Origin of the sequence: Enterococcus sp. CWB-B31 (assembly GCF_020567645.1) — a bacterium.
Taxonomy (GTDB): Bacteria; Bacillota; Bacilli; order Lactobacillales; family Enterococcaceae; genus Enterococcus_L.
Genome location: NZ_JAJDJW010000017.1, coordinates 1 through 86,449 on the forward strand (window position 1 = coordinate 1; position 86,449 = coordinate 86,449).

Genomic DNA, 86,449 nt, shown 5'->3' on the forward strand with positions numbered 1-86,449 from the left:
CGTACCCGAATTTTCTTACTCAACGGCCTTATTCAATACAAATAAAAAACACCGGAGAAGGAGTTCGATTCCTTCTTCCGATGTTCATTGGTGATACTATCAGTCCGATTTGACAAAGAGCCTTTAACTTCTCAATTTCCGGCTGCAATGAAAAAACACCAAAAAGCAAACTTCAAATAATTTGCTTTTTGGTAATAGAAGTTAGTTTTATTCTATATTTTCCAGCACTTCTTTTTGAACCTCCAATGCTCTGTTTGCAAGTGCTTCGTAACGTTCTTTTTTGTCTCTTATACGAGCCGGAAGCTCCGGAAATAAACCAAAGTTGGCATTCATCGGCTGGAAATGCTTGCCTTCTGCATGCGTAATATAATAAGCCATACTACCCATTGCTGTTTCTCTCGGCAAGATAACAGGTTCTTCTCCCTTAGCCAATCGTGCCGCATTTCTTCCTGCCAAAAGTCCGCTTGCCGCACTTTCCACATAGCCTTCTACACCAGTCATCTGTCCGGCAAAGAAAAGATCTTCTCTTTGTTTTGACTGATAAGTAGGCAAAAGCAGCTCAGGCGAATTCATAAAGCTGTTTCGATGCATGACACCATAACGAACAAATTCAGCATTTTCCAGTCCCGGAATCATTTGAAAGACACGCTTTTGCTCCCCCCATTTTAAATGGGTCTGAAAACCGACAATATTGTAAAGTGAAGCAGCAGCATTATCTTGTCTCAATTGAATAACTGCATAAGGGCGCTTTCCCGTTTTCGGATCTTCCAGTCCAACAGGCTTCATCGGTCCGAATAACATGGTTTTAATGCCGCGTTTTGCCATTACCTCAATTGGCATACAGCCTTCAAAAAACTTTTCTTTTTCAAAGGTTTTTAGAGGAACCACTTCGGCTTCCACTAATGCTGCATGGAAATGATTAAATTCTTCTTCTGTCATTGGACAATTCAAATAAGCGGCTTCTCCCTTATCGTAGCGGGATTTCAAATACACTTTATCCATATCTATTGTTGCATAATCAATAATTGGAGCGGCAGCATCATAAAAATAAAAACCTTCCGAACCATTAAAAGCTTTTACTTCTTCTGAAAGCTTTTCGGAAGTCAGCGGACCAGTTGCAATAATCGTGATCCCTTCTGGAATTTCAGTAATTTCTTCATTCTTAACAGTGATCAGCGGATGATTCTTAATTCGTTCAGTCACTGTTTGAGAAAAACTGTCACGATCCACAGCAAGTGCCCCGCCTGCCGGCACCGCTGTTTTGTCAGCAGAGCCGATAATGATGGAATCCATTCGCCGCATTTCTTCTTTTAGTACGCCTACCGCATTTGTCAGACTGTTTCCTCTCAGAGAATTAGAACAAACTAATTCTGCAAATTCTTCTGTTTGATGAGCTGGTGTTTTTTTAACTGGTCTCATTTCATATAAAGTAACGGGTACTCCTGCCTGTGCAACCTGCCATGCAGCCTCGCTTCCTGCAAGACCCGCTCCTATAACTGTGACTGTTTTTGTCATTTACTTCCTCGTTTCTGTATTATTATTGCTTTTTTGGAAAAGAACAAGGGGCTGTGACATTCGTATGTCTCGAACCCCTAAAACTGAATAAACGGCATTTCAGCCTTTAGATGCATTGAGAATTGGAACGAAGCAAAAACCGCAGATACAAAGCGACACGCTTCCATAAGCTTCCTTGACAATTTTCGGTTTGTTGGATTAAATCACAAAGAACAAAGTGACTCAATGTTTTCTTGCATAAACGCTCGTCACAGTTTAGAGTCTGCAAGTAGTGAGCATCCCTACCCCCTAGTTCTCGAAAGTAAACACTTTTGCTCCTGCGGTTACTCGTCGCAGTTAAGTTCGTGCATGTGCTCCTGCAGTTATTCGTCGCATGAAGTACTTTGTCACGGTCTCTTTCGTTCTTTGTTTTTCAATCTATAATATAAAGGGGTTAAATTCTTTAATTAGATGCTTTACCTGACTTGGCGAAAAACCGATTATAAGAAAATTTCGAGTTATATCGATAAGCTTAACAACTAATAGGATTATTTTTGAACATTTTCTTCGTAATCACCATTAATACAAACGACCTGTTTGCCGCCTTTAACTTTCTTTTCAACAAGATACTGATCACACTTCGGACAGTTTCGTCCAACTGGTTTATCCCATGAAGTGAAATCACAGTCTGGATAACGGCTGCAGCCGTAGAACAAACGATTCTTTTTCGATTTTCTTTCGATAACCTGTCCCTCATGGCAAACCGGACAGGTAACACCTATTTCTTTGACTATTGGTTTTGTATTGCGACAATCCGGAAAATTACTGCAGGCATAAAACTTTCCGTATTTCCCTAGCTTAATGACCATTGGGTGACCACATAAGTCACAGTCAAATCCTGCAGGTTCATCTTTTATCTGGATTTTCTCGATTTTTTCTTCCGCAATTGTCAGTTCTTTTTCAAACGGCTTGTAGAACTGATCGATCACCTCAATCCATTTTTCAGTTCCTTCTTCGACATGATCAAGGTTGCCTTCCATTGAAGCGGTGAAGTGGACATCAACAATTTTAGGAAAGAATTCGACAATCAGACTGTTGACAATTTCTCCGAGTTCAGTAGGCTCAAACCGTTTATTGGTCAATTTAACATAATATCGACGCTGAATAGTTTCCAAAGTCGGAGCGTAAGTCGAAGGACGCCCCACACCGTTTTCTTCCAGTGTACGAATCAGAGTCGCTTCACTGAATCGTGCAGGAGGCTGAGTAAAGTGCTGTTTTGGTTCAATGTCCACAGCTAGTACGATATCTCCTTCTTCCATGTCAGGAAGAATATTTTCTTTATCCTCTTTTCCGTCATCACGTCCTTCAACATAGACCTGCATGAATCCTTTGAATTTTATCTTTGATCCATTTGCAATAAAGATAACGCCATTTTGATTCAATGTTACTTTCATTGTATCCAAAATAGCCGGTGTCATCTGGCTGGCAACCATTCGTGACCAAATCAATGTATACAGCTTTAATTGGTCTTTATCAAGGTATTGTTTAATTTCATCCGGTGTCCTGAGTACACTGGAAGGACGGATAGCTTCATGGGCATCCTGTGCTCCCTGAGCATTCTTGCTTTTTCGTCCGCCGTGTGCAGAATATTCTTTGCCGTACTTTTCTTCAATAAATGTTGCGGCTTCAGCTTTTGCAGAATCAGCCAATCTGGTAGAATCTGTACGCATGTACGTAATCAGCCCGACAGTCCCCTGTTTTCCAAGTGCGATCCCCTCATAGAGTTGTTGAGCAACCATCATGGTTTTGCGAGTACGGAAGTTCAGTTTTCTGGCAGCTTCCTGTTGAAGACTGCTGGTTGTAAACGGCAACGCAGGATTGCGTTTTCGTTCTTTCTTTTCAACTTTGTCGACATTGTACTCTTTTCCATTCATTCGGTCTGTTACTTCTTTAACAGCTTCAGGATTAGGGAGTTTCTTCTTCTTTCCGTCCAGTCCCCAGAAATTTGCCTTAAACTTCTTTCGACCCTTTTGGAAATTACCGTCTATGCTCCAGTATTCTTCTGGAACAAATTTCCGGATTTCATGTTCCCTGTCAATAATAATTTTTAAAGCTACTGACTGAACACGTCCTGCACTTAACCCTTTTTTTACTTTGCGCCATAAAATCGGACTGATGGAGTAGCCGACAATTCTGTCCAATACGCGACGTGCCTGCTGTGCATCCACTAAATCCAGATCAATTGCCCGAGGCTCCTTAAAGGCTGCTTTTACAGCTTCCTTTGTGATCTCGTTAAACACAACCCGGTTTTTATCATTGATGTTCAATCCCAGTAAGTGAGAAAGGTGCCAGGCAATGGCCTCCCCTTCTCTATCCGGATCGGCTGCGAGATAGACTTTTTCGGCTTTTTTTGCTGCAGCTTTCAATCCCTTGATTACATCGCCTTTTCCTCGGATTGAGATATAATGCGGTTCGTAATTATTTTCAAAATCGATGCCCATTTTACTCTTAGGCAAGTCGCGAATATGACCTACGCTGGCAACCACTTTGTAATTTCTTCCTAAATATTTTTCAATCGTTTTGGCTTTTGCAGGTGATTCTACAATTACTAGATATTTATACGCCATTAAACGTGCGGCTCCTTTCAGGGTTCCCTTTTTTACTATTTCCTACTATATATATAGAATAAAAACTCACAAATCGTAGTTCATCATATCTATTCATTTTGTGTTTGTCAAGGATTGATATAGTGAACTAGCGAAAAAAATTGAGCTCCTCTATAATATTTTGTGGCGAAAAAATGGCTTTAGCACCCTCATATATCAGGGTGTGACAGCCTTCTGAATGAGGCAGAAAAATATTTCCCGGTACAACGAAGACTTCCCTGCCATATTCCAATGCTGATTGAGCTGTTATTAAGGAGCCGCTGTTTCGTCTGGCTTCTATCAAGCAAGTTGCCTGACAGAGTCCTGCAATGATTCGGTTCCTCATGGGAAAATGATGTTTTCTGGGAGGCGTACCATTGGGATGTTCACTGATCAGCAGATGTTCCTTAGCTATTAATCGATGCAGGTAAGTATTTTCTTTGGGATAGCAAATATCCAGCCCTGTTCCAACAACTCCAATTGTTTGCCCCTGACTTTTGATCGCAGCTTCATGTGAGCGGCTGTCAATTCCTTTAGCCAATCCGCTGACAATGACCCAACCGGCCCCTGAAATGGCAGGAACAAATTCCCGAACGATTTTTACTCCATAGGAAGAGGCTTCTCTTGCTCCGACAAACGCAATGGATTTATGCTTTAACAGCTCTATATTCCCTTGATAGAACAAGACTGCCGGGCAATTATAGATTTCCTTCAGCAGAGGAGGAAATCGCTCATCCAGAATGGTCAAAAACTGATGTTCAGCCTGAAATTCCTGTAATTTTTCTGGATTTTCTGAGAGAGCATTCCAGGATTCTAAAAATAAAGATTCGTACCTTTTTACTTGACCAATACGAAGCATTTCTTCTTTTTTTATTTCGATCGATTCATTTTCCAGGATGAAGGATAAAATTTTTAGTCGTCCCAGATTTCCGATTCCCCGACAATTGACAAGCTTAAATAATAATGCCCTGATTTCTTTTTCCATAAAAAAAACCTTCCTTTCAAATACTATGTCTTAGATAGTATTTGCAGAAGAAGACTTATTTTATTTTATTCGCAATAATTTTTTACGGGAGCAAACGTTTTTCGATGAATCGGACAAATTCCCCGATGCTTAATCCCTTCAATGTGTTCCTTTGTTCCATATCCGGCATTTTTTTCAAATGCATATCCCGGAAACAGTTTCGCGTAGTCTTCCATCAAACGATCTCGGCAGACTTTAGCTACAATACTTGCGGCAGCAATGGAAATTGAACGGGCATCTCCTTTGATTAAGCTTTTTTGAGGAATTTTTGTATCCAATTCCATAGCATCAATCAAAAGATAGTCGGGAATAAAATCCAAATCCTCAATTGCCATCCCCATAGCCTTTTTACTGGCCTGATAGATATTTATATGATCAATCTCTATGTGGTCAACCATCCCAATACCAATAGAAATCGCCTGATTTTGAATTAGATCATACAGCTCTTCTCTCTTTTTTGCGGAAAGCTGTTTTGAATCATTTAGCCCTAACAGTTTACAATCCTCCGGCAGGATGACTGCTGCTGCGACGACCGGGCCTGCAAGCGGTCCTCTGCCAACCTCATCAATTCCGGCAATCAGGCGGTATCCTTCCTGTTTTGCTTCCTTTTCAAAGATGGAAAGCTCCTGAAACTTTGCTGCTTCCTTTTCCTTTTTTAACAGGTTTCTCTCCCATTGTCCCAGTGCCTGCTGAACACCAAGACGCTGATCCTGCTGCCAGATTAACAGTCTTTCGTCTTCTCTGGAATGAACAGACTTTAATGCTATTTTTATTTCCTTGATTGATTCATTCTTCATCCCTTGCTGCTCCTAACTCTTCCCAACGATCTAGTGTAAATGTACCTAACTTTCCGCTGCGGATTTCCTGAACAATCATTTCGCTTGATCGATCATAGTCCTCTTTAAAGCCGCGTTTTTTTGTAATCAGCATTAACAGCTCTGCTGGCGGTAAAAATAGTTCGTCATCTGTGATCCCATAGCGTTCTTTAATACGATCTGGATAAAAACGGCTGAAAAACTCTAACCCATAAATAGCCAGATCATCAAAATGAAGCAGCTGATCTTTGATGGCACCTGTCAAAGCCAGTTTTTTCCCGATTTCAGGATCTTCGAACTTTGGCCATAAAATCCCAGGAGTATCAAGAAGCTCCAGATCTTTCCCTGATTTCAACCATTGTTGTCCCTTGGTTACTCCTGGCTTATTCCCAGTCTGAGCGATCTTCTTTCCCACGAGCCGATTCATCAGCGTAGATTTTCCGACGTTTGGAATACCAATACAGATTGCACGAATCGCACGAGGTTTTAATCCCCTGCTTCGATCCCGTTCAATTTTATCCTTCAATGCCTTTTTTGCTTCTTGAATGATCTTGTTTATTCCGATATTTTGCTGTGCGTTGATGACTAAAGTATGAAACCCTTTTTCCTGAAAATAATTCTGCCATTTTTTACTTTGTTCACTATCTGCGAGATCGCCTTTATTCAATAAAACCAGTCGTGGTTTCTGCTGAACAATTTGATCCATCATTGGATTTCTTGAAGACAAAGGCAGCCGAGCATCAACCAGCTCAAAAACAATGTCAACAAATTTTATTTTTTCTGATACTTCTCGACGGGCTTTGGCCATATGCCCTGGAAACCATTGAATATTCATGCTTATCACCTACCTAACTAATGATTTTAATATGTCTTAACGGATAATAGACAAAGCGTGCTTTACCTAAGATGTATTTACTGTCCACTGCACCAAAAGAACGGCTGTCCTTTGACATCCGACGATTGTCCCCCAATACAAAATAACTTTCATTGCTCAGCTGATCTTGATTGAGAAGACTGGAAAGTTCAAAGTCCGTTGTATACGGCTTCACATCATCTTCGTTTTTCTTGCTTTTATTTTCTTCCAAAAAAGGCTCTGCTATTTTTTCATTATTAATATACAATTGATCGTTTTCATAACGCACAGTATCTCCAGGAAGACCAATGACTCTCTTTACATAAATTTCTCCATTCGGCAATTGGAAAACAATAACATCAAAACGATTGACATCTGTAAACTTTTCCATTAGAACCATGTCACCCTGACTCAAGTTCTTCTCCATGGAATTTCCATCAATGGGAACAGGAATTAATAGAAAACCTCTCAAAATAAATAATATGACCAAAGAAGGTATCAGTAATTTCATAAAAGAAATAAAACATGCGATATATTTATTTTTCCCTCTCATAAATTTCTACCTTCCTCCATTGTAATATAACAAAAGCAGCTGCTTTTATACAATTTTAAAGCAGACAGTTATTTCCCCAGCTTTTCAACAGCCTTATTATAAGCCGTATCGTTTATCTGAATTTTGATTTTTAACAATTCTTCAATCTTATCAGCTGTCTCCTGATTTACCTGACCAGTAACAGAAAGTCCTTTTTCAGACTGCAGAGTCTCAATTGCTGTCTTCGTACTGCTGTTGAATTCATCTGATTCATTTACATCATAATCCAGTGCTTTCAGCATTTTATTTACGTTCATCACGGAGTCAGACTGACTCCCTTCTTCCAGAACCTCACTCCTTGAAATGGGAGAAAGATAAGCATAATCCGGATAATCTGCTTCAACGGTCGGTTCCAACCCTTCTTCATGAATCCAGTTTCCTTCCGGGGTCAGCCATTTCAAAATAGACAGTTTCAAGCTGCTGTGATCAGTAATTCCTTTTACAGTCTGAACAGTTCCTTTTCCATAAGTCGTCGTTCCGATGACATCAACATTGCCGGATTCTTTTAAAGCTGCTGCAAAAATTTCAGCTGCACTGGCGCTTCCACCATCGACAAGTACCACAACTGGTTCTTTTACTTTAAAACCGCCGTCCAGTTCAGAAGAAGCTGTATGCTCTGTAATATTACCATCCTTATCTTCGAATTGGACAATTACTTTACCATCCTCTAAAAACATGCTGCTCATCATTTCCACCTGATTCAACAAACCGCCGGGATTTTGCCGGAAATCCAGTACAAATGATTCTGCCCCTTCTTTCCGCAGATCTTTAATAGCTGTTTTCAATTCCTTAAATGTATTTCCGCCAAAGGATGAGACACGAATATTACCAATTTTACTGTTTTTTGCATCAATTTCACTGCTGACTGTCTCAATCGGAATTGTATCTCGCTCAATAATGACATCAAAGGTTTCGCCTTCTCTTAAGATTGTCAGCTGAACTTCCGTCCCTTTTTCTCCTCGAATTTTACTCACTGATTCAGACAGTGTCAGACCTTCTGTAGGCTCACCGTCTATTTGCAGGATCGCATCATTTACCTTCAATCCATTTTTTTCAGCAGGTGAACCTTCAATAGGGGCCTGAGTGACTGTAGGTACTTTATCAACCAGTCCCATTGAAGCTCCAATTCCTTCGAAGCTCCCGGAAACCTCATCGCTCAGCTCAGATGATTCTTCATCACCCAGATAAGAAGAATAAGGATCATCCAACGATTCCATCATTCCCTTTAAAGCTCCTTCAACCAATTCTGATTCATCTACTGATCCAACATAATTTTCCAGAATATTATTATAAAGTCCGTGAACCTCTTTCAAGTCTCCTGCATCACTTGTCTGCTGAGAAATATAACTGCTGAACAGACTGCTAAAATAAATATAACAACCGCCCACTGCAATAATTGCTGTACAAATAATGGAAACAACATATTGATAATAGGGTACTTGACGATGATTTTTTCTCATTGCTTTTGTTCTCTCCTTATTGCTCGCTCCTGTATTGACCGATTAGTCTAGTTTACCATGAAAAAGATAATGAAAAAAGCTGTTTCAAAGTAAATTAAACGAAATTCATTTGTTGCTTGCAAGGAATCGTTCTTGATTTTTACATTTTTAACAAAACAGAAAAGGGGAGTGTAACAAACCTATGTCACAGCCCCCTAAAAACCGAATAAACGGTGTTCCAGTCTTTATATACTTCAATCCTCGATACATGCCATTTAAGCAGTGTATCTGCGGTACTCGCTTCTTTCCGTTCCTCGATACATGCCATTTAAGCGATGTATCTGCGGTACTGGCTTCTTTCCGTTCCTCGATACATGCCGTCTAGTTCCTACAAGGCATCCTACCAGTTATCCTGCAAGTTTTCTTATCATTTTCTTGAATTCCTTCTTGGTGTCATAAATCACTGCGATTCACTTGTCAGAGTAGATGATGCATGTTATCTGCTGCTTGAAGCTGGGCGCAGCTTCTTGTCGTATGGAGCAGCTTAGGTACATCCTCTTTCTAGTCAGGTTCCTTATTTGTTATTCTCCAAATACTTTTCCCATAATTCGTCAAAAATAGTCATTGTGGACAGATAGTTTACTTCCATTTCTAAATAGGAGGAAAGTTCGTTATAGTCTTCTGAATGCTTTGGGAAACGAATATCTTTCGCTGCTGCATTGGCAAATTTAGTTTCAGTATCTGCTGCCGGTCCTTTTAAAGTGATCAGGTAATGATAAAAACTTCTTCTCATTTTATTTCTTTCTCCCATTTTTTTTCTAAAAATTCGCTTCTTAGCTCATGGGCTTTTTCATATCTCTTCGGCTCTTTTTTATAAAAGTCCTGATGATAGTCTTCTGCAGGATAAAAGACAGCCGCCGGTTCAATTGTTGTTACAATTTTTTCTTTGAAGCGCCCGCTGTTCTGCAGCTCCTGTTTACTTTTTTCAGCAATTTCTTTTTGTTGTTCATTCAGATAAAAGATTACTGGTCGATAGTTATCTCCACGATCTTCAAACTGCCCTAATGCATCTGTCGGATCGGTCTGCTGCCAATAAATCTCCACTAATTTCTCGTAGGAAATAATCTGGTCATCAAAAATAATTTCCACAGCTTCCGTGTGACCAGTCCTATGACTTTTTACCTGTTCATAGGTTGGGTTTGCTGTGTGACCGCCTGTATAGCCTGATGTCACCGATATAATCCCAGGCTGCTGATCAAACGGTTGAATCATACACCAGAAGCAGCCCCCTGCAAAAATTGCTTTTTCTGTCATAATACTTCCCCTTTCCTGCTATTCTTCTGAAGTGTTTGAAGTTTCAGTGTTCTTCTCATTATCTGATGGCAGATAGAGATTCACCCGTATATCATCATCAATCAGATTAATTTTTTCTGCACGAATAAATAATCCGTTTTGCATTCTAAATTCATCTAGTTTTAATAATATATATTTTTCACTGGGATTAACTTCAACCCACCCCGGTAAATTGTAGTCCCTTTTCACAAAATTCAGAATATCCTTTATAGGAAGCCCTAGTGTTCCTACAGAGAGACTTTTGGCTTTTAGCTGAACATTACCTCCGTCAACAACATAGGGATCAAAATAGAGATTAAACTGAATCGGATAACCCAAAACTTTAAACGTTCCTGTCAGCATAGCTTCATTTTCAAGATAAAAGTCATACGTAATATCAGTGTCTTTTTGGAACTCATTTAAAAAAAATTCAATTAATGAATTGATTTGCTGTTTGTTGGACTGGATACTCAGAACCGGGGTTCCCTCTATACTGGTTGTTTGGGATGAATTAATGTTTGGTTCTCTCACCTGGGTAACTCTAATTCCTATAAACAAAATGATTCCAGCTAAAATCCCAATAATTGTCAGACAGGCAATTTTCCATGGGTTCAGCTTTTTTTTAGGCTGGCTATTCTGATGACTATTCGTCTTTTTCATCTTTTTTGTTTTCTTCTTTGTTTTTTTTGATTTTATTTCTTCTGATCCTGCCATAGGCTTCATTCACTCTCCTTGAACAGCCATTCGTCTTTAGTTTTTATCATTATTTCTCTCACTGCATTTGCCATTAACTGATAACCAATATTATTCGGATGGAAATGGTCCTCCTCATAAATAGCATTATTCGTGATCGCTTTAGAGCTTGTGTCTTCTTCCGCTCCGGTTATACCGACATCGCCAGCTACACCTTTATACAACAAGTCATTAATCGGAATAAAATACATGTTATTCTGCTCAGACACAGTTTCTTCTGTTCCATCATTCCAATTGTTCACAATCTGCTGCATCTCAATGATTTCCGGAAAATAAAGATAAAATGGATTGTAAATGCCTAATATGTATACAGGTGCAGCTTCATTATATTTTCGAATTTCATTCAAGAGTGAGCTGATTTGCCCCTGATAGTTTTTCAGAGGTTTTTTGAAAGACTCCACTGTTAAATTGAAGACATCCCCTTTTATTACTTTCATCAGGTCATTACCCCCAACTGTCAAAGTAATTAAATCAGCTTCACCCAACTGTTTCTGAATATCTTCACTCTTTTTTATCCGCTTCAAAATTTGATCACTTCGATCACCATTTTTACCAAAGTTTTCAACATCAACTGCATTTACATTATATCGATCTTTAATTTCATTAGCCAAAATTGGTACAAAGCCGCCGGAATTTGTCAGATCACCGACTCCTTCTGTTAAGGAGTCACCAATAGCAACATATTTAATAATATCCTTGTTGTTCTCATTGGGGACACTTGTTTTTTGTGTATTAAAATAAGGCTGAGCTTTAGGTACTATAAAAAAAAGCAACAGCAAGGTAAGCAGAGCCGCTCCAAAAGGAACTACAAGCATCAGCCAATTTTTTTGAAAAAAGTCTTTCATCTTCAGCCCCTCTTTCATTCTCAAAAAGAGAGCAGGAGCTCTATCAGCTCGGATATCCTCCTGCTCTTCAATCTCAATATGTGATAAAACAGATACATTTCACAGCTTGATACGAAAAGCCAAGCAACTCGATGACTCATCGTCTCTGCTTGGCTTCTGAAACATCCAATTTAAACGTTCTTATTTTGTATAGTACATTATTGCAAAGGCGCCTTTACCAGTATGTGTAGCAATCACCGGATTTGTATGCAAAACAGGAATATCCATATCAGGGAACAGTTTTTGCAGCCCATCTTTGAAATAGTTTGCCAGTTCTAAACCATCCGCATGAGAAATCCCAATCTGACGGATATTAGAAAGTTTTTCCAGTTCAGTCTTTAGTTCATCAAACCATTTATTAAATGTTTTAACGCCGCGTCCCTTTATAACTGGAATTAATTCTGAATGATCAAAGTCCATGACCACTTTCATATTAAATATATTTGACATTAATCCGGTTGCACGGCTGATTCTTCCGCCTTTAACCAGATTGTCCAGTGTAGAAATACCTATAAACAGTTTTGTATTTTCTTTAACATGCTCTACTTTAGCCAAAATTTCAGGAGTATCTGCACCATTTTGAGCCAGCTTCGCAGCTTCAATCACTTGAAAAGAGAGCCCTTGATCTACAAAATCGCTGTCGATGACCGTTACCTTGCTGGAAGTCAGATTGCTTGCTTGTCTGGCAGCCTCAACTGTTCCGCTCAACCCTTTTGTCATATGGATAGAGATAATCTCACTGCCGTCTTTTCCAAGTTCATCATACAGTTCGACAAATTCTCCAATTGGCGGCTGACTGGTTTTGGGTAAAGCCTTTGCTTCCTCCATCATATGCATAAACTGTTCGCCTTCTAAATGGTCATCATCAGGATAGACAACACCGTCTATCATAACGGATAAAGGAATCATGTGGATATTTAAATTGTCCCGTACTTCCTTTCTCATCGTACAGGAGGAATCAGTCACAATTTTTACATTTGTCATAAAATTAACCACTCTTTCTTTAAAAACAACCTTCATTCATGATAGAATGATTATATGGTTTCAGTTATGGATATAGTATAACAGACCGAAAATAATTTTTCATCAAATTAAAATGAAGGAAGTTGATTTCTTGGAAAAAGCTGGATTTTCCCGCAAATATCTAATTGTCAATGAAGTACTCAATGCTGTTACCCATGGAATCGGCTTTGGTCTGAGTATTGCAGGCCTGGTCATATTACTGGTAAAAGGAACAAATTTGGACTCGGCGCTTTATGTTGTCTCTTATGCTCTATATGGTTCAACACTGATTTTGCTGTTTCTCTCTTCCACGCTGTTCCACAGTCTGATTTTCACTAAGGCGAAGAAAGTTTTTCAGGTATTTGATCACAGCTCCATCTTTTTATTGATTGCAGGGAGCTATACACCATTTTGCCTGTTAAGCGTGCAGGGGTGGTTAGGCTGGACACTGTTTGGATTGATTTGGTCATTGGCTATTGCAGGAGTTGTTTATAAATCGGTCACTCTGCATAAACAGGATACTGTAAAATATGCTTCAACTGTTATTTATATAATTATGGGCTGGTTGTGTCTGATTGCAGCAAAGCCGTTGTATGAAAGCTTGAGTTTTACGGGTCTGGCACTTTTAGTTTCCGGAGGCGTTTCATACACGCTGGGAGCACTATTCTACAGCTTAAAAAATGTACGGTTTATGCATGTTGTCTGGCATCTATTCGTGATGGCCGGAGCAGGTTTTATGTTTTTTTCAGTTTTATTTTTCACTTAAATAAGATAGCGCGGATTATTTTTATTATTCCGCCGCTGTCTTTTTGTTTTTCTTAAGAATTAACTCTATACAGAATTACATTTTATTTTTTATCATTATTTTTCTATCTGTAAAACTAAAATATAAATCTCCATACTACCTTGTCTCTATTTTTCCACTTTCGATAAGTTCTTCCCGTTAGTTTTGAAGTAGTCCCTTTTCTACTTCTCCATCATCGCTGCCCATAGCTTTTGAAGCTGCTTCTCTATCCGTTTAGTAATTTTCATCTCATAATGTGTCTTTAAAATCAATATTTTCGAGGTCAAACTCAGTATTCTGAATATATTAAGAGTTTATTCCCCATAAGTTTAACAGATCTCGTTCAAAATTTATTTTAGAATAGGCTTTCATTATTTCTCCATCCGTAGGCTCCCATTGTTTCTGCTATTTCATTCTAATATTTTAGTTCCATTTTTTACCTGTATACGATACGTCCGTCCTTTCTATTCGTTTATACTGAAATTAAAATTCCAGTTCATAACCATAAATTATATCATTCGCATATTCTTTGCCAACACTAAACCAGAACTTTCCAAACAGCTCTTCCTCTATAGTGCTGCTTGTATCAGCAGATTTCTTTTCAATAACCTTTGCCTCTTTCTTTTTAGTGATCGTTTCACCAGCAGCAGAAAAAAAGAATAAAAAAATGAGTATTTGTACTTTACAAAACGAACAAACATTCGTATAATATAAATACGAACACAGGTTCGAATTTCTCGTGAGGTGATAATAATGAAAGCAGTACGTCGTGGCGGCTTTATATTTTTTGTTTTGTTGATTGGTATTTTTTTGGGTACATTGGGCTTACCAGCTGCATTGCTAATCGTCAGTCCTCTCTTTATCATCTGGTTCATGCTTTGGGATGAAAAACGTTATACTGAAGAACGCAGAAGACAGGAAAGTCAGCAATATTCTGTCTACCGAAAATATCATTAAGATCGAGCAGATCCTATTATAAAAAAACGGTGTGAAGGAAAATTCCTCACACCGTTTTACTGTTTAATAATCCATTAAGGTTACAATTTCATAATTAGAGATTTTATCTCTCCCATGCAACTCCTTCAGCTCAATCAGGAAGGCACAGCCGACAACGATACCGCCTAATTGTTCGATTAATTCAGTTGTTGCTTTAATTGTGCCGCCTGTAGCAAGTAAATCATCGCAAATCAGCACTCTTTGTCCAGGCAGAATTGCATCTTTATGGATAGTTAAAGTATCTGTACCATATTCTAAATCGTACGTCACTTCAATCGTTTCACGAGGCAGTTTACCTTTCTTGCGAACTGGAGCAAAGCCTACACCAAGCTCATAGGCAACCGGACAGCCAACAATAAATCCTCTGGCTTCAGGCCCCACAACCATATCAATCCTTTTTTCTTTTGCGTAATCAACGATTTGCTTCGTTGCTTCACGATAAGCATCTCCATTTGCCATCAAAGGAGAGATATCTCTAAAGATAATTCCTTCTTCGGGATAATCAGGGATACTTGCAATATAATCTTTCAAATTCATACTTATTCTTCCTCCTCGTTCAACAGCCAGCTCAGCAATACTTTACGATCGCTGTATAGTAAAAATTCTTCTACCTTAATTTTCTTCAATCGTTTTTGATAGACTTCACTTTCTGTCAACGGATGATTTTCAGGGGTATCAACATTTCTTAAAATGCCGTCTTCTATTGTAACAAATCCCAAATCAAAAAACACCTGAATCATGAAAATTAATAGTTTTTCCTGGATTTGCAGATAATTTGAAACAGTATCCAATTTATAACGAACATCCAATGTTCCCTGTTTACGAATCAATGAATAAAGCTTTGAAAACTGCTCCCTTGATCCAGTTCCATTCAAATAAGCTTCATCAGTGGAAAGACCTAAAAGATAAATACGATTGACATTGACGCCTTCAATCAACTGTTTAATATCATCCAATTCATCAGGACAATCGACAATAACTAATTGTTCAATTGTCATCCCGTTTGTTTCAGATAAAAGCTGCTCAGACGACTCATAGTAGAGCATATTTCCTATATCAGTTTTTAAAAGTTTGACACTTTCCTTTTGAAAATAAACAAATAACGTATTCTTCTCTGGAATGTCTTGCTGCTGGTTCGCTTTCCCTCTTAAATCAAACAATTGGATATCTTCTATGGAATAGTCTTCTGCCATTAACTGAGGCTTTTTATTACCATTCCATTCATTTATAGAGAGCTTCCCTGCAATATTACAACGGTTTTCAGCAAATTCTTTGGCGTCTTTACCCATTTGGAATGCAATGACATCCAGCGAAGCAGAGCCGTCAGTTATCTGCAGCTTCAAATGATCTTGCTGCGCCCCGATTTGTCGAACCTGAATAGCAGCCACCTTTTTATAAGAGAAATTCGGCATCGGATTATCTGTTCCAAAAGGAGCGAGCAGCTTTAACTGGTTGATAAAAGAGAGTGTTGTCTCTTCTATTGTAAGAACTTCATCGATCTGCAATTCCTGTCCCTGTGAAAGGTCAATTGCATTTTTCTCAATATAATGAATCAGCTGCTCTTTCAGTACATCAATATTTTCCACAGGCAGTGTCATTCCGGCAGCCATATGGTGCCCGCCAAAATGAGTAAAGAGCTCTCTCTTTTCATTTAATGCATCATACATATTCAACGTAGACACACTTCTTCCTGAGCCTTTAGCGGTTGATCCGTTCTCATCAATCGTCAAAACGATTGTCGGTTTCCCTGTTTCCTGCATGATGCGGCCTGCTACAATCCCCAAAACACCTTCATGCCAACCTTTTTGAGCTAAAACATGGATAGAAGATTTCAAATCAAGTAAAGTAAAAGCCTCTTCCGTGATTGTTTCGACAATCTTTTTACGTTCAGTATTTTTTTCTTCGATAAATTTTGCAATACTCAATGCTTCGTCTTCATCAAAGGTCGTCATTAATTCAACTCCTGGAGCTGCTTCTCCCAGTCTTCCAAGTGCATTTAAACGAGGACCAATCGCAAAGCCAATATTTTCTTCAGAAATTTCTTCTTTTTTTAAGCCGGCTGAGTGAATCAACGCATCTAATCCGATACGATCTCCCGATTGAATCATCTTGAGCCCCATCTGAACCAACATCCGATTTTCCCCGGTTAATGAAACCAAATCGGCAATCGTCCCAATAGCAACCAGATCAAAAAACTCAGTGGGAGTCTCTCCAAGTAAAGCTGAAGCAACTTTGAACGCCACGCCGACTCCAGCTAAATCACCAAAAGGATAGTCTCCCTTGGGATGTTTAGGATGAATCACAGCGAGGGCATCCGGTAAAATTTCGGGCAATTCATGGTGATCTGTAATAATTACATCAATTCCCTGTTCTTTTGCATAGTTTACAGCTTCATGTCCGGCTACACCGTTGTCCACAGTAATGATCAGCTGAATGCCGCTTTCAATCTTTTCTTTAAAAACAGACAAATTCGGGCCATACCCGTGAATAAATCGATTGGGTAAAAAATAATCTACTTCTCCACCAATCAGCTCAACAGCTTCCTTCATCACCGTAGTACTGGTAATACCATCTGCATCATAATCACCGTATACCAGAATCCTTTCTCCCTGTTCAACGGCCTGCTGGATTCGTTCAATTGCCTTATCCATTTCGTAAATTAAAAAAGGATCATGAAGTGCTTCAATTGAGGGAGTTAAAAAAAGGGCCAGCTGTTCAGATGTTTGTATGCCTCTTTGCCACAGCAGCTTGCCAACCAGCGGACTAATATTTTTTTCATTCAGTAATTCTGTAAATTCTTCTGAAAAGACTGGATTTTCAGGATATTTCCATATATACTTAGATTTTTTCACATCGTCACTCCTAACCAAGTAATTATAACAAAATCAGGATCAAAACTAAAGATAAGTCCATCATTTGAAATTAGGAGAATTGATTTCTACAATAATCCTTATGTTAATCAATCAAAATCTTTGGTCCGCCTTTTTATGCACAAAAAAAGGCTGAGTATTACTAAAAATACCAGACCTTTCTTGTTCCAATGAGCGAAGCAACAGTAAAACAAACATGACATGCTTCAAGCTTTTGCTCTAGCCTATTCTAATTTATTTACTCTGAAAAAGGCTCTTCCTTCTCTTTTAATTCTACTGGCAAACCTTTTTCCTCAAGTAAGTGATCATACTTTTGCTGAATTTCAGCCAGTTTATTTTCATTGCTTCTCTCTGTTCGTTCAACAGCTTCCTTGACAAGCTTGTCAGACTCATCTTTGTATGAATCTCTTTCTTCAATCAGGTTCTTAATCCGCTTTTTTTGATCCAAAATTGTTGTAACTGAAGTAATCAGCCCTACTATTGCTCCAATAATGGCAGAGCCCAGTATAATTAATATAAGCGGTCCGGAAATTTTAGCGAAACCAAAACTTACAGGAACACTTTGACTGTTCAGCACAGCAAAAATCACAATAACCAACATAAGAAGAAACCCTACTATAACACGCCACTGATTCTTCATCTCAATTCCCCCACCATCTATTTTTTGTTAAAGATACTTACCGCCAAAAGATCACCCAAATGCGGCAGAAGAGTGTAGAGTCGTGCTGCACCTTCCATGATTCTTGGTCGATTTATTTCACGTTTATAGGTGCCCATACTCTGCACTATTTCATTGGCAAGCTGCTGAGGATCTAAGACGAAGAGTCCTAATGATTCCAAATAATCTCCTGAAGGATCCGCCTGATCAAAAAAGTTTGTTGCGATCGGTCCGGGATTCACTGTTGTTACAGCAATTCCTAAAGGTCTCAGTTCAAGACGAAGCGCATTTGAAAAACCTAAAACGGCAAATTTTGTTGCAGAATAAATACTTGTTTTAGGCGTTGCCATTTTCCCAGCCATTGAAGCAACATTAATAATATGTCCACTCTGACGTTCTGCCATCCCCACTGCAATTTTCTGAGTAAAGACCATCATCCCCAGAACATTAACATTAAACATATTTCGTGCAACATCTAAATCTGTATCGAGAAAGTTATCGAAAATACCAAAACCGGCATTATTTACAAGAATATCCACAGCACCCACTTCTTCAGTTATTCGGCCAATCACATAATCCACATTTTCAGGATCAGATATATCCAGCTGGAAAGAAAACGCTTTTTTGCCGCTTAGCTCTTCACAGCGCTCTTTAACCTTACCGATTAGATTAATACGTCTGGCACATACTACTACAACAGCTCCTCTGCAAGCTGCTTCGTAGCATACTTGTTCACCCAAACCAGCTGAACCGCCAGTTACTACAACCACCTTATCATTTAAATCCTGCCAAAACCTCATTTTTTCTCCTCCTGCTTCTATTTTCGGAATGGAACATCCAGAATATCCATATCCTTAACCGCTGTTACAAATGGGAATAATTCTTTTGCTTCATCTTCAAGCTGAATAATATCTCTTGTTAAATACCGGGCACTGATGTGTGTTAAAACCAGCTGCTTAACCTGCGCTTCTTTGGCTATCTCGGCAGCCTGATGACTGGTGGAATGATAATAGTTCTTTGCCATTTTTGATTCATCCTTATTAAAGGTACTTTCGTGCACTAAGACATCTGCATTTTTACCAAGTATAACACTATTCGCTGTTTTTCTGGTATCTCCTAAAATAGTAACGATTCTTCCGGCTCTCTTTTCTCCGACAAAGTCTTTTCCATTGATCACCTGTCCATCCTCAAGCTCCACTGTTTCTCCACGTTTTATCTTACCATATAAAGGACCTGATGGGAGACCCAATGCCTGAAGCTTTTCTACTTGAAGTTCACCTTCATGATCGGATTCAACAATCCGGTAACCAAAACTCAAGATTCCATGCTCTAAAGGCAGACACTCAACCTTAAACTGTTTATCTTGAAAAACGATACCGCCATCCGTCAGCTCATGAAAAACAATAGGATAAGACAGACGTGTCTTTGACACATTTAAAGAGGTTTCAATAAATTTTCGAATCCCTTCCGGTCCATAGATATCCAACTGTTCATCCCCACCTTGAAATGAACGGCTGCTCAGCAGCCCCGGCAAACCAAAAATATGGTCTCCGTGTAAATGGGTAATAAAAATTTTTTCGATTTTTCTTGGACGAATGGTACTTTTTAAAATTTGAAGCTGTGTTCCTTCACCGCAGTCAAACAACCAGACAGCATTTCGCTCATCCAGCAATTTCAAAGCGATACTGCTTACATTACGGTGTTTCGCTGGTACTCCAGCACCTGTACCTAAAAATTGTAATTCCATTGGTTCCCTTACTTTCCATTAGATTTCTTCTTCATTTTAGAAGAAAGCAGCCTCATTGGCAAATAAAATTATTTTATCGGTAAAATAACCGTAAAAGTTGTTCCTTTCGGTGTTGTATCTGATACTGATATTTTACCATGATGACTTTCAGCAATCCATTTAGCAATGGCCAGTCCAATCCCGTAGCCGCCGGTTTTTCTGTTACGTGACTGATCGCCTCTGTAAAAGCGATCAAAGATCTCTTTTTTCTGTTCGTCTTCAATTCCGATCCCCTGATCAACCACATTAATAATCCATTCATTTCTCTCTACTTTAGAACTTAACAAGACCTGATCCCCTTCATTTGTATATTTTAATGCGTTGTCCAAAAGAATAATCAGCAGCTGCTTGATTTTTTGGCGGTCAATCGCTGCCTGTCCTTCTTTTTCGATATTAATCTTAAGTTCTTTATTTTCTGCTTCTGCAAGCTCCTGATACGGAGTCAGAGAAGTTAATAAAAAGTCTTTTATATTGACCGTTTCTTTATCGAGAATAACAGCGTTTGAATCAGAACGTGCCAGCAGCAGCAGGTCGCTTGTTAATTCGCTAAGTCGCTGAACTTCTGTCAATGAGGCAGCAATAGTTTCTGATTCCTCAAGAATCGTATGATTCGGCTTTGTAAACAGCTTTTCAAGCTTAGCCTGAATAATGGTTAACGGCGTTCGTAATTCATGAGAAGCATTTTCTACAAATTCCAGCTGTTTTGCCCAGGAAACCATAATCGGCTTCATCGACCATTTCGACAGGAAATAGCTTAAAATAATCGAAAGAACTCCAAATACAACCATACAAACAATAAGTATCTGTTTTACCCGCTCAATGGTTCCTTTAATAGGATCAGTATTAGTCAAAATCTGGACATAGGCAACATCGGAAGTTTCATCGTCAATAATCGGCACCGTAATGGAGCGAAACTGCAGCACTCTTTCGTTGCTGTCCTTCACTGTAATGCTATTGATGGTATTCAAACTCTCAGTAGATAATTTTACATTCTGAAGGTCATCATATCGTGAGCCTAGACTGTCCTCATTTATAATTTCACCCTCAGCTGTCCATAAGATTACCTGCTGCTGGAAACTGTTTTTAGGCGGTATTTTATCTTCACTATTATTTCCATTTCCTATAATCGGATCATTTTGCGGCAATTGACCAAAGCGATCGAAATGAGCCATTTTTATTTGCATATTTAGGAACTGATCATTTTCAGACATCCTCGTAAGCTCTGTGTCAACAGATTGATAAATAGAGGTTTGAAGAAGTTGAAAGACAATGATTCCGAGGATTAGAAAAATACTGGAAAATGAAATCATGTTCACTACAAAATAACGAATTCGTTGATTTTTAGTTCGTTGTTCCTTCATTGTCTCACTGACCTTCCTCTTCCGGCTGGAATAAATAGCCGACATTTCTCAATGTTTTAATCCATTTATCCAGTTCAAACGGTTTTAAATGTTTTCTCAGGTTACTCATGTACACTTCGACAACCGTCAGGGTCGTATCTGACTGAAAGCCCCAAATACGATCAAACAACTGATCTTTTGTAATAATTCTCCCTTTATTCTGCATGAGATATAAAAGTAAATCAAATTCTTTTCCCTGAAGCTGAATATCCTGTTGTTGATAGTGTACTTGCCGATTGTTGATTTCAATACACAGCTGGCCTATTCTCAATTCGTTTTTCGGATTTAGTCCGAGAGATCTGCGAAGCAGTGCCTGCACTCTCATTAACAGCTCTTCTCTATGGAACGGTTTTGTTAAATAATCATCTCCCCCATTCTTAAAGCCATTCACTTTATCCTCCAGACCGTCTTTTGCAGTTAAAATCAAAACCGGTGTATAGATCTTTTTTTCTCTTAGTTTAGTCAGTATCTGTTCTCCTGAAAGACTTGGAAGCATTAAATCAAGTACGATTAAATCGTAGACTTCTCTTTCTCCTTCATAAAGTCCCTCTTCCCCATCGTAAACCTGCTCAACTTCACCGATTTCAGATAATATCTCACTGATACTATCTGACAATATTTCGTCATCTTCCACTAAAAGTATCTTCAACCTACTCTCCCCTCTCTATTACTCAAATTAAAGACTCCTAAATCAACAATAGAAGGGTACGACTAATCTGGTCTACCGGATTGTCCCACCCTTTCAAACTAGTTTTTAATTCGTTGCTCATTGGTTCATTCAACAACAAAGATTCTGACACATTCACACTTATTGCTTATTGATCGTCTGAATTATTATCTTTTGCGTTTTCTGTCCACGCATTATTTGCCGCATCTTTGACTTTCTTTTCAACAGTTTTTGCTTTATCCAGTTCCTGCTCGACATCCTCATAAACAAGGCGAGTAATCTCTCCTCCCAGTTCGTTCATCACTAACTGATTTAAGGGACGGTTATCATCTTCATCTGCAATTAAGACTAAACCGGTATGTCCTTCCGTAATTTTATTCGACATATGTTCGAAAACTGATTGCGCATTTCGAAGCTCTTTGGCGTCTTGTGTTGCTCCGATCATACTTCCCGCAAACCAGCCCAGCAAAATACCCAGAGGACCGCCCAAAATTCCAATGACCATCCCGATAAAACTACTTTTAGCAGTACGGTCATTCCCTGTAAAATCAAGGAAGTCATTGATTTTGAATTGGTGTACTCCAGTATTAACATGTGTCACAACCGCCATCTGTTCCCCCTTAATCTGCCGTTCTGCATATAACCTCTTCAATTCAGAAAATGCTTGGTACGCCTGACTTTCAACTTTAAAATTCATGATGATTACACGTCTTGACATTTGATCACCTCATTTAGTTTATTCCTTTATTCTATCAGCAAAACCTGTGTAAGAACAATAAAATAACCTGTATTTTGTTATCTTCTTCCTTGGCCGCCCGTCTGTCTGTCGAAAGCTGCTAAGCCCATCCTGAGAAACAGAAGTCGTCTGTTCGTTCAGTGTACCCAATTCTGAGCCTCTGCTGTAACTGCCGTTTTGATAGAATCCAAAGCTTGATGTTCCTGTACTTTCACCGCCTGAATATAACGCAAGAGTTTTTCTCGAAACTATTTCAGACATGTTAACAACAACATAATCAAAGTTCTTGGAAGTCTTGAAAGCAGCTACTTCATTTCCATCAGCAGCCTGTAAATGAATAAGTGTATCAGCCTGTTGTGTAGAATTAAAATAGATGACTGCTGCTGTCTGATCAGAAGTATCACTAATACCAATCCAATAGCCATCCCTGAGTTTTCGCTGGCAATCAAAGTCATTAAATGCCCTTCATAATCAGGGACACTATTCTCGCCGTTGAACGGACTATCAATAATCAACGTGCCGTCTGTCGTCATTGTCACCCCTGTCTCCTTCGACTTCACCATAAATTGTGCTGCCGTTTATTTCCAGATACTTGCTGCTGTTATAATCGCCGATAGGGTCGCCAAATCTGTTCCCGACAAATGTACCAGCGTTGCCGTCGCTTCCTCCGGCTGCATTCTTTCATTTCAATGCAATCCCTCCCTTACAGTTCAAAGTATAGGTGAGCCAGCATAAAATAAGCTTAAAAAAAACGCCGCAGCAACAGAGAAGGTCTCTGTGACTATGACGCGTTTCATACATTTATTTTTTTGCTAAACTGAACTTGCAAAAGTTAAATTTCTTTCAAATTCAGAAATTATTCAACAAATTCAAATTCAAAGCCGCCGATTCGAACGATATCACCATCTTTTGCTCCACGGGCACGCAGCGCTTCATCAACGCCCATTCCCCGCAGCTGTCGAGCAAAACGCATAACCGTTTCATCATGATCAAAATTAGTCATTTGGAATAGTTTTTCCAGAGATTCTCCAGACAACACCCAAGCTGCATCTGAATCACGGTCAATTGTAAATTCCGGACCCTCTGACTGGAAGCCGTAACGGACTGTTTCTTCCTCAACCTCATCTGTGTAAAGAGGAAATTCAGGAGTCACATCCAGCAAATCAGCAGTAGCATTTAACAATGGTTCCAGTCCTTTTTTAGACACACCTGAAACCGGAAAAATAGGTAGTTCATCTGCATACTCATCTGTGCGCTCTTTGGCAATTTCTTCCTTGAATTTCTTCAGATTTTCTTCTGCTTCGGGCATATCCATTTTATTCGCTACAATAATTTGAGGACGTTCCATTAAACGAAGATTATGAGAAGCCAGTTCTTTATTAATAGCTTTATAATCCTCGTATGGATCTCTGCCTTCCACTCCGCTCATGTCAATTACATGGAGAATAACTCTTGTCCGCTCAATATGTCTCAGAAACTGTGTGCCGAGTCCGACTCCCTGAGAGGCCCCTTCGATCAGACCGGGCAAATCCGCCGCTGCAAAGCTTCGACCATCGCTAGTGGTCACCATACCGAGATTGGGAACCAAAGTTGTAAAGTGATAGGCACCAATCTTCGGTCTGGCTGCTGATATAACAGACAGCAAGGTAGATTTCCCGACAGAAGGAAAGCCGACTAAACCGACATCTGCCAAAACTTTTAATTCCAGTTCAATTCTTCTTTCCTGACCTGGTTCACCATTTTCAGCGATTTCCGGAGCCGGATTTCTGGCAGAAGCAAAACGGGTATTTCCACGGCCGCCGCGACCGCCTCTGGCAATAATCAGCTCCTGACCATTTTCAATTAAATCACCAATCAAGACGCCTGTATCAGCATCCCGTACTGTTGTTCCCTGAGGTACTTTGACATAAAGATCTTCTGCACCTCTTCCATGCATACTTTTACTCATTCCATTTTCACCTAAAGGAGCTTTAAAATGACGGTTAAAACGAAAATCCATTAAAGTACGCAACCCTTCATCCACCACAAGAACTACATTACCACCATTACCTCCGTCTCCGCCGGCGGGTCCCCCATCAGGTACATACTTTTCTCTTCTGAAAGCAACCATCCCATCTCCGCCTTTACCGGCTTTGACATCAATGACTACTTGATCTAAAAACATGGACATACGATTGTCCTCCTAATTCAATTAATTATCTGTTATCTTTTGATTGCTGAGACATTCCATGAACGCTTCTTCATATTAACAGGCACAATTATTTACACTATCATTATTCTGTCAAACATGCAAGAATCCCTCTACCTATCCTGCAAATAAAATAAGGCCCAGCCACTCAAAATTCTAGTGTAAGTATAGCATAAATCACTTTCAATAAAAAACTTCTTTACAGTAAAATTGCAGTTTTTCTCAGCATAATTTTATTGAAGATTGTTTTTTTCTGTATCTTATTGAAATCAAACTGATTTTTCTATTTATTGTTGCTCATCACAGGAGAAAGTAAAGAACCTCGACATAGTAAGTGGTATCTTTTGACAAAATGATGCTGTGCGCGCAAAATTATACGTGTAACATCAGGTAAAAAAAGAAATTTTTATTTCTTTTGTTTTATAAATTTGAAGGAGGAATAACCCTATGACAGTAAAAGTAGGAATTAATGGATTTGGACGAATTGGCCGTCTAGCTTTTCGCCGTATTAAAGAAGTCTCAGATGATATTGAAGTGGTTGCAATCAACGATTTAACGAGTCCGACAATGCTGGCTCAATTGCTTCAATTTGATTCTACTCACGGAACCTATCCAGGCTCAGTCACAGCAACAGATGATTCCATTGTTGTAGATGGTGAAAAAACACGAGTTTACGCAGAACCTGATGCAAGTAAAATCCCATGGGCAAAAGAAAACAGCGTAGACATCGTACTTGAATGTACTGGTTTCTATACCTCTGAAGAAAAAGCAAAAGCTCACTTAGAGGCCGGCGTAAAACGTGTTGTTATCTCTGCCCCTGCAGGAGCAATGAAAACCATCGTTTTCAATATCAATCATGATACATTGACACCAGATGATACAATTATTTCGGCCGGATCCTGTACAACAAATTGTCTAGCTCCAATGGCCTATTTCTTAAATAATGAATTTGGAATTGAAGTTGGTACAATGACCACAGTCCATGCATACACGTCTACTCAAATGTTATTGGACGGTCCGGTAAAAGGCGGTAACTTGCGTGCTGCTCGTTCAGCTGCTGATAATACCATTCCCCATTCAACAGGTGCTGCAAAAGCAATCGGTTTGGTTATTCCGGAATTAAACGGCAAATTACAGGGGCATGCACAACGTGTACCTGTTGTAGATGGTTCATTAACGGAATTAGTTTCTATTCTTAAGAAAAAAGTGACAGCTGATGAAGTCAATGAAGCAATTAAGAAACATACGGTTGATAATCCATCATTTAGTTATGATGACCGTGAAATTGTTTCAGGGGATGTTATTGGTACAACAGAAGGGTCCATCTTCGATCCTACTCAAACCGAAGTAACCACTGCCGGCGATTTTCAACTGGTTAAAACCGTTGCTTGGTATGACAACGAATATGGTTTCACCTGCCAAATGATTCGGTTGCTTGAAAAATTTGCAAACTTATAATCGTTTGTGCTGATTATTCAGTAATACTGAAAAAAGAGCAGATATTGACAATTCAAAGCCAATATCCGCTCTTTTACACGTTAATAAACAATTCCCAAAAGTGCTGTTACTCATCTTTAAGAATTATTTTTCCATAATAATTAGGGGGACCAAATAAATGATGGATCATCCCCATAATGTCCTGTCTCATTAATGCTGTGTTGGCAGATTGATAAAGCGGTACGACACCGGCTTCTTCCAGCAATGTATGTTCTGCATCAATCAGCACTTGCCAGCTCTCCTTTGGCTTCGCAGACAATTCTCCGGCTTTTTGCAGTAATTCATTATAAATTGAACTGTTATAGCCTGAATGATTATGAAATGAATCGCCTGCGTAATTATTCAAATAAGTGGTCGGATCTTGAAAGTCAGGACCAATTCTTGTTAACAGCAAATCAAAATCCTGATTACTTTCACGATCAAGCACGCTCTTTTCAGGAAGCAATGATATATTTACCGTCAAGCCTTCAAAATTTTCTTCCAGGCTATATTGGATATATTCTGTAATTTTTTTGTTTTCATCCTGATCTGAGGCCAGCAAATCAATAGTAAATTCTTTTGTTTCTGATTCAGAGAGTGCTTTTTTCCACAGTTTCTGGGCATTTACTTTATCGTAAGAAGTCAGAATGCCGCTTTCCTCCCTAAAATCTTCTTCTGATTCAGGATTTCTGACAAATTCAGCAGCCACAACTCCTCCGGCAACTCTGGAATCATTATCCAAAATTTCATTGACAATGTGATCTCGGTCAATCCCAATCATTATGGCTTTTCTGGCATTTTCGTCAGCAAAAATAGTTTTCTCGCCATCTTTTATTTGATTGACCTCGATCAAGTGTACCCAGGAATCCAGTTGTGTTGTATAATCTGGATCATTTTTATACTGTTTCGCAAACTCACCGGATAACACCGCTCTGTCCAGCTCGTTATTTTCGTACAGATCGACAGCCAAATTAGTTTCTTTCACTACCTGAATATTTACTTTATCAACATTTGACTGTTTAGAATTCCAGTACAAGTCGTTTTTGCTGTATGTCCATTTTTGATTTCCATGCTCCCAGTTTTCGAGAACATAGGGACCATTATATAAAAGATGATTGGCATCTATTCCATAATTATCCCCTTGCTCGTTCACATAGCTTTCATTTAAAGGAAACAATGTTGGAAATGTCATAACAGAAGTAAAATAGGCAACCGGCGCTTCAAGTTCGACTATAAGTGTATAGTCGTCTGGAGCAGAAACCCCTAATTCCTCCGGCTGTTTCACACCTCCCAGAATGGCTTCAGCGTTTTTAATATCCATCAGTAGAAATGAACTTGGCGAAGCATAATTGGCATCCACCACACGCTGCCAGGCATATACAAAATCATGGGCTGTTACCTTCATCCCATTGGACCATTTTGCATTTTTTCTCAGCTTCAAGGTATAGGTTAGACCATCTTCACTGATTTCAGGAAGCTCTTCTGCAACACCGGGAATAATTGAATCATCGGTATCCAGATTAAACAGCCCTTCCATTACCTGAGTGATGGCAATAAAACTGCCGCCGTCCAGTGCATTTCCAGAATCCATAGAAGAAATCTCGTTGATTTCCATCATATTAATAATTTTATCCGGACTTGCTTCATTTTCTTTTTGAGAATCTTTTTTTGTTCCTCCACATCCGGAAAATAATAAAAACATGCCCATGATCATAGTCGCTTTAATAAGTTTGCTAACTGCTTTTTTCATTTTTCTCAAACCCCTATTATTTGCGTTATTGTATTGAAAGATCTGTTTAATTAATTTGATTCATTCGACTCTCCACATCGTCTAAGTAGACAGATAGCTCTTCTTCAGTAAGATAAGGAACTCTGCCATAAAAAACATGATCAATTACCTCTACACCGTTGGACTGGAACATCCATTCTGACGTGAGAAGCTTAATTGCCTGATCGATTGGAGTCAGCTCGCCGTTTTCATTTTGAGGCTGACCAGTTGGAGTGAAAAATAGTGCCCGTTTCCCGTTAAATCGTTTTTTGGGTTCATCATCTTCAAAACTATAAGCAAATCCATGGGCAAATACACGATCAACATAACCTTTCATTATAGCCGGCATACCATTCCACCAAATCGGGAAAATATAAATTAGTAAATCACTCTCAAGTATCAGCTGTTGTTCTTTAAGAACATCGGTAGGATAGTTACTATTTTCACGAATGAATTTTCCTTTTTCTACATGAATAGTTTCCGCCCTGCTTAAAATCGGATTGAAGTTCATTTTGTAAAGATCACGAACCTCCACCTGATGACCATTCTTCTCTAAAGTCGATTTCGTTCGATCTAAAACTGCCTTGCTAAAACTCACCTCTCTTGGATGAGCGTAGACAATCAATGCTTTCATTTCGTTATCCTCCTCTTGTTTGATTTCTTTATCATTATAGCAAAACTTATTGGAAATCGCTTATATTGAATGTTTTTTCACAATGATTATGAGAAAACTGACATAAATAGAATCCTGCAATGGTTTATCAAAGGCTTTTAGTTTGCTCTGTCCAATTTTGTTATTTTATCTGATCATCCAAATAATCGTATTTGAACTCACAGTCTATTTTTTCAGCTCTCACATATCCATCTATAAACTGAAACATAGCTTCAAGTATTTCACCTTCAGTAAATGCCTATTTCTGTTCGCTTGCCCCAGGAAACGTCATCAGACCTAACTAATCATTTTAACTCTCCTTACCAAAAATACCTTAGTAATTGTATTTTACTATTACACAATTATTAAGGTATAAAAAGAAATTTTTTTTGAATGAAGACAGACGAAATTATAACTATTCCCCATTTGAAACAAAAATATTCACCTTGAGCCAATTTACTCAATCTAATTTATCTTCCACACCTAGTCACTGTACTTGATTCTCTGACTATTTCCCAATTGATTCATAATATAAATTTAATCTATTCTATTGATTTGACCAAATTATAAATTATATTAAAAAATGTTCAATGATAGAAACTGTTCACGTATATGCTTCACTGACAAGAATGAGCAGCTTCAAAAGCAACTTGGGAATTACTAGCTGTTTCCATAATTTTTACAGCTCGTTTGATTCCAGTTAGGGATGAAATCTGCGTTTTCTGCCGAGTTTCTCCCGTGCAGGCTGCACGTTTCTTGGATTAGAAGTATAACTTATTTTAAATTTGGTCGGCGTCAACATACTATTATTATTTTTAGATCTTCTGTATAGATGTAAAATCCCTTATATATGACCTTTTTAACTTTGTAACACAATCATAAATATCAACACATAGCATTAGAGAATCATTTGATAAATACTCAAACTATATAACCGAATTTCTCTCCGCCTTGAACCCTCCAAGCAACATATCTTCTTACACCTGATCCAGAAATATAACTTAACCATATATAGCCTTCATTAACTACATATGAGTCATAAACAAAACTTTCACCCTTATAATATTGGGCTACTTGAGGAGAGGTAGTTGTTGGAGCGTTTCTAACATTTACTGTCATTTGTGGATAAAACCTGCCAGTCTCAGCCACTCGATTCCATGTACTACCACCAGAAGATCCAGTGATTTTGATTCTTACATAATTCCCCCAACTTGAACTATATGTCGCTGTCACTACAGTTCCCTTTACAGGAGAGGTAACATTTGCTCCTCCACCAGCTTCAGGAATCAAGTCGACTCCTGTGTGGTTTGGATAGCACATCCAATCACAGGATATTTTTGCTTTTTTATTCAAAGCTGCGTATATATCTATATAATCTTTAGGATTTAAACGGTCACTTTTGTTATTGGAAACCCCTTTAGTATACTCTACATGAACATGCGGACCTGTTGAATCTCCGGTACTGCCCATAACACCCAATACTGTTCCTTTAGAAACATTTTGACCAACTTTTACACTGATAGAACTCATATGAGCTAAAAGAACATATCCGGATGAAGCATCAGCAGCCGAAGCAGCAACTGGTGCAAGAAAAGGGAACATTGCTGAAACTATAGACAGCAGCAAAAACAATTTTGTCATACGCTTTTTCATAGTGATCACTCCATTTCTTTTAATAAAAAATACAGATTAGCATACCATTTTCAGATCCCCCACTTGACCAATAGTTCAGATTGCGTTACAAAGTTAAAAAGGTTATAAGTACCCAAGTTTTCAGATTTGCTCATACTGTATCAAATCAAGTCCCCCCCCATCATTTTTATTTAAAGCAGCTTGTGTACAACTTAAATTATTATCTCCTCGATTACATAGAAAATTTGTACTAATATTAATGTCTTGCAAACTTTAATTTTTCAATAATTCAGCTTTCACTAGTTCAAAACAATGAGAAGGATCTCCTCGTTGCGTTTTGATTTTATTTATTGGTTTCTCTAATTCATATTCAGTTATTTTTGCATAAGTAGCCTCTATTACTTCTCCATTCTCCAATTCAAAGCTCTTGTAATTTCCATTTTTATCAATTGTCGAATCAACTACGCTATACAGAATAAGTAGTCCTGCATCCTTTGACTCTGCTCTATCTTTACTATTTTGAAAATAACCAACTCCCATTGCGCTAATCAAAATTAGACTTAAAAGAAAAAGCAGTATACCTGTGTATTTTGGAAACATCTGCAGCCAATCCTTTCTTTTATTTTTTCTTCTAAGTTGTTTTGTTGCATATGAAATTTTTTCTCGACCAACCAGTTTATCAAGTGATACTTTATATATATCACAGAGCCAAACTAAATTCTCAATATCAGGAAGACTACGACCAGTTTCCCATTTTGAAATAGTTTGTCTTGAAACATTTAAGATTTTGGCCAATTGTTCTTGAGTCAATCCTTTTTGCTTCCGGTAATTTTGTAATGTCTTTCCTATCTCCATGACTGTTCTTCCTTTCTATTTTCAGAATAATTATTAGTAAAAAGAATAGCAAGCATCTATTCGTAGCGGCACAAAATCTACAAAAAGTGCAAAACGCAACGAAGAGTAGCAGAACTATTTCATATATTTTTACGCTACTATTCGTTTACAATACTAATTTTCTAGTCATATTTCTTTAATTACATGTTATCATGAAATCATCAAATTCAAGGAGGAAAAACCATATAAAAAAATTATTTGGAATAATTATTTTGCTGTCTATCGGATTATCCATTTACTTTACAGAGAATGTTGCTTCAGCTGCTGAACCAGAAAAAATAACAGAAATACATGGGCTTAAATAGAATTGAAACAACTAAGTACACTGAAAATCAACTTGTTCATTATAAGACTGTGGATAATATGCTCATTCTCACTTTTTCTGACGACACACAATTGACAATTTATGACTACACTGCTGCCGATTTAAACCTACAAATGTTTGCTTTCGAAGTTTCTGAAGCATACAGTTTATTCTCGTTTAGAGCAGGGGATGCTATAAAATTCCCGAATTCTGTGTATGTATCTAGATCACATACAGGAACAACTAATTATCCTGCAATAACAATGTATGTATCTACTACTAAAAATAAATCGTATAAAAATCGTATTTATGTGACCACATATTCAGTAAACATTAACCACATTGGAACCCAAGGGCGTACAGGTGGTGGCAGGACATACACTTATGGCAGATCATTCACTACCAGAAATAAAATATACGAAGAATCCGAAATATAATTAAATTTCAAGTTCTTTGTATGTTCTACAAATGTATATTTTCTCCTTATTGACTTTGCTATCAATCCAATTAACTTTCCAGCTTATTTCTTTAGCACTAACTAAAAGAGATCGTTCTTCATTTAATTTCATAAACACATGTTGCATCCCAACTATTTTGTTAAGATTTTGCTTCTCCAATAGTTTTCTTTTCTGACATGTTTCACACTCACATATGTTAGTATATTATTTTGTCCCTCATTCATAGAGATACTCAGTTTTGAGGTATCACACTTTATTTAGGTTCATCAATGTCATCAAAAAATCGCCCAGCAGCTGAAGCAATCCGACATTGCCCCGCTTACTGAAATCTTCAACCATATATCGCAACATGTTACCAAGCAATTCACCAGAATTCGTGAAAAAAAATTGTTGAAACCTTTAAAGATTTCAAAATCGGGACAAACTATTGATCTTTTAGAACATTTATGTATTTTTAAGGATAATTTTACTATATTCTTAGAGAAGAAAGTTGATCTATTAGGTTTCAGTCCTTCAACAATCCTGCCAACTCTTTGTATTGTTTAAAGATACCGATCTCCTGCTTTAAATACTTATTTCCCTGCTTCAAACATTCTTCATAACATAATTCCTCTCTTCCTTTGTCATCACTGTATTGTTTACCTACACCTTGTGAGAATCGCCACCACGTCTTCACCTATGATTCATTTTGGATATTTAATTTCGTCATGATTTCTTTAGTCATTTTTTCCACAAGTTTCATTTGTACTGTCGCTTCCTTAACCTCTACTTTGATATGAAGGCAGTTCATTTATTACTTAAAAAATATCGACTTATCTCTAAAATTTACGCAAAACCCATAGTACCCAGAAAATGGTTATTTTTTTGATATTTCTTTCCATTTGACGAACGTAGGTTCTGATGTTATTCTTTTAAAGAAATAAAAATAACAGAGAATGAGAGGTAAAATAATGAAATTTGACATTTATTTGAATTTTGATGGACAATGTAAGAATACACTCGCTTTATACCCAACTGTTTTTAAAGCTGAGGTTCAGGATTTTAAAACAGTTGAACTGTTACTGGAAAACTAAAAATTTCCAGCAGCTGATAATAATAAACAAAAAGTGATGTACACGAATCCTAGAATAGGTTCAAACATTGTAATGTTTAATGATATTCCGTCAACTAGTATTTTGATTTGAGACAATGACATTGCACCACCTATAGGTTCTTACAATCAAAATGAACTTCGACGAATGTTTAATAAACTTAAGAGTGGTAGAATTGTAAAAATGGAGCTTCAGCAAATATTTTGAAATGGGTTGTATGGTATAGTGACAGATAAATTTGGGGAAACTTGGTAATTTTCTCGTTATAATTAGCGGTACCAATGGAACGAATAAAAGGATTCACCAAGAATACTTTAGTAAGAATAACAAAGAAGGAGTGACGACAATTGATATCCTGGAAAAAAGAAATAATAATTCCTGTAAATATCGAGATTATTTGGACTTTATTTGATATAGAGAACATGAAACGTATTATGCCTCAAGTGATTGAGACAAAAGTTTTAGAGAAAACAGATGGGATTGTTGGCAGTACCTATGAGCAAACTTATCAAGAGGGGAAAAGAGTAGAAAAATACATCGTAACTGATTTGGAACATGAAGATACCCCTGAAAGAAAGCATAATAAGTCAGGATTTACTCTTGCCAAAATGTTTGAAATTGAAACTTCTTTTACACTGATAAAAATAAGTGAAAATGAAACAAAATTCTTATATAGCGGTCAAAATAAAGGAACGAATTTTATCGCACGTTGTATGGTAAAAATGATGGGAAATAAGAAGAATGAGCAAGTGGTTACTGATTTTATGGAACGAGTAAAGACTGAAGCATTAAAAGATAAGACTGGTGGAAAATAATGAATATTTTAGCAATTATTAGTGCAGGTATATTAGCTTTTGGGGTAGGTGCACTTTGGTACACAGTCCTTTTTGGAAAAACTTGGAGGAAAGAGCTTGGAATTACTGAGGAACAAGTTGAAGAGGGCGACAGCGGATTTTTTCCTATGTTACTGTCGTTGTTAATTGAAATAGTGATAGCATTTTTAGTTATCTACACAATCAGCAAATTACAATTACCTGTTTTTACATCAGGGCTGTTAATTTCAAGTATTGCAGTGTTTTCAGCATTGAAAAACTATATATTTGAACAAAAGTCATTAACACTGATTTTAATCAATGAGGGCTATAAGACCGTTTGCATTATGATTATGGCTGCATTCTTTTACTTTTTTGGCTAAAAATTATTAATCAGCTATACGAAAGGCTGTTGAATCACTAACGGTCCAACAGCCCTTTTAATGTGTGGGACTATGACATAAGTATGTCTGAGTCCCCTAAAACCGAATAAATGGTGTTCCAGTCTTTGTATAATCCAAGCATTCATAAGAAGTGTAGGAGCGAAGCCCCCCACGCTTCGAGGATCGGAACGAAGTCCTTCAATTCTTAGTGGCTCTGCCATTTAGAAATTGATGAGATCGAAACGAAGTGTAGTGTAGTGAGAACCACAGACGCAGAAAAACGGATACAGCGTAATATTTTGTCTCAAGAATCGTTAGACTCGTAGAGGTAGCAGTTCTCTTGAAAATAAGTCAACTTCTACGTATGAAACTATGGTCTATTTCATACGTAGAAGTTGATATGATCGAAGCACAGCGTAGTGTACCCATTCTCAGCTATTCATTCTATGAATAGTGTTCCTTGACAATTTTCGGATATTCCGACTTATTGACATAAATCACTATGATTGACTTGTCAGAGTAGATGATCCATGATACCTACTTGGTTCTTAAGGAAGAATATTTTTGCTTCTGCGGTTACTCGTCGCATGAAGACCTTTGCTCCTGCGGTTACTCGTCGCATGAAGACCTTTGCTCCTGCGGTTACTCGTCGCATGAAGACCTTTGCTCCTGCGGTTACTCGTCGCATGAAGACCTTTGCTTCTGCGGTTACTCGTCGCATGAAGAGCTCTGTCACAACCTCACAATAATTTAATTCCTTTCTTTGATTATACATGTTGATCAAATAATATTTTGTGCCCATCTGGATCTTTAATGAAGAAATAACCTGCATTCTCCCCATCCAATGATGCTCCTAATTCCAAAGAGTACCCTTCTTTTTCTATCTTGCCAGCAATTTTTCGAATATCCTCCATCCCGTCCTCTGTTTCTTTATTGGCATTCCACTTTGGATTAAAAGTAAGAAAACTTTCATCGAACATCCCTTGGAACAATCCAATTCTTGCCTCTCCATTTTGCAATACGCACCAATTTTGTTGCACATCTCCACTTACTTGTTTAAATCCTAGCACCTCATAAAACTTCATAGAAGCATGTAAGTCTTTTACAGGGAAACTAACTGAGAAATTACCTAACTTCATAAACTATCTCTCCTTTTTCGATCACTTAATCTAAAAATAAATAACAGAGATATTTTTTGATAGTGTTATTACTCTGTTTTTTATCTCAGTGAACAATATTTTACATTTTCCGAATTAAGTTTACCAGTCTCTTTTTTCAATTACAAGAAATAAAATTGCTATTTACTGATATAAATTCAGTGCCCTTTAAATACAACAGTAACACCAATTTTTGACAAACAAAAAAGTTCAAATTCTGCTAACAAAGTAGAAATTCGAACTTTCTTCTATTTTAACTTTAGTATTACTGGCTTTTAACTTCTTCTTTTTTCTTTTGCTGACACTTCTGACAAATCCCATGAAACGTTAGCCGGTGATCTTTCACAATAAAATGATATCGTTGCTCAACAATTTCTTCGACTGCCCCAAGTAAATCCTCTTCCACCTCTTCAATATTCCCGCACTCAAGACATAAAAGATGGTGATGAAAGTGTTTGGCACCTTCTTTTCTCAGATCATACCGGGCAAGTCCATCATTAAAACTCACCTTATCTATCACTTTAATATCTGTTAGGATTTCGAGCGTTCGATATACGGTAGCCAGACCAATCTCTGGGCTTTTCCGCTTAACTAAAAAATAGATTTCTTCTGCAGACATGTGGTCTTTTTCGTTTTCAAGCAGAACGAGTAAAGTCGCTTCCCTCTGAGGAGTCAGTTTAAACCCAGATTCATGTAGTTGTTGTTTAATTTTTTTCAAAGCTGTCATAGAAGCCATAAAAAAACCCCTTATTTAAAATAATTATAATCTAGAATAAGTTTCTATTTAACTAAATAATAATTATTATAAATTAATTTAGATACATTTGCAAGTGATTCTCAATTAGGATGCTATTCTTTTGTTTCTTCCAACAAAATCGTAAAGCCTTTTTCTTGTTTTACTTTTTTAGCTTTTAACAAACTGCCCAGGGCTCTTTTGAATTGACCTTTGCTAATACCGAAATATTGCTTAATTTCTTCCGGATCTGATTTATCAGTAAATGGAATTTTTCCATCTGCAGATCGTTCCAAAAAAGTCAGAAGCATCGCAGCATCATCACTAATTGCTTCATGTGCTCTAGGTTTTAACGAAAGATTCAGTATGCCATCCGGTCGGATACCAATAACTCTTCCAGCTATTTGTTCACCCAGACGCGGTTCCCGGTATCTTTCAGAAGGATGGATAAAACCCAATTTTAAATCATCTGTTAAGACATAAGTACCTGCCATTTTCAGACGAAAAACGGTACCAGTAATATTTTTATTTTTCAATTCATCTGTTCCAGGCTGAGACAATGCTTTAAAATACGTTTCATCTGCCAGCTGTCCCCATATTCTTCCCTTTTCATCTACTCTAAGTGAAACCATTAAGCGATCTTCTTTTTTAGGCCAAAGTTCTTTCATCGTTGAAAGATCATCCATAGAGACAACAATATCCTTGTCCTTCAGCCCGATATCAACAAACACACCTAAATCTCTCCTGACCCCGGTCACTGTTCCAAAAGCATAATTATCCACTCTGCTCTCAGGAACAGCTGTAGTCATCACTGTTTCCTGTTTTTGATTCAGGTAGCCAAAACCTTCCACTGCTTCTCCCAGCTGATGTTCGCCTTCTTCTTTTGCAAGGCGGAAAGTAACACCATTTTTTTGTAAAAAGTAATGGGTATCATTTTGATCAATAACCAATGCAGTAAAAATATTTCCTATTAATTCATTCATTTTCTTTTTCATCCTATCTGTTTTAAAAAATCAGTCTCAGTAACGCAATTGTTACTATTCCTGTAATAACCGTGCGCATTAAATCCTTAGTTCTGACCGCTACCAGTAATGTTGGGATACAACTGACAGCCTCCAGTACTTTTAGTGTAGGAAAACTGCCCTCTTTATAAGTCAGCATACTTTGTAAAAGCAAAGCTGTTAATATACAAATGGGAAGATAGGACAGGAATTTTAAAAGCCACTCCGGGAAATCCATTTTCTTTGTCAAAATAAATGGAACAATACGCGGAATCCATGTAACCAGGGAACATCCCAAAATCGTCATAAGCACATAACTATTCATCATGAGTTACTGCCACCCCCACTCCGCAGCCAATCAAGGTTGCTGCGATAACTGAGACCTCTGGTGAAGAAAATTTCATCAATACATATAATGATACACAGACGGAAATTAATACAATAATCGTCTGCTTCGTCTTTTTTTTGATGACAGTATCCATCTGAAGGACAAACAGTCCGGCAAACATAGCCACTAAAGCAAAATCCAGACCCAACACATAAGGATCAGGTATCCAGTTCCCCAGAAGTGCACCGACAACTGTTGAGAGTATCCATGTAAGATAAGCCGTAATATTCAATCCATGCGTCCAGGCTGAAGTAATCTTATGATCATTGGAAATCGCTGTCATTAAGACACCATAAGATTCATCCGTCAGCAGACTGCCAATTCCCACATTGGTTACTAAGGGTTCCTCTTTAAAATGACTGGCTACAGACATACTCATTAAAAAATGTCTTAAATTTACCAAAAATGTGGTTAAAACAATTGCTGAAATGGGGGCCTGAATCGCCAGCATCCCGCAAATAATAAATTGAGCACTGCCTGCATATACCAGTATCGACATCAAAGCGACCTGAATTACAGATAAACCAACACTCTTCCCTACAACTCCCGCTGCAATGCCAATTCCTGCATACCCAAGTACAGTTGGCAGACAAGCATGGAATCCTTCCCGAAATGTTTCATACTTCTTCTTTGCCATCCAAAGAATTCCTCCCCTTTTGTTTAATCTATTTGTCTCCTTAATAGAACAAGAGTCCGGAAGAGAATATCTTCCAAACTCTTTAAGCCCTTATGAAACAGAATACTACGTGTTTTCTTACCAAGTACAGAGGTATCTTAATCATACTTGGTTCTCATAAAATTTTTTTAGCCTGATACTTTTTTATACAAACCATTGATGGAATCAGTTCCCTGCATTTCTGGAGGCATTTCCTTTGAACCAGCCCGTTTGTGCATTGATCGTCACTAAATAAGTACCATCTGTTCTATACAAATTATAGTAACCTTGTCCGTTTACGATGCGGGCAGGCTCCAAATAATAGCCGCCCTCTACCATATAGCCGCGTTCAATACATGTTGCAATTACTCGTTCCTTCACACCCGCTGCCCATATCCAAGCCGCATTTCCGGTATCAGCAACATCAGCCGGATTTACAGTATAGACGGGGGCTGTATAAACACCATTACTATCAGCTGCTGAAAATCCGCTGCTGTCAACAGCCGTATTAGCATTTCCGGCAGTATTGTTCGCAGCTGCAGAGTTTGCTTCGTTCGAAACTTCAGTTTGGCTGTAAACTTCAACATTTGCAGCTTCAGTCTCAACTGCAGCTGAGGCTGCGTTTTGCTGAGCTGCAGTATCTGCATCAAGGGCTGCTTTTGCCTTTGTCAGCTTCTCTGTTAATGGCTTTTTCAACGCTTCATTCTTAATTTTATCTACTTCTGCAACAGCAGCTGCATAAGTTTCGTCCGATAATATCGCACGTGCCTGATCATCTTTATAAATTGCGTCAACTGCACTTTTAGCATTTTGTAATTGATCATATTGCGATGTTGCACCATCGATTGCCTGATTGATCAATTTTGAAAATCCGTCTGTCCCAGTCTCTTTTTTCAATGTTACTTCTTTATCTGCCGCAAGGGGCTGTTCTTTGTAACTGTCTCCGGTAATTGCTGTCGCAGTAAAAAGAGTATTGACATCTTTAATTGTTGCTTGTTTAGATTTCACCTTTTCAAGCAATTGATTTAGATTTTCATACTCATCATCTTCTTTTAATTTTTCTATATTTGCTTCAATCGACTCTGTACTTACAGAAACCATATCAGGTTTCAAATAGAGCTGATTATCATCTAAGAAGTAGCTCTTTAGTGAAGCTTTTGTTTCATCAGCCAGCTTTTCTTTTGAAGAAGACTGTGTTGTCTCCGGAGAATCTTTCGTCTGATTTTGACTGTAATACCAGCCTCCTGCCCCCAGCACCAAAACGGCCGCTGTTGCTATAGCAATCGGAAGTTTCTTTTTGGGCTGCTTTGGAGGTTTCTGACGGTTAGCTGCTTCAGTAGCTCTTTTCTTCTTTGGACGTTCTGCTTTATCAAGATCAGCAAATTGAGATTGCGGACGTCTTTTAGGTCCCAGTTCAGTAGGTAATACATCCGTTTCCTTAAAAAAGATCGGTGCCTGATCCATTTCTATTTCTTCCGGCTTCTTGCTTTTTGAAGGGATGAACGGTTCTTTGACTTTGGATTTTTCGACAGATAGACTCTCTTCTGCAATAGAATCATCGATTTGTTCTTTCTCTTCAAAAACCCCATCTGTCTCCAATAGATTCACTGTATCGGCTTCAACGATCGGATCGTTGAACGATAGTTTATCGTCTTTCTCCTGATTTTCTTTTAAAGCTTCTTCATTTTCAACAGATTCATCAGAAATTTCCGAAACAAATTCGAGGTCTGTATTTCCTTCAAGCTTCCTTTTCTCTGCTGCTTCGACTTCCCTTTTGTGTGCTTCTATATAGTCTTTCAAAGTTGCAGTATCTGATAGTTCCGAAGAAGGCTCTACTTCATCTTCAACTCCCTGATTGTCTGGTTGCTCCTCTAATTCATTTGAAAGAGATTCATCCTCATCGACAACCTCAGAAAGAAGTTCCGGGGAATCTTTTTCCTGAACTGAAGGGGCTTCTTCAATACTTTCCTCATCAGACGGTTCTTTTTCAATTATTTCTTTATCAGCATCAACAGGAGTTGCATCCTTGCTGCCCAAGCTTTGCTGCTCATTGAATAAGTCCATTACATGACCAATACTAAGGTCTTTCAGATCAGCCCATTCAATATTTTCATTTTCCTCAGCAGTTGAGAAATTTGAAGAAGAATCTTTAAATAAATGTTTCTGATTTTTCTGCTCTGTATTTTCTTTCTTTTCCTGGTCAGCGGCTTCCTTTGAAAGTTTGAATCCACACTCAGGGCATGTTTGTTCTTTATCATCAACTTCATTTCCGCAATTCGGACAATGCATTGTCATTTTTTCGCCTCACATTCTACTCTACCAAGTAAATCTAATCTATCACAAAATGCGTGTTGTTCCAATATGTACAAGTTAACTTTTATGTTAAGTTTTATTAAAACATTTTGAAAAACAGCTCTTTTCGTATGCTTCGAAAAGAGCTGTTAAATAGAAATGACTCATTCACTTGAGCAGTTTCAAGTCAGAACTGTTTTCAAAATCTTTTTTATTCCAAGAAATCTTTCAGTTGTTTTGAACGTGACGGATGCCTTAATTTCCGCAATGCTTTTGCCTCAATCTGACGAATCCGTTCTCTTGTTACACCAAATACTTTCCCAACCTCTTCCAGTGTCCTTGTACGACCGTCGTCAAGACCAAAGCGAAGACGAAGAACATTTTCTTCCCGGTCAGTCAAGGTGTCCAAAACATCTTCCAATTGTTCCTTTAGAAGCTCATAAGCAGCATGCTCAGCTGGGCTGGTTGCATCCTGGTCTTCGATGAAATCACCCAGATGAGAATCATCTTCTTCACCAATAGGCGTTTCAAGTGATACTGGTTCCTGAGCAATTTTCAAAATCTCACGAACTTTCTCTGTTGGAAGATCCATCTCAGCACCGATTTCTTCCGGTGTTGGTTCTCTTCCCAAATCCTGAAGGAGCTGACGCTGAATTCGGATCAGTTTATTAATCGTTTCAACCATATGAACCGGAATTCGGATTGTTCTTGCCTGGTCAGCAATTGCACGAGTAATTGCCTGACGAATCCACCAGGTTGCATAAGTAGAAAATTTAAACCCCTTGCGATAGTCAAATTTTTCTACAGCTTTCATCAATCCCATATTTCCTTCTTGAATTAAATCAAGGAACTGCATACCGCGTCCGACATAACGTTTAGCAATGGAAACTACCAAACGCAAGTTAGCCTCTGCCAAGCGTTGTTTTGCTTCCTGATCGCCTTCTTCTATTTTCAATGCCAACTCTACTTCTTCTTCAGCAGTCAGTAATTGAACACGTCCGATCTCTTTCAGATACATACGTACCGGATCGTTGATTTTAACTCCTGTTGGGGCAGATAAATCTTCCATTTGAGCTTTGGTCGCTTCTTTTTCGTCTTTTTTCAAACTGTGTTCACTTGGGTCGCCATTTTCATCCACTACACTTATCCCTGCATCTTCAACTTTTTGAATCAGTTTTTCCATTTCATCTGCATTCAGTGTAAAAGGTGTTGCAAGCGTATTTGACAAGTCGTCATAAAAAGCTGTGCCTTTCGGCTTCTTTTCTTTAATGAATTTTGCAACGGCCGCTGCGTATTTTTTTTCTGTTTCTTTTTCCATGAAAGAAGGCCCCCTACATTTTTACATACTTAGTTATTATATAACATTTGCTGCTGGTTTGTTAATCATTTTCTATTTAAATTATCTGGTTTTTTGTCTTTTTTGCGCCAGTTTAATTAATTCCAGTGACAATTCATCCACTCGGGTTCTATTTCCCATATGCAATGCTTCCTGTTTTTCAAAATTCTTCTGTTGAATTTCCAGATCAATCACTGAGTTTTCAATCACTTTCAGCAGATCTTCCAGTTCCCTTTCAGATCCTTCTTCAGACAGTTCCTGATAGGAAATATCAATAACCAGATTGCGCAACTCTTCCTGCTGCAGGTATTCTAAAAACTGAGCAAGCACAAACTCAGGATAAGTTGACAAAAAACTGTCAATCAGCAAATACAATTCCTGATAGCTTGTATGCACAAATGAGAACGCTTCGTTTTGCTGAAGCGCAGCTCGAATATTTCCTTCATTCATGATCCGGTACAGCAGCATCCGCTCTGCTTTTTCCACTCGAGAAAGTTTTTTTTTCGTTGGAGCTGGTGCTGCCGTCTCATCCATAATTGGAAAAGACTCGTCAAAGTTTTGTGCTGACTGCTGTTGTCTCTTCTCACGGGATGAGTGCCGCTTCTCTGCTTCTATCAGCCGAAGCTGTTCTTCCAAACTGTGAATGGAAAGATGAAATTCCTCAGCCAGCTGGTTCAGATAACGATCCTTTTCCAGCGGAGAATCCACGGAGGATAATTCCATAAGCATTGTATTTACATAATCAAGCTGCTCTTTTTCATTGTTCATATTACGAGTCAGCTTGTGATAACGCATTTTAAATGAAACAACTGTTTCTCTTCCATGAAGAGCCAACTCTTTAAAAGCCTCCGGACCATATTTTCGCAGATAATCATCTGGGTCAAGTTTTTCCGGAATATTTACAATACTTAATTGGAATCTGCTGTGCTCACTTAAAAGAGACACTGCACGATTTGTTGCTTCTATTCCCGCCTTGTCACCATCATAACACAGCACAAGCTCTCCGGCAGCACGTTCAAGCTGTCTAATCTGCTCATTCGTTAAACTGGTCCCCATAGAGGCTACACCGCTTTTTATCCCTGACTGCCACGCAGCAATTACATCCATAAATCCTTCGAACAGGAAGACCGTATTTTCTTTTCGAATCTCTTTTCTTGCAAGATTAAAGTTAAACAAAGTTTCCCGTTTATTAAACAGCTTCGTTTCCGGACTGTTCAGATATTTAGGCATATCCTCACCGGAAAAATCCTCTGTCTGCAACAATCTTCCTGAAAATGCAATAATCTTTCCTTTTGCATCAGAGATCGGGAACATAATCCTTTGATAAAACCGATCTAAAAACTCGCCGCTTTCCCGCTGAATAAACAATCCTATTTCCTGAAAAAGCGAGTCGGAAATTTTTTCATTTGAAAAAACCTGACTGAGAAAGTCTCTTTTTTGAGGAGCAAAACCAATCTGAAATTCTTCAATGATTTCTTTAGTCAGTCCCCGTTCCAACAAGTAGTTCAATGCAGGTTCGCCAATTTGGGTATTCAACAAAACATGATGATACAACGCAGCTGCTTTTGTATGTAATTCTAAAAGCTGGCGACGTTGCGGATCTCTGTCCTGCACATTTCCTTCGATATGTTCAGATAAATCAATCTGCAGCGGAATTTGTTCCATGTCTGCAATTTTCTGTACAGCTTCCGGAAAACTAACACCCTCAATTTCCTGTATAAAGTTAAAAACAGATCCGCCTTTTCCACAGCCAAAGCAATGGTAAATTTGTTTATCCTCTGCAACTGAGAATGAAGGTGAGCGTTCCTCATGAAACGGACATAGGCCCATGTAGCTCTTACCGGATTTCTTCAGTTGGACATACTGTCCTACAATCTCAACAATATTTGTACGCTGTCTTACCTCATCAATTACTTCCTGAGGTATTCTTTGTGCCATGTTCCTCACCTCCAAGAACAGAAAAACATCTTCATGTGAATAGTCGGTAAAAAGACGCACTGATCTTTTTTCAGTACGTCTTAAAATGACACAGTTACACATCATTCATTGTATCACAAAATTCTTTTATTTCAAGTATTTAGCGCCTTCGTAATTCTGTAAAACAAGGGATTTTCTTTACCTTCTATACCTTCGAACTACAAATCTTTTACGGTTAAGCCGTTTTTCTTCATTGTGTACAGCCCAATCATCGTACGAACGATAATATTTAGAACCATCATAACAATAAAGATCGGCAAAGTAGTACTTGTTAAGAAGCCAACCTCCAAAATATGGTGAAACAGCATCGCAGCTACATAAATTCCGCAAATGGTTGTAACAATTAAGAAAATTCGTAAGCGATTTAATGGTAAACATGCTCGAACCACCGCCATACAGCTAATTCCAATTAACAAATAATACATCAATGTAGTCGTATCCAATTGATTAATTCCCTGATTTTGAGCAATCAGATAAACAGCAACAACATTGATAACAACAAGAACTGCATTCACCGAGGCATTCCTAAGCGAAGTAGGTAGAAATTTACCATTAATTTTTCTTTTATCCCCTTCAAAAGACAGGAAAAATGCCGGATACCCTTCGATTGCCAAATCAATCAAAGTGATTTGTATAGGGATAAAGGGAAAAGCAATTGTCGTTAATGCACAAATAACTGATAAAATCAGTGAATAAATGGTTTTGATAAAGAAGACGCTGGCAACTCTGGTTACATTGTTCACTACACGGCGTCCTTCAAATAGCACGTCCGGCAGTGTAGTGAAGTCAGAATCCAACAGTACCAAATTAGAAATTTGTCGAGTTGCCCCGTCCCCTTCTGCCATGGCAATACTGCAATCAGCCTCACGCAAAGCCAAAACATCATTTACTCCGTCCCCAGTCATGGCGACGACATGATCATTCGCTTTTAATTCCCTTACAATCGTCCGCTTTTGCTGAGGAGAAACTCTACCGAAAATGGTATATTCATGAACAGCTCGTCGGACCTCTTCTTCTGTCTTTTTAGTTGATAAATCCACATATGACTCATAACCGTGCAGTCCGGCACGCCGTGCAATATTGGAAACTGTAATCGGGTTGTCTCCTGAAATTACTTTTAAATCTACCCCCTCTTCACGAAGATAGGCCAAGGTTTCATTTGCGTTCTGACGAATCGGATCGTCAATCTCAAATAGCGCCAAAGGTTCCAACGGCGGCAATTCACCATTGTCATTTAAAACACCATCAGGAGAAATTCCCATCATTAATGTGCGGTAGCCTTGTTCCTGAGCTTCAAAAACTTCTTTTGGCAGACGATCTTTCGGAAATAGTTTCTCCGGTGCCCCAAGTGCAACAATTCCTATCTCATTAAACTGAACAGCTCCCCATTTTTTTTCCGATGAGAAGGGCAGTGTTTTTACTGCACCATATCGATTGGATATCTCAAAATGATTGCGAATTGCCTGCATAGTAATATTGTTGTCTGTACTTTCAGCCAGATAACTGCCAATAATCAATGGAAAACTGTCACTAAATGTTGAATGCAAAATTGCAACTTTTTGGACACTCATTTTCCCTTCAGTGATTGTTCCTGTTTTATCCAGACACAGGGTATCTACGTGTGCCAGTGTTTCCACAGCATACATATCCTGAACCAAAATCCGTTTTTTTGCCAGTTTAATAACACCGGTAGTTAAAGCAATACTGATCAGCAGAACCAGCCCTTTTGGCAGCATCCCCAACAATGCTGCAGCAGAAGCAACAACAGACCCTTTCATTCCAGACTCTCGAATAAAATAGCCTTCGATAAATAAAATAATTCCCAATGGAATAATAACAAAACTGGTGAATTTTGATACTTTGCGAATTGACTGAATCAGCTCTGAACGAATAGGTTTATGTACTTTCGCTTCTGAAGTGATTTTAACGGCATAATTATCAGCACCTACGTGAATAACCTGCGCATAGACTTGTCCGCTTGATAAAAAACTTCCGGATAACAGCACATCTCCATCCGTTTTCTCGATTAAATCAGATTCACCTGTCAGTAAGGCTTCATTAGCTTCTGCTTTTCCATCAATTACTTTCATATCAGACGGCACTTGTTCTCCCGCAGAAATAAGAACAACATCGTCCATAACTAGTTCTTTTGTACTGATTGACTGTCGTTTGCCATCCCGAATAACTGTGACATTTTCTTTCGCCACAATAGAAAGTTTTTGAACTAAATTACGTGCATGTATTTCCTGATAAATACCCATGGTCATGTTGACTAAAATAATGGCTAAAAAAGCCAGATTGGAATATGCGCCCACTGCAAGTAAACAAAGTGCAATCCCGAAATTTAAAAAATTAAATAGTGTCATGACATTGTCATAGATAATATCTTTGGTAGTTTTTGCTACATTTTCTTCATAATCATTTTGAAGCCCTTGCTGTTTCCTGCTCTCAACTCCCTGAGAACTCAACCCTTTTTTCATTTCAAATTGATCTAGTGACACAAAATCCCTACTTTCCTACTCATTGCTGAAAAACACATCCTCTTTAGTTTACTTGTTCAAAGAAAGAACTGCAAGAAAATCCCCAAAAATAATCCTTGAGGATTTATTCTTTAGAATTTAAATGAGCTGATTCTTTTTGTGAACAACATTCGTTCTATAATACCTGCTCCACTGGTCAGCTGAACCAGTGGATAAAGTTTTGATTCATTTTAACAATATCTGCATAAAACATGTTGCCGCCATTCCTATAAAGAAATCCACCGTTGTGAATAATTGACTGCAAACGATAGTAGCGATAGGTTTCTTCATTTTCATTTCCTAGTAAAGGCGATAGAAATTCCCTTGAATACTCTTCAGATAAAGCCATTGTATTCTTACCTCCGCGTTCCTTTACAAATCGAATGTATTCCAAACCATAATTATAAGCCTGGACAGCGGTCCATAAATCATTTCCCGCCTCTCTATTTTGTTGAATGGCTTCAGCAAGAAATTTCACGCCGTATTCAATGCTTTCCTCTGGATTATCAATTACTGACTGCTGGCCGTAGACACTTTCACTGCTTTGCATCAAATCAACAGAGCGGCCTTTTGACTCTGTATAGATTATGGCCAAAATCAACTGCTTATATTCTGGAATCCCCATTTGTTCAGCTGCAAGTTCAACCTGTTCCTCATACTGTGCAACCTGCTGCACGTTTTCTCGAATCTTATAGCCTAAAAGAATGACTGTGATCGTTATCAGCAGTAAGAAAAAAACACCCAATTTTTTTATGATTTTCATATTCTATAAATTAAGTCCTCCAAACATAAGAGAAATATTATCTATCATACTTTACTCTTTTATAAATAGCTCCTTGAAAGATGATTCTTTAAAAAAAACTAATTAGTTTCTGGCTTATTATTTTTAAATTCCTCAGGAACAGACTATACTGGCAATGATAGGTGATGATAACATGACAATTGAAAAGAAATCCATTTTAACTCCTGACGGCAGTAAAATTTTCTATGAGGTCAGCGGTTCCGGTTTCCCTTTGTTTCTTCTCCACGGAAATGGAGGGAGCAGCGATTACTTTAAGCAGCAGGTTCCCGTTTTCAGCCAATATTTTAAAGTGTATACCATCGATTTTCGTGGTCACGGAAAATCCACGAACACTCAAAAGTTTTTTTCATTCGACTTACTTTCTGATGATATTTATCTTATCACAGTAAAAGAAAAGATTCACTTTCTGAATATTCTAGGTTTTAGCGATGGGGCAAATGCTGCAATGGTTTTTGCCTCAAAGTATCCAAATAAAGTAAATAAATTAATTCTGAATGCCGGAAACACCAGTAGTGAAGGTCTTTCTTTTCTTACACAACTGGGAATACATGCCGAGTGTTCATTTTATTCCTTTCTGGGACTTTTCAGTCAAAAATGGAAGCAGTACAAGGAGCGAACAAAATTGATGCTAAAAGATACAGGTATTACTACAGAGGACCTGCAGCACATTTCTGCAAAGACGCTGGTCATCGTCGGAAAACAAGATATTATCAAGCTCAGCCACTCACTCTACATCGCAGAAGAAATACCAGATTCCTCTTTTGTGCTTGTCTCCGGTCAGGGACATCTATTTGCAAAAAAAAATCCTCTGCTTTTTAATCAAAATATTCTAACATTCTTATTGGAGAACAGGTGATGATATGAAAAAAATTGTAATGCGGGTAAAAAAGCAAGCTGCTCTTCTTAAGACACTCTTTATTTTCTCTGTTTTAATCATCGTTGCAGGAGAGTTGCTGAGCATCAGCAAAACCATCTCATTCAACCAGCTGGAAGAAATCTTTCAGTCTATTCCAGTCTGGAAAATTGTTATCATGCTGATTGTCGGATTAGCAGCAGTTATTCCAATGTTTGGTTATGATATTACGCTCAACCGCATGCTGCAGAATAAAATGAAACCTTCCTATTTGCTGGAAACCAGCTGGATGATTAATTCCATCAACAATATTGCTGGATTCGGCGGTATTATCAATATTGGGTTGCGAACGGCTTTTTTCAGGAAAAAAAACTCCGGCAAGAAAGTTGCTCAATCATTATCTAAAATTGTTATTTTTTTGTTATCCGGCTTGTCCATTTGGAGCTTTCTTTCTTTTTTACTTGTTTTTTTTGGAAAACAAAATCTGTACCTACAGCAATATTTGATTTGGCTCATTATAGGAAGTTTATATTTTCCGCTGGTTCTCTTAATAACAAGTATAAAAAAGGACCACTACATTGGAAATATTTCCATTTCTGCAAGACTGCAGTTAATTTTAATTTCTTTTTTGGAATGGACAGGTGTGCTCAGCTTCTTTCTTCTGATTGGTATTTTAATGAATGCTTCCTTCCATCCTTTACAAGTCATTCCTCTTTACGTTGCAGCTTCAATCATGGGAATGAGTTCCATGATCCCTGGTGGGCTGGGAAGCTTTGATGTGATGATCATTTTAGGCCTGCCTTCACTGGGAATTCCAAGAGAAACGGTCATCGTCTGGCTGCTGCTGTTTCGACTGTTCTACTATATTGTTCCCTTTTCCATTGGCATTTTTCTCCTGATAAAAAACTTGGGAAAAAATTTAAACGAACGTTTTTCGGGAATCCCTACAGAGCTTTCTAGAGAAATCAGCCATAAGTTATTAGTTTTTTTAATGTACTTCTCAGGTATCATGGTTGTCCTCTCTGCTACTGTTCCAGAAGCATTCAACCAAATACACTGGTTAAGCAGGCTGAATCCTTGGTCTTCACACTTATTCACTCAGTTTCCGACTCTTCTTTTAGGATTTGCCTTGGTTATTATGGGACGAGGGATTGCTGCCCAAGTAGGACGGGCATATGCTCCTGCGATTGGGCTGATTTCAATCACACTGGCTTATTCAAGTGTAAAAAATTTTAATCTAGGAGTACTTATCCTTCTTATACTACTGTTGATTTTTGTCATTTTTTCAAAAAATGAGCTATATCGCAAACAGCTGGTATACTCATGGGAAATGATAACAGTGGATGGAATTATTTTTACTGTTTTAACGTTGCTTTATATTATTATTGGGGTTTATAATCTTCCAAGTTTTCCTCATCACAAAAAACATTTTATCTCATTCTTTTTGTTCCCTTCAGAAAAAATCTGGTTTTCCGGATTACTTGCTATTATTCTCATTGCCTTATTTACCTTTCTCTTTATTCGTTATCTGAAAGGTGAACAGCGAATTATGGGCGAGCCTTTAAACATTGAGAATGCGAAAAATATATTGAATCACTTCGGCGGAAATGCGAACAGCCAACTGGTTTTTCTTAACGACAAAAATATGTATGTTTATACAGACAACACCGGAATTTCAACTGTTTTTTTACAGTTTAAAACATTAAATGACAAATGTATCGTAATGGGAGATCCTTCGGGAAAAAAGGAAGATTTTGCATCTGCAATCGCAGAATTCATCCAAGAATGCGACTGCTGGGGCTACCTGCCAGTGTTTTACGAAGTATCGGCACCCATTGTTCTGACTCTTCATTCGTTCGGTTATGATTTTATCAAGATGGGTGAAGAAGCATATGTTTCGCTGGGGGATTTCACTTTATCCGGTAAAAAGAGACGCGGGGACCGAGCAATTATGAATAGGTTTGAAAAAGAAAAGTATACATTTGAAATACTCTCCCCTCCTTACTTGCCAGAAGTAATGCATGAATTAAGACTCATTTCAAATGAATGGTTGGGAAATCGAAAAGAAAAAGGTTTCTCACTAGGTTTTTTCTCGGAAGAATATTTACAGATGTCAGAAATTGCAATAGTTAAAAACCAACGAAATGAAATTCTTGCATTCGCTAATATTATGCCTACATACACAAAAGAGGAAGGCACAATCGATCTTATGCGTTATAAAAAGGAGGCTCCGCCGGGTGTAATGGATTTTCTTTTCATCTCCATCTTTAATTACATGAAAGAAAACGGAGTCTCCGTTTTCAATATGGGAATGGCTCCGCTGGCCAATGTTGGTACATCCAAAAAAAGCTTTTTTCAAGAACGAATCGCATTTCTGGTTTACGAATTTGGTTCAACTTTTTACTCCTTTCAGGGACTAAAAGCCTATAAAGACAAGTTTGCATCTGAATGGAGCCCTCGGTATACGCTTTACTCTCGAAAGAGTTCACTTCTCTATGCAATGATTGCTTTGCTAATAATTGATAACGCACCTGTTAGAGAAAAGAAAAGCCACTAATCTTTTGAATAAAAGAAGGAAGCATGACATTAGTAGTCGCAGCCTCCTAAAACCGAATAAACGGTGTTCCAGTTTTTATATACCTCTACAGTTAGTTATCTCCTATTTAAGATTGAAGGTCTACGTAGTCACGAGATTGTCTTTTCACATACCATTCTGCTACTATTACAAGGAGAACCAGTAGTTCAAGGTATATGAACACTTCTTCGAAGGATTGCAGCAACCTGAGAACTGCAGAAGCGGCAAAGTAGAACTGATACTTGTATAAACTAAACTGTACCAAGTTGCCAACGCTTTTCCAAGTAAACACATTTGTATCGAGAATCGAACAAGATCCTTCAATTCTTAATGGCTTTGCCATTTAGAATTGTTGAGATCGAAACGAAGTCCTTCAATTCTTAGCGGCTCTGCCGTTTAGAAATTGATGAGATCAAAACGAAGTGTAGTGTAGTGTAGTTGTAGTGAGACTTGTAGATACAAGGATTTCCCACTGGTACAGGAACAACAAGAGACGAGAGTATGCAAAGCTCTGACGGGGATAAATTTATTCCATATACAAAGAGATAGCTGTATAATTCAATGAATTGGCAATACGCATTAAAAGGAGAAAATTAATTGCAGGCAGCATCTCAGAAACAAGCTGAACACTCTCAAAAATAGGAAAAGTTCCAAGCCCTTCAACTCCAGCATATTTCATGCATAGAAGTTGATGTGATCACAGCGTAAGTGTATCAATCCACAGCTACTCATTTCATGAATCGCGTTCCTTTGCCAGCATTCCTCTTCTAAAGGACAGCTTAGTTAATTCTCACAGAAAAAGTTTTATTTTTACAAGCCGTACCTGTGATTGATACGTTATGATGGCCATCCTCTGATTTTTTGGCTAAAACAGTCAGCTCACCTTCTCGTCCAACATGCTTTCCCTGACGAATGAAAATTTGCTTCTCTGCTTCTTCAGAGTATCGGTGATTTAAAAGATAAGCCGCCATTACTCCTGAAGCTGTTCCAGTTACAGAATCTTCTGTAGTCCCAGAAAAAGGAGAGGAAAAATGTCGTGCCGAATACACATCTTCTTCTCCTTCTACAAATGCAAACGGATGAATGGAAGATCGGGGCATTTCAGATAAAATTTTTGGAAATTCTTTTTCCAGAGGCGTCATTTTGTCTAAAACAGCTTCATTTTTTACAGGAACAATAAATGTCCATGATCCTGTATTTCCATATGTCAAAGGCAGCCCTTCAGCTAAATCAGTCATTTGAATTCCTAAAATTTGAGCGATCCTCTCAGGATCACCTTCAAATGGAATGAAGGTTGCTGCAGATTGCTCCATCGTTATACTTTGAGTCTCCTTCTGATACAATACATTCAAAATTCCAGCACCTGTTTCAATTTTCCATTCTTGATCTTTTGCCATTGGCTGAGAAAGTAAATATATCGCCCCAACAGTTGCATGACCACATAAAGGTGTCTCGTGACCTGGAGTGAAATAGCGAAGTTTTATATCCGCTTCGTTACTCGCACAGACAAATACACACTCATTAAACCCCACTTCCGCAGCAATGTTTTGCATTTGCTCCTCTGAGTAATCATCACCATTCAAAATAACACCAGCCGGATTCCCCTGCCCCGGTTCGCTGGTAAAAGCATCTATTTGGTTCACCATACATTCCATAACTGTATCTCTCCCTTTTTGAAAGATTATAGCATAGAAAAATACAGAAAGGATCGATTCTCTTTGTTTCAAAGCATTGCTGTTCTCCTCTCATATAGAAAGGTTGTCCAATATTTATTGTTTACATAATATTTTTATCGTCAACAAAATTTAAATGGAGCTGGAGATTCTTATTTCTCCTAAAATATTTTTGAGTAATTTAATAAAAAGACACACTTTCAACGCACAGCCTCTTCTTCTTTTTTCTAAAAATTGATTTTTCTCTATTCCTTAATTTCTATCACATTGTCAGGTCCTACTGTCCAGCTACCTTCATAATAATAGAGAATGTTGTATCTTGTTCGACAGCAGCAGAGTAAATCAGCTCAACATCAAGCGGTTTTTCATACAAATAAAATTAAAATCTATCTAAAACAAAAATTTCTTGATCTTGTTTTATTTACTATCTGTTATTTGAACATTATCAATTCTATGCTTACGGGAAACTTCTATTTTTTAACAACAGTTTTGCTCGTTACTGTTCAAAATGATTAAAGGGAAATCAAAAACCAGCCTTAAAATGAACTTAAATGTTCATTTTAAGGCTGGTCTTGTATTCTTCAATTAAACAGTGACATTTCCTACAACTTCATTTGCAGAAACCATCTGTCCGGATTTTGCAAGCTCATAGGCAGTTATAATATCCTGATTCGTAAATACAACAATCAGATCAGATTTCTTACCGGCTTGTTCCAGAGCGGAAAGATCAATCGTTGCAATCTTATCTCCCTGTTTCACAGTCTGACCGGCTGAAATATGAAGTGTAAATGGTTCACCTTTCAATTCAACTGTATCAACACCCATATGCAGAAGGACCTCTATTCCTGTATCAGTTAAAATACCGACTGCATGCTTCGTAGGGAAAATGGTGGTAATCTTTCCAGATACTGGTGCAGTGACTTCTCCATTCTCTGGCAGAACTGCATAGCCGTCCCCCATCATTTTAGCTGAGAATACATCATCATGAACTTCTGAAATTGGGATTACTTTCCCATCAGCAACAGCATAAATATCAGTTTTTTCACCAGAAACTGCTGTCTTTTCAGGTGCTGATTCAGGCTTTTTTACAGTTTCCTCAACTGGATTCTCTGAGATTCCGCCTGAATGGTGCAGCTTCGTCATCTCATCTGCCACAAACTGAACTTCAGTTCCAACAATAACTTGAATATTGCTGCTGTCAATTACTTTCAGCCCAGGAACACCTGTTGATTTGATTTTCGCCTGATCAACAAGCCCGGTATCTTTTACAGTCAAACGCAGGCGAGTCGTACAATTGTCTATAGAAGTTACATTTCCCTGAGCGCCTAACCCTTCATAAATTCTGCGTGCCATCGAAGTAAATTTGCTGTCGCCTGATAGATCTAAATCAGGTGTTTCTTCGCCATCACCTTCTTCACGCCCTGGAGTCATCAAATTGAATTTCTTAATAACAAACATGAATGTAAAATAATAAATGACAGACATAACTAAGCCCAACAGTAATAGCATGTATGGTTGATTAGCAATAGGAACTCTTAAGCTCAGAACAAAGTCGATCAGACCAGCACTGAAGTTAAAACCGGCAGTCCATTGGAATGCAGCCGCAACAAACATTGAAATACCCGTTAAAATAGCGTGTACCACATATAATGGCCATGCAACAAACATGAATGCAAATTCCAAAGGTTCAGTTACTCCGGTAAAAAATGAAGCAAATGCTGCTGCCATCATTAAGGAAGCTGTCGCTTTTTTCTTTTCAGGACGGGCACACTGATAAATTGCCAAAGCTCCTGCCGGCAGTCCAAACATCATTACAGGGAAGAAACCGGCCTGATACATACCAGTTACACCCTTAACCCCTTCACTTGCCCAGAATTTACCAATATCGTCGATTCCTGCAATGTTAAACCAGAACACATTATTCAATGCATGGTGTAACCCAGTCGGAATCAGCAAACGATTGAAGAAACCGTATAGACCGGCACCAATTGGGCCCATTCCTGAAATAGCTTCTCCAAATGAAACCAATCCAGTGTAGACCGGCGGCCAAACAAAAATCAGCCCTGCTGAAAGAACCAGCATCACTGCCGCTGTGACGATTGGGACTAGTCGTTTTCCGCTGAAAAACGAAAGTGCCATTGGCAGCTTCACATTGCTGAAACGATTATACATTGCAGCAGCAACTAATCCGGAAAGAATACCGATAAAGACATTTTTATTATTGATGGCAGAAAAAGCAATATTAACATTTTCTACATCTATCCCTTGAAACATAGCCACAGATGCTGAATTAATCAGTGTCATAGGAACAAGGAAGGCAACCAGTCCGCTTAATGCAGCAGATCCATCTTTATCTTTTGACATTCCCAGTGCTAATCCAACTGCAAATAAAATACCCAAATTATCCAAAATTGTGCTTCCTGCTTTTATCAGGAACGCAGCAAGCAGATTATTGCCTCCCCATCCGCTTGGATCAATCCAGTAACCAATTCCCATGAATAATGCTGCAACAGGTAATGTCGCAACCGGCAGCATTAATGAGCGGCCCATTTTTTGCATATATGCTTTCATAGTCAAAACTCCTCTACTTTTCTTTTATCATTCGTAATCGTTCAATGTGAATCGCCAGGTATCCTAATTCTTCGTTAGGGACCTGATAGTGGAAATCTTTCATTAACAATACTTGAATCTTTTTGGAAATCTCATAGCTCTCTGCATATTTTTTTCGAACAACCTCTAAAATATCATCATCCAACACGGCATAATGATTCTGCTCAAAACGGTGTATAAACAGCCGAAGATGATTGGCTAAACGAGAATAACTTAAGCTCATTTTCTCATCGTAAATATCAATATCCAGTTCCTGCTCAATTAATCGAATAATTTCTGAAACAATAGTGACTTCACGGATACTTTTACTGTTGTCCGTTCGTCCGCTGCGAGCACTGTGAATGTGAATAGTGATATAACCAGCTTCGTCATAGCTAAACGGCAACCCCAGAGTTTGCGTGAGATAGTCCACAGCCCATTGAGCAATGGCAAATTCCTCACTGTACAATATCTCTATTTCGTTCAGTAATTTATTTCGAACAATGATATTATTCTGAATATTTTCTGCAGCAAAAGCGATATGATCGCTTAAACTAATGTTAATATGTGCATTCAGTTTTTCTCCAAGAATATTTTCAGCGTAGTTAATGATTTCTTCCGTAGCAAAAAAATATTTTTCATCGATTTGGGAGAGTAAAACCTGCAGTTTTTTCTGCCCTTCAGGCTCCATAATGAACATTCGTTCCACCTGATGAGCATGCAGCAGATCATTCTTCTTTTTATTGAAGCCTACTCCCTTACCGACTGCGACTTTCTCCTGTCCTTCGTCAAGGACAAGAACAGCATTTTGATTCAGTACTTTTTTGATCTTCATACTCATTTCCTCTTCTGCAGAAGTTGGTTGAATGTTTCAACGCTGCAACAAAAAAGCATAGAAAAATCCCACGGTAATATGAAAAAGCATATTACATAGAAATTCTTCCATGCCTAGTATTATCCAGTCACATGAAAACGCTATTCAACTTGTTAACATTGATATTTTACAAAGATATAGACCATTTGTCAACCAAAAACTTTAAAAAAATAACTACTTTTTTTCACAAACTAATTTTCCAATACCTATCTGATTTACTCAATCAACTGATCGCATGTAATCTTTTTTGCTGTACTGCTTTCCTTTTATACAAAAGTATCGATGACATGAAAAGAGAGCGGGACAGAAATAAAATCCCGACCTCTTTTCAATACATCATTTATTATTTTTGGGGGTAATAAATGATTAGCGCGCATAATTGAGTGTCTATTACAACGAATGAAAACTTATTCGATATAAGCATATTTATAGATACAAGTAGGACCAAAATTATGATATTGGATACCCTGTACGCCTGGACGAACCAACTGAGCTCGTGCCTGCTGATAAAGCGGAATTAATGCTGCATCTTCCTCTACCAGTACTTTTTCAGCCTTGATTAATGTTTCCCAGCGTTTTTCTAGATCATTCCCATATTTATTCACTACATCATCGATCAGCTGATCATAGGTTTCGCTTGAATAGTTGCTGGTGTTTCCTGTCGTTGAATTTTCAAGAAAAGTCATAGGGTCCTGATAATCTGGTCCCCACATGCTGACAGAAAGTTCATAATCCCCTTTTTTCATCAATTCAATCGCATTGTTTAATGGGACTGTTTTCACTTCAACTTTTAATCCCGGCAAGCTTTCTTCCAGCTGAGCCTGGATAAATTCAGCAACCTTTTTATCTCCATCGCCATCCCTTGAAAGAAGTTCAATCTTCACTTCACCATTTAGCTCTTCTTCTGCTTTCTTCAGATATTCATTTGCTTTTTTCGTATCTGTTACAACTAATTCGCCGGCCTCTTCTCTAAAGTCTTCACCGGTTTCAGGATTAAAGACAAAATCTTTTGGGATGTAGCCATAGATTTCTTTTGAACCATCTGCCAGAATATTTTCAACCAATCCTTTTTTATCAATAGCATAAGCAATAGCTTTGCGTACATTTTCATTAGCGAAAATAGATGGCTCGCCATTTCTTAACTGGTTCATTCTTAAAGAGTATACTTTCGAGCGTTCTATTGCTTGATAATCAGGATTATCATTATTTTGCTTTGCAAAATCTCCAGAAAGTACAGCGACATCTAAATCACCTGATTCATACAAATTAAAAATAGTGTTGGTTTCTTTCAATACTTCAAAATGAATTGTTTCAGACTTCACACTGTCTGCATCATAATAATGTTCATTTTTAACAAGATCCCAAGACATAGAAGATTGATCCCAATTTTCCATAAGGAAAGGTCCATTGGAAAGAATGTTTTCACTCGAAGTTCCATAATCTTTCCCTTTTTCTTCTACAAATTCCTGATTTTGCGGATAAAATGGTGAAAATGCCAGTAAGGAGGTGAAGTAAGGAACAGGCTTTTCCAATTTCACTTCAAGCTCATAATCTCCAACAGCAGTCACGCCCAGCTCATCTGCCTCTTTTTCTTCATTTACAATAGCCGTTCCATTTTCAATAGTTCCATCCATCAGGAAAAAGTAATTTGCCTGATTTTTCGGATCCGCCATTTTCTTCCATGCAAAAACAAAATCATGTGCAGTAACAGGGTCTCCATTAGACCATTTTACATCTTCACGTAATTTAATCTTGTATGTCTTTCCGTCTTCAGAAATTTCTGGCATTTCCTTCGCTACTGCCGGAATCACGCTATCATTTTCATCTAATTGATACAGCCCTTCAAATACATTGGACTGTGCAACGATACTAGGCTCATCCTGAGAAAAAATAGTATCCATTGAACTGATTTCTGAGCTTTCCATTAAATTAAGAACTTTACTGGAAGTTTTCTCTGTCTGTTCTGTCCCTGAATCCTCTGTTGTTTTCCTTCCTCCGGTACTGCAAGCTGTCAGCATCAGTATTGCTGACAAAGCGACTGCTGCCGTTTTTTTTATCCCGATTTTCATACGTTCCACCCTTTCTTTTTACAGAACTTTTTCTGCTGAATCATCCAATTGACTTTTTCTGAATAATTCCTTTTGTTCCCCTTCTCCCCAGATTTCCTTCATTGAAATAAGTTCCTGTTTAACCTCTAAATAAGCATATGGGATTCCCTGATCCCCATATTCCCATTCTCCTCGCTGATTATCGATTGGATCTGCTCTGACATGCAATTTAGCAGGTATAAACTCTTCTTGAATACGATCATTTGCCGGCATCCTGAAAATGTCGAGGTTACCAAAGTAATAATTCCACCGTTCAATATCCCCTGCAGCGTAAGCGCCCCCTCCAAATGAAAGATCTGCAAAAATCCAACCATAAGGCTCCACATAAAACTGTGCCCAGTCATGGCAGCCAGTATAATACTGTGAAACATAGAGACCTGATTGCCATTTAGCAGGAATCCCCGCCATTCGACAAAGAGTAATAAACAGAATCGCCTGAACCCCGCAGTCTCCTTTTAAATTGACTGCTGCATATTCTGAAATATTATCAATCGTAAAATATTCTCTCATAAAGGAATATTTTACATTGGTCGTAATAAAATCATAAATCTTTCTTGCTTGAATAACAGCATTTGTTTCTCCATCAAGCACTTCGTCAAGAATAGACTGAAGATAAGGAGTAAAGCGAATGTGAGGAAGCTGCTCTTCTAAATCAGACATTTCTTCTTTTGCTTTCTCTGCTTTCAATGCATCCAATTCAATATAGTGCACTTCATTAACATACTCATATTCAACAAAGAATTCTTCATTCTCTTTCAGTCTAGTTTCAAAACAAACAGTACGCTGATAGCTGTCTTCCGGTGATGTTGTCACCTTATCTGCTTCAGAATGTTTTAAAATTTTTATTTCTGAAATTTGTTGAGCATTTCTGGGAACAGGTAGATGAACTTTTACCTGCTCGCCAATTCGTTCATGTTCTTTTTTTATTTTGATAGATGAACGAATATGAATCTTTACTTTTCGATGCCCATTTTCTTTCATTAATCGAATATTTTCAGTTAATTCGATTTTTCGGAGTTGATCTGTTTCGCTGTCTTCTTTTTTTATTAACCGCTCAGCATATGCCGGCTGTGTCTTTACCAGATTCAATAGGAAACGTCTTTGAAAATGAGGCTCCCCGCCTATATAAATCCAGTCCACCAGAGATTCTTCCATAAGCTGGTCTAATTCTTTCGATTCAAACTGCTCAAAGGCTTCCCTCATTTGGTGAATTGCTTCGTTAACTGAGAACGGATATTCATTAATTCCGATCATTTTTATGATTTCTTTTTCAATTTCAAGACGTTTTTTTAGCGCAAACGGGATTTTACGTTCCAGCAAATGGTCAATTACTTTTGCTGCTCCCTGAAAATCACCATACTGCTTTATCCGAACGACTTCTTCCGGCAACGGTATACTCAAATAGCTTAAATCCAATGGCATCGTTCAAACACCTTCCTTTATTTTCTTCTTAGTCCTAAACCAGGAACATTATCCAGAACAATTGATGGTGTAGGCTCCAGCGGAACCCCACCCGTAAGCTCTGTCTCGCGTAATGCAAAAGAGGCATCCAGATCTGCTCTAGTAATGTTCTTCTTGCCGGCAGCCAAATGAGCAGCAGCAGTTACACCAATATTACTTTCCTCGATCATACAGCCGATCATACATTCAATTCCAGCTGCTTCACAAATATTTACAATTTTTAACGCTTCATAAATTCCGCCGCATTTCATTAATTTAATATTAACGATATCGACTGCCCTTTTTTCGATAAGCCTTAATGCTTCTACCGCATTAAAGCAGCTTTCATCAGACATTATCGGGACAGGAGAGTGTGTTCTCACATAAGCAAGTCCTTCAATATCATGATATTTCACAGGCTGCTCAATCAATTCTATATTATATTCCGACAGCTTTTCTATCATTTGAAGAGCCTCTTTCGCTCCCCATGCCTGATTTGCATCCAATCTCAGCTTAATCTGATTGCCAACTGCTTCTCGGATCGCTTTTATTCTTTGGATATCTGACGTCATTCCTGTTCCTACTTTTACCTTTAAAACACTAAATCCTTGTGAAACTGCTCTTTTCGCGTTCTTACTCATTATTTCAGGTGAATTTATACCAACTGTCATATCTGTTTCCACAGCAGAGTCATATCCCCCAACCAGTTTATAGACCGGCATGCTTGTTTTTTTTCCAAGCAAATCATAGCAGGCCAGATCAATTGCGGCTTTTGCTGAAGGTGCATGTGCAGCGATTTTATTCATAATCGAATGAACTTTTTCTATATCAGTCGGATCAGTTCCTATCAACTGCTGAGAGAACATTTTTATGCATTCTGTCGTTCCATCCAGTGTTTCCCCTGTGATCAAAATACCGGGAGAACCTTCACCATAACCAATTATCCCTTCATCAGTCTCTATTTCAATCACAGCACTGATAGATTCTGTGACGGTCCCCAAAGAAATCGTTACAGGCTCTTTTAGCTCAACTGCTTTTTTTGTCACCTTTATTTCTGTTATTTTCATCCAAGGCACTCCTTTTATTATCTAATAGTTAAAATTGAACCGTTTTTTGAATTTACAGTTACAATTCTAATCTTTTTTTAACAAAAGTCAATACGAATATTAGAATATTCTGTAAATTCACTCATCATTTTTTTATTTCTTGTCTTTTTGAATGATATTAGAGATAATATTCTTGCGAAGAAATTGAAGTTTAGGAGTGGAAACGACTCATGGAATTTAGAAAGATAAAAGATTTGCGGAAATCAAAAAAGATTACTTTAACTGAACTGGGTGATAAAACCGGCTACTCTGCCAGCTTTCTTTCACAGATTGAACGAGGGGTGAATCGTCCTTCTTTGGAGGCACTGCGAAAAATAGCAGAGGCGCTGGATGTATCTGTTGCCTCCCTAATGGCAAACGAAGCACCAACAGTGAATCAATCGATGGAAAAAATGAAGTATGAATATAGAATTATTCGTAATTCCAGTGAAACTCTTTACTCTCCCTGGCAGTCAAACTCAACGTATTATGATACGCTGTTTAATCTGCCGGTACATACTGAAAATATGGTCATTTCAAAAATTTACATTGATGCCCACTCTTCTTCCAGCGGGCAGATGATTTCTCATAATCTGAGTGAAATTAACCATGTGATAAAAGGAAAGGCGACAATTTTTCTTGAAGGTGAACAGCATCAATTAAATGTGGGAGATACAATTTTTCTGGGTGCATTTACAAAGCATAACATCATGAATGAAACGGAAGATGAGCTGCTTCTCTTTACTTTGCAGTTTTAATGAAGTCTCAAAAAGCTCTTGAAGATTCTCCATTTACAAAATGAGTAAAAAAAGGTATTATATACGATAGCTGATAATAAAGGAGTCGAAAAAACAATGAGCGAAGCAAAAGAATGGTCTGAAGCAGAAATTGAAGAGATCAAAGAAGAAATTTTAACAGCGCTTGAAACAGTGATTGACCCTGAATTAGGTATTGATATTGTAAATTTAGGTTTAATTTATGAGATAGATTTTAATCCAGAAGGCGATACAGTCGTAAAGATGACATTAACAACAATGGGCTGTCCGTTGGCTGATATCTTAACTGAACAGATTCATCAGGCGGTAGCTGACATTCCCGAAGTTAAGAACGTTGAAGTAAAACTTGTGTGGTATCCTGCCTGGACAACAGATAAAATGTCCCGTTATGCACGAATTGCATTGGGGATTAGATAGTTTCTGCTTTTCCAAGAGTTGCTGAGTTTTTCTGCAACTCTTTTTTTGACTTCACAGCAATCAGATATAAAAATAAAGCAGCTTAGTTGATATTCCAACAAGCTATTCCCCAGCTTTTACTTACATGAAATGTCTGTAAACATCAATAGTAAAGTACTTTGAATTTACCTATTTCCCACTAAAACCCCTGTTATATCAGTAGTTATAGAAGCTATTTTCTAAACAAATAAAATACATTTCGAATTACTGTTAGTTCAATAATTTTCTGTATTAGTTTCTAAAGTTTGGGGTAAATTCAAATAAAGTACTTCTTAAGCAACTCCTTGCCTGCTTATTTATAAGTCAACTGGGTATTTGAAAATGTATTAATTTAAAAACCAATAAACGAGGTTGTGACATTAGTATGTCCAGAACCCTTAAAACCAAGCAAACGGTGTTCCAAGACCCCTCCATGCTTCGAGAATCGGAACAATATTCTTCAATTCTTACACGAAGAGCTTTATTCCTGCGCTTACTCGTCGCATGAAGTGTTTTGTCACGACCTCGTTTATTCCCAGCAACTTTTGCTGCACAATAATCATTACGTTTTTTACTCTTTGACAAGAGCTGATTACGCAAAAAACATTTCCAGCTTATTCCCAATTGATTCCCATTAGCTTTGTATTGACCGGCCAATTCTTTAACTAGAGCAACATTGTCGATAAAAAACAATTGAGCTGTTATAATTTTTTTCAGAAATCCAAATTAATCAATAGAATATATTTCTTAATTTTTCATAGGAAACATTCGAACTGTAAAATAGGTATGATTCTCCCTATCAATTAAAACAGACTGAGGAATAATTGGTTGTCTGATTTAGATAACTAGGGACCAACTATTATGCCTAAACCAATAATGGTTGATAAGCCTGCTAACACTGCTAAAGATACCATATACTTTTCTCCCTCCTTCCATCAAGTAACTTAAATATAACATATTATGACTTTAAAATAAAGGGAGCAATTAAAAAAATGAACATAATTGGTAATGATATAATAAACATTAAGATAAATATTTTCTATTTTCAATATTATTGCATACTATAATAAAAGAAGGAAAGTAGGGTTAATATGAAGCTGAACATTGGTGATACGCTAAGATTTTTTAGAACATCTCTGAATCTTATGCAAAAAGAGATGATGCCATCATCCAAAAATCCTTCCACTTATTCCAGAATAGAAAGTGACAGCAGGACTATAAAGATTGATGAGCTTGTGGAAATTCTTGATAATGCAGATATAAACATCTATGAATTTATCTCATATAGTAACTTAGATAAACTTCAGAAAGACTTCAGAGCTGATTATTATGCAGCCTCTGCAGATATAGAAAATCCAGTAAAAAAAAATAAAATATTGGATTATTACAATAAGTTGTCTGCAAGAAAAATGAAAAATGTGCTGGAATTATCAAATTACATATCAATCAAAGTGTACTTTCATCAGTTCTGGCCTGAAATAGAAACAATAACTGAAGAGGACAAACAGCAAGTATTCGCACTACTTTCAAATAAAACCTATTTTCTGCAATATGACTATACATTATTGTCCAATATGATTTATCTGCTTCCGCCAGTTCAGAGAGAAGCACTGATAGAGAAAGCCTATCCTATTAAAGATCAAGATAAGCGCGATCCAATAACATTGAAGTATGCCTATACTGCTATTCCTAACTTGATAACAATATATCTGCATGAGAATAACCTTAAAGCAGCACTCAAATATATAAAGATTGCTGATAATCTCATTAAAAATCAGGATAATATGAAAGCCCAGTTAGAGGTTAATTATCTGAAAAATCTGATCCTTTTCCTTGAAACAGGTGATATAGACTATGCAAATAAGCTGAATAATTATATCAACACATTAAAAGAAATTGGTAATATTGGTCAGGCGGAAAGAACAATACAGGAAATCAAGGATTTCACCTATAAAAAAAGACATCCTGATACCCCGCCTACACATATAAAATAAAAGAGGTTGTGACAAACACTCATGAGTGTTTGTTTCGATCTCACCAATTTCCAAACGGCAGAGCTGCTAAGAATTGAAGGACTTCGTTTTGATCCTCGAAGAATGGAGGGGCCTTCTTCGAATGCTCGAATCATACAAAGACTGGAACACTGTTTATTCGGCTTTAGGGGGCTCAGATATACTTATGTCACAGTCCTCTTTCTTCCATATAACCAAAAAACAATTATTAGGCAGTTTCTCTTCCCTTGTATTCCATAATGCAACATTTTCTTAGTTTTTCTGATTTCAGTAATCTCTAATCAATTTCTCTCTGTCAAAGAAATCCATTTCCAAATAGCTTAAGAATAACAGCAACTGCTGTTCCCTGCCAGATATGCTACGTGTAAAGCAATGTCTGAATAATCGTAAAATCCTCAACTTTTATGGATTTTCATCAATATTTATCAATTGAGATAACTTTGCCTTTCCATCCGCATAGATAACACCCATTATTCTCTCCCCAGAACTATATTTTTGCTCTTAGGGAGCATGAGTAAATGTTTTAACTTCTTCCCTGATATTTTCAGCTTGCTCTAAATAGCCACTATCTTCTAAAACCGCAATAAAGCTGTGTATCTTCTGCAAATAGTTGATGTTCCCTGTTTCAAGATACGCAAGTAAATTCTTAAGGTATTTTACTTCTAAATGGAACTGAAAATTGAAAATTGTTTTTTCTTGTTTGTCACAAGTCTCCAGATACCTCTTTGCATCTTCAAATTCTTTATTATATAAACAGCTGATGACTACATTTGTTAATGCATTACATGAAAAATTCAGCGTGATATAATCTCTTTTCTCATAATATTTAACAGGAAAAGCCCTTTCTACAATCAGCCGTTTTTGTTTCCCAGAAAATTTGAACATGAGATTGGACAGCAAAACATAGTCATATTGAAGAAGTATCTTTCGTTCCATTAAATAATGGAACATTTTGTCAACCTCTTCTTGGTCAACCGCATCAATCTCTTCCCAATGTTCTGAAAATGATAGTTTTATCGAAATTAGATTAGAAGTTTCACGTATATTTCGATAGCCTAAATTGGACAGCTTATTATAATAACTAATAAGACTCTCCTTCTTTTGTTTATGACTCAAATTCTGCACAGCTTCTGAAAGTAGTTTTCGAAATAGCCGCTGCTCTTTATCCAAATGGCTAAAGGTTACGAATTCATGTGCATTTATTGATCCAACATCCAAAATATCCAATAATTCATCTAATTTTAAAGGTCTGGTATCAGTTTCAATTCTGGAATAAACGGAACCATCAGTATATTCTGAAAGCATTTCTTTTTGTTTTAAACCTAAGTGCGTTCTAAAAAAACGCAGTGTTTCTCCAATATTTATTGACATTTTTCAACTCCTCAAAAAATAGAATTATACAACATTCAGAAACACTTGGGATTACCATTTTATTCCAATCTACTAAAATTTATACGCCGATCGTTATCAGTCTTTTTTTCTATCAAATAACACACCCAATTATTCCCTTTTCTCATATCTGTCAGCCTGAAGCCTAAACCATTCAGATAATCTTCCAATCTCTCTTTTTTTGCTATGTCCTTCAAAAAATATTGAATTTTCGAATACTCACAGGCAATCAGAAGAAGCCCGGCAGGAGTAAGTATTCTATGTATTTCTAATAAAGCCTGATCCAGATTTTCCCAGTGAAAATGCGTTTGAAAAGCTGAAACCAAGTCAAATTCTCCACATTGAAATGAAGTCTGTTCAATTGTTTGAATACTAAAATGAATACCTTTTGTATTTAGTTGATCAGCTGCTGCTGCAGCTTCTTCTGAAAGATCAATCCCATAAATCAAACTAGCTGGAAATCTTTTTTTCAGTAACTGACTAGACGCACCGTTTCCGACACCAACGTCCAAAATCCTATCATATGAACTATTTGGAAGAATATTAATCGCCCAATCAGTCATTGGAATATATACACGATTCCAAATACGCATCATCATTCTTCCGACAAAGCCAGTCGGTTTTTTTGATTGGCGAAGAAGGAAACGAAACAAAAAAACTACTACACCTGAAATAAACAATACCCCAACAATCATCATAGTAAATACATCCTTTTCTTTGACTGATAGAAACAAGATGCCGCCTTTATAAAACAGCAGCTCTTTTTATCTGGCGCTAAATTATTGTTGCTTACTCTTTTTTCATTCAAAAATATAAAGGCTTCTCAGGTTTCTGTCAGCTCTGACTAGGGCATGTCTGAAAAGTTAGTGGAATTCAAATTTTTCAGTAATTTTTGTTGAAATCAAGGAAGAAAACACAGGTTATGTAGGTCATAAGTGAGTATTTATGACGGTGAGTTCTATAAAAATCATCAAAATATTTACCTCTTGAGTTTTCAGATGCCTCCTAGTTAGTCATGCTTTTAAAAACTGCTTTAAGCAGAAGAATACCTTGTATAATTGCCTTCAATAGCTGAATCTTGTCAATACTTTTGTGTTGTTTGTTCATTACTATCTTTACCTATAGTTGATATAATTTCATTTTATAATATTTCTATTAATACGAATTATAGATACACGGCTTTAACACAAATTAAATAGAAAGCAGGGGTAAATAATCTTTTCACAAATATGTTAAATGATAATTCTATGTTTTTTATAAGATACGTAAAATAAACTTATTTCCAGTAAAAAAGCAATCTAATTTTTCACTGAATAGTTCAGAACAGAACTGCTTTCATAAGCAAATCCATTCTTTCAATACCGCCTTTAAAAAATTTTATTCATTCCCTTACTCCTAAAACTTTACTCTTCACTATCCAAAAAAAACTGACAGATGTCATTAACATTCCTCCGAGCAGAAGAAACATCATTCATCCATCAGCAGCGGATCAGTTAGTTCTTAAATTTTGCTGAAGTATTTACATAAATTAGCAGAAAGCCTATTGGAACCAAAATCAGCCAGCCAAACAGATCAGCTAATGCAGGCAGCGAGGTGGTTGCAAGGATAACAACAGCAAAATAAAGTAAAAATATACCTAGCGCTTTCCCCAAAGCCTGTCCATTGATACGCTTCCTTTTTTCACTGCTCATCGTATTATAACCGGCAATAAGCATCAGCCATTTTCCTCTTATTAGCTGCATACCTATTACAATAAAAATAAGACTAATAGAAAACTGTAGTGCTAAGTCTGAATTCATCTTTTTCTCACCTTATTTAGGATTTTAATCTTTGCAAAAAATAATCTTTGCCGCTGAATCTCCGTATTTCTATTATATCATCTGTTGCATTCAAAAGTATTTACAAAATAAAGAAAAACAACCACGAGGATAAAAATCATATTCTCTGCAAATGTTTTATCGACTCAAAGCTCTTCAAAATCCATTGATATCACTCTTACTTTAAACAAAAAAATTCTATCTTATTTTTTGATTACTGCTAAACTTCGCAATCCAGTGAAATCAAATCTTCATAGGTTTCTCTGCGAACCACTAGTGTATCTTTGCCATCTTCAACAAATATTACTGCCGGTCGTGGATTACGATTATAATTATTAGCCATTGAATACCCATATGCTCCGGTACTGCTCATTGCAAGCAAATCTCCGGCAACAAGGTCAGGCAGCTCAATCGACTTAATGAGGACATCTCCAGATTCGCAGTATTTCCCAACTAGTGCCACTTCGCTTTTGTTTCCCTCGCTCACCCGATTGGCAAGCGCAGCTGTGTACACTGCATCATACAACGCCGGTCGGATATTATCGCCCATTCCACCGTCAACTGAAACATAATGACGAATATCAGGAATCACTTTCTGTGAACCCACTTTATACAGCGTTGTCCCTGCTTCTGCAACAATATTACGACCAGGCTCAATCCAAATTTCCGGTAAAGGATATTCAAGAATCGCGCAGTGTCCCTTAACAGCTTCTACAATTGCCTGAACAAACTGTTCCGGTTTTAATGGTGTATCACTTTCTACATATTTAACACCAAAACCTCCGCCCATATTAAGGATATCCGCAATATAGCCATAATTTTCCTTATATTTTTGCAAAATCGCCATCATTTTCTCAACTGCAATAATAAATCCTTCAGAGGAAAATATCTGGGAACCTATATGACAATGAATTCCTTTTACATCCAAGCCTTCAATCTCAAGTGCTGTTGCCAAGGCTTTTTCAGCTTGTCCGCTGTTTACGTCAAATCCAAATTTAGAATCCACCTGTCCTGTAAGAATAAATTCATGTGTTTCTGCATTGACTCCAGGAGTGATTCGAAGCATCACTGCTTGCTTAACCCCTTTCGAAGCCGTCAGTTCTTTCAATAATTCCAGCTCATAAAAATTATCTATGATAATCATACCTATTTTGCTGTCCAAGGCAAATTCAAGTTCTTCTTTTGTTTTATTATTACCATGAAATTCAATATTATCAGGATTCATGCCGCCTTTTAAAGCAGTATACAGTTCTCCGCCTGAAACAACATCACACCCTAGATTTTCTTCTTCCAGCAGCTTGTACACAGCTAGACAGCTGAATGCTTTGCTTGCATATACGACTTTATTTTTGACGCCCATTTCATCCAATGTTTTTTTGAACCCTCTGGCTTTTTCCCGAATTTGTGCAACATCATAAATAAATAAAGGGGTGCCATATTTTTCAGCCAGCTCTGTTGTATCACACCCGCCAATCGCTAAATGATTCTTTTCATTATACTCTGCAGTACCAAATAATAACGACATTCTTTCACCTACTTCATTTTAGTTACTAAAAATGATAGCATAAAAATGGGGAAGTTCCTATCAGTTTCTCATTTAAAATAATCCAAGACTTAATTATCATATCAAAACTTTCTGGTAATAGAGCGAAACGCATAGCCTTTGCATCTGCCATAGATTTTGGAGGCAGCCAATCGTATATAGCCTGTACCCAGCAGCTTAGGTATTTTTTCTGCTGAAAAACAGATTGGGGTGAATAGCAAAAATAAGTATTTGTGATACCAATTGAATAACTGCTGGAGCTAAGATAAAAGTCTGAGCATAGCCAATTGAAGCTATTAAGTGAATTTTAACAAAATCAATGGATTGTCGAAGCATTAGTAAGAAAGCGTATAAGTTCTATATATTATTATTTCAATATTATGCTAATTAATATCTACACCAAATCTCAAGTAACGATCTCCCTAAGATCGATACATTATTTAAAGTTCGCTTTTTATTGATAGCTTCCTCTAAACTTATAGGTCCTTGTTGAATACTAAATATACCTAAAGTCAACTCTTCTAAAGCACCAATTTCAGGTGTGCGACTGCCGCAGATAGCAATCACAGGAAGTCCGATTTTTTTAGCAGCTTGTGCAACTCCCAGCGGAACTTTCCCTCCTCCAGTTTGACCATCAATTTTACCTTCACCAGTAATAACCAAATCAGCATCCAAAATAGTCTTTTCAAAACCAATTAATTGGCTGATCGTTGCAAAGCCTGGAACAAGCTCAGCTCCTAAAAGTGCCAACGCACCTCCCAATCCGCCTGCTGCACCCGCACCCGATAAAATGCTCAAATCGATACTCGATTTTTGCTTAAATAAAACTGAAAGGTCATGAGCTTTTTTATCAAACTCATCTAGAGTATTCATATCGCCGCCTTTTTGAGGTCCAAAAACTCTTGAAAAGCCTCGCTCACCACAATAAGGATTGTCTACATCAACTAACGTAGAAATTTTAATATTTTTTACTTTTGAGAGCGCAGGAGTTAAATTAACCTCTTTCGCCGTAATCAAAGGATTGCTTCCCCATTCGAAGTTCATCTCAGCACCTAGGCCTGCCAATAAGCCTAAACCCCCATCAGAAGTACCACTTCCACCCAAAGTCACATAAATATGTTTAATTCCTTTATCAATCAAAATAGACAGCAGCTTTCCTAGCCCATACGTAGAGCTTTGTCGAAGAGTTTCATTATTTTGTGAGACAAGATGAATTCCAATAACTTCTGCAGATTCTACCACTGCCGTAGGAACACCGTCTATATCTACAACCAAGAAATTGATTTTTCTAAGTTTACCTAAAGGGTCCTGAACTTTCGCTTGATGGTAGATTCCTCCGAGAGAACTATGTATAGCCTCCATAGTCCCCTCTCCGCCATCTGCGATAGGAAAATTGACCTTTTCAATAGTAGTATTCGTGATATTTTTAAAAAATGCAGTATTTAGTTCTTTTGAACTTGCACTCCCTTTAAAAGAATCAATTGCAGCAACAATTTTCATTTACTTCTCTTCCTTTAACCAAGCACAGCCATATGGTGGCAATAAAAAGCCTCCGTTTACCTCAGTACCTGTAATCAGATTTTTCCCCTTAACACCTTCGACCATGACTTCATGGTTACTTAAATTTGTTAAACAAGTAATGTCAGAAGTTTTACCAATTCGTTTTAGACAAAAAACCTGTTTACTTATATCCAAAACTTCTTGAGGATTATACGGATTAAATGCTTCTTCATCAGCTCTGATTCTAATGAGTTTTGTAATCCCCTCATAAATAGCTTTGCGATAAGCATCTTCTTTCAATTCTGCGAATAAAACATTTTTTTGTAACTTTTCACGATTAATTCGTCGATTAATACCCGATTTTTCCAATCCTTCCAGATCATTCTTTGAACCAAATATTGAATGGGAATAAATAGCAGGTACACCCACAACGGAAAGTAAAATATGATGTGCGGCAATCATTTTTTGAGGTGTCATTTCAGGTTCCGTTTCATCAGACAAAGCAGAACTATAATTAATATTCATCTCGTAAACAGACTGGGTACCATCAGCATTGCTCTTATAAGATACTTTTCCCTTGTTTTGCAACACTCGATTCACTAATTTTTGTCTTTCTTCATCGCTCAGAATTCCTTCAGTTGGACGCAGCCCTATACCATCATGCGAAGCAAGAAAATTAAAATATGTCGCAGTTTCAGATACTTTATCAATAGTTTTAGCCCATTCTGATAATTTGATAGAATTTCTATTTATAAAGCTATGAAGAACTAGTGGCGGTAAAGGGAATTGATACACTTGATTCGCTTCATTCTCAGTGTCTCCAAAATAACTAATATTATCCTTATGGGGTACATTCGTTTCCGTAATGATTTGAGTATTTGGTGTTAATTTTGATAGTAAGTAATTCCATAATTGGACAATCGTATGTGTCTGTGGTAAATGCATACAAACCGTTCCACTTTCTTTCCACAAAAAACCTATTGCATCCAGGCGAATTGAAGCTGCACCCTTTTGAGCATAATTCAGCAGAACTTTGGTCAGACGCACCAACATGATTGGGTCTTTTACATTAACATCGACTTGATCTTCACTAAAAGTTGTCCATGCAGAAACCAGCTCACCTTGAGTATTCTTATATTCATGAAACAGAGGTGATGTTCTAGGACGCACCACTTTTGTGGTATCGAAATCTGATTGGCAGGCTACAAAAGCTTCATCAAAACCTGGCTTACGGTTAAGATAATTTTTAAACCACAGACTATCCTTTGACATGTGATTCGCTACAAAATCAAACATCAATCGCTTATTTTTTGCTAATTCCTCTATATCCGTCCAATCGCCTAAATCAGGATTAATTTGATCATAATCCACTACTGAAAACCCATCATCGGAAGTAAAAGGAAACATAGGCAGCAGGTGTACATCTGTAATAGTATCAGACAACGTTCTATCAATGACCTCTTTCAAGACCTGTAATGGTTTTTGATTTTCCGATAAAAATGAGTCTCCATATGTGATTAAATATACACTACGTTCAGATAGCGGCTCTCGTTCAACAAAGCTGCTAGTCGAAAATCCTTCTAACATTTTCCGGAATTCTTCTTCGGCAATTGCCAGTTTATTACCAGAATAAAGCTTTGATAAATAGCTTTGAATTTTATTCATATCAATCATCCTTATTTCTCTCCTTAATTAACGGATCTACAATAACTGAGGCAAAATCTTTTGCTCTTAATTCTTTGAATGTCCTATTCACTACTTTTTCTGCCAACGTTACCAACTGAACATTTTCTAAAGATTCATCGATTTTTACTAACTTCTCTTGTGGATTAAATACACGCAGAATGACCTTTTGAGAATCTTCAGCTCTTTTGAACGCTGATACAAAAACATCTTTTTGGACTGTCAGTAAGTTTTTCGTTGCAGGTAAGTTGCAAAAACCACTTGGTTGCGGCAATTCAAAGCGATCTATTCGTTCTTCAAAACTATTTAAATCTTGTATTTGGTAACTCAATTGACTATCCGTAAAAAGTTCAAATGCACGGTAAACATCCAACACATCTAGTTTAGCTTCTTTCCAACGATACCCATATGCAAAATTAAGTTCTCCCAACATTTGTGCTTCTGGAGTCTCCACTATTTTATTATTAATACCAGAAGCTCTACCTGGTCTCCAAGATAGATCATCTCTTCCTAAAAGCCCTACTGAACGGTACAATGTTAATGCAAAAAATGATTTGGTTGCTTCGTACTCTTTCAATCCTTTAGTCAGCAGCATAACATTTCCATCTTTTTCATTTACAGCAGCCAATCGTTCCAGAGGAAATATAGGCTGTGGAGCTTCAGCAAAGCCTTCTTCTCTCCATGTTTTCAAATGTGGATTGACAATGGACCGCTTTTGTAATGAAAACCCTTGATCTCCATAACTAAAACCATCTGCATTTTCACCTTCAAATAAAACTCGTACTCTATGATCTTTAACCTCATTTAAAATATGATGTTTAATCAGAATCGTATCAGAATTCCGCTGTAAATCAATCGTTGTCTCAATTACAAGGTCGTCCGTCAGCTCCTGAAAATATTCAAGTGAAGCAGCAACTTTTATCGAAGTAGTTAACGTCATTCGTGACAACTCCGTAGAGGTTTCAATCCCCAATAAACAAAAAGAATCATTATACATTGGCAAAGCATTCATCACAGGTGAATAATCATAAGAATCGCCTCCATCAATTGTGTTCTCAAACTTGATCCAATTTGATTTTATTTGCCCATCACTTTTTCGCTGTAATTGAATTTTGCCATCTATCAAATGAATCTTATAAAATTTATTTTCAATTTCTTCTGTTTCAGAAACACTTAGAAGGTCTACTGCCAAACTTTCAGTTACAAAAAATTGCTGATAACCAAAACCGCTGAATTCAACTTCAATCGCCAGCTCACTACGATAATATCCCGGCAACTCAATTTCTTGCTCTCCCTCAGCAGTCACTTTGATTTGTTTTCCACCGGAAAGGTATGTTTGATTTATAATAGTTTGGGGTAATTGATCACCTGTAATCTTTTTTAAAACAACATTTTGAAAACGTGTAAAGACCACAACATTAATGGTTTTTGTTACCTCTTTGGGCAGTAAATTGAATACGACCAGTCCGTTTTCCTCTGGATTTATTGCTCTCGCTATCTGTTTTTTCAAAATAGTAATATAATCATCCGCAATACGTTCGGCCTTTAGTAATCGATTAATAATATTTCTATTAGTCTCATCAGAGTTACAACCTCCGATAGAATCATGTGCATGTGCATCAAACAGTAGCTTTAGCGCAGTATTAATCCAAGCTTGAGGATATCTCCCGCCTAGTGTTTGGTGGAGAACTCCCAGAGGCTCCAACTGTTGATAGATATTTTCTTCTACACGACTATTCAATAGTTTGATATCCACTCGCTGAGAACGAATCGTGCTGTGAATTCTTGATTTCTGGCTTGCAATAAGTTCCCCTTCTACTTTATTATTACTAGCATTCTTAACAGCTGACATAAAACTTTCATAATCCGATAAGATAAATTCATATGGCAAGTCCATTTTATTCAAATCAGCTACTACTTCTGGAAAATGAGTTCGCACTAAAACTTGATCACCGCCAGCTGGTAATAAAAGGGGATTTTCTGGATTCGTTTTTTCAGACAATCTATCTAGAATCGGCAATAAGGTTTCTTGCACATAGCTTTCATCAGTTGATAAAAACTTTCCTGGCCCATATCCATAAAAGAGATTATTCGTCAAAATACTGTCACCATTTGGTGCAACCCAATCAAAAGTAAGATCTTCTGCTAATTGATCATTATATACTCCTCGTTGTAAGATACTCGATTTTAGTTCAAAACCGTTAAAAATTGCTGGCAGATAGGCGTTCTGCCCAAAAATATCCGGCAGATAACCTACTGACATAGATTTTCCATAACTTTCAGCTCCACGTTGTCCTAACAGAAGATTTCTGATTATCGATTCGGTCTGAATCAATAAAGTATCACACTGTGTATACCACGGTCCTATGTGAATACGATTATTGCTGATTAATTCTTTCAATTTATCATTCTTCTCAGGAACATATTTATTAAATTCTTCTGCTAATGAATATTGTCCATCAAAGCTATAAGTTGGGAATTCTGGATTATTTTCTAGGTATTCCATTAAAAAATCAAGATTCTCACACAGTAAAGTATTCGAATCTTCAATAGAAAAATACCATTCTCTATCCCAATGGCTATGAGGGACAACATAAACTTTCTTTTTCATAACAACTCACCTTATCTGATTTATAAAACAGGCATGGGAGTGGGACAGAAATAAAGTTCCAAACTCTCTTCGTATCTATCCCCGAATAAACAACGGGACAAAAGGAGCCCCTTCGGAATTAAGCCGAACGATCGGAGCTCCAGATCCTTCACCAAGTAGGTAACAGGACTTCATCTACTCTGTTGAAGCAAACCTGGTGAAGCCAGCCAACTCTAGTAGGTTTTATACATAGAAGTTGATGTGATCGAAGTACAGCGGAATGTATCAATTCTCAGCTATTCATTTTATGAATAGTGTTCCTTGACAATTTTCGGATATTCTTTCTTAATTCTCGGAGCTGATCACTTTTGTCCCGACCTCCATACCTACAATTTAAAAAATTATTTTTTTGCTTCTTTTCTTTTAATCAAGTAATTGCGGACAAAGATATTTGCAAAAGCAATAAACAATGTTCCAACAACTAAACCAACCAAGTATGCTGGTAGATTTTCAACCAACGGCCACCCCCAAATTGCTGGCAACGGCAGCCATTGAACTGCTCCCATCGCAACAGCTGTACAAGAGCCTAAAATTGCACCAATGATATTGATAGGAATAGTAATTAGTGGATTTCGTAACATAAATGGAATAGCTCCTTCAGAGATTGCCAAGAATCCTAATAAGAATGATGTTCCCCCAACAACACGAAGATCATCTGGATAAACACGACGTCCAACTACATACTTATCGATCATGGTTGATAAGCCAAGTCCTAATGGTGGAATCACAATTGCCAAAACACGTGGTGTTAGCGGGAAAATCTTATCTGCAGATAAACCAATTGCTATAGCGCCAGCTGCTTTATTAACTGGTCCACCCAGGTCGAAGGCAGTTGCTGCCGCAATAACTGCTGATAACCCAAGCTTCCCGGAACCGCTCATACTAGTAATAGCATCAGCTATCATTTTATTAAGCCCGCCAAATACCGGATCAACAATAAATAAATTCAGTATAAAAATTGCTAATACAGAAATTCCCGGAACCAAGAACATTGGCTTCATAGCATTTAAGTTCTTACTTAACTTGATTTTTTCATTTAAGAAGCGGGAAATATATCCAGCTGCAATACCTAAAACCAACGCTCCTAAGAACCCGCTGGGAATACCACCCTCAATACCCCAAAAAGTATAGTGAAGACCCGCTGCAAATAACCCCCCAGCAAAACCTGATACTAAACCAACACGATCAGAAATCGAGTACGCGGCAAACATTGCAAAAACTGGGTAGATAAATTTGAATAACATATTACCAAAGCTATCTAAATAATGTAGAAACTGAACAACGCCCCCAGCTGAATTGTACTCAGCAGCTCCGATGACTCCAGGGTCCATACCAAGCACTAAAATCCATACTAGTTTAGCAATACCTAACATTAATCCGGCAGCGACCAATAAAGGAATCATATAAGAAATACCTGTCATGACAGAGGCCATCAATTCAGATTTCAACCCTTTTTTAGCTGATCCTGTCTGGGAATTATCATCTGATTCATTCACCACACCCTGAGGCTGTGCCAAAACTTTTTCAATGACAGCTTTTCCATTCTTCAATGGTTCTGCGACTTTAACTTCAACAAAGGGCTTTCCATTAAATCGTCCTTTATCTTTTACTTTTGTATCTACAGCAAAAATTACTCCATCCGCATTTGCAACATCAACTGCAGTGATTTTATCTTCTAAACCGTTAGCTCCTTGTTTCTCAACTTTAATTTTTACACCCAATTCCTTGGCAGCCTTTTCTAATGCCTCAGCTGCCATATAGGTATGGGCAATACCAGTTGCACAAGCAGTCACTCCAACGATATATTTATCAGATGATTTAATTTGCCTATTCTCATCCTTTACTTGTTCCTCCACAATACCGGATTCTAAAACTTTAAATAATTCATCTCTAGTATGCACAGCTTTTACTTTATCCAAAAATTTTTGATCCATTAAACGAATGCTTAATTCTGATAATAATTTTAAATGAGTGCTGCCAGCTTCTGCTTCCGGAATGGCTAATAAGAATACAGCTTCAACTTGATTAGATTGACTGATTGACGGCCAGTCTTCCTTTTTCAAAGGCTCTTTTAGAGTTATTACAGCAAATCCAGCTTTTTTTACTGCTGAACTTTTACTATGAGGAATTGCTAACCCATTTTCAAGACCAGTATTTGAATGATTCTCACGTTCCAACACAGCCTGTAAAAATGCTTTTTGATCATTTAAATATCCGGCATGATACAACATCTTGCTCATGTATTCCAAGATGGAACCTCTGGAAGTCAAATCGACTTTTGTTTGGATCAAGTCTAACTCTGTCATTTTAATGATATCCATTTTTATTTCTCCTTTTCAAAAAAATTAATTTGTTTACAGCTACAATATAACAAATTCTTGTAACCCGTTTCAGTCAATTCTTGGATATTTATCCAGCAACTGATATAATAAGTAAAACTAACATAAAGGCGATGACTATGGGTATTCTTATTGAAAATTATGGAAACATCATTAATGAAATGAGTGAATCAGAAAAAAATGTGTTTTATGATTTGGACAATTCTCCAGAATTGGTCAATACACTGAATCTAACAGACTTGGCAAACGTACTAGCAACCTCAAACTCTACAATTATTCGGTTGGCACAACGACTTGGATTCAAAGGTTATTCTCAATTCAAATATGAATTGGCAAGATTAATAAAAGAAACAACCTATATTAATGAAAAAGATCTCTTATCACAATATCAGAGCTTCTTCCAAGATTCTCTAAGTGCCCTAACCTTGAACTCCTTGGAATTTTTTGCTGAGCAAATTCATATTGCTGCAAATTTATTTATTGTTGGTGTCGGGCTAACCAAACCCATAGCAGAATATACAAGTAAACGTCTCTATCAAATTAATAAAGCCTCAATGTATATCTATGAATCCCACATGCTGGATCTATTACCCCAGTTGATTAAATCAAATGATTTAGCAATCTTTATCAGTATGAGCGGAGAAACAAATAGTTTGCTAACCTCTGCTCAAAAGGTTAAACAAACTAACGGAAAAATTCTTTCTATTACCAATTCCAGAGCCAATTCTTTAAATAATATTACTATGCATAGTATTACCACTGGAATTCCGACAAATGTTTATCACAATTATGATATAACTTCACGTGCTTTTTTGATGGTAAATATTGATTTGATTTTAGAAATATATTTAAAACGTTACGTTAGATAAGCTGATTCTTGCAGTTTGATTCCGGAGCTGCGGATGCTTTTCTGAACCATTTACGTAATGCACCAACAGACAGATACTCCAATTCTCAAAGAGCGGCTGCAGAGGAGCAATCATATTTCAAAAATAGCTGAATAGCTTTCATATATTCTTTGTAAACATGCGGATATTCTTTCTAAGTTCATTTTTAATCCAGGATCATATCCGCACTCCTGCCCTTTCATTATAGGATAGCTTCGTGCTCACCATATGTCTGAAGTCGTACAAGTGCTTGCTCCTGCGATTTTCTAAAGGTTCTATAATATTTTGTGTTGGTGGAAAATTTGCCAACACTATTTTTGAGTGTTCAAACACAAAAAAGGAACAACAAACTGATAAACTGAAATCGTCTAAAACTACAAATCAATCGTCGACTAAAACGATAGTGGAAATTGCTTTTAAAGGATTCAGCCGAACTAGATAGTCAGCGCCATCCTTATCATCCGTTAGTTAAACGTCCATTGACTCAAACAGATAGCATCGATAAACTGCTTAGTTATGATCCCCTGTTGCGCTTAGCTTACGATACGATTCAATTCTTAAAATATACCTTCGCTCATCGAGAGACCAAGCGCTTTTTTGAAGAATTGGATACCTTAGATGCCAGATTACCTTTCTGGTTCAAAAAGAAACTGACCTTCTTTAAGAAATACAAACAAGGAATCACGAATGATTTTCTGTCATCCTTTTTCAAACGGACTTACAGAAGATCTAGACAACAAAATCAAGACGCTTACCTTTGTTCCACCAACACATTTTGACATAGAACTTTTTTATTCAGAAATAGAAAAGTCTAGCGAGCTTTTTCCTCACTAGACTCTGATTTCTTTTTCAGTTTTTTGGCTCACCAACACTATTTTATGCGAAAGTTTATCAATAGGTTTCATTATTCAGGCTGAACGAATAGTATGAGTTCATAAACGTTTGACATAGAACCTAAATAATAAGCTATGATCCTTTTTGGTTCTGTTTCAAACTTCTAAAGCGAATAAATTTTTCTTATGTTGATCCTAATTTTAAACTGGTATTCTCAAAAAGCGATTGATTTCTATGCAGACTGAAAAATCAAAGAGATTTCCCTCTTTTCGTAACCAAATATCTAGTGTCAATTCATCTGTATCGGTTGCTCAATAGCTGAAGTTATAATGAAGATAATAGTTAATTCCATTTTTTTAATAAACGTCTGATTTTAAAAAAATTGGATATGAATACGTATAAGCAACATATAATAATCATGCTTATTACTAAAGGCAACGGAATATGAAAAGATTGAATAACTGTTTGTAAATCAGATATGTCAAAAAAATCAGCTATGAATTGTTTTGCTACTTTAAAAGAGATACCAGCTGATACAGGCAATAAAATGAGTAAATAGTAAATTGGCTGGATAGCATATTCAATAATTATTCGCTTCTGAGTATCTCCCAATAATTTCATAATTTTTAGATCATTTTCATTTTCTACTACTGATAAAAAGAATGATCTACTGACATACATTAACAATATAGTGTACATAGATAGACCACTTGTAGCAGTTAACCCCATGTAAATTTTTAAGGGGTATATCACAATATTGTTTTTATTAACAATCATTTGCATTATCCATTGTAAAAAAAATAGAGAAAGAAATATTGTTGAAAATGAGAAAACACTCAATATTATAATGATTATTAGCGTCCAAAATTGTCCCCTAATCCTAATTGAATTTTTAAAAGAGTTATTCAATGTGTAAATTATACTGTACATACTTTTGTATCCTTTCATAAAAAGCTTGATTAGAGAGTCAGATTAGCTACTCGATCTCATTAGATACATCAAATGAATTGTAATTTATAGATAATTATAATACTGACCTTTTTTCTCTTCAAGCTATCAGGACTTCCTTGTGCAAAGAATATGGTATTTCACAAACCGCCATCTCACGATAAATCAAACTCTATTCTGAAATTAAAATGGAGTCTGGTGAACTTCTTACAGCCAAGCAAGTACGTAAAATCCAAAAATAAAAAACAGCTTTAGAAGAGGAAAATCTAATCTTAAAAAAAAGCGATTGCCATATTCACGCCACATTCCACCAACGATTAAAGGCGATTCTCTACTTCAATTGCTGTGCCTTGCCTGAAACAAGCCAAATAACCTTTCTATCTTATACTGATTATATAAGATAGAAAGGCTATTTGTCGTTGCATCTGATTATTTCCGCTTACTTTTATACTGTTTATAACGATCTCAAGAATTTATTGTTTCCTGCGCTTCTTCCTGTGCAATTGTCAAAATTGCTGCCGGAATCCTGTAGGGTGAGCAGGATACATAAGTAATCGGTAGCTTTCTCAAAAAACGAATAGATTTGGGATCTCCGCCTACCTCTCCACAAACTCCGATTTTAGCACTATCTGAAATAGAGCATACATTCGATACCGCAATTTTTATCAGCTCTCCTACCCCATTTTCATCCAAATGCTGAAACGGATCATCTTTTAAAAGTCCTTTATCTGCATATTCACCTAAAAACTTCGCTGAATCATCTCTGGAGAAGCCATAAGTCAGCTGCGTCAGATCGTTGGTTCCGAAACTGAAAAAGTCCGAAGTTTGAGCAAGCTTATCTGCAACTAAACAGGCTCTAGGTGTTTCAATCATTGTACCGATCTTATATTGAAGGCTCTGTCCGGTCTGTTTGAAAATATCCTCTATAGTTTCTTCCAATAGTTTCCTCAGCATTTCCAGTTCTTCAGCTGTACTGATTAAAGGGATCATAATCTCTGGAATAGTAGTAAATGCTTCATTCTGATTACATTCCAAAGCTGTTTCAATGATAGCAGCAACCTGCATTTGATAAATCTCCGGCGTAGTCACCGCCAGACGACAGCCTCTATGCCCCAGCATCGGATTCTGTTCTTCCAGACTGTCCATTTTTCTTCGGATTTGTGCCGGCATCCGACCCGTTGCTTTTGCAAGCTCTTCTATTTCTTTTCCTGTTTTTGGTAAAAATTCATGCAGCGGAGGGTCCAGCAAGCGAATAGTACAAGAACGGCCTTCCATTAAGCAGAAAATTTCTTTGAAATCTTTTTTCTGATACTCTTTCAGCTTTTCCAATGGCTCCTGCAGACCTTTCCTGTCTTCTGCCAGAATCATTTTTCTCATTTCGCTGATTCGTTCTTCTCCAAAAAACATATGCTCTGTTCTTGCCAGACCTATACCGTCTGCACCTAGCTTTAATGCAGCTTGAATGTCTTCCGGTGTTTCCGCATTCGCAAAGACAAGAAGATGACTGTTCTCTTTTGCCCATTCAAGAATTTTATCCAGCAGAAGCTGTTCATCCCCTTGTTTCTTTGGGATATTCCCCTGGTATAAGGTTCCTGTTGTCCCATCAACAGAAAGAACATCCCCAGCTTTCATAGTCAGCCCGTTACAGCTGATCTGTTCCAAAAACTCATCTACTTGAAGCGCTTCACAGCCTGCTACGCAGCAAACACCCATACCTCGTGCCACGACTGCGGCATGAGAGGTCATTCCTCCCCTTGAAGTAACGATACCTTCACTGACCACCATTCCTTCAATGTCCTCTGGAGAGGTTTCCTGACGAACAAGGATTACTTTTTCTCCTCTTTCACTCGCTGCTTTCGCTGTTTCAGCAGTAAAATAGATATTTCCGCTGGCAGCACCGGGACTTGCCGGCAGCCCTTTGGCAATTGGGATTGCTTTTTCAAGTGCTGCTGGTTCAAAGACTGGATGAAGAAGCTGTGTAATCATGGAAGGTGTAATTCGTTCAAGCCCTTCTTTTTTTGAAAGAACCCCTTCTTCAACTAAATCAATACATACTCGAAAAGCGGCCTTTGCAGTCCGTTTCCCATTTCTGGTTTGTAAAATATACAACTTCTGGTTTTCAATAGTAAATTCAATATCCTGCATGTCTTTATAATGCTTCTCCAGATTTGAACCTATTTGCTTAAATTCTTCATACACGGAAGGCATTGTTTCTTTTAATGCGGCTATCGGCTGCGGTGTTCTGATCCCAGCCACCACATCTTCACCCTGTGCATTAAGCAGGAATTCACCAAAGATCCCCTTCTCGCCAGTTGCTGGATTCCTCGTAAATGCAACACCTGTACCGCTTTCAAAACCCGCATTTCCAAAAACCATTTCCTGAATATTGACTGCTGTTCCCAAATGGTCAGGAAGATCATGCAAACGCCGATATGTCTTGGCTCTCTTGTTATTCCAAGAGCGAAAAACAGCTTCTACAGATTGAAACAGCTGCTCCTTTGGCTCCTGTGGAAACGGTTTATGAACAGTTTCCTGATAAATGCCTTTGTATGCAGAAACTAAATACCGCCAGTCTTCTTCCTTCATTTCTGTATCTTCTTTGTAGCCTTTTTTATTTTTGTAAAAACTCAGCTGATCCTCAAAACGATTCTTGTTGATTCCCCAGACAACATCTCCAAACATTTGCAGCAAACGTCGATAACAGTCATAAGCGAAGCGGCCGTTTCCTGTTTTTTCAGCCAATCCATCCACTGTCTCGTCATTTAATCCCAAATTCAATATTGTATCCATCATACCGGGCATGGAAAATTTTGATCCGCTTCGAACAGAAACAAGCAGCGGCTGATCAACATCTCCAAGTTTTTTTCCTGTCTTCTTTTCTAAAGAAAGAATGTGCTGTTCTATCTCCATTTTCAGTTCATTCAGCAAATGCTGCTCATTCTTTAGGTAATCAATACAAGCTTCAGTCGTTATCGTAAAGCCATTTGGTACAGGTAAACCCAAGCTTGTCATTTCAGCCAGATTTGCCCCTTTTCCACCCAGCAGTCCAGCCTGATCTTTTGACCCTTCTGAAAAATCGTAAACAAAAACCATTGAATATCCTCCTCTGTTCCAAATAGTGTGCCACATTCGATATAAATCGAATTATATAGTGTGTCACATTACCTGTCAACAGTTTTTATGACGAGTGAAGATTTGACTTGATTTTATTTATGCCCCTATATATAATATATAGTATGTCACATTTAAGAGAGTAGGTTATCAACTATGCAATTAACTTCCAGACAGCTGGAAATGATTAAAATCGTAAAGAATAATGAGCCGATCAGCGGAGAAGCAATCGCAAAAACATTAGGCTTAAGCAGAGCTACTCTGCGCAGCGATTTAGCTATTTTAACAATGACTGGTCTACTCGATGCAAGACCAAAAGTAGGTTATTTTTACACAGGACAGACAGTAGAACCGCTTCTATACGAAAAACTCTATAGAAAAAAAGTAAAGGATATCATGATTCCTCCTCTACTGATTCCCCAATCAACAACCATTTACGATGCAGTAACCAATCTTTTTATGTATGATGTCGGTTCGCTCTATGTAAAAGATGATCAGGAAAAATTAATCGGTCTGCTGTCTCGAAAAGATTTACTGCGTGCAGCGATCAGCAACCCTCATACTGAAAAAACACCTGTTGCGGTAATAATGACCCGAATGCCGAATATCACTACAATAACCGGAGAACACACTATTTTGGAAGCCGGCGACCTTCTGCTTCAGCACAGTGTGGACACACTGCCGGTAGTTGATAAAGCAGAACCGGGAAAAGTAGTCGGCAAATTAACAAAAACCAAACTAATGGAATATTTTATCCTGGCAGGTAAAGATATTGAAAATGAAAATTATTAGGAGTGTTTAACTATTATGGAAAAAAACAGTGTAAAAATCTATTTAATCTCTGATTCTGTAGGGGAAACTGCTCAAAAAATTATTTCAGCTGTTTCAGCGCAATATCCAGATATCGATATGAGAGATATTCAACGTTTCCCTTTTATTACTGAAGAGGATTTGCTGCAGCCGATTTTAAAAGATGCATTACATGATAAAGCAATTGTTGTTACGACCTTGGTAAATAAGAAACTTGTGGCTCTCGTAAATAATTTTGCCAGAAGGACAGGACTTCAGTTTATTGATTACATGAGCCCGCTCAGTGAAATCATTGAAGGAACATTTGGCATCGCACCTTTACAGGAACCTGGGGCACTGCACAAATTAAATGAACAATATTTCAACCGCGTAGCTGCAATTGAATTTGCAGTCCGCTATGATGACGGAAAAGATTCTAAAGGCTTTCTGGAAGCCGATTATGTCTTGCTTGGCGTTTCCAGAACCTCGAAAACACCATTAAGCATGTATATGGCAAATCGAAATCACAAAGTAGCAAATCTGCCTCTTATTCCGGAAGTAGCCTTGCCAAAAGAACTGGACCAGATTGATCCGAAGAAAATAATCGGTTTGACAACTTCTATGGAAAGCCTGAGAGATATCAGAAAATCACGTCTGGACTCTCTCGGACTTAAAGGAGACTCCGCCTATACAAACTTTGATCGTATCAAGGAAGAATTAAACTATGCGAATCAAGTCTTTGAAAAATACAACACAATCATCATTAATGTTGATAAAAAATCAATTGAAGAAACCTGTTCATTAATTGAAAATATGACAGAAACCCAGATATAAGAAGATAAAACAGACACAGAAAGAGGGCCTGAGGTTGTGACAGAAGTGTTCTGCCTCAAGAACCAGGTAGGTAACATGCATCATCTACTCTGACGAGTCAATCGTAGTGATTTATGTCAATAAGTCGGACTATACGAAAATAGCTACTCATATTTTCAGTATAGTTCGCCTTATTTCCAGAACTGCTGTCTCTACGAGTCTAACGATTCTCGAGACAAAACATTACGCTGTATCCGTTTTTCTGAGTCTACGGTTCTCACTTCGTTCCGATCCTCGAAGCATGGAGGGGCTTTGGAACACCGTTTATTCGGCTTTAGCGGAGTCAGACATACTTATGTCACAGTCACAACCTCTTATTTTCCCAATAAACAGAAAATTTTTACAAACAAATCTCTAAATATTTCCAGGAAAGAAGGCGTATCCAGTTGACCAGACTGACACGAAATGAATTAATAGCAGAAATTATTAATCTGGAAGCTATTTTAAATCTTCCAAAAGGGACAGAACATTTTGTCAGCGATCTTCATGGAGAATTTGAAGCATTTGATCACATTCTGCGAAATGGTTCAGGCAGTATCAAAGAGAAGGTAAGGATTATTTTCGGAAAAAAACTGACAGATAAAGAAATCAATTCCCTCTGCTTTCTGATTTACTACCCTCAGGAGAAACTTGCTTTGCTAAAAGAGGAACAAATTCTGACATTCGATTTCTGGCAACAGAAAATTGAACAGCTGTTAACCATCGTACGCTTTTGCTCCTGCAAATATACCCGCTCGAAAGTCCGCAAAGCTCTTCCGGAAAATTATGCCTATATTTTAGAAGAGCTCATCTATCCCTACGACGAAGAGGCTGACAAGGAAGACTATTTTAAACAGATTATTGAGAAAATTATTGATCTTCAGGAAGCTGAATTTTTTGTCGCTGCTCTTTGTGAGCTGATCCAGCGATTGGTTGTGGACCATCTTCATGTAATAGGTGATATTTACGACCGGGGACCCTACCCTGACAAAATAATGGAAAAGCTGATCAATTATCATTCTGTGGATATCCAGTTCGGTAATCATGATATTATTTGGCTAGGTGCTTTTTGTGGTTCAAAGGCCTGTCTTGCCAACGTTCTGAGAATCTCTGCAAGATACGGCAATTTAGATCTGGTTGAAGATTCGTATGGAATAAATCTTGAGTCACTACGCAATTTCAGTAGAAAACATTATACAGATAATTTGCATTTCCAGCCAAAGAACAATCCTTACAGACAGCTTAGCACTGAAGAAAAAATCGACAGTATGCTAATTCAGCAGGCTATGACCATTATTCAACAGAAACTTGAGGGACAAATTATTATACGCCGACCTGACTTTAAAATGGAGGGGCGCCTTTTGCTGGACAAGCTTGAGGGAAATATCCTCAAATTGAACCAAAAAAACTACTCTACGGTCAACTCTTGTTTTCAAACAGTCAACATGGACTTTCCTTATCAGTTGAGCAATGAAGAGGATCAGCTTATGGAAGATCTCTCCCAACAGTTTAAAGAATCAAAACTATTGGAAAAACACATGTCATTTCTCGTTGAAAAAGGCTCTCTGTATTTAAATTATAATCATAATTTGCTGATTCACGGATGTATTCCGCTAAATGAAGATGAAACGTTTCAACCAATTCAGTTTAAAAAGTACACCTATTCAGGAAAAAAGCTGTTAGACTATTTTAACCAATGTATCCTGTCTGCATACCATAATCGACACAGTCAAATTGAAGAACTAACAGATATTATCTGGTATCTCTGGTGCGGCGAAGGCTCCTCTCTTTTTGGAAAAAAAGCAATGAAGACATTTGAACGATACTTTCTAAAAGAGAAAGAAACACATGCGGAGTTAAAAAATCCTTATTACAAATTGCGTGAAGATGAGCAGATTTGCATGAAATTAATGAAGGAATTCGATGCTGACCCTGCTTTGGGTAGCATCATTAATGGACATACCCCAGTAAAAGTGATGAATGGTGAAGCACCGATAAAAGCCAATGGAAAAATGCTGGTCATTGACGGCGGATTTTCTAAATCCTACCAAAAGATTACAGGAATTGGCGGCTATACACTTATTTCAAACTCCTATGGCATGCATCTGGCAGCACACAAGCCTTTTACAAAGAAAGAAGCAGCGATTCGCAACAGCGATGATATTGTTTCCAGCAGACAAATCATTGATCGAAAAAACAATCGCATTAAAGTTAGAGATACAACGATTGGTCAGTCGCTGAAAGAAGATGCTTTAAATCTGCAAAAAGTGTTGACAAAAAAACAAAGGAAGCTGGAATAATTAAATTCCTGCTCCCTTTTTGTATGTTCTGAAAACCCCCAGCTATGCTGGGGGTTCTTGAGAGCTTCCAGCGTGGTAGTAAAAAAGCCTCCTAAACTGATAAGATGAAGTTGGTTTCCCGACCACCACATCAAAAGTT

70 protein-coding genes are annotated in these 86,449 nt (G+C 37.6%); 15 read left to right on the forward strand and 55 right to left on the reverse strand.

Going from position 1 to position 86,449, the window contains the following annotated elements; all coding sequences use genetic code 11:
• Positions 1–207 precede the first annotated feature (207 nt).
• From trmFO to LI954_RS13225, 12 genes are all read right to left on the reverse strand, one after another.
• Positions 208–1,515 carry an FADH(2)-oxidizing methylenetetrahydrofolate--tRNA-(uracil(54)-C(5))-methyltransferase TrmFO gene (gene trmFO, locus LI954_RS13170; RefSeq protein WP_202068888.1) on the reverse strand — a complete coding sequence of 436 codons (1,308 nt, stop codon included), beginning with the start codon at positions 1,513–1,515 and terminating at the stop codon, positions 208–210.
• A gap of 527 nt (positions 1,516–2,042) precedes the next feature.
• Positions 2,043–4,121 carry a type I DNA topoisomerase gene (gene topA / locus LI954_RS13175; RefSeq protein WP_202068890.1) on the reverse strand — a complete coding sequence of 693 codons (2,079 nt, stop codon included), beginning with the start codon at positions 4,119–4,121 and terminating at the stop codon, positions 2,043–2,045.
• A gap of 127 nt (positions 4,122–4,248) precedes the next feature.
• Entirely contained in the window at positions 4,249–5,124 is an 876-nt protein-coding gene (dprA, locus tag LI954_RS13180) for a DNA-processing protein DprA (protein WP_229441027.1), read from the reverse strand.
• A gap of 65 nt (positions 5,125–5,189) precedes the next feature.
• Complete coding sequence (locus tag LI954_RS13185) at positions 5,190–5,960, reverse strand: ribonuclease HII (RefSeq protein WP_202068899.1); 771 nt, start codon at positions 5,958–5,960, stop codon at positions 5,190–5,192.
• Complete coding sequence (ylqF, locus tag LI954_RS13190) at positions 5,950–6,813, reverse strand: ribosome biogenesis GTPase YlqF (RefSeq protein WP_202068901.1); 864 nt, start codon at positions 6,811–6,813, stop codon at positions 5,950–5,952. The genes LI954_RS13185 and ylqF overlap by 11 nt, the downstream gene beginning before the upstream one ends.
• Positions 6,814–6,826: 13 nt before the next feature.
• On the reverse strand, positions 6,827–7,384 hold the full coding sequence (gene lepB, locus LI954_RS13195; protein ID WP_202068902.1) for a signal peptidase I: 558 nt from the start codon (positions 7,382–7,384) through the stop codon (positions 6,827–6,829).
• Between the two features lie 68 nt (positions 7,385–7,452).
• The gene (locus LI954_RS13200) at positions 7,453–8,883 is read right to left on the reverse strand and encodes a S41 family peptidase (protein WP_229444692.1); all 1,431 of its coding nucleotides are present in this window, start codon (positions 8,881–8,883) and stop codon (positions 7,453–7,455) included.
• 553 nt (positions 8,884–9,436) lie between these two features.
• Entirely contained in the window at positions 9,437–9,655 is a 219-nt protein-coding gene (locus LI954_RS13205; protein WP_229444693.1) for a YozE family protein, read from the reverse strand.
• Positions 9,652–10,176, reverse strand: a complete 525-nt coding sequence (gene msrA, locus LI954_RS13210) for a peptide-methionine (S)-S-oxide reductase MsrA (RefSeq protein WP_202068905.1) — start codon at positions 10,174–10,176, stop codon at positions 9,652–9,654. Before msrA ends, LI954_RS13205 begins: the two co-directional genes overlap by 4 nt.
• Positions 10,177–10,194: 18 nt before the next feature.
• On the reverse strand, positions 10,195–10,908 hold the full coding sequence (locus tag LI954_RS13215) for a YpmS family protein (protein ID WP_420705985.1): 714 nt from the start codon (positions 10,906–10,908) through the stop codon (positions 10,195–10,197).
• A gap of 5 nt (positions 10,909–10,913) precedes the next feature.
• Complete coding sequence (locus tag LI954_RS13220) at positions 10,914–11,792, reverse strand: SGNH/GDSL hydrolase family protein (protein WP_420705984.1); 879 nt, start codon at positions 11,790–11,792, stop codon at positions 10,914–10,916.
• 180 nt (positions 11,793–11,972) lie between these two features.
• Complete coding sequence (locus tag LI954_RS13225; protein ID WP_229444694.1) at positions 11,973–12,815, reverse strand: DegV family protein; 843 nt, start codon at positions 12,813–12,815, stop codon at positions 11,973–11,975.
• Positions 12,816–12,927: 112 nt separating this feature from the next.
• On the opposite strand from LI954_RS13225, the gene trhA reads away from it, so the two are divergent.
• Together trhA and LI954_RS13235 are read left to right on the forward strand one after the other, a co-directional pair.
• Positions 12,928–13,599, forward strand: coding sequence for a PAQR family membrane homeostasis protein TrhA (gene trhA, locus LI954_RS13230; RefSeq protein WP_420705898.1), 672 nt, complete (start codon positions 12,928–12,930; stop codon positions 13,597–13,599).
• 771 nt (positions 13,600–14,370) lie between these two features.
• A complete protein-coding gene (locus LI954_RS13235; RefSeq protein ID WP_202069208.1) occupies positions 14,371–14,574 on the forward strand; it encodes a hypothetical protein in 204 nt (67 codons plus the stop codon).
• Between the two features lie 63 nt (positions 14,575–14,637).
• Here the strand turns inward: LI954_RS13235 and LI954_RS13240 are convergent, their stop codons facing one another.
• From LI954_RS13240 to obgE, 11 genes are all read right to left on the reverse strand, one after another.
• Positions 14,638–15,150 (reverse strand): adenine phosphoribosyltransferase, encoded by a 513-nt coding sequence (locus LI954_RS13240; protein ID WP_202069209.1) that lies wholly within the window; start codon positions 15,148–15,150, stop codon positions 14,638–14,640.
• Positions 15,151–15,152: 2 nt separating this feature from the next.
• Positions 15,153–17,465: a single-stranded-DNA-specific exonuclease RecJ gene (gene recJ, locus LI954_RS13245; protein ID WP_229444695.1), complete on the reverse strand. Its 2,313-nt coding sequence runs from the start codon at positions 17,463–17,465 to the stop codon at positions 15,153–15,155.
• Positions 17,466–17,721: 256 nt separating this feature from the next.
• The gene (locus tag LI954_RS13250; RefSeq protein ID WP_202069211.1) at positions 17,722–18,123 is read right to left on the reverse strand and encodes a LapA family protein; all 402 of its coding nucleotides are present in this window, start codon (positions 18,121–18,123) and stop codon (positions 17,722–17,724) included.
• Positions 18,124–18,140: 17 nt separating this feature from the next.
• On the reverse strand, positions 18,141–18,941 hold the full coding sequence (locus LI954_RS13255) for an SDR family NAD(P)-dependent oxidoreductase (RefSeq protein ID WP_202069213.1): 801 nt from the start codon (positions 18,939–18,941) through the stop codon (positions 18,141–18,143).
• 17 nt (positions 18,942–18,958) lie between these two features.
• Positions 18,959–19,888, reverse strand: coding sequence for a ribonuclease Z (gene rnz / locus LI954_RS13260; RefSeq protein ID WP_202069214.1), 930 nt, complete (start codon positions 19,886–19,888; stop codon positions 18,959–18,961).
• Between the two features lie 68 nt (positions 19,889–19,956).
• Positions 19,957–21,288, reverse strand: coding sequence for a sensor histidine kinase (locus tag LI954_RS13265; RefSeq protein ID WP_229444696.1), 1,332 nt, complete (start codon positions 21,286–21,288; stop codon positions 19,957–19,959).
• A gap of 4 nt (positions 21,289–21,292) precedes the next feature.
• Entirely contained in the window at positions 21,293–21,976 is a 684-nt protein-coding gene (locus LI954_RS13270; protein WP_229441032.1) for a response regulator transcription factor, read from the reverse strand.
• A gap of 166 nt (positions 21,977–22,142) precedes the next feature.
• Positions 22,143–22,712: a DUF1269 domain-containing protein gene (locus tag LI954_RS13275; RefSeq protein ID WP_202069217.1), complete on the reverse strand. Its 570-nt coding sequence runs from the start codon at positions 22,710–22,712 to the stop codon at positions 22,143–22,145.
• An 18-nt stretch (positions 22,713–22,730) separates the two neighbouring features.
• Entirely contained in the window at positions 22,731–22,991 is a 261-nt protein-coding gene (locus tag LI954_RS13280; RefSeq protein WP_229444697.1) for a hypothetical protein, read from the reverse strand.
• Positions 22,992–23,035: 44 nt separating this feature from the next.
• Positions 23,036–23,293: a hypothetical protein gene (locus tag LI954_RS13285; RefSeq protein ID WP_229444698.1), complete on the reverse strand. Its 258-nt coding sequence runs from the start codon at positions 23,291–23,293 to the stop codon at positions 23,036–23,038.
• A 293-nt stretch (positions 23,294–23,586) separates the two neighbouring features.
• Complete coding sequence (gene obgE / locus LI954_RS13290; protein WP_229444699.1) at positions 23,587–24,900, reverse strand: GTPase ObgE; 1,314 nt, start codon at positions 24,898–24,900, stop codon at positions 23,587–23,589.
• Positions 24,901–25,365: 465 nt separating this feature from the next.
• Between obgE and gap the strand changes: the two genes are divergently transcribed.
• On the forward strand, positions 25,366–26,376 hold the full coding sequence (gene gap / locus LI954_RS13295; RefSeq protein ID WP_229444700.1) for a type I glyceraldehyde-3-phosphate dehydrogenase: 1,011 nt from the start codon (positions 25,366–25,368) through the stop codon (positions 26,374–26,376).
• A gap of 106 nt (positions 26,377–26,482) precedes the next feature.
• Here the strand turns inward: gap and LI954_RS13300 are convergent, their stop codons facing one another.
• The 5 genes from LI954_RS13300 to LI954_RS13325 form a co-directional block, all read right to left on the reverse strand.
• A complete protein-coding gene (locus LI954_RS13300; RefSeq protein WP_229444701.1) occupies positions 26,483–28,144 on the reverse strand; it encodes a peptide ABC transporter substrate-binding protein in 1,662 nt (553 codons plus the stop codon).
• Between the two features lie 46 nt (positions 28,145–28,190).
• Positions 28,191–28,796 carry an NAD(P)H-dependent oxidoreductase gene (locus LI954_RS13305; protein ID WP_229444702.1) on the reverse strand — a complete coding sequence of 202 codons (606 nt, stop codon included), beginning with the start codon at positions 28,794–28,796 and terminating at the stop codon, positions 28,191–28,193.
• A 939-nt stretch (positions 28,797–29,735) separates the two neighbouring features.
• Positions 29,736–30,467 (reverse strand): peptidoglycan DD-metalloendopeptidase family protein, encoded by a 732-nt coding sequence (locus LI954_RS16240; RefSeq protein ID WP_324254763.1) that lies wholly within the window; start codon positions 30,465–30,467, stop codon positions 29,736–29,738.
• Positions 30,468–30,719: 252 nt separating this feature from the next.
• Positions 30,720–31,301, reverse strand: a complete 582-nt coding sequence (locus LI954_RS13320) for a helix-turn-helix domain-containing protein (protein ID WP_229444703.1) — start codon at positions 31,299–31,301, stop codon at positions 30,720–30,722.
• A 1,306-nt stretch (positions 31,302–32,607) separates the two neighbouring features.
• Positions 32,608–32,778 carry a hypothetical protein gene (locus LI954_RS13325; RefSeq protein WP_229444704.1) on the reverse strand — a complete coding sequence of 57 codons (171 nt, stop codon included), beginning with the start codon at positions 32,776–32,778 and terminating at the stop codon, positions 32,608–32,610.
• A gap of 274 nt (positions 32,779–33,052) precedes the next feature.
• Here LI954_RS13325 and LI954_RS16145 point away from each other — a divergent pair, with 274 nt between their 5' ends.
• The 3 genes from LI954_RS16145 (at position 33,053) to LI954_RS13335 (ending at position 34,388) form a co-directional block, all read left to right on the forward strand.
• Positions 33,053–33,175, forward strand: a complete 123-nt coding sequence (locus LI954_RS16145; protein WP_267491500.1) for a hypothetical protein — start codon at positions 33,053–33,055, stop codon at positions 33,173–33,175.
• Positions 33,176–33,540: 365 nt separating this feature from the next.
• On the forward strand, positions 33,541–34,008 hold the full coding sequence (locus tag LI954_RS13330; RefSeq protein ID WP_202067493.1) for an SRPBCC family protein: 468 nt from the start codon (positions 33,541–33,543) through the stop codon (positions 34,006–34,008).
• Positions 34,008–34,388: a DUF1761 domain-containing protein gene (locus LI954_RS13335; protein WP_202067492.1), complete on the forward strand. Its 381-nt coding sequence runs from the start codon at positions 34,008–34,010 to the stop codon at positions 34,386–34,388. The genes LI954_RS13330 and LI954_RS13335 overlap by 1 nt, the downstream gene beginning before the upstream one ends.
• Positions 34,389–34,902: 514 nt before the next feature.
• Here LI954_RS13335 and LI954_RS13340 read toward each other — a convergent pair.
• The 11 genes from LI954_RS13340 to LI954_RS13390 form a co-directional block, all read right to left on the reverse strand.
• Positions 34,903–35,229: a hypothetical protein gene (locus tag LI954_RS13340; RefSeq protein WP_229444732.1), complete on the reverse strand. Its 327-nt coding sequence runs from the start codon at positions 35,227–35,229 to the stop codon at positions 34,903–34,905.
• On the reverse strand, positions 35,156–35,527 hold the full coding sequence (locus tag LI954_RS13345) for a VOC family protein (RefSeq protein ID WP_202067491.1): 372 nt from the start codon (positions 35,525–35,527) through the stop codon (positions 35,156–35,158). The genes LI954_RS13340 and LI954_RS13345 overlap by 74 nt, the downstream gene beginning before the upstream one ends.
• A 283-nt stretch (positions 35,528–35,810) precedes the next feature.
• Positions 35,811–36,281, reverse strand: a complete 471-nt coding sequence (locus LI954_RS13350) for a Fur family transcriptional regulator (protein ID WP_229444705.1) — start codon at positions 36,279–36,281, stop codon at positions 35,811–35,813.
• Between the two features lie 113 nt (positions 36,282–36,394).
• Positions 36,395–37,261, reverse strand: a complete 867-nt coding sequence (locus LI954_RS13355) for a S1 RNA-binding domain-containing protein (RefSeq protein ID WP_229444706.1) — start codon at positions 37,259–37,261, stop codon at positions 36,395–36,397.
• Between the two features lie 22 nt (positions 37,262–37,283).
• The gene (locus LI954_RS13360) at positions 37,284–37,607 is read right to left on the reverse strand and encodes an AzlD domain-containing protein (RefSeq protein ID WP_202067488.1); all 324 of its coding nucleotides are present in this window, start codon (positions 37,605–37,607) and stop codon (positions 37,284–37,286) included.
• On the reverse strand, positions 37,597–38,304 hold the full coding sequence (locus LI954_RS13365) for an AzlC family ABC transporter permease (RefSeq protein WP_229444707.1): 708 nt from the start codon (positions 38,302–38,304) through the stop codon (positions 37,597–37,599). The genes LI954_RS13360 and LI954_RS13365 overlap by 11 nt, the downstream gene beginning before the upstream one ends.
• A 204-nt stretch (positions 38,305–38,508) precedes the next feature.
• Positions 38,509–40,617 carry a cell division site-positioning protein MapZ family protein gene (locus tag LI954_RS13370; RefSeq protein ID WP_229444708.1) on the reverse strand — a complete coding sequence of 703 codons (2,109 nt, stop codon included), beginning with the start codon at positions 40,615–40,617 and terminating at the stop codon, positions 38,509–38,511.
• Between the two features lie 208 nt (positions 40,618–40,825).
• Entirely contained in the window at positions 40,826–41,932 is a 1,107-nt protein-coding gene (gene rpoD / locus LI954_RS13375) for an RNA polymerase sigma factor RpoD (RefSeq protein WP_202067485.1), read from the reverse strand.
• 81 nt (positions 41,933–42,013) lie between these two features.
• Positions 42,014–43,888, reverse strand: coding sequence for a DNA primase (dnaG, locus tag LI954_RS13380; protein WP_229444709.1), 1,875 nt, complete (start codon positions 43,886–43,888; stop codon positions 42,014–42,016).
• Positions 43,889–44,085: 197 nt separating this feature from the next.
• Positions 44,086–46,407, reverse strand: coding sequence for a cation-translocating P-type ATPase (locus tag LI954_RS13385; RefSeq protein ID WP_202067503.1), 2,322 nt, complete (start codon positions 46,405–46,407; stop codon positions 44,086–44,088).
• A gap of 196 nt (positions 46,408–46,603) precedes the next feature.
• On the reverse strand, positions 46,604–47,209 hold the full coding sequence (locus LI954_RS13390) for a lysozyme family protein (protein WP_229444710.1): 606 nt from the start codon (positions 47,207–47,209) through the stop codon (positions 46,604–46,606).
• Positions 47,210–47,381: 172 nt separating this feature from the next.
• Between LI954_RS13390 and LI954_RS13395 the strand changes: the two genes are divergently transcribed.
• Both LI954_RS13395 and mprF read left to right on the forward strand, forming a co-directional pair.
• Entirely contained in the window at positions 47,382–48,104 is a 723-nt protein-coding gene (locus tag LI954_RS13395) for an alpha/beta fold hydrolase (RefSeq protein ID WP_229444711.1), read from the forward strand.
• Positions 48,105–48,108: 4 nt separating this feature from the next.
• Complete coding sequence (mprF, locus tag LI954_RS13400; RefSeq protein WP_229444712.1) at positions 48,109–50,658, forward strand: bifunctional lysylphosphatidylglycerol flippase/synthetase MprF; 2,550 nt, start codon at positions 48,109–48,111, stop codon at positions 50,656–50,658.
• Between the two features lie 797 nt (positions 50,659–51,455).
• Here mprF and LI954_RS13405 read toward each other — a convergent pair.
• The 6 genes from LI954_RS13405 to LI954_RS13430 form a co-directional block, all read right to left on the reverse strand.
• The gene (locus tag LI954_RS13405) at positions 51,456–52,331 is read right to left on the reverse strand and encodes a PhzF family phenazine biosynthesis protein (RefSeq protein ID WP_229444713.1); all 876 of its coding nucleotides are present in this window, start codon (positions 52,329–52,331) and stop codon (positions 51,456–51,458) included.
• 603 nt (positions 52,332–52,934) lie between these two features.
• Positions 52,935–54,920, reverse strand: coding sequence for an N-acetylglucosamine-specific PTS transporter subunit IIBC (gene nagE / locus LI954_RS13410; RefSeq protein WP_229444714.1), 1,986 nt, complete (start codon positions 54,918–54,920; stop codon positions 52,935–52,937).
• A gap of 13 nt (positions 54,921–54,933) precedes the next feature.
• Positions 54,934–55,773, reverse strand: a complete 840-nt coding sequence (locus tag LI954_RS13415) for a PRD domain-containing protein (protein WP_202067479.1) — start codon at positions 55,771–55,773, stop codon at positions 54,934–54,936.
• 446 nt (positions 55,774–56,219) lie between these two features.
• Positions 56,220–57,881, reverse strand: a complete 1,662-nt coding sequence (locus LI954_RS13420; RefSeq protein ID WP_202067478.1) for a peptide ABC transporter substrate-binding protein — start codon at positions 57,879–57,881, stop codon at positions 56,220–56,222.
• 18 nt (positions 57,882–57,899) lie between these two features.
• Entirely contained in the window at positions 57,900–59,342 is a 1,443-nt protein-coding gene (locus LI954_RS13425; RefSeq protein ID WP_229444715.1) for a transglutaminase-like domain-containing protein, read from the reverse strand.
• A 17-nt stretch (positions 59,343–59,359) separates the two neighbouring features.
• Positions 59,360–60,427 carry a dipeptide epimerase gene (locus tag LI954_RS13430; protein ID WP_229444716.1) on the reverse strand — a complete coding sequence of 356 codons (1,068 nt, stop codon included), beginning with the start codon at positions 60,425–60,427 and terminating at the stop codon, positions 59,360–59,362.
• A 209-nt stretch (positions 60,428–60,636) separates the two neighbouring features.
• Between LI954_RS13430 and LI954_RS13435 the strand changes: the two genes are divergently transcribed.
• The 3 genes from LI954_RS13435 to LI954_RS13445 all read left to right on the forward strand — a co-directional run bounded on the left by LI954_RS13435 (position 60,637) and on the right by LI954_RS13445 (position 63,650).
• Positions 60,637–61,203 (forward strand): XRE family transcriptional regulator, encoded by a 567-nt coding sequence (locus tag LI954_RS13435; RefSeq protein ID WP_202067475.1) that lies wholly within the window; start codon positions 60,637–60,639, stop codon positions 61,201–61,203.
• Between the two features lie 96 nt (positions 61,204–61,299).
• Positions 61,300–61,638, forward strand: a complete 339-nt coding sequence (locus LI954_RS13440; protein ID WP_229444717.1) for a metal-sulfur cluster assembly factor — start codon at positions 61,300–61,302, stop codon at positions 61,636–61,638.
• A 1,109-nt stretch (positions 61,639–62,747) separates the two neighbouring features.
• On the forward strand, positions 62,748–63,650 hold the full coding sequence (locus tag LI954_RS13445; RefSeq protein ID WP_202067473.1) for a helix-turn-helix domain-containing protein: 903 nt from the start codon (positions 62,748–62,750) through the stop codon (positions 63,648–63,650).
• 519 nt (positions 63,651–64,169) lie between these two features.
• Here the strand turns inward: LI954_RS13445 and LI954_RS13450 are convergent.
• The 8 genes from LI954_RS13450 to LI954_RS13485 all read right to left on the reverse strand — a co-directional run bounded on the left by LI954_RS13450 (position 64,170) and on the right by LI954_RS13485 (position 76,571).
• Positions 64,170–65,039, reverse strand: coding sequence for a helix-turn-helix domain-containing protein (locus LI954_RS13450; RefSeq protein ID WP_229444718.1), 870 nt, complete (start codon positions 65,037–65,039; stop codon positions 64,170–64,172).
• A gap of 59 nt (positions 65,040–65,098) precedes the next feature.
• On the reverse strand, positions 65,099–65,755 hold the full coding sequence (locus LI954_RS13455) for a class I SAM-dependent methyltransferase (protein WP_229444719.1): 657 nt from the start codon (positions 65,753–65,755) through the stop codon (positions 65,099–65,101).
• 795 nt (positions 65,756–66,550) lie between these two features.
• Complete coding sequence (locus LI954_RS13460; protein WP_229444720.1) at positions 66,551–66,856, reverse strand: DUF3784 domain-containing protein; 306 nt, start codon at positions 66,854–66,856, stop codon at positions 66,551–66,553.
• Positions 66,857–67,094: 238 nt separating this feature from the next.
• Complete coding sequence (lysA, locus tag LI954_RS13465) at positions 67,095–68,399, reverse strand: diaminopimelate decarboxylase (protein ID WP_229444721.1); 1,305 nt, start codon at positions 68,397–68,399, stop codon at positions 67,095–67,097.
• 405 nt (positions 68,400–68,804) lie between these two features.
• The gene (locus LI954_RS13470; protein ID WP_202067469.1) at positions 68,805–69,917 is read right to left on the reverse strand and encodes a glycerate kinase; all 1,113 of its coding nucleotides are present in this window, start codon (positions 69,915–69,917) and stop codon (positions 68,805–68,807) included.
• Positions 69,918–71,591 carry a sugar phosphorylase gene (locus LI954_RS13475; protein ID WP_229444722.1) on the reverse strand — a complete coding sequence of 558 codons (1,674 nt, stop codon included), beginning with the start codon at positions 71,589–71,591 and terminating at the stop codon, positions 69,918–69,920.
• Complete coding sequence (locus tag LI954_RS13480; RefSeq protein WP_229444723.1) at positions 71,584–74,211, reverse strand: glycoside hydrolase family 38 C-terminal domain-containing protein; 2,628 nt, start codon at positions 74,209–74,211, stop codon at positions 71,584–71,586. Before LI954_RS13480 ends, LI954_RS13475 begins: the two co-directional genes overlap by 8 nt.
• A gap of 380 nt (positions 74,212–74,591) precedes the next feature.
• Complete coding sequence (locus LI954_RS13485) at positions 74,592–76,571, reverse strand: fructose PTS transporter subunit IIA (protein WP_229444724.1); 1,980 nt, start codon at positions 76,569–76,571, stop codon at positions 74,592–74,594.
• Between the two features lie 137 nt (positions 76,572–76,708).
• Here LI954_RS13485 and LI954_RS13490 point away from each other — a divergent pair, with 137 nt between their 5' ends.
• Positions 76,709–77,458 carry a MurR/RpiR family transcriptional regulator gene (locus tag LI954_RS13490; protein ID WP_202067466.1) on the forward strand — a complete coding sequence of 250 codons (750 nt, stop codon included), beginning with the start codon at positions 76,709–76,711 and terminating at the stop codon, positions 77,456–77,458.
• A 1,194-nt stretch (positions 77,459–78,652) separates the two neighbouring features.
• Here the strand turns inward: LI954_RS13490 and LI954_RS13495 are convergent.
• On the reverse strand, positions 78,653–79,087 hold the full coding sequence (locus LI954_RS13495; RefSeq protein ID WP_229444725.1) for a hypothetical protein: 435 nt from the start codon (positions 79,085–79,087) through the stop codon (positions 78,653–78,655).
• Between the two features lie 636 nt (positions 79,088–79,723).
• The gene (gene ppdK / locus LI954_RS13500) at positions 79,724–82,351 is read right to left on the reverse strand and encodes a pyruvate, phosphate dikinase (RefSeq protein WP_229444726.1); all 2,628 of its coding nucleotides are present in this window, start codon (positions 82,349–82,351) and stop codon (positions 79,724–79,726) included.
• A gap of 174 nt (positions 82,352–82,525) precedes the next feature.
• Between ppdK and LI954_RS13505 the strand changes: the two genes are divergently transcribed.
• From LI954_RS13505 to LI954_RS13515, 3 genes are all read left to right on the forward strand, one after another.
• Positions 82,526–83,161: a helix-turn-helix transcriptional regulator gene (locus tag LI954_RS13505; RefSeq protein ID WP_202067463.1), complete on the forward strand. Its 636-nt coding sequence runs from the start codon at positions 82,526–82,528 to the stop codon at positions 83,159–83,161.
• 15 nt (positions 83,162–83,176) lie between these two features.
• Positions 83,177–83,992 (forward strand): pyruvate, water dikinase regulatory protein, encoded by an 816-nt coding sequence (locus LI954_RS13510; RefSeq protein WP_202067462.1) that lies wholly within the window; start codon positions 83,177–83,179, stop codon positions 83,990–83,992.
• Between the two features lie 425 nt (positions 83,993–84,417).
• Positions 84,418–86,310 carry a fructose-1,6-bisphosphatase gene (locus LI954_RS13515; protein ID WP_229444727.1) on the forward strand — a complete coding sequence of 631 codons (1,893 nt, stop codon included), beginning with the start codon at positions 84,418–84,420 and terminating at the stop codon, positions 86,308–86,310.
• Positions 86,311–86,449: the final 139 nt, after the last annotated feature.

Excerpts from the sequence above, each read along its gene's own strand:
- LI954_RS13415 (WP_202067479.1), bottom strand. The coding sequence starts at position 55,773 with ATGAAGATCAAAAAAGTACTGAATCAAAATGCTGTTCTTGTCCTTGAC.
- LI954_RS13445 (WP_202067473.1), top strand. The coding sequence starts at position 62,748 with ATGAAGCTGAACATTGGTGATACGCTAAGATTTTTTAGAACATCTCTG.
- LI954_RS13250 (WP_202069211.1), bottom strand. The coding sequence starts at position 18,123 with ATGAAGAATCAGTGGCGTGTTATAGTAGGGTTTCTTCTTATGTTGGTT.
- LI954_RS13455 (WP_229444719.1), bottom strand. The coding sequence starts at position 65,755 with ATGATGATTGTTGGGGTATTGTTTATTTCAGGTGTAGTAGTTTTTTTG.
- LI954_RS13460 (WP_229444720.1), bottom strand. The coding sequence starts at position 66,856 with ATGAATTCAGACTTAGCACTACAGTTTTCTATTAGTCTTATTTTTATT.
- msrA (WP_202068905.1), bottom strand. The coding sequence starts at position 10,176 with ATGACAGAAAAAGCAATTTTTGCAGGGGGCTGCTTCTGGTGTATGATT.
- LI954_RS13475 (WP_229444722.1), bottom strand. The coding sequence starts at position 71,591 with ATGATTGATATGAATAAAATTCAAAGCTATTTATCAAAGCTTTATTCT.
- LI954_RS13235 (WP_202069208.1), top strand. The coding sequence starts at position 14,371 with ATGAAAGCAGTACGTCGTGGCGGCTTTATATTTTTTGTTTTGTTGATT.
- LI954_RS13265 (WP_229444696.1), bottom strand. The coding sequence starts at position 21,288 with ATGAAGGAACAACGAACTAAAAATCAACGAATTCGTTATTTTGTAGTG.
- LI954_RS13275 (WP_202069217.1), bottom strand. The coding sequence starts at position 22,712 with ATGTCAAGACGTGTAATCATCATGAATTTTAAAGTTGAAAGTCAGGCG.
- LI954_RS13435 (WP_202067475.1), top strand. The coding sequence starts at position 60,637 with ATGGAATTTAGAAAGATAAAAGATTTGCGGAAATCAAAAAAGATTACT.
- LI954_RS13365 (WP_229444707.1), bottom strand. The coding sequence starts at position 38,304 with ATGGCAAAGAAGAAGTATGAAACATTTCGGGAAGGATTCCATGCTTGT.
- LI954_RS13280 (WP_229444697.1), bottom strand. The coding sequence starts at position 22,991 with ATGTCTGAAATAGTTTCGAGAAAAACTCTTGCGTTATATTCAGGCGGT.
- LI954_RS13360 (WP_202067488.1), bottom strand. The coding sequence starts at position 37,607 with ATGATGAATAGTTATGTGCTTATGACGATTTTGGGATGTTCCCTGGTT.
- LI954_RS13225 (WP_229444694.1), bottom strand. The coding sequence starts at position 12,815 with ATGACAAATGTAAAAATTGTGACTGATTCCTCCTGTACGATGAGAAAG.
- LI954_RS13355 (WP_229444706.1), bottom strand. The coding sequence starts at position 37,261 with ATGAATGAATTAATAGGAAATATTTTTACTGCATTGGTTATTGATCAA.
- LI954_RS13440 (WP_229444717.1), top strand. The coding sequence starts at position 61,300 with ATGAGCGAAGCAAAAGAATGGTCTGAAGCAGAAATTGAAGAGATCAAA.
- LI954_RS13485 (WP_229444724.1), bottom strand. The coding sequence starts at position 76,571 with ATGGATATCATTAAAATGACAGAGTTAGACTTGATCCAAACAAAAGTC.
- LI954_RS13345 (WP_202067491.1), bottom strand. The coding sequence starts at position 35,527 with ATGAAGTTAGGTAATTTCTCAGTTAGTTTCCCTGTAAAAGACTTACAT.
- LI954_RS13385 (WP_202067503.1), bottom strand. The coding sequence starts at position 46,407 with ATGAAAAAAGGGTTGAGTTCTCAGGGAGTTGAGAGCAGGAAACAGCAA.
- LI954_RS13220 (WP_420705984.1), bottom strand. The coding sequence starts at position 11,792 with ATGAAAGACTTTTTTCAAAAAAATTGGCTGATGCTTGTAGTTCCTTTT.
- LI954_RS13215 (WP_420705985.1), bottom strand. The coding sequence starts at position 10,908 with ATGGCAGGATCAGAAGAAATAAAATCAAAAAAAACAAAGAAGAAAACA.
- LI954_RS13405 (WP_229444713.1), bottom strand. The coding sequence starts at position 52,331 with ATGGAATGTATGGTGAACCAAATAGATGCTTTTACCAGCGAACCGGGG.
- LI954_RS13370 (WP_229444708.1), bottom strand. The coding sequence starts at position 40,617 with ATGACAATGCATTGTCCGAATTGCGGAAATGAAGTTGATGATAAAGAA.
- dprA (WP_229441027.1), bottom strand. The coding sequence starts at position 5,124 with ATGGAAAAAGAAATCAGGGCATTATTATTTAAGCTTGTCAATTGTCGG.
- topA (WP_202068890.1), bottom strand. The coding sequence starts at position 4,121 with ATGGCGTATAAATATCTAGTAATTGTAGAATCACCTGCAAAAGCCAAA.
- LI954_RS13450 (WP_229444718.1), bottom strand. The coding sequence starts at position 65,039 with ATGTCAATAAATATTGGAGAAACACTGCGTTTTTTTAGAACGCACTTA.
- gap (WP_229444700.1), top strand. The coding sequence starts at position 25,366 with ATGACAGTAAAAGTAGGAATTAATGGATTTGGACGAATTGGCCGTCTA.
- LI954_RS13185 (WP_202068899.1), bottom strand. The coding sequence starts at position 5,960 with ATGAAGAATGAATCAATCAAGGAAATAAAAATAGCATTAAAGTCTGTT.
- LI954_RS13495 (WP_229444725.1), bottom strand. The coding sequence starts at position 79,087 with ATGATTGTTAATAAAAACAATATTGTGATATACCCCTTAAAAATTTAC.
- LI954_RS13425 (WP_229444715.1), bottom strand. The coding sequence starts at position 59,342 with ATGCCATTGGATTTAAGCTATTTGAGTATACCGTTGCCGGAAGAAGTC.
- nagE (WP_229444714.1), bottom strand. The coding sequence starts at position 54,920 with ATGAAAGCATATATGCAAAAAATGGGCCGCTCATTAATGCTGCCGGTT.
- LI954_RS13420 (WP_202067478.1), bottom strand. The coding sequence starts at position 57,881 with ATGAAAATCGGGATAAAAAAAACGGCAGCAGTCGCTTTGTCAGCAATA.
- mprF (WP_229444712.1), top strand. The coding sequence starts at position 48,109 with ATGAAAAAAATTGTAATGCGGGTAAAAAAGCAAGCTGCTCTTCTTAAG.
- rnz (WP_202069214.1), bottom strand. The coding sequence starts at position 19,888 with ATGGAATTACAATTTTTAGGTACAGGTGCTGGAGTACCAGCGAAACAC.
- lepB (WP_202068902.1), bottom strand. The coding sequence starts at position 7,384 with ATGAGAGGGAAAAATAAATATATCGCATGTTTTATTTCTTTTATGAAA.
- LI954_RS13490 (WP_202067466.1), top strand. The coding sequence starts at position 76,709 with ATGGGTATTCTTATTGAAAATTATGGAAACATCATTAATGAAATGAGT.
- LI954_RS13470 (WP_202067469.1), bottom strand. The coding sequence starts at position 69,917 with ATGAAAATTGTTGCTGCAATTGATTCTTTTAAAGGGAGTGCAAGTTCA.
- lysA (WP_229444721.1), bottom strand. The coding sequence starts at position 68,399 with ATGTCGTTATTATTTGGTACTGCAGAGTATAATGAAAAGAATCATTTA.
- trhA (WP_420705898.1), top strand. The coding sequence starts at position 12,928 with ATGAAGGAAGTTGATTTCTTGGAAAAAGCTGGATTTTCCCGCAAATAT.
- LI954_RS13430 (WP_229444716.1), bottom strand. The coding sequence starts at position 60,427 with ATGAAAATAACAGAAATAAAGGTGACAAAAAAAGCAGTTGAGCTAAAA.
- LI954_RS16240 (WP_324254763.1), bottom strand. The coding sequence starts at position 30,467 with ATGAAAAAGCGTATGACAAAATTGTTTTTGCTGCTGTCTATAGTTTCA.
- trmFO (WP_202068888.1), bottom strand. The coding sequence starts at position 1,515 with ATGACAAAAACAGTCACAGTTATAGGAGCGGGTCTTGCAGGAAGCGAG.
- LI954_RS13300 (WP_229444701.1), bottom strand. The coding sequence starts at position 28,144 with ATGAAAAAAGCAGTTAGCAAACTTATTAAAGCGACTATGATCATGGGC.
- LI954_RS13240 (WP_202069209.1), bottom strand. The coding sequence starts at position 15,150 with ATGAATTTGAAAGATTATATTGCAAGTATCCCTGATTATCCCGAAGAA.
- obgE (WP_229444699.1), bottom strand. The coding sequence starts at position 24,900 with ATGTCCATGTTTTTAGATCAAGTAGTCATTGATGTCAAAGCCGGTAAA.
- LI954_RS13285 (WP_229444698.1), bottom strand. The coding sequence starts at position 23,293 with ATGGTGAAGTCGAAGGAGACAGGGGTGACAATGACGACAGACGGCACG.
- LI954_RS13255 (WP_202069213.1), bottom strand. The coding sequence starts at position 18,941 with ATGAGGTTTTGGCAGGATTTAAATGATAAGGTGGTTGTAGTAACTGGC.
- LI954_RS13340 (WP_229444732.1), bottom strand. The coding sequence starts at position 35,229 with ATGGGGAGAATGCAGGTTATTTCTTCATTAAAGATCCAGATGGGCACA.
- LI954_RS13335 (WP_202067492.1), top strand. The coding sequence starts at position 34,008 with ATGAATATTTTAGCAATTATTAGTGCAGGTATATTAGCTTTTGGGGTA.
- LI954_RS16145 (WP_267491500.1), top strand. The coding sequence starts at position 33,053 with ATGAAATTTGACATTTATTTGAATTTTGATGGACAATGTAAGAATACA.
- LI954_RS13205 (WP_229444693.1), bottom strand. The coding sequence starts at position 9,655 with ATGAGAAGAAGTTTTTATCATTACCTGATCACTTTAAAAGGACCGGCA.
- LI954_RS13395 (WP_229444711.1), top strand. The coding sequence starts at position 47,382 with ATGACAATTGAAAAGAAATCCATTTTAACTCCTGACGGCAGTAAAATT.
- LI954_RS13305 (WP_229444702.1), bottom strand. The coding sequence starts at position 28,796 with ATGAAAGCATTGATTGTCTACGCTCATCCAAGAGAGGTGAGTTTTAGC.
- LI954_RS13480 (WP_229444723.1), bottom strand. The coding sequence starts at position 74,211 with ATGAAAAAGAAAGTTTATGTTGTCCCTCATAGCCATTGGGATAGAGAA.
- LI954_RS13505 (WP_202067463.1), top strand. The coding sequence starts at position 82,526 with ATGCAATTAACTTCCAGACAGCTGGAAATGATTAAAATCGTAAAGAAT.
- dnaG (WP_229444709.1), bottom strand. The coding sequence starts at position 43,888 with ATGGCACAAAGAATACCTCAGGAAGTAATTGATGAGGTAAGACAGCGT.
- LI954_RS13350 (WP_229444705.1), bottom strand. The coding sequence starts at position 36,281 with ATGGCTTCTATGACAGCTTTGAAAAAAATTAAACAACAACTACATGAA.
- ppdK (WP_229444726.1), bottom strand. The coding sequence starts at position 82,351 with ATGGTTTTTGTTTACGATTTTTCAGAAGGGTCAAAAGATCAGGCTGGA.
- LI954_RS13200 (WP_229444692.1), bottom strand. The coding sequence starts at position 8,883 with ATGAGAAAAAATCATCGTCAAGTACCCTATTATCAATATGTTGTTTCC.
- ylqF (WP_202068901.1), bottom strand. The coding sequence starts at position 6,813 with ATGAATATTCAATGGTTTCCAGGGCATATGGCCAAAGCCCGTCGAGAA.
- rpoD (WP_202067485.1), bottom strand. The coding sequence starts at position 41,932 with ATGGAAAAAGAAACAGAAAAAAAATACGCAGCGGCCGTTGCAAAATTC.
- LI954_RS13510 (WP_202067462.1), top strand. The coding sequence starts at position 83,177 with ATGGAAAAAAACAGTGTAAAAATCTATTTAATCTCTGATTCTGTAGGG.
- LI954_RS13320 (WP_229444703.1), bottom strand. The coding sequence starts at position 31,301 with ATGGAGATAGGAAAGACATTACAAAATTACCGGAAGCAAAAAGGATTG.
- LI954_RS13390 (WP_229444710.1), bottom strand. The coding sequence starts at position 47,209 with ATGAAAATCATAAAAAAATTGGGTGTTTTTTTCTTACTGCTGATAACG.